Below are 115,301 nucleotides of genomic sequence, written 5' to 3'. Positions count from 1 at the left end.
TGAGCGGCGCGAGGACGGCCCGGCAGCAGCAGAGGTGCGCTGGCCCGCACTGCGGCACGCTCGCCCGGAAAAAAAGCTGCCACGTTTGACCGAGACAGCCTTTACAAATCTAATCTTAACTGACCAGTATTACCGCTGTGCGGGCCTTTTCGTTTTATCTTTACCGCAGCGCCGGAACACTACTCTTTCTTCTCGTCGTCCTCATCCCGATCCTCTTTCACCGGTGTACTGGCGGTGAGCAGGAATGGCGACTGCTGCCAGCGGGTGCGGCGGTGACGCAGCAGGGTGCGTGAGAGAATAATGCCGATAGCCAGCGCCAGCAGCATCATCAGACGCAGAATATTGGTGGTGTTATCGACCTGATGCGAGTCGGTGACCAGCACATGGGTATCCAGCGTCACGCGCAAAAAGCCCAGCGGACCCTCGTTTCCGGCCAGCGGCTGCACAATCTGATGGTTGAAATAGCTGCCCGCGCGCTGGCCGTCGAGCGCCAGCCGATCGCGGACATTGATGTTTTCACCACTGTGCGCCACCAGGCTGCCGTCGCCGTCATAGACCGATGCATCCAGAATACGGCTGTTAGCCGTCATCTGATTAAGAATGGCTTCTATCTGAGTCCGGTTATTTTCACTGTTGTCCATCAATGGCTTAAGGCTGAACGCCACCTGGCTGGTCAGCGTATGCGCCAGCTCCTCGACCTGTTCAGAGCGCGCCGCCTGATGGCCGAGGCTGAACCAGGATGCGCCCTGCATCAGCACGACCAGCAGCGCCATCGAGATGAGAACGATCACGGTACGATGTAAGCGAAATTTCAGTGCGGTTTTAGCCATTAATCATCCGGGTCATATCACAACAGAAAGCCTGGAGATTATGTTGCCAGAAGCGGCGCAGACAAGGTAGCCTCTTGCGTGGTTTTGTTGTCCCTACAGGAGCTCTGATGCCAAATCGTTTAACCTGGTGCGATCTTCCCGCCGATGTCTCCCTCTGGCCGGGTTTGCCCCTTTCTCTTAGCGGTGATGAAGTGATGCCGCTGGATTATCGCGCTGGCCGTACCGGCTGGCTGCTGTATGGCCGCGGGCTGGATAAGCAGCGGCTGACCGATTACCAGCACCAGCTGGGTGCCGCCATGGTGATCGTCAGCGCCTGGAACGTCGATGAGTATCAGGTGATTCGCCTGGCGGGATCGCTGACGCCGTTTGCCAGCAATCTGGCGCACGAGGCCGGACTGGATGTCGCGCCGCTGGGCAAAATCCCGCATCTCAAAACGCCAGGCCTGCTGGTGATGGATATGGACTCCACCGCGATTCAGATCGAGTGCATTGATGAGATTGCAAAACTGGCCGGCTGCGGCGAGCAGGTGGCAGAAGTCACGGAACGCGCGATGCGCGGCGAACTCGACTTCACCGCCAGCCTGCGTCAGCGCGTGGCCACGCTGCAGGGGGCGGACGCCAATATTCTGAAACAGGTGCGTGATGCCCTGCCGCTGATGCCAGGCTTAACCACCCTGACGCAGAAGCTGCAGGCGCTGGGCTGGCAGGTTGCCATCGCGTCTGGCGGCTTTACCTATTACGCCGAATACCTGCGCGACAAGCTGCATCTGTCGGCGGTGGTCGCTAATGAACTTGAAATTCGCGACGGCAAACTGACCGGCAACGTGCTGGGACCGATTGTCGACGCACAATACAAAGCCGATACCCTGAAGAAGCTGGCGCAGCGTTTTGACATCGCGCCGGAACAGACGGTGGCGATCGGCGATGGTGCCAATGACCTGCTGATGATAAAAGCCTCAGCGCTGGGCATTGCGTTCCATGCTAAACCTAAGGTGAATGAGCAGACTGCGGTCACCATTCGCCATGCCGATTTAATGGGGGTGTTCTGCATCCTCACCGGCAGCCTGATCCACGAAGAGCGTTAACTGAGGTATTGATTTGGCCAAAGCGGCAAAACGCGCATTTGTCTGTAACGAATGTGGCGCAGATTACCCACGCTGGCAGGGGCAGTGCAGCGCCTGTCACGCCTGGAACACCATCACTGAGGTGCGCATTGCCGCCTCGCCCGCGGCAGCGCGTAACGAGCGCCTGAGTGGCTATGCTGGCAGCGCCGGAACCAGCCGGGTGCAGAAGCTCTCTGAAATCAGTTTAGAGGCGTTACCGCGCTTTTCGACCAGCTTCAAAGAGTTTGACCGGGTGCTGGGTGGCGGCGTCGTGCCGGGCAGCGCCATTCTGATTGGTGGCAGCCCAGGTGCAGGCAAATCCACGCTGCTGCTGCAGGTGATGTGCCGGTTGTCAGAGGGAATGAAAACCCTGTATGTCACCGGTGAGGAGTCACTGCAGCAGGTGGCGATGCGCGCCCATCGTCTGGGACTACCCACCGAAAATGTGAATATGCTGTCGGAAACCAGCATTGAGCAGATCTGCCTGATCGCCGAACAGGAGCAGCCGCAACTGATGGTGATCGACTCGATCCAGGTGATGCACATGGCGGAGATCCAGTCATCACCGGGCAGCGTCGCCCAGGTGCGTGAAACCGCCGCTTACCTGACGCGCTTCGCCAAGACGCGGGGCGTAGCGATCATCATGGTCGGTCACGTCACCAAAGATGGTTCACTGGCCGGGCCGAAAGTACTGGAGCACTGTATCGACTGTTCGGTGCTGCTGGATGGCGATGCCGATTCCCGCTTCCGCACCCTGCGCAGTCATAAAAACCGCTTCGGCGCGGTCAATGAACTGGGTGTGTTTGCCATGACCGAGCAGGGCATGCGTGAAGTCAGCAACCCGTCAGCTATTTTCCTGTCGCGCGGGGAAGAGGTCACCTCGGGCAGTTCGGTGATGGTGCTGTGGGAAGGAACGCGACCGCTGCTGGTGGAGATTCAGGCGCTGGTCGATCACTCGATGATGGGCAATCCACGCCGCGTAGCAGTGGGTCTGGAGCAGAACCGTCTGGCGATTCTGCTGGCGGTGCTGCACCGGCACGGCGGATTGCAGATGGCCGATCAGGATGTGTTCGTTAACGTGGTCGGCGGCGTCAAAGTCACCGAAACCAGTGCTGACCTGGCGCTGATGCTGTCGATGGTGTCGAGCCTGCGCGATCGTCCGTTGCCGCAGGATCTGGTGATCTTCGGCGAAGTGGGACTGGCGGGCGAAATCCGACCGGTGCCCAGCGGTCAGGAGCGCATCTCTGAAGCGGCGAAGCATGGCTTCAAACGCGCCATTGTACCGGCAGGGAATGCACCGAAAAAACCGATTGCCGGAATGCAGGTTTTCAGCGCGAAGAAGCTGGCCGATGCGCTGGCGATTCTGGACGATCTGTAACGCGCCTGTGGCCTGCCAGCGAACAGCCGCTGGCGGCCGCTCTCACCTTAACCGCATTGATGCAGGAGGCACGACATGTCGTCGTTTGATTATCTGAAAACGGCCATTCGCCAGCAGGGCCACACGCTGCAACAGGTCGCTGATGCCAGCGGCATGACCAAAGGCTATCTGAGCCAGTTGCTCAATGCCAAAATCAAAAGCCCAAGCGCGCAAAAGCTTGAGGCGCTGCACCGTTTTCTGGGTCTGGAGTTTCCGCGCCGCGATAAAACGGTGGGCGTGGTGTTTGGTAAATTCTATCCGCTGCACACCGGCCATATCTATCTGATTCAGCGCGCCTGTAGCCAGGTCGATGAGCTGCATATCATTATGGGCTACGATGAGCCACGTGACCGCGAGCTGTTTGAGAACAGCGCGATGTCACAACAGCCCACGGTCAGCGATCGCCTGCGCTGGCTGTTACAGACCTTTAAGTATCAGAAAAATATCCGCATTCACGCCTTTGATGAGGAGGGGATTGAGCCCTATCCGCATGGCTGGGATGTCTGGAGTCAGGGCGTCAGCGCGTTTCTCAGCGAGCACGGTATTGCGCCGGACTGCATCTACACCAGCGAAGCGCCCGATGCGGAGATGTATCAGCAGCATCTTGGCATTCAGACCGTGCTGGTCGATCCCAGCCGATCCTTTATGAGCATCAGCGGCGCGCAGATCCGTCAGGATCCGTTCCGCTTCTGGGATTATATCCCGACCGAAGTGAAACCTTTCTTTGTGCGCACCGTGGCGATCCTCGGCGGGGAGTCGAGCGGTAAATCGACGCTGGTGAATAAACTTGCCAACATCTTCAACACCACCAGTGCATGGGAATATGGCCGCGACTATGTCTTCTCCCACCTGGGCGGTGATGAAATGGCGCTGCAATATTCTGATTACGACAAGATCGCGCTGGGCCAGGCGCAGTACATCGATTTCGCGGTTAAATACGCCAATAAAGTGGCCTTTATCGACACCGACTTTGTGACGACTCAGGCGTTTTGTCTGAAGTATGAAGGGCGTGAACATCCGTTTGTGCAGGCGCTGATCGATGAATATCGCTTTGATCTGGTGATTCTGCTGGAGAATAACGTGCCGTGGGTTGCCGATGGCTTGCGCAGCCTGGGCAGTTCCGTGGATCGCCGGGAATTTCAGTCGATGCTGGTGACGATGCTGCGGGAAAACAATATCGAATTCCTGCACGTGGAGGAAGAGGATTATGACACCCGCTTCCTGCGCTGCATTGAACTGGTGAAAGCGATGCTGGGCGAGAAAAACGCCCAGCCTTAACGCATGCTGTGACCCGGTCTGCCGCAGGGCAGCCGGGTCAGCGCATTAATACACCATCACCACTTTGCCGCGCATGTGGCCTTCCAGTACGCGCTGATGGGCAGCGGTTAAGGTCTCAACGCTCAGGCCGTGCAGCGTCTCGCTCAGTGTGGTTTGTAGCTTCCCTTCATCCAGCAACGCCGATACCGCATCCAGAATCTCACCCTGACGCGCCATATCCGGCGTGTTAAACATGCTGCGGGTATACATCAGCTCGAAGTGCAGTGCGGCACTTTTCAGCTTCAGCTGATCCATTGACAGCGGATGTTCGTTTTCCACAATGGTGCAGATATGGCCCTGCGGGGCGATAAGCTTTGCCATGGTCTCCCAGTGACCATCGGTATCATTCAGGCAGAAGATATAATCGACCTGCTTAATGCCCTGTTTTTCCAGCTCACCAATCATATCTTTGTAGTTGATCACCAGATCGGCGCCGCGATCGCGGCACCACTGCGCAGAATCTTCACGCGAGGCGGTGGCAATGATCTTCACCTTGCTGCGCAGCTTCGCCAGCGATCCCACACCGCCCGCGCCGCCGACGATCAACAGGGTCTGATCTTCCGTTGCCGTCTCCAGGTTCAGTCGCTCAAACAATCCTTCCCAGGCGGTCAGGGCCGTCAGCGGGATCGCAGCGGACTGCGCCCAGTCCAGGCTCTCTGGCTTGTGACCGGTGATGCGTGAGTCAACCAGCTGCTCGGTGCTGTTACTGCCGGGACGGGTCAGGTCGCCCGCATAAAAAACTTTATCGCCTGGCTTAAAATTGCTGACTGAGCTGCCCACTTCCAGCACGACGCCGCTGGCATCCCAGCCGAGGATGCGAGGCTGCTGCAGGCCGTTCTTCATCGCCCCTTTGTGCACCTTGGTATCAACCGGGTTGACCGACGCGGCTTTAACTTCGACCCGCAGGTCATACTCACCTGGCGCTGGGGTTTCAGGGAAAATTTCAGTGAAGTTTTCAGGACTTTCCGGATTAATTGCGATAGCGCGAATAGACATAAATTTTTCCTGTTTAGTCAGGCTGGAAGCCTGGATCTTGTGGTTGCCATTCTGGCCCTGGAGAGTGCTCACACTCCGCGGGGGCTGTGCCACGCTGTTCGCGGCTGACTGGCTGATGATTCGGAACAGGCTTTAAGTGTAGAACCTGATTTTAGCGGTGATAAGATGGACAATCTTTCATAGAGTGTTCGTCTGAGGTGAACAATGGCGTTTCGTCAGTGGCAGGACATGGCGCTGTTTGCGCTGGTGGCGGAGTGCGGCAGCTTTACCGGCGCGGCAGAACGCGCAGGGCTGCCAAAATCGAGCGTCAGTCAGCGCATCAGCCAGCTGGAGCAGCGGCTGGGGATTCGTCTGCTGAACCGTACCACCCGCCAGCTCAATCTGACCTTTGCCGGTGAGCGCTATCTGCTGCATTGTCAGGAGATGATGCAGGCCAGCGAACGCGCCGATCAGGCGATCGCCAGCCTGCGTGAAAATCCCAGCGGGCGTCTGCGCATCACCAGCCCGGCGGGGATTGGTGCCACGCTGCTGGCGCGCTGTAACGCGGCGTTTTTACGTCTCTATCCCGATGTGACGCTGGATGTCTCGATCTCCGATGAGATGCGCGATCTGGTGCAGGAGGGCTTTGATGTGGCGCTGCGCACCGGTCAGCCGCAGGAGTCCTCGCTGATTGGCCGCCGGATAGGCAACTGCCCGCGACGGCTGGTTGCATCACAGCGCTATCTTGATCAGCATCCGCCGCTGGTTCATCCACAGCAGTTGTCGGCCCACCGCTGTATTGCGCATCGCGCCTGGAATGAATGGGTGTTGCAGCGCGATGACGAGTTTTATCGCTGGCTGCTGCCGCCAGGCCATCTCACCGACAATTTACTCTATGCGCGCGAATCTGCGCTGGGCGATGCGGGCATTACGCTGCTGCCGTACTTTCTGACCGATGGGGCGATGGCGGATCCCCGGCTGGTGCCGGTACTGCCGGAATGGGAAATCGAGGGGAATGAGCTGTGGCTGGTCTATCCGGGCCGTAAACTGAATTCACCTGCGCTGGCGCGGTTTATTGAGTTCGCGCTGCAGTCACCGGTGTTCAGGGAGTTTTATCGCTAATGGATCCATAAAAAAAGGCGACATCGCAGCCTGATGCCAGTCAGTTAAGCGACAGGGGATAACGCAGTCTGGTGCCGGGCAGGGGCTGGCGGTCCTCGCGCCGCTGCGCGGTTCCTTCACTTCATTCCTCTGCCTGACGGACCGCCGGGGATGGCACATCCTGTGCCGCCCTGCCTTTCGCCCGCGTCCTGCGGGCTCTCCTGGCAGACTCATTCTGTTCAGCGCTGCGGATTGCCTGCCCCTGCCCGGCCCCGGCCTGCTCTGAAACTTCAGTGTGTATTGTTAAAAAGGGCACGAGAGTGGAGGCCTGAGCGCCGCTGCTGCTGAAAGGGCTATCCGCAGCGCTGAGGCGTGACTGTGGGCCAGAAGTCCACGCCGGGAAGCGTGGACAGTTCGGGGCCGGCCAGGGAGGGCCCCGAACGGTTCGCCGGCACGACGTCAAAGCCGAAGGAACCGCATGAGCGGCGTGAGGACGGCCCGGCAGCAGCAGAGGTGCGCTGGCCCGAACTGCGGCTCGCTCGCCCATAAAAAAGGCTGCCACGTTTGACCGTGGCAGCCTTTACAAATCTAATCTTAACTGACCAGCATTACGACATCGCTGCCGCCCTATTATTCGATTACTTCGTCATACGCTTGTACTTGATGCGCTTCGGCTCCAGCGCTTCGGCGCCGAGAGTACGCTTCTTGTACTCTTCATATTCGGTAAAGTTACCTTCGAAGAATTCGATGTTGCCCTCATCCTGATAATCCAGGATGTGCGTGGCGATACGGTCCAGGAACCAGCGGTCATGCGAGATCACCATGGCACAACCCGGGAACTCCAGCAGGGCGTTTTCCAGCGCGCGCAGGGTTTCAATGTCCAGGTCGTTGGTTGGTTCATCGAGCAGCAGCATGTTGCCGCCAACCTGCAGCAGCTTCGCGAGGTGCAGACGACCACGCTCACCACCCGACAGTTCGCCTACGCGTTTGCCCTGATCGACGCCTTTAAAGTTAAAGCGGCCGACATAGGCGCGGCTTGGCATCTCGGTGTTACCGATGCGCATGATGTCCTGACCGCCGGAAACCTCTTCCCACACGGTTTTGGCGTTATCCATGCTGTCGCGGAACTGATCCACGGACGCCAGCTTGACGGTTTCACCCAGTACAATCTCGCCCGAATCAGGTTGTTCCTGACCAGACATCATGCGGAACAGCGTCGATTTACCCGCGCCGTTCGGACCGATAATCCCGACAATCGCGCCTTTCGGTACCGAGAACGAAAGATCGTCAATCAGCACACGGTCGCCATAGGACTTACGCAGATTGCTGACTTCCAGCACTTTGTCACCCAGACGGGCACCTGGCGGAATAAACAGTTCGTTGGTTTCGTTACGTTTCTGATAGTCGGTGTTATTCAGCTCTTCAAAGCGTGCCAGACGGGCTTTGCCTTTAGACTGCTGGCCTTTTGGCCCTTTGCGCACCCACTCCAGCTCTTTCTCAATCGACTTGCGACGAGCGGCTTCAGAAGAGGCTTCCTGCGCCAGACGCGCATCTTTCTGCTCCAGCCAGGAGGAGTAGTTACCTTCCCACGGAATCCCTTCACCGCGGTCAAGTTCCAGAATCCAGCCTGCAACGTTATCCAGGAAGTAACGGTCATGCGTAATCGCGACGACGGTACCTTCGAAGTCGTGCAGGAAGCGCTCCAGCCAGGCGACAGATTCGGCGTCCAGGTGGTTGGTCGGTTCGTCCAGCAGCAGCATGTCTGGTTTTTCCAGCAGCAGGCGGCAGAGGGCGACGCGACGACGTTCACCACCGGAAAGGGTGGCGATTTTCGCGTCCCAGTCAGGAAGGCGCAGCGCATCGGCAGCACGTTCCAACTGGGTATTCAGGTTGTGACCATCGTGAGCCTGGATGATCTCTTCCAGACGGCCCTGTTCAGCGGCCAGTTTGTCGAAGTCTGCATCTTCTTCAGCATAGAGCGCATAGACTTCGTCAAGACGCTTCAGTGCGCCAACGACTTCTGACAGCGCTTCTTCTACCGACTCACGCACGGTGTGTTCAAGGTTAAGCTGCGGTTCCTGCGGCAGGTAGCCAATCTTGAGGCCTGGCTGCGGACGCGCTTCCCCTTCGATATCTTTATCGATGCCAGCCATGATGCGCAGCAGGGTAGATTTACCCGCGCCGTTCAGGCCGAGTACGCCAATTTTTGCGCCAGGGAAGAAGCTGAGCGAGATGTTTTTCAGGATATGTCGCTTCGGCGGAACCACTTTGCCGACGCGATGCATGCTATAGACGAATTGAGCCACGTTGGTTTGAGCCTCTGGGTCTGTTGGTCGTTGGAATGATGTCGAAGTTTAGCCTTTTTCACCATTTAATCCCAGCCGGGGGGCGGCGAATATTAGCGTGGCGGAGCCGATGCCGGGCGATGCCGGGCATAACTGACTGATTTCCAGGCTCAATCGCTGACAGAGACAGGAGAGGATGTCAGAAAGAGGCGTCAGGGCAGATGCAGCGGGATCGCCTGCTGGGACAGCCAGTTTTGCAACGCCTGATCGGGCGCGCTGTCACTCACCAGCAGGTCAAAGCGCTGCAACTCAGCGATGCGGGCAGGCAGCACCTTGCCATATTTACTGCTGTCAGCCACCAGCACCGACTTTCGGGCACGCAGCATGGCGTGATGCTTCATCATCAGCTCATTGGTGTTGTAGCAGGTCGCGCCCTGATCTTTGTCGATGCCTGCCGCGGAGATAAAGGCCAGCGTCGGGCAGAGATCGTCAAGGATGGTATGCACACCAATCGGCGTAAACAGGGCGTTGTCGGCATGAAATTCCCCGCCGCTGAGAATCACGTTACAGGCCGGTTTCTCTTTCAGCGTCAGAAAGGTATTCATGGCGCAGCAGATGGCAGTAAACGACAGGGTGTCGGGAATCGCATCCACGATGTAGGGCAGGGTAGTGCCGCAGTCAAAAAAGACCGTATCGTTCTCGTTGATCAGGCTGGCGGCCGCCTGGGCCAGCCGCTGCTTTCTGGCGGCATTCTGGCCATGCTGGTCGCTGACAAAATAGTGGCTGGCATGGCTTTTCGGATCGCTGACGATATAGCCGCCCAGCAGGACCACGCTGGAGCCCGGCTCGGTTAAATCGCGACGAACCGTCATCTCTGAGACGTTAAGCAGCTGGGCCGCATCTTTCAGATGCAGTTTGTCGGTGCGTTTCAGCGCCTGCGTCAGCTTGTGAATGCGTTCGTCGCGCCGGGTTTCCATGGTCATCTCTCTGTTCCCTATCCTGCAGTGCGGAGGAAGGACGCCGGAATCGACGTCAATACGCTACAAACCTCACAGATTTGAATGAGTTGCGTCTCATCCGCCAGGCTGGCAGTCAATCTTACCCGCAATCCGTGAGGGCCGCAAACCTCCGCCGTGCTGTCAGCGTGTGGTGATATCGGCACATCACCGCGGGCGGTTGTGGCTTTCATACACTGCGTTCAATGATGTTAAATTGTTATAATAATAACACTCAAAATCCCATTGCATGCCGTTATTCGCCCATCATCACCGTCTCAGGGTGTGGTTTTTGTCACATATTTAACCTTTAAGAATTGTTATTGTTACTTTAATAACATTTTAAGTTTAAAAAACATCCGGGAGAAAAGGTCATGACAATTGCGGTCATCGGCTCAAACATGGTCGATCTGATTACCTATACCAACAGCCTGCCGAAAGCGGGTGAAACCCTTGAAGCGCCCGACTTTGCCATTGGCTGCGGCGGTAAAGGGGCCAACCAGGCGGTCGCGGCGGCAAAAATGGGCGGCAACGTGATGATGGTCAGCAAGGTCGGTGACGACCTCTTTGCTCCGAACACCGTTGCAAACCTTCAACAGCAGGGCGTGGACACGCGCTTCGTCACCACGGCGGCGGGCACCTCCAGCGGCGTGGCACCGATTTTTGTCGATGACCAGTCGCAGAACCGCATTCTGATTATCAAGGGCGCAAACCAGCAGCTGAAACCGGCCGACATCGACGACGCGGCAGAGGCGCTGAAAGCCTGCCAGCTGATCATTCTGCAGCTGGAGATCCCACTGGAGACGGTCTATTACGCCATCGATTTTGCCCGCCAGCATCAGATCAACGTGATCCTTAATCCGGCGCCGGCCGTCGCCACGCTTGATATTGATTACGCCTGCAAATGCGACTTCTTTATGCCCAACGAAACCGAGCTGGAGATCCTCACCGGCCTGCCGGTCAGCAGCGATGAAGAGGTGATCCTCGCCGGACAGTCGCTGCTGAAGCGCGGCCTTAAAAATCTGATCATCACCCTGGGCAGCCGGGGATCGGTCTGGATGAGCGGCGACGAGATCCATCGCGTGGACGCCACACCGGTTCAGGCGGTCGACACCAGCGGCGCGGGCGATGCCTTCATCGGCTGCTTTGCATATTTGCTGGTGGAAACCGGCGATGTGGCCGCCGCCATGACCCAGGCGTCTGCCTATGCCGCCTGCAGCGTCACCGGGCGCGGCACCCAGCGTGCTTATCCCGACGCAGAGACTTTCCAGCGTTTTCTCAACCGTAACTGAGGTTCTGCCATGCAACAGAAAATTGTTCAGCAATCTGATGGCTATCTGAATAAAACGCCGCTGTTCCCGTTCATTCTGCTGTCGTGCCTCTTTCCGCTCTGGGGCTGTGCGGCGAGTCTTAACGATATCCTGATCACCCAGTTTAAAAGCGTATTTGCCCTGAGCGACTTTGCCAGTGCGCTGGTGCAGAGTGCCTTTTATGGCGGCTATTTTCTGATTGCGATCCCCGCGTCGCTGGTGATCCGCAAGACCAGTTACAAGATGGCGATCATGATCGGCCTGGCGCTCTACATTGCCGGCTGTATCGCCTTCTATCCCGCCTCGCACATGGCGACCTACACCATGTTCCTGGCGGCGATATTTGCCATCGCCATCGGCCTGAGTTTCCTGGAAACCGCCGCCAACACTTACAGTTCGATGATTGGCCATCGTGATCACGCCACGCTGCGCCTCAACGTCAGTCAGACCTTCTATCCGATCGGGGCGCTGATGGGGATCGTGCTGGGCAAATATCTGGTGTTTCAGGAGGGCGACAGCCTGGAGAGTCAGATGGCGACCATGACGGCAGAGCAGGCACACGCGTTTCGCCTTACGATGCTGGAACACACGCTGGAGCCCTACAAATATCTGGTGATGGTGCTGGTGGTGGTGATGCTGCTGTTTATGTTCACCCGCTATCCGCGCTGCAAACCCGAAAGTAACGAGAAATCGCGTCCCTCGCTGGGCGAAACTTTCCGCTATCTGGCTGGCAACCGACACTTTAAACGCGGAATTGTGACCCAGTTCCTCTATGTCGGCATGCAGGTGGCCGTCTGGTCGTTTACCATTCGTCTGGCGCTGACGCTGGGGGCGACTAATGAACGTCATGCCTCGAACTTTATGATCTACAGCTTCATCTGCTTCTTTATCGGCAAGTTCGTGGCGAACTTCCTGATGACCCGCTTCCGCGCCGGTAAGGTGCTGATTGCCTATTCGGTGCTGGGCGTGCTAACGCTGGCTTATGTGATGCTGGTGCCGAACTTTACCGCCGTCTACGCCGCCGTCTTTGTCAGCGTGCTGTTTGGTCCCTGCTGGGCGACGATCTACGCGGGAACGCTGGCGACGGTCGATAACAAATACACCGAAGTCGCGGGCGCGTTTATCGTGATGGCGATTGTCGGTGCGGCCTTTGTCCCGGCGCTGCAGGGCCTGGTTTCGGACTCACTGGGTTCTATGCAGCTGGCATTTGGCGTCTCGCTGCTCTGTTTCGCCTGGGTCGGATTCTACTTCTATGGCGAACTGCGCCATAAAAAACAGCCGGTTGCGACCGGTCGTCTGGCGGAGGAGTTACCATGAAAACCCGTTTACCCTTAGCGCGTGAACAGTTTCACACCACACCCGGGGTGCTGCTGGAGAGCGATGATTTCCGGGTTGAGCTGTTTTGCTATCCGGCGGGCATTGAGGCGGTGCGCATTCATAACCGGCGCGGCAGCGTGACCGTGCTACCGTTTCTCGGGCAGATGATCTGGGACGCAGAGTTCGACGGTCATCACCTGACCATGGGCCACAGTTTTAAGCAGCCGCTGCCCGCAAATTCGATCATCGACACCTATGGCTGTTTCGCGTTTCATTCAGGGCTGCTGGCCAACGGCTGTCCCGCACCAGAGGACGATCATCCGCTGCACGGTGAGATGGCCTGCGCCCGCATGGACAGCGCCTGGCTGGTGCTGGAGGATCAGACGCTGTCGCTGGAAGGGGAGTGTGAATATGTCAAAGGCTTCGGCCATCACTACCTGGCCGCACCCGCCGTCCGCATCCCGGCCGACCAGCCCCGGCTGACGATTGAAATGACAGTCACTAATCTGGCTGGCGCGCCGATGCCGCTGCAGTATATGTGCCACCTCAACAGTGCGTGGATCGATCAGGGCCGCTTCCGGCAGTCGATCCCCGAACAGGCATTCCAGCTGCGTCGCTCGATCCCGGCGCATCTGCGACCGACGCCCGCCTGGGGGGATTACACCGATCGGCTGGCGCGCGATCCGCAGGCGTTACAGCAGCTCGATCAGCCGCAGCTCTGCGATCCGGAGATCGTCTTTTTCGCGGACGATCTGCCGCAGTATGGCGATGAGGTGCAGTTTGAGCTGCATGCGCCGCAGGGCTATGCGCTGATGACGCGCTTTTCGACCGCGCAGTTCCCGCACGCCACTCGCTGGCTGCTGCATAACCACGATCAGCAGGTGGCGGCCTATATTCTGCCCGCCACCTGCCGGCCAGAGGGCTTTCTTGCCGCGCAGCAGGCTGGCACGCTGATCACCCTGGCGCACGGTGAACAGCGCCACTTTTCTGTCGAGACCGGCTTACTGTAAGCGCGATGCGCGGCCTTAAATCGCCACCAGGCCGCGCACACCCTCTGCTTCCATGGTGTCGCCGCGGCCACGCTGCACAATTTCTCCGCGCGACATCACCAGATAGCTGTCCGCCAGCTCCGCCGCGAAGTCATAAAACTGCTCTACCAGCAGGATCGCCATATCTCCCCGCTGCGCCAGCTGGCGGATCACCGCACCGATCTCTTTGATCACCGAAGGCTGGATCCCTTCGGTCGGCTCATCAAGGATCAACAGCTGGGGGCGACAGGCCAGCGCCCGGCCAATCGCCAGCTGCTGCTGCTGACCGCCAGAGAGGTCGCCGCCCCGGCGTGACTTCATCGCCAGCAGCACCGGAAAGAGCTGGTAGATCTCCTCCGGCACTTCACGCGCCTGCGCAGCCGGAAAGCGTGACAGCCCCATCAGCAGATTCTCTTCCACCGTCAGACGCGGAAAGATTTCCCGCCCCTGGGGCACATAGGCGATGCCAGCCTGCACCCGCTGGTGCGGCTTGCGGCCATTCATGCGCTGCTGCTGCCAGTGAATCTCGCCCGATTTCGCCGGGATCAGCCCCATCAGGCATTTGAGCAGCGTGGTCTTCCCCACGCCATTGCGGCCCAGCAGACAGGTGATTTCGCCAATCTTTACCTCAAAAGACAGGCCGCGCAGAATATGACTGCCGCCATAATATTGATTCAGTTCAGTAACCTGTAACATTTCAGCGCCCCAGATAAACGTCGATAACCTGCTCGTTGGCCTGCACGTCGCGCAGCGAACCCTCGGCCAGCACCTGACCCTGATGCAGCACCGTCACGTGGTCGGCAATGGTTTCGACAAAGCCCATGTCATGCTCCACCACCATCAGCGAATGCTTGCCCGCCAGGCTGCGGAACAGCTCGGCGGTGTAGTCCGTTTCGGCATCGGTCATGCCCGCGGCCGGTTCATCCAGCAGCAGCAGATGCGGCTCCTGCACCAGCAGCATGCCGATCTCCAGAAACTGCTTCTGGCCATGCGACAGCAGGCCCGCGCGACGCTGGCGTTCGCCGCCCAGCCGCAGCAGTTTCAGCACCTCATCAATGCGGTCACGCTGTTCGCCGCTGAGGCGGGCGCGCAGGCTGGCCCAGACCGATTTATCGGCTTTGAGCGCAATCTCCAGATTCTCGAACACGGTTAACGCCTCAAACACCGTGGGCTTCTGGAACTTGCGGCCGATTCCGGCGCGGGCGATCTCCACCGGTGAGAGACTTGTCAGATCGCTGTCCTGGTCGTAGATCACCCGGCCGGCGTCGGGCCGGGTTTTGCCGGTGATCACATCCATCAGCGTGGTTTTGCCCGCGCCGTTGGGGCCGATCACGCAGCGCAGTTCCCCGACGCCGATCTGCAGCGAAAGATCGGTCAGCGCCCGGAAGCCTTCAAACGACACGCTGATCTTCTCCAGTTGCAGCAACGGATCGCGCTGTACCCGATGGCGATCCGCCAGCTGAGTCTGGGTAAACAGGGCATCACTCATTTTTTCCTCCGGCGCAGCAGACCAATCACGCCGTGCGGCAGAAACAGCGTGACCAGGATAAACATCAGCCCCAGGAAAAAGAGCCAGTATTCGGGGAAGGCGACGGTGAAGAAGCTGCGTGCGCCGTTCACAATCGCCGCACCCAGCAGCGGGCCAATCAGCGTGCCGCGTCCACCCAGCGCCACCCAGATCGCCGCTTCAATCGAGTTGGCTGGTGACATCTCACCCGGATTGATAATGCCGACCTGCGGCACATAGAGCGCCCCGGCCAGGCCGCACAGCACGGCAGAGAGCGTCCAGACAAACAGCTTGAAACCGCGTGGGTCGTAACCACAGAACATCAGGCGATTCTCCGCATCCCGCACCGCAGTCAGCACCCGGCCAAATTTGCTGCGCGCCAGGGCGAAGCCGATCGCCAGGCTCAGCAGCAGCAGCAGCACCGTGGCGATAAACAGCCCGATACGGGTGGGGGTTGCTGTCACCGAAAAGCCGAGCAGGGTGGTAAAGCCGGTAAAGCCATTGTTGCCGCCAAAACCGGTTTCGTTACGGAAGAACAGCAGCATCCCGGCGTAGGTCAGCGCCTGGGTCATGATGGAGAAGTAGACGCCTTTGATCTTCGAGCGAAAGGCGAAGAAGCCAAAAATCAGCGCCAGCAGGCCCGGCACCAGCATGCTCAGGCAGAGTGCCCAGACGAAATAGTCGGTGCCGGTCCAGAACCAGGGCAGTTCACGCCAGGAGAGAAAGGACATAAAGGCGGGTAAACCCTCGCCTGCGGCCTGGCGCATCAGGTACATGCCCATGGCATATCCACCCAGGGCGAAAAAGAGGCCGTGGCCCAGCGACAGCAGTCCGGCGTAGCCCCACACCAGATCCAGTGCCACGGCGACCACCGCGTAGCAGAGGATTTTGCCGACCAGCGTCAGGGTATAGGTGGAGATCGCCAGCGGATGCGTGGCGGGCAGCAGCGCCAGAAACGGCATCACCAGGAGCGCCACGGTAACCGCCAGGCCGATACTGATGGTCAGGCGCGGCGCGCTGCGCGCCACGCGAAGCGTGATGGGTTGCGTCATCAGTCAGTCACCCTTCCTTTTACCGCAAACAGCCCCTGCGGACGTTTCTGAATAAATAGCACGATAATCACCAGAATCAGGATTTTGCCCAGCACGGCGCCAATCTGCGGCTCCAGCACTTTGTTGAGAATGCCCAGGCTGAACGCGGCAACCACGGTACCCGCCAGCTGGCCGACGCCACCCAGCACCACTACCAGGAACGAGTCGATAATGTAGCCCTGGCCCAGCTCCGGTCCGACGTTACCGAGCTGCGATAGCGCCACGCCGCCCAGCCCGGCAATCCCCGAGCCAAGGCCAAACGCCAGCATATCGACGCGACCAGTCGGCACGCCGCAGCAATCCGCCATGGCGCGGTTCTGGGTCACGGCGCGCACGTTCATGCCAAGGCGGGTCCGGTTCAGCAGCAGCCAGGTGAGCGCCAGCACAAACACCACAAACAGGATCACCGCGATGCGGTTCCACGGCAGCACCAGATTGGGCAGCAGCTGCAAGCCACCCGAAAGCCACGCCGGATTCGCCACCTCCAGGTTTTGCGCCCCGAACAGCACCCGCACCAGCTGGATCAGCATCAGGCTAATTCCCCAGGTGGCGAGCAGCGTCTCCAGCGGACGGCCATAGAGATGGCGGATCACCGTGCGTTCCAGCGCCATGCCGATGGCGGCAGTGACCAGAAAGGCGACCGGCAGCGCCAGCAGCGGATACCAGGCTAAGTAGTGCGGCGCAAACTGCTGAAACAGGCTCTGTACCCACCAGGTGGCGTACGCGCCGAGCATCAGCATTTCACCGTGCGCCATGTTGATCACCCCGAGCAGGCCATAGGTGATCGCCAGACCCAGCGCGGCCAGCAGCAGGATGGAACCCAGCGACAGGCCGCTAAAGGCCTGCCCCAGCAGATCGCCCCACATCAGCCGTTTCTGAATCTGTTGCAGACTTTCCGCCGCGGCCGCCCGCACTGTGGCGTCCGGCTCATTCGCGGGCTGGGTCAGGCGTTGCAGGCTGGCCTGCGTATTGGGATCGCTGGACTCACCCAGCAGTTTCACCGCCCGCAGGCGCACCATCGGCTCGCCATCCGCCAGTTGCAGGTTCGCCAGCGCCAGCGCTAATGCGGCATGGACCCGGCTATCCTGCTCGGCGGCAAAACGCTGCTCCAGCAGCGGCAGCTGGTCGGCAACGCCCTCACTTTGCAGCTGTTGCGCCGCGCGCAGACGCAGGGCTGTATCGTTGCTCACCAGCTGGTGTGCGGCCAGCGCGTTGTTAACCAGCACGCGCAGGCGATTGTTCATGAAAAGCTTTTTCAGGTTGCCCGTGGGCTGCGCCACCGCATCCAGCGGCTGCAGCGTGGATCCCTGCTGGCTGAACGGCTGTTTATTCTGGTCGATGACCACCGTTTCGGCATGCAGCGCTTCCAGCAGCGGCAGGCGAGGGCTGTCCGGTGCGGCGGCCCACTGTTGCAGCAGCGTGGCCTGCTGAGTGCGGCTGGCGGCGGCAAAGTCAGCCGCCGGTCCGGCGCTGGCCAACAGCGGCATCAGCAGCAGCAGGCTGAAAAAGCAGCGACATAGATTCATAAAAGGAGCCTCGTTTGGGGAGGTCAGCACGGCAGCCTGATGACCGCTGCCGTGCTGCCGCTTCACAGCGGGTGACGCTGCGTATCTATCAGCAACCCGCGATTACTGCGCGGTCTTCACCGGGTGATCGGGCTTCTTGTCGTTACCGGCAATATACGGGCTCCACGGCTGCGCGCGTACCGGCTGATCGGTCTGCCACACCACGCTGAACTGGCCGTTCTCTTCTACTTCGCCAATCATGACCGGTTTATGCAGATGATGGTTGGTCTGATCCATGGTCAGGGTAAAGCCATCCGGCGCTTTAAAGGTCTGACCGGCCATCGCCGCCCGCACTTTGTCCACATCCGTGGTACCCGCTTTTTCCACCGCCTGCGCCCACATATGGATGCCAACATAGGTCGCTTCCATCGGGTCGTTGGTGACGACCGTGGCGGCGTTCGGCAGGTTATGTGCTTTGGCGTAAGCGCGGTAGTCGGCGACAAACTTCGCGTTGGTCGGATTATCGATCGACTGGAAATAGTTCCAGGCGGCTAACTGACCCACCAGCGGTTTGGTATCGATGCCGCGCAGCTCCTCTTCGCCCACCGAGAAGGCGACCACCGGAATGTCAGTGGCTTTGATCCCCTGGTTCGCCAGCTCTTTGTAGAACGGCACGTTGGAGTCGCCGTTAATCGTGGAAACCACCGCCGTTTTGCCGCCTGCCGCAAACTTTTTGATGTTGGAGACAATGGTCTGGTAGTCGCTGTAACCAAACGGCGTGTAGACCTCTTCGATATCTTTATCCGCCACGCCTTTGCTGTGCAGGAAGGCGCGCAGGATCTTGTTGGTAGTACGCGGATAGACATAGTCGGTGCCAAGCAGGAAGAAGCGTTTCGCGCTGCCGCCATCTTCACTCATCAGGTACTCCACGGCCGGAATCGCCTGCTGGTTAGGCGCCGCGCCGGTATAGAAGACGTTGGGTGACATCTCTTCCCCTTCATACTGCACCGGATAGAACAGCAGGCCGTTCAGCTCTTCAAACACCGGCAGCACCGATTTGCGCGACACCGAGGTCCAGCAGCCAAACACCACCGCCGCCTTATCCTGAGTCAGCAACTGCCGCGCCTTCTCGGCAAACAGCGGCCAGTTAGAGGCGGGATCGACCACCACCGGCTCCAGCTTTTTCCCCAGCACGCCCCCTTTGGCGTTGATCTCATCAATGGTCATCAGCGCCACATCTTTGAGCGGCGTTTCCGAAATCGCCATGGTGCCGGAGAGCGAATGCATGATCCCCACTTTGATGGTGTCAGCCGCCTGCGCACTCCAGGCGAACCCCATGCTGACAACGGTGGCGGAGAGGGCGAAAGCCTTGATCAACGAACGTCTTTTCATCATCTGAAACCCCTGAGTAGTTGTTGTGTTATTCGGTGAGCTGGAGCCGGGCCTGCTGAAGGCGGTGCAGCGTGATCTTTCTGACCTCCGCCTTACTCACGGCGATGTGATCGGTCAGGATGCGTTGCGCCCCGGCGGTCTGCTGCTGAAAAATCGCCTGTAAAATCTGTGCATGTTCCTGCCAGGTGGCACAGATGCGATCGTCACGAGTGAAGTCGAGCCGGCGGATAATGCGGATCTTCTCGGTGAGTTCGGCGTGAATGCGTGCCATCTCCGGGTTACCCGCTGCCGCCACCAGCGTCATGTGAAACGCTTCGTCATGCTGCGACACCACCAGCCCTTCGGTAAGCGGCTCCGCCTCGCACCAGAACTGGTTCAGTTCGTTTAATAGCGCGGCACACTGCGGCGCGGGCAGGGCGCAGAGGCGTTTTACCGCCTCGCACTCCAGCACGGTGCGCAGGTCATACAGCGATTCGAACCAGGCGAAATCGAAGTTCTTAATCTGCCAGCCGCTGCGAAACCAGACTTCGACAAAGCCTTCGCGTTCCAGCCGGAACAGCGCCTGACGGACCGGGGTGCGGCTGACCGCCATCCGTCCGGCGATTTCGCTTTCGCTGAAGCGATCGCCGGGCATCAGGCGAAAGGCGAAAATATCGGCCTTCAGCGCCTGATAAACCCGTTCCGCCAGCGCTTCCGGGCGGGCTTTAGGATGTTGAGGTTGTGTTGTCATTGCCGCTCCCTATTCCAGCCACAGCAGGTTATCGCCAGGACTGACCGGACGGCCCGCCTGGCAGGCAATCCGCGTCACACGACCGGCCTGCGGCGCGACAATCGCCAGCTCCATCTTCATCGCCTCCACGATAATCAGCGTCTGCCCGGCGCTGACCTCGTCGCCCGGCTGCACCAGCACTTTCCAGATGTTGCCATTGAGATCCGCCTGCACCGCCAGTCCGTTCTCCTCCTCTTCGATGACGCTGGCGCGCGTTTCATCCTCCGGCGGCGCGTTCTGCTCCTCCTGCGCCCATAGCTGCACTTCCTGTTCAAAGGCGGCGGCCTGGCGCTGGCGGAACGCCGCAATCTCAGCGGCGTGATCGGTGAGGAACTTCTGATGGGCGGCAAAATCAAATTGCGTCTCTTCAATACGCAGGCTGGCGCGGCCTTCGCGGAAATCTTCGCGCAGCTGGGTTAGTTCGGTTTCACTCACCGGATAGAAGCGCACCTGATCGAAGAAACGCAGCAGCCACGGCGCCTCGGTAGCGAACTGCGGGTTTTTCAGGAAGGTGTTCCAGATGGGCAGCGTGCGGCCCACCAGCTGATAGCCGCCGGGCGAATCCATGCCGTAGATGCACATGTACATGCCGCCGATCCCGACGGTGCCTTCGGCGGTGAAGGTGCGCGCCGGACTGTATTTGGAACTCAGCAGGCGATGGCGGGGATCGATCGGAACGGCACAGGGTGCGCCAAGGTAGACGTCACCCAGCCCCAGCACCAGATAGCTGGCGTTGAACAGGGTGTCGCGCACCTCATCGCGGCTGCTTAAGCCATTAATCCGCTGGATAAAGTCCACGTTGTTGGGCAGCCAGGGGGCGCTGGCGCGCACCGTCTCCTGATAGCGACTGACGGCACCCAGCGTGGCGCTGTCTTCAAATGCCATCGGCATCCACACCACGCGGGAGGGCACTTTCAGCGTGCTGACGTCGCCCAGCGTCGCTTCCAGCGCCAGCAGCAGCGACATCAGCCCGGACTGGGGAATGATGCGGCTGTCGTAGCGCACCTGCAGTGAACGCACGCCTGGTGACAGCTCCTCAACGCCTGGCTCCGCCTGCGCCGTCAGCGCATTCATCAGCAGATGGACACGCAGACGCAGCGCCAGATCCAGCACGTTGTCGCCATACTCAATCAGCACATATTTGTCGCCCGCCTGGCGATAGACCACTTTCGGCGTGCTGGCGGTGGCCTCCAGAGCGGCCAGAATCGTGGCGGAACCGTGGGCGGTTTCGGCCAGTGACGGCACGGCAAACGTGGGCGGATGCTCAGGCCGCAATGTCTCAATCAGATGCATCTGCGCTTTTTCCCGCGCCAGCGCATCGTCTGCGGTGATGGGATGGAAGCGGATGGTGTCGCCAGGTTTAACCTGGCCCACTTTCCACAGCTCGGCTTTGGCAATCGTCACCGGACAGACAAAGCCGCCGAGGCTCGGGCCATCGTGCGTCAGGATCACCGGAAAGTCGCCGGTGAAATTGACCGCGCCAATGGCATATTCACAGTCATGCACGTTGGAGGGATGCAGGCCCGCTTCGCCGCCGTTGGCGCGGCTCCAGGTCGGTTTCGGGCCGACCAGCCGCACGCCGAGGCGGTTGGAGTTGTAGTGCACCTGCCAGTCGCTGGCAAAGAATGCATCGATGGCAGCCTGGGTGAAGAAGTCCGGTGCGCCGTGCGGGCCGTAGAGGACGCCGATGCGCCACTCGCTGCCGTAATGCGGAATCAGCGCCGCATCGAGTGGCTGCGGGTCGCTGACCGGGCCAGGCGTGGTGCAGGCTGCCCGCTCAGGCTGGGAGATCGCCAGCATATCGGCAACCCGCAGGGTACGTCCGGCGTGACCGCCAAACTGGCCCAGCGAAAAGGTGCTGCGGCTGCCGAGATACGCCGGCACGTCAAAGCCGTTACGCACCGCCAGATAGCTGCGGCAGCCCGTCCGGGCGCGTCCCAGTGCCAGAGTCTGTCCCGCTTTCACCGCCAGCGGCTGCCAGTAGCTGATCGGTTCGCCCTCCAGCGTGGCATCGCAGTCAGCACCGGTCAGCGCCACGATGGCATCACAGTGGAAACGCAGCGTCGGCCCCTGCAGGGTAAACTCCAGGCCCGCCGCCGCGTCATGATTACCGACGATGCGGTTAGCCAGCCGGAAAGCGAAGTCATCCATCGGGCCGGAGGGCGGCACGCCGATATCCCAGTAGCCGAGGCGGCCAGGATAGTCCTGAACCGAACTGAAGGTTCCGGGTTGCAGCACTTCCACCACGGAGGAGGCAGGCACCACGCTGTCGAGGTAGCGCGTCCAGACGTTGCCGCTGCGAAACGCGTCGCTGGCGGTAATCTGGCGCAGATAGTCGAGGTTAGTGGCGATGCCATGCAGCTGAGTGGCATCCAGCGCATGGTGAAGTTTTTCCAGCGCCGCCTCGCGGGTGTCGGCATGCACGATCAGTTTGGCGATCATCGGATCGTAGAAGCTGGAGACCTCGCTGCCGGTTTCGATGCCGCTGTCGACCCGCACACCGTCAGGGAAAGTGACGCCGGTTAGCAGGCCGGGGCTGGGCTGAAAGTTTTTCAGGGGATCTTCCGCATAGAGCCGCACTTCAATGGCTGCGCCCTGCGGCGCCTGCTGCAGACGCGACCAGTCAATCGCATCGCCCGCCGCCACCTGCAACATGCACTCCACCAGATCGATCCCGGTGACGCACTCAGTGACCGGATGCTCCACCTGCAGGCGGGTGTTCACTTCCAGAAAGTAAAAGGTCTGCTGGTCGACGTCGTAGATATACTCCACGGTACCCGCGCTGCGGTAGTTCACCCGCTCGCCGAGTCGTACCGCCGAGGCGAGCAGGGCGTCACGCGTGGTCTGTGACAGACCGGGCGCAGGCGTCTCTTCCACCACCTTTTGATTGCGGCGCTGCAGTGAGCAGTCGCGTTCACCCAGCGCGACCACAGTGCCGTTGCCGTCACCAAAAATCTGCACTTCTACGTGGCGGGCGCGATCGATGCAGCGCTCCAGAAACACGCCCGCATCACTGAAGAACTGCTCGCCGAGACGGCGTACGCTCTCCCAGGCGCTGGCGAGCGCACCGGCGTCAGCGCAGCGCGTCAGACCAATACCGCCGCCGCCCGCCGTGCTTTTCAGCATCACCGGATAGCCAATCTTATCGGCCGCCTGCAGCGCCGCCTCCAGCGACGCAAGCAACGGTGTGCCTGGCGTCATCGGTACACCGGCACTGGCTGCCAGTTCACGGGCACGGTGCTTAAGACCGAACTCACCAATCTGCTGCGCGGTAGGGCCGACAAAGGCGATGCCCGCCGCTTCGCAGGCTTCGGCAAACGGCTGGCTTTCTGAAAGAAAACCGTAGCCCGGCCAGATAGCCTGCGCGCCGCTCTGCTGAGCCGCCGCCAGAATTTTGTCAATGCGCAGATAGCTGTCGCTGGCTTTATCGCCGCCCAGCGCGATAGCGATATCCGCCTGCTTAACGTGCTGCGCATTGCGGTCAGCATCTGAATAGACCGCGACACTTTTGACGCCCAGACGCTTCAGCGTACGAATAGCGCGACAGGCGATTTCGCCGCGGTTGGCAATCAATACGGTGGTGAACATGATCAGCGACTCCCCTGTGTAGCCAGCCAGTTGCGCCAGCCGCCCGTCTCAGTAATCTCCAGCGCGCTGTTCAGCGCCGTGCCTTCGCAGATAAAGCCTTTCACCACCCGGCCATCCGCCAGCGTCAGGCTGCCGATGCCCAGTGGTGCGGGAATCTCCGCCACAAACTCACCAAAGCGCCCCAGCGGGATATCCCACAGCTCTACGGTGATAGCGGCGCCCTGATCGTCACGCATCAGGCCGGGTTTTTTGATCGCGCCCTCGAGCAGAGCGAAAAGACGGTAGTGTGGCGCGGTCTTCGTCTCTTCCACCCAGACGGCATGGCGATCGGTGAGCTGGAAATTAAGCGGCATGCCGGTGAGATGTGCGCCCACCACCGCCAGCCGGACATGGTCGGGTGAGGCGGGCAGCACTGTGTGACGGGCCGGGCAGGGCTGGCCGGTCGCGCCCAGCGGCAGAGCGAGCTGCTGCTGCCAGCGAATGCCAAATTCAGCCAGCGCCCGATCGTGCCAGGCGGGCGCAATCAGCGTGATGCCTGCCGGGAGATCGTCATTGCGAAACGGTGCGGGCAGCGCCAGCGCGGCGAGGTCGGCAAGATTCGTGAAGTTGGTATAGGTGCCGAACTGCGAGTTGTAGTGAATCGGCTCCTGCTTCATCTCTTCCAGGGTATGAATCGTGGGCGAGGTCGGCACCACCAGCGCGTCAAACTGTGCCAGCGCCTGCTGAATCTGGCGCGTCAGATCGGCCCGCAGATACTCCGCCTTATAGGCGTCGACTGCACTGTATTTCAGGCCGCTGGCGATGATCTCGTGTACCACCGGATCCATCTCCGCCGGGCGATCAAGCATCCCGCCCACCGCCGCCGTGCGTTCGGCGACCCAGGCGCCGTAGTAGAGCTGTTCAGCGAGCTTCCGGAACGGGGTGAAGTCGATGGGGTGCAGCGTCACGCCACCCGCCTGCAACGCCTCCAGCGCCTGGTCCCAGGCGGCTTCGGCGGCGGCATCATCAAAAAACTCCGGGTTCAAAGGTACAGCAAAATGGGGATGGACGGGCAGGCTGGCCGGGGCGGTGCGCGGATTAATACGCGAATAGGCGTCACCGGCATCATAGCCCCCCATAACGCTGGCGACGCTAAACGCATCTTCTGCCGTCAGCGCAAATACGGAAATCGTGTCGTTGAGGCGGCAGGCAGGCACTACGCCGCGTGCAGAGAACCAGCCCTTGGTCGGCTTCAGTCCGACAATGTTGTTAAAGCCCGCCGGAACGCGGCCCGATCCCGCAGTATCGGTGCCCAGTGAAAAGGCGACCAGCCCGCGCGCCAGCACCGACGCGGAGCCGGAACTGGAGCCGCCACTGACGTAATCGGCATCAAAGGTGTTACTGACCGCGCCAAACGGGGAGCGGGTGCCCACCAGGCCGGTAGCGAACTGATCGAGGTTGGTTTTGCCGATGACTATCGCGCCGGCGGCTTTAAGCCGGGCGACCGCTACCGCGTCTTCGCTGGCAGTATAGGTAAAGGCGGGGCAGGCGGCGCTGGTCGGCCAGCCCGCCACATCAATGTTGTCTTTGACGGCGAAGGGAACACCAAACAGCGGCAGCGAACCGGGATCGCGCTGATAGTGCGCCAGCAGGGGCTCAATCTGAACCGCTAACTGCTCCGGTGTCGCCAGATAAATCCAGGCGTTATCCTGGGGATCGAGTGCCGCCAGGTGTGCGCTCAGCAGCGAGGTAATCTGTTGCGGTGCCTGCTGATAACGCTGTTGCCAGGCGTGAAGCGTCAGGCCAAAGGTTGAAGTCATACGAAGAATTCCAGCTGGTATACAAGATGGAATTCAACAGAGCAAAGGCTGTGCCACTTTTTTAACGCAATGATTCAATTGTTTAATGCGTTCAGTGATAAGATTTTCTGATGATAATTTGCACAATCACGGCGCGCACGCTGAGCGATGACGGTGCGTTTATACTTCGTATGCGTAAATTTTGTGAAGAACATGGTAAGAGTCCGGTGGCCTGGTTAGCATGAAGACTGTCTGGCAACTCGCCGGCCCCAGCAACAGAGGAGATTTACGTGGTGAAGTGGCGTAACTGGATGATAGGGATCTGCCTGGTCGGCACGGCCAGCAGCGCATGGGCCGATTCGCTTGATCAACAACGGCAACGTTATCAACAAATTAAACAGGCCTGGGACAGCAATCAGATGGCCACCGTGGATCAGCTGTTGCCCACGCTACAGGATTATCCGCTCTATCCTTATCTGCAATATCGCCTGCTGGCACAGGATCTCGATCAGGAGACCACCCTGGCGGTGCAGAACTTTATTCGCCAGTACCCGACGTTGCCACCCGCACGATCGCTCAGCACCCGCTTTATCAATGTGCTGGCTTACCGACAGGACTGGCAGGGTGTGCTGAACTTCAGCCCGACCGAACCGAAGCCGGTACAGGCACGCTGTAACTGGTATTACGCCAAATGGGCCACCGGTCAGCAGCAGGCCGCGTTTGACGGCGCGAAGCAGATCTGGCTGCGCGGCACGGCGCTGCCCGCGGACTGCGATAAGCTCTTCTCGGTCTGGCAGGCGTCCGGTCAGATTTCGCCGATTACGATCCTGGAACGTATCCGGCTGGCGATGAAAGCGGGCAACGACAGCCTGGTGAGCTATCTGGCAAAAACACTGCCTGCCGATTATCAGACCATGTCTGACGCGATACAGACCCTGCAGCAGGACCCGTTAACGGTCAGCACCTTTGCCAGCGCCGTCGGGCCAACCGACTTTACCCGCCAGGCCACGATTTACGCCTTTACGCGTGTGGCGCGGCAGGATATGGAAAACGCCCGCAGCCTGATTCCGATTCTGGTCCGGGCGCAGAAAATGGGGCCGGAAGATGAGCAGGCGCTGAAGGAGATTGTGGTCTGGCGCATGATGGGCAGCGATCTCACCTCTGAGCAGTCGCGCTGGCGCGATGCGGTGGTGATGAACAGCGAGTCTACCGCGCTGGTGGAACGCCGGGTGCGACTGGCGCTCTCTCAGCATGACCGACGCGGCCTCAATACCTGGATCGCCCGTCTGCCGCTGGAAGCTAAAGAGAAAGATGAGTGGCAGTACTGGCAGGCTGATTTGCTGTTTGAGAAAGATCGCAAAGAGGAAGCGGAAGAGATCCTGCGCAAACTGATGCAGGCGCGTGGCTTCTATCCCATGGTGGCCGCGCAGCGGCTGGGTGTTGACTACCCGTTGCAGGTGGATGAAGCGCCGAAGCCTGACAGTGCCACGGTGCAGGGACCGGAGCTGGCCCGCGTTCGCGAGCTGATGTACTGGGGGCTGGATAACCTGGCACGCAGCGAGTGGAGCAATCTGATCGGCAGCCGCACGCACACGCAGCAGCAGATGCTGGCGCGCTACGCCAATGAGCAGGACTGGTGGGATCTCAGCGTGCAGGCGACCATCACTGCCAAAATGTGGGACAGCCTGAAAGAGCGTTTCCCGCTGGCGTGGCAGAGCGTCTATGAGCGCAACACCGCGGTGAAGCAGATCCCGCCGAGCTATGCGATGGCAATTTCGCGTCAGGAGAGCGCCTGGAATCCGAAAGCGCGTTCACCTGTCGGTGCCAGCGGTCTGATGCAGATTATGCCTGCCACGGCGGCGCATACTGTGAAGATGTACAACATCCCTGGCTACAGCAACACCAGCCAGTTGCTTGATCCGGAAACCAATATTCAGATCGGCACTCAGTATCTGGAATATGTCTATCAGCAGTTCAACCAGAACCGGATTTTCGCCTCGGCGGCCTACAATGCCGGGCCGGGCCGGGTCCGAAGCTGGCAGAAAACCAGTGCGGGCAATCTCGACGCTGTGGCGTTTATAGAGACCATCCCGTTCTCTGAAACGCGCGGCTACGTGAAGAATGTGCTGGCGTATGACGCCTACTATCGTCACTTCATGGGCAAGCCTGACAAGATCCTGTCAGATGCTGAGTGGAATCGCCGTTACTAGCTGTGCTAAGCTTCCGTACTCTTTAGTGAGTACGGAAGCCTCTTCATGACCCATTCTGATTCCCCCTCTACCGATGCGCATCCGGCAGAAGATAGCTGGCAACGTTTTGTCGTGCTGATGCAGCAGGCCTTTGCTGATGGTCATGCGCTGCCACTGATGCAACTGATGATGACGCCCGACGAGCGGGAAGCGTTCGGCACCCGTCTGCGGATTATCGAAGAGTTAATGAACGGCGAGATGAGCCAGCGCGAGCTGAAAAATGAGCTCGGCGTTGGCATCGCGACCATTACCCGTGGCTCGAACAGCCTGAAAGAGGCGCCGCCGGAGCTGAAACGCTGGCTGGAAGCGCGTCTGGGACGCGCCTGATCACTGCTGGTAAAGCGGATGGATGAACGGGCAGAGCGCCAGAATCAGTGCCTGGTGATAGACACTGGAGCGGCTGAGCAGGCCGTTTGTGAACGCCCCGATAGCGCCACCCTGGTGTTTGATATTTTCGATGCCGGTTAACCGCGCCATCTCGTCGCCCAGTTCCCGGCCTTCACGCAGACCCGCCAGCACCACCGGCGGCAGGGTGAAACTGGCCGAGCGCGATTCGCCGCGCTGCTTCTGATTTTCCACCACCATCCAGGCAAACGCGCTGTCATCTTCGATGCCCGCCTCAATCGCGACCCAGAACGCCGCTTCTGGCCGGACCTGCCGGGCATTCATCACGCGCTGACGTGCGCCAGTTCGCGTTTCGAGATGCGTTAACGGTTGTGCTGCTACGCCGCTATCGACCTCGACCCCTTCAATATGGCAGGATCCCTCGCCGAAAACGTCGTTGAATGCCTGAGCAATCGCATGAATTTTCGCTGGATTGGTGGTGGCTGCGACAACATGGTACATAATTGGTTGAACCCTCAGGTGATTAAGCGCCTGGCCTATCGGGCTGTTTGATTTGTCATTCTGAACCCGGGCAGTGCTCACAATCCTCACGTACTTCCTGTACGCGCCGGATGTTTCGCGCTCTCCGTGTGCAGACTGACTGCAACAATGATGCCTGATGGGGTAAGCTCTAAAGCGATTTTTGTCGCAGTATAACGGAAACTAACATGCTACAGGTCTATCTTGTTCGTCACGGTGAAACGGTATGGAATGCGGAGCGTCGCATTCAGGGTCAGTCCGACAGTCCGCTGACGGAAAAAGGTGAGCAGCAAGCCTGGCAGGTGGGTGAGCGCGTGAAACATCTGGGCATTACGCACATTATTGCCAGCGATCTGGGGCGTACGCGCCGCACCGCCGAGATTATTGCGGATGCCTGCGGTTGCTCAGTAACGCTTGATCCGCGGTTGCGTGAGCTGAATATGGGGGTGCTGGAGAAGCGTCCGCTGGATGGCTTAACCGCAGAAGAAGAGCAGTGGCGCGCCACGCTGGTCAACGGCACCGAAGGGGGCCGTATTCCTGAAGGGGAGTCAATGACTGAGATGGCGACGCGCATGCACGCGGCGCTGAATGCCTGTCTTGATCTTCCAGCCGGAAGCCGTCCGCTGATCGTCAGTCACGGCATGGCGCTGGGATCGCTGGTCAGCACGATTCTCGGTCTGCCCGCCTATGCGGAACGTCGTCTGCGTCTGCGCAACTGCTCACTCTCACGTGTTGATTATCAGCAGAGCGCCTGGCTGGCAGAAGGCTGGATTGTCGAGACGGCGGGGGATATTTCTCATCTGGATGCGCCTGCACTCGACGAGCTTCAACGCTGATTTACTTAAGGCTGCCGTCGCGATGACGGCAGCCTTAACGTCAGCTGGCTACGGTCTGGCGGCGAATGGGAATCAGATATTCGCAACGGATCTCGGTCGGTGGCTCAGCGCGTTTTTTACCGCCATCGGTATAAAAGCGTTCGATGTCCTGTCCCTGACGACGAGTCAGCCCCAGCGTTGGCATGCAGGTACCATAGAGCAACAGAATGAACTCCTGCAGATTAACGCGCGGGCCGGTATAGGTGAACTGCACGTAGTCGCCCGCTTCCAGAATCACGCTCTGGCCAGAATGCAGGTTGACCGCGCTGTCAGCAGGCACCGCCGTGGTGTAGAGGATCTCCTGCTCGTCATCTTTTTCCTGGCTGGCTCGCACCTGATGCAGGCCATACAGCACCGGCGGCACCGTGTCGGTTTCCAGCAGGAACTGCTTCCAGAAGTGCATACGCATCTCGTCGCGGTAGCTGGAAATCTGCTCCAGAATACAGGTGTAACTTTGGGTTTGTCCCACCAGCACCGTTTCCGGCAGGGTGACGTAAGCCGGTTCCGGCTGCGTCTCATCGTCCAGCCGAATAGGGGGACGGATACCGAACGAGTTCCATTCGGAAGAGCGGCGATACCACGCTGGTGTCTGAGCAAACTGTTTTTTAAATGCGCGAGTAAAAGTCTGTTGTGAATCAAAGCGATACTGCAGTGCGATGTCCAGAATCGGGCGGCTGGTCAGGCGCAGCGCCACGGCGGCTTTAGACAGACGACGCGCACGAATATAGGCACCTATTGCGTGTCCGGTTACGTCTTTAAACATCCTCTGTAAATGCCATTTAGAGTAACCGGCTTTCTGGGCAACATTGTCCAGTGAAAGGGGTTGATCCAGATGGCTCTCCAGCCAGACAAGCAAATCGCGAATGATACCGGCTTGGTCCATAAAACATCCTCATACTCTGGTGGTGCAGCTAAACGCATTCGAAGAATATTAGCACTCATTGCTCAAAAGACGTGGGCCGTTTTCCGGGGAAGATTGTGCTAAATCAGTACGGGCTTAAACCCGTTTTGGTTTGGTCATTAACTCGATTAACAGTACATTACATTCTCATCTATTCCATTTGCAATGGTAACTCCATGACAATATTCCGACTTATGATCGCTGCGCTGACCACGCTGACCTTTTCCAGCCCGCTGTTTGCCGAACAGATTGGCTCTGTTGATACGGTATTCAAGATATTCGGGCCTGACCACAAGATTGTCGTTGAGGCTTTCGATGACCCGGACGTTAAAAATGTAACCTGTTATATCAGCCGGGCGAAAACCGGGGGTATTAAAGGCGGACTGGGTCTGGCAGAAGATACCTCTGATGCCGCGATTTCCTGTCAGCAGGTGGGGCCGGTCGAACTGAGTGATAAAATCGCGCAGGGCAAAGCAGAGGGTGAAGTGGTATTCCGCCAGCGCACCTCATTGATCTTCAAGAAGCTGCAGGTTGTACGCTTCTTCGACAAAAAGCGCAACGCCCTGGTCTATCTGACCTATTCCGATAAAGTGGTTGATGGCTCACCGAAAAATGCGATCAGCGCCGTGCCGATTATGCCGTGGCACTGATTATGCCGTCACACTAAGGACAAAAAAAACGCCCGCAGGGGCGTTTTTAATTTGCCGCGTCTGAAAGGAGCTTAATCCTGCAGGTCGCCGCAGAAGCGATAACCTTCACCATGAATGGTGGCGATGATCTCTGGCGTGTCCGGCGTTGATTCGAAATGCTTACGAATACGACGGATGGTGACATCGACGGTGCGATCGTGTGGCTTGAGGTCGCGGCCGGTCATTTTTTTCAGCAGATCGGCACGGGTCTGAATTTTGCCCGGGTTTTCGCAGAAGTGCAGCATGGCGCGGAACTCACTGCGTGGCAGTTTGTAGTGCTCGCCGTTCGGGTTGATCAGTGAGCGGCTGTTGATATCCAGCTCCCAACCGTTGAACTTGTAGCTCTCCACCTGACGACGCTCTTCGCCTGGCATGGCCAGATTCATGGTGCGCGACAGCAGGTTGCGGGCACGAATAGTCAGCTCACGCGGATTAAACGGTTTGGTGATGTAGTCGTCAGCGCCAATTTCCAGACCAAGAATTTTATCGACTTCGTTGTCACGGCCGGTCAGAAACATCAGGGCGACATTGGCCTGCTCACGCAGTTCACGGGCCAGCAACAGGCCATTTTTACCGGGCAGGTTGATGTCCATAATGACCAGGTTAACGTCATTGTCGGTCAGCACCTGATGCATTTCAGCACCATCAGTCGCCTCATACACCACATAACCTTCCGCCTCAAAAATACTCTTGAGGGTATTACGCGTGACCAGTTCGTCTTCAACGATAAGAATGTGCGGGGTCTGCATGTTTAGCTACCTAAAATTTGCCAACAAATTGAAAACAGGGCGTACAGCGGTATGGCGTTCTCCATCATCGAGAGCGGCGGGCCGCGCTGAACCGTTGTGCGAAATCATATTTTGATAAGCCATCTATCAACGTCAACAACAGTATTAGCTCAGCCAGTCAGGATGAAAATTGCATGCCCCGGGCGTTAATGATAATGGCGCATATCCTAACTGTATTAACAGCAACCTAACAGCACCAACTACAACCGATAAGCATAAAAACAACGCTTCGTTGACTTATATCAAATGCAATTGTAGCACGTTAACACTTTTGTGAAAAACTTCTCGCAGATTGCCTGTTTAGCTCACAAAAAGCATCATTTTCGTTACATTTTTTACGCAGTAAGGCCAAAATAAAACCCGCCGGAAATCACATTCTATCTCTTTGAAGTTAAATGGATTAATAATGTTTTCTTTAATAAGGGTGGTTTCAGTGATAAAAAGATTCAGGCCATCACTTTTAAGTGGTTTTAACATCGTTAACACCCAATTTTCTTATTACCCTCTGGCGACTGAATCATTAACAGCCATGTTAATATGGCGTTATGTTAATGGACCAATGGAATAAATATGCTTTTTCCCCTGATTCTCGTCTCGCCCGCGCGGCCAGAAAATATCGGCGCTGCGGCGCGTGCCATGAAAACCATGGGGTTCAGCCAGCTGCGTATCGTTGCCAGTGATGCCTGGCAGGATCCCGCAGCGCGCCGGGTGGCGCACGGTGCTGGCGAGATCCTCGATAATATTCAGACCTTTGCAACCCTGGCCGACGCGTTAGCGGATATCGATTTTTCGGTCGCGACCACCGCACGCAGCCGGGCTAAGTTTCGTTATTACGCCACGCCGGAGCAGGTTGAAACGCAACTGCTGGAGAAACGCCAGTGGGTAAACAGTATGGCGCTGGTGTTTGGCCGCGAAGATAGCGGGCTGACCAACGAGGAGCTGGAGCAGGTAGACCTGCTGACCGGCATCCCGATGGCGAATGACTATCCTTCACTCAATCTCGGTCAGGCGGTAATGGTCTACTGCTATCAGCTGTCGAAGCTGAACCAGGTTGAGGCACCCAAAGCCTCCGTCGCGGATGGGCAGCAGTTGCAGGCGCTGCGTCAGCGTTTCCATCAGCTGCTGGCGCAACTGGAAGTCAGCGATGATGAGAAGCTGTCAGACTGGATCGATCAGCGGGTGGGTCTGCTGGAACAGCGCGACAGTGCGATGCTGCATCGCCTGCTGCACGATATTGAAAAAAAACTCACAGATAAATCCTCGGCAAAAAGCTGATTTTAAAGCAGCAGATCGCAGAGAATTTCTGCATCGCAAACGATCGAACAGCGTTTTACGGTTTCACCGGTGGCTGTGCGCAGTGGTGGAAATCTGTCCGCCGGACAAATCGGGTTGACTTAATGTGCGCTTTGCTTTACTTCTGGAAGCAAGACGGACAGACAAAAACAGACAGAAAATAAATCTAAATGCGTAAAATCAGCCTGAACACCACAATTATTACCACCACCATTACCACAGGTAACGGTGCGGGCTGACGCATACAGGAAAAACAGAAAATAAGCCCGCACCTAAACAGTGCGGGCTTTTTTTTCGGCTTAAATTCAGGAGAGTTTATATTATGCGAGTGCTGAAATTCGGCGGGACCTCGGTAGCGAATGCGGAGCGGTTTCTTCGCGTCGCTGACATTCTGGAAAGTAATGCGCAACAAGGACAGGTTGCAACCGTGCTCTCTGCGCCAGCAAAGATCACTAACCATCTGGTGGCGATGATCGAAAAAACCATCAGTGGTCAGGATGCTTTGCCGAATATCAGCGACGCCGAACGCATCTTCAGCGAGCTGTTGCGGGGACTGGCTGACGCGCAGCCGGGCTTTGAGTACGATCGACTGAAAACCCGCGTTGACCTGGAGTTTGCGCAGCTGAAGCAGGTCCTGCACGGTATCAGCCTGCTGGGTCAGTGCCCGGACAGCGTCAACGCGGCGATTATCTGCCGCGGTGAAAAACTCTCGATTGCGATCATGGAAGCGCTGCTGCTGGCGCGCGGCCATGAGGTTAGCGTGATCGATCCGGTGGAGAAATTACTGGCAGTCGGCCACTACCTTGAATCCACTGTCGATATCGCCGAATCAACCCGCCGCATTGAGGCGAGTCAGATTCCATCGCAGAACATGATCCTGATGGCGGGCTTTACGGCGGGCAACGAGCGTGGCGAGCTGGTGGTTCTGGGGCGTAACGGCTCAGACTATTCAGCGGCGGTGCTGGCTGCCTGTCTGCGCGCCGACTGCTGTGAAATCTGGACTGATGTGGATGGCGTCTATACCTGCGATCCACGTCAGGTGCCGGATGCGCGCCTGCTGAAGTCGATGTCCTATCAGGAGGCGATGGAGCTCTCCTATTTCGGCGCCAAAGTGCTGCATCCCCGCACCATCGCGCCCATTGCCCAGTTCCAGATCCCTTGCCTGATCAAAAACACGGCCAATCCGCAGGCACCCGGCACCCTGATTGGAGCAGAAGGCGAACAGGATGAGAACCCGGTAAAAGGCATCACTAACCTGAATAATATGGCGATGGTCAACGTCTCCGGTCCAGGCATGAAAGGGATGGTCGGGATGGCGGCCAGAGTCTTTGCGGCGATGTCGCGCACCGGCATCTCGGTAGTACTGATCACCCAATCCTCTTCCGAATACAGCATCAGTTTCTGCGTGCCGCAGAGCGAGCTGGCGCGGGCGCGTCAGGTGCTGGAGGAGGAGTTCTATCTGGAGCTGAAAGATGGCCTGCTGGATCCGCTGGATATCATTGAAAACCTGGCGGTGATTTCGGTGGTCGGCGATGGCATGCGCACGCTGCGCGGCATTTCAGCCAAATTCTTCTCGGCGCTGGCGCGCGCCAATATCAATATCGTGGCGATTGCTCAGGGCTCCTCCGAGCGTTCAATCTCGGTGGTGGTGAACAATGATGAAGTGATCACCGGGGTTCGCGTGGTGCATCAGATGCTGTTCGCCACCGATCAGGTAATCGAAGTGTTTGTGGTCGGCGTCGGCGGCGTCGGCGGCGCGCTGCTGGATCAGTTACATCGCCAGCAGGCGTGGCTGAAGAAAAAGCATATCGACCTGCGCGTCTGCGGCATCGCGAACTCTCGTGCGCTGTTAACTCACGTCCACGGCATTGATTTAAGCAACTGGCAGGCGGCATTAGGCGAAGCGAAAGAGCCGTTCAATCTCGGTCGCCTGACCCGTCTGGTGAAAGAGTATCACCTGCTCAATCCGGTGATTGTGGATTGTACCTCCAGCCAGGCGGTCGCCGATCAGTATGCTGATTTTCTCAGCGAAGGTTTCCATGTGGTGACGCCAAACAAAAAGGCCAACACCTCATCCTGGAATTACTATCAGCAGATGCGCGCCGCCGCTGCCAAATCGCGGCGTAAATTCCTTTATGATACCAACGTCGGTGCCGGACTGCCGGTGATCGAAAACCTGCAGAATCTGATGAATGCCGGTGATGAGCTGCTGCGCTTCTCCGGCATCCTCTCTGGCTCGCTGTCCTACATCTTCGGCCAGCTGGATGACGGAATGTCACTGTCGCAGGCGACAACGATGGCGCGTGAAATGGGCTTCACCGAGCCCGATCCGCGTGACGACCTTTCCGGCACCGATGTGGCGCGTAAGCTGCTGATCCTGGCCCGTGAAGCGGGTCATCAGCTGGAGCTGAGCGACATTGAGATTGAGCCGCTGTTGCCCGACAGCCTGACCGAAATCCAGGACATTGAGCAGTTTATGCAGCGTCTGCCCGAGCTGGATAACGCCTTTGCCGCCCGGGTTGCGCAGGCGCAGGATGAGGGCAAAGTATTGCGCTACGTTGGCGTGATTGAAGAAGGTGGCATCTGCAAAGTGAAGATCGACGCCGTCGACGGCAACGATCCACTCTATAAAGTGAAAAACGGCGAGAATGCGCTGGCGTTTTACAGCCGCTACTATCAACCGATTCCGCTGGTGCTGCGCGGATACGGTGCAGGAAATGATGTCACAGCGGCCGGTGTTTTTGCCGACCTGCTGCGGACGCTGTCATGGAAGTTGGGAGTTTAATCATGGTAAAAATTTACGCACCGGCCTCGATTGGTAACGTCAGCGTCGGCTTCGATGTGCTGGGCGCGGCGGTTTCGCCGGTAGATGGCTCCCTGCTGGGTGACTGCGTCTCCGTGGAAGCGGCAGAGCAGTTTTCACTGACCAACGCCGGACGTTTTGTCAGTAAGCTGCCCGCCGATCCCAAAGAGAATATTGTTTACCAGTGCTGGCAGCGTTTCTGCGAGGAAATCGGCAAAGCAATCCCGGTGGCGATGACGCTGGAGAAGAATATGCCCATCGGCTCCGGGCTGGGTTCCAGCGCCTGTTCGGTGGTGGCCGGTTTAATGGCGATGAACGAGTTTTGCGGCAAGCCACTCAGCGACAGCACGTTACTGACCCTGATGGGCGAGCTGGAAGGGCGGATCTCCGGCAGCGTGCACTATGATAATGTCGCCCCCTGCTTCCTCGGTGGCATTCAGCTGATGCTGCAGGAAAATGACATCATCAGCCAGGCGGTGCCGGGCTTTGATGACTGGCTGTGGGTGATGGCCTATCCGGGCATTAAAGTTTCGACCGCAGAAGCGCGCGCCATTTTACCGGCGCAGTACCGCAAAGAGGACTGTATCCGGCATGGCCGCTTGCTGGCCGGCTTCATTCACGCCTGCCATACGCGTCAGCCGGAGCTGGCAGCTAAACTTATGCAGGATGTGATTGCCGAACCTTACCGGACCCGGCTGCTGCCAGGCTTCACCGAGGCGCGGCAGGCCGCGAAAGATATTGGCGCACTGGCGTGCGGTATCTCAGGCTCTGGTCCGACACTTTTCGCCGTTTGCAATCAAATGGAAACGGCACAGCGGATGGCTGACTGGCTGAGCCAGCACTATCTGCAGAATGATGAAGGCTTCGTCCATATCTGCCGTCTCGATACGGCTGGCGCACGACAATTGGGATAACGCATGAAACTCTACAATCTTAAGGATCACAACGAGCAGGTCAGCTTCGCCCAGGCGGTGAAACAGGGTCTGGGTTCGCAGCAGGGTCTGTTCTTTCCGCTGGAACTGCCGGAGTTTGAACTGACCGACATCGACGCGATGCTGGAGATGGATTTTGTCAGCCGCAGCAGCAAAATCCTCTCGGCTTTCATTGGTGACGAGATTCCGGCCCAGCAGCTGCATGAGCGTGTTAAAGCCGCTTTTGCCTTTCCGGCCCCGGTGAAAGCCGTCAGCGAAGATGTTGCCTGTCTGGAGCTGTTCCACGGCCCGACGCTGGCGTTTAAAGATTTCGGCGGCCGTTTTATGGCGCAGATGCTGTCGTATTTTTCAGGCTCAGATGAGCAGATCACCATTCTGACCGCGACCTCCGGTGATACCGGTGCGGCCGTGGCGCACGCCTTTTACGGCATGAAGAACGTGCGCGTGGTGATCCTCTATCCGCAGGGCAAAATCAGTCCGCTGCAGGAGAAACTCTTCTGTACCCTGGGCGGCAACATCGAAACCATCGCTATCGACGGCGATTTCGATGCCTGCCAGTCGCTGGTGAAACAGGCGTTTGATGATGAAGAGCTGAAGCGGGCGATTGGCCTGAACTCGGCTAACTCCATCAACATCAGCCGCCTGCTGGCACAAATCTGCTACTACTTTGAAGCGGTCGCACAGCTGCCTCAGGAAAAACGTAATCAGCTGGTGGTGTCAGTGCCGAGCGGCAACTTTGGTGATTTGACCGCCGGTCTGCTGGCGAAATCGCTGGGCCTGCCGATCAAACGCTTTATTGCTGCCACCAACGCTAACGATACAGTGCCGCGCTTCCTCGGCAACGGCGAGTGGCAGCCCAATCAGACGGTCTCTACGCTGTCGAACGCGATGGATGTCAGCCAGCCTAACAACTGGCCGCGTGTGGAAGAGCTGTTCCGCCGTAAAACCTGGCGCTTAACCGATCTGGCCTGTGGTGCGGTCTCGGATGAGACCACGCGCGCCGCCATGCGTGAACTGGCTGAGATGGGCTACATTTCCGAGCCACATGCCGCCATCGCCTGGCGTCTGCTGCGCGATCAGCTGCAGGAAGGGGAGTATGGTGTGTTCCTGGGAACCGCGCATCCGGCGAAATTCCGCGAAAGCGTGGAAGCGATCCTTGAACAGACCCTGACGCTGCCGCCGGAGTTAGCGGAGCGCGCCGACCTGCCGCTGCTGTCGCATCAGATGAAGGGTGATTTCGCCTCGCTGCGGGCGTTCCTGCTGAACTAAACCGGTGAAAGGCTTCCCGATTGCGGGAAGCCTGTTTGTGGAAAGCAGAGTGCGCGCGGGGGGTTACTGCTCTGCGCGCTTAAAGACCAGCTCGCTCTCGCTGCTGCTGGCCGCGTCAAAACGATAGCCATCCAGATCAAACGCCTTAAGCTGCTCCGGCTTTGTCAGGCGCTGCTGAATCACATAGCGACTCATTAATCCACGCGCCTTTTTGGCATAGAAGCTAATCACTTTGTAACTGCCATTTTTCTCATCGAGGAACACCGGCTTAATCATCTGTGCCTGCAGCGTCTTCGGCTTAACCGCCCGGAAATATTCGTCCGAGGCGAGGTTGATCAGCACCTCATCACCCTGTTCCGCCAGCGCGGTATTCAGCGTTTCAGTGATGAGATCGCCCCAGAAGGTGTAGAGATCTTTGCCCGCCGGATTCGCCAGGCGAATGCCCATCTCCAGACGGTAAGGCTGCATTAAATCGAGTGGACGCAGCACGCCATACAGGCCCGATAACATGCGCAGATGCTGCTGAGCAAAATCGAAATCCTGATCGCTGAAGGTCTCTGCCTGTAAACCGGTGTAGACATCGCCTTTAAACGCCAGAATTGCCTGACGGGCATTCTGAGGGGAAAAATCGGGCTGCCAGCTGTTAAAACGCTCGGCATTCAGGTGCGCCAGTTTGTCGCTGATGCCCATTAACGAGGCGATGCTGGCGGGTGACAGCTCGCGCGCAATTTCAATCAGCTGTTGTGACTTTTCTAACAGCGCAGGCTGGGTGAAACGCGTTGTCGCCAGCGGGCTTTCATAATCCAGCGTCTTGGCGGGAGAGATCACCATCAACATAGTTGCTTCCTCGGTTAATGCCTGGTTTAACAGGGCATTGGCTGCTTATCAGGCTTCGCAGTGTATCAAAAAAGCCGCAAAGAATGACGAATCACACCTATTTGTTCCCGCTATCGTAAACGGCATTCCCTGACCTTGCGCCACCGTTGCCGCGTGATATTATCGCAACAGCCTTTTTTCACACTGACAGTTAACTAAGAGAAAAGAACATGACGGACAAACTTACCTCCCTGCGTCAGCTCACCACCGTAGTAGCCGACACCGGTGATATTGCAGCCATGAAGCTGTACCAGCCGCAAGACGCCACCACCAACCCTTCTCTGATTCTCAACGCCGCGCAAATTCCTGAATACCGTAAACTGATCGATGAAGCGATCGGCTGGGCGCGTGAGCAGAGCAGCAACAAAGAAGAGCAGCTGCAGCTGGTTTCTGACAAGCTGGCCGTGAACATTGGTCTGGAAATTCTCAAACTGATCCCAGGCCGCATCTCGACGGAAGTGGATGCGCGTCTCTCTTACGACACTGAAGGCAGCATCGCCAAAGCCCGCAGCCTGATCAAACTCTACAATGATGCCGGTATCAGCAACGACCGCATCCTGATCAAACTGGCCTCTACCTGGCAGGGCATCCGTGCTGCAGAGCAGCTGGAAAAAGAGGGTATCAACTGTAACCTGACGCTGCTGTTCTCCTTTGCTCAGGCGCGTGCCTGTGCCGAAGCGGGCGTGTTCCTGATCTCTCCGTTTGTTGGCCGTATCCTCGACTGGTACAAAGCCAATACTGACAAGAAAGAGTATGCCGCGCACGAAGATCCAGGCGTGGTTTCAGTTTCTGAAATCTACAACTACTACAAGCAGCACGGCTATGAAACCGTGGTGATGGGCGCCAGCTTCCGTAACGTCGGCGAAATCATCGAGCTGGCTGGCTGTGACCGTCTGACCATTTCTCCTGCGCTGCTGAAAGAGCTGGCGGAGAGCGAAGGCACCCTGGAGCGTAAACTGAGCTACAGCGGCGAAGTGAAAGCGCGTCCGGCCCGCATGACCGAGTCTGAGTTCCTGTGGCAGCACAACCAGGATCCCATGGCGGTTGCGAAGCTGGCAGAAGGTATCCGCAATTTTGCCGTTGATCAGGGCAAACTTGAGAAGATGCTGGCAGAACTGCTGTAATACGTTGACCGTGGCGGCGCAGGCTGCCACGGTTTTCTCTTTTCCGATCCTTTCACTTTATATTATCCTCTCGGCTATTCCCCTTTTACTCCAACCGCACCGCGGTAAATCACAGCGAAGCTCATCATGAATACATTACGCATTGGCCTGATCTCGGTCTCCGATCGCGCCGCGAACGGCATTTATCAGGATCAGGGTATTCCCGCGCTGGAGAGCTGGCTCGGCAGCGCAATCAGCAGCCCGTTTGAGATTGAGTCCCGACTGGTGCCCGACGAGCAGCCGATGATTGAGCAGGCGATTTGCGAACTGGTCGATGAACGTTTTTGCCATCTGGTGTTAACCACCGGCGGCACCGGTCCGGCCCGACGCGATGTCACGCCCGATGCCACCTTAGCCGTTGCCGATCGTGAAATGCCCGGTTTTGGTGAGCAGATGCGCCAGATCAGCCTGCAGTTCGTGCCGACCGCGATTCTGTCGCGTCAGGTGGGGGGCATCCGCAAACAGTCGCTGATCCTCAATCTGCCCGGTCAGCCGAAGTCGATCAAAGAGACGCTGGAAGGGTTGAAGGATGAGCAGGGCAACGTAAAAGTTCACGGCATCTTCGCGTCTGTACCTTATTGTTTACAGTTGCTGGAAGGGCCTTACGTCGAAACGCATTCCAGCGTAGTAGCAGCATTTCGGCCTAAAAGCGCGATACGTGAGATAAATAACTAAATATTCCCCATTTCAGGCATAAGCTATAGGCTTGCTGGTGTGGCAAAAGATTGACGGTATAGTAAGGGTATCTTTACAAACTTGTCTCTTTTGCCTCTGGAATATTATGAATCCGACTCACACTCAGCGTCTGACCGGTAAGGATTACAAGACCCTGGCGCTGGCTGCGCTGGGCGGCGCGCTGGAATTCTACGACTTCATCATCTTCGTTTTCTTCGCCACCGTGATTGGCGAACTCTTTTTCCCTTCGGATATCCCGGAATGGCTGCGTCAGCTGCAGACGTTTGCCATTTTTGCCGCAGGCTATCTGGCACGTCCGCTGGGCGGCATCGTGATGGCGCATTTTGGCGATAAGCTCGGACGCAAAAAAATGTTCAGCCTGAGCATTCTGCTGATGGCGCTGCCGACCCTGATGATGGGCGCTTTACCCACCTGGCAGACGATTGGTATAGCTGCGCCACTACTGATGCTGCTGATGCGGATGTTACAGGGCGCGGCGATTGGCGGTGAAGTGCCGGGCGCCTGGGTGTTTGTCGCGGAACACGTGCCCTATAAACGTATCGGCATCGCCTGTGGCACGCTGACGGCCGGGCTGACCATCGGCATTTTACTGGGTTCGCTGGTGGCCACGCTGATCAATACCTCAATGTCGCAGCAGGCGATCCATGATGGCGGCTGGCGCATCCCATTCTTCCTCGGCGGCGTGTTCGGGCTGGTTGCGATGTTCCTCCGGCGCTGGCTGCATGAGACGCCGGTGTTTATTGAGATGCAGCAGCGTAAAGCGCTGGCTGAAACTCTGCCGCTGAAGACCGTGCTGACAGAGCATAAAAAGTCGATTGTCGTCTCTATGCTGCTGACCTGGCTGCTCTCCGCCTGCATTGTGGTGGTGATCCTGATGTCGCCGGTCTGGCTGCAAAAACAGCAGGGCATCGCGCCCGCGCTGACCCTGCAGGCCAACAGCATCGCCACCGTGATGCTCTGCATTGGCTGCATTATTGCCGGGCTCGCTGCCGATCGCTTTGGTGCCAGTCGTACGCTGTGTGTCGGCAGCCTGCTGCTGGCGATCTGTAGCTGGCAGTTTTATCACCTGACCGCCCTCTATCCACAGCAGCTCTTCCTGCTTTATGGCGTGGCGGGTCTCAGCGTCGGTATTGTCGGCGTGGTGCCCTTTGTGATGGTGCGCGCCTTTCCGGCAGAAGTGCGTTTTACCGGCCTCTCATTTTCCTACAACCTCTCCTATGCGATCTTTGGCGGGCTGACACCCATCTTTGTGTCGCTGCTGATGAACGTCTCAGTGATGGCACCCTGCTGGTATGTGATGGCGCTGGCGCTGGTGGGGTTGTTGACGGGGATCTGGCTGCGGCGTGATGTCAGCCACGAGCCGGGACTGCAGCAGGGGGTTAACTCTTTGTAATGCGGAGACGCGGAGCCAGGCTCCGCGTCTTGATTATGCGTAAAGCAGGCTTAAAGCGCTTTCGCGCCAATCGGCAGAATAGTGCGGCCAAAGGTTTCGTTCAGCACTTCACCCATCGCCAGATAGCAGGCGCTGGCACCACAGAGTATGCCGACCCAGCCCGCGGACACCACCAGCGCCGGCAGGTGCATAAGATGGGCCACGGCCAGCAGCAGAAACAGCAGCGTGAGCGAGCCGAAAACAAACTGCAGCATCCGCGCACCTTTGAGCGTACCGACGAACATAAACAGCGTGAAAATGCCCCACAGTGCCAGCCAGGCCCCCAGGAAACGTTCGTCTGGCGCTTTCGCCAGACCTATTTCAGGTAACAGCAGGATCGCCACAAAGCTTAACCAGAACATGCCGTAAGAGGTAAAGGCGGTCAGCCCAAACGTGTTGTTCTTTTTAAACTCCAGCAGACCGGCCAGCACCTGCGCAATCCCGCCATAAAAAATGCCCATCGCTAAAATCGTCACGTCCATGGGAAACAAGCCCGTGTTATGCAGGTTCAGCAAAATGGTCGTCATGCCAAATCCCATTAATCCCAGCGAGGCAGGGTTAGCCAGCGTTGAATTTGCCATAGTTCCTCGGCAGTAAGATGATCGTTGATGTAATAAACGGATTCCGTCCTGCTCCCTGAGGGGAACAAGGCGACGCATCATATTCAGCGCTGTGGCAGCGTTCTTTGATCCCGACAGGGCCAAAGGTAAAAATTTTTTTTTGGTTTAGCCCTTGATGCGCATCGAAGCGGCCCCATTTACTTGTCATCGAGTGTTGTGAACGTTGGAAAAAAAGCATGTGCTGGCAGTTGAATGCAAACAACCCGCCCACATAAAAGGTTCACAACCCAAATTGGCAACGAATTTAAGTGGGAGATGTTTAGATGGGTAAGATTATTGGTATTGACCTGGGTACAACCAACTCTTGTGTTGCGATCATGGATGGCACTAAAGCACGCGTGCTGGAAAATGCCGAGGGCGATCGCACCACGCCTTCAATTATTGCGTATACACAGGATGGCGAAATTCTGGTCGGTCAACCGGCTAAACGTCAGGCAGTGACCAACCCGCAGAATACCCTGTTCGCAATTAAGCGTCTGATCGGTCGTCGCTTCCAGGACGAAGAAGTGCAGCGTGATATTAAAATCATGCCGTACAAAATCACCGGCGCTGACAACGGCGACGCATGGCTGGAAGTGAAAGGTCAGAGAATGGCACCACCGCAGATCTCTGCTGAAGTGCTGAAGAAAATGAAAAAGACCGCCGAAGATTACCTCGGTGAGCCAGTGACTGAAGCCGTGATCACCGTACCGGCTTACTTCAACGATGCGCAGCGTCAGGCGACCAAAGACGCCGGCCGTATCGCGGGTCTGGAAGTCAAACGTATCATTAACGAACCGACTGCTGCTGCACTGGCATACGGTCTGGATAAAGGTCAGGGCAACCGCACCATCGCGGTTTATGACCTGGGTGGCGGTACCTTCGATATCTCAATCATTGAGATCGACGAAGTTGACGGCGAAAAAACCTTTGAAGTTCTGGCGACCAACGGTGACACCCACCTGGGTGGTGAAGACTTCGATAGCCGCCTGATTAACTATCTGGTTGCTGAATTTAAGAAAGACCAGGGCATCGATCTGCACAACGATCCACTGGCGATGCAGCGTCTGAAAGAAGCGGCAGAGAAAGCGAAAATCGAACTTTCTTCTGCACAGCAGACCGACGTTAACCTGCCATACATTACGGCAGATGCGACCGGTCCTAAACACCTGAACATCAAAGTGACCCGCTCTAAACTGGAGTCACTGGTTGAAGATCTGGTTGCTCGCTCAATCGCGCCACTGAAAGTTGCGCTGCAGGATGCCGGTCTGTCTGTTTCAGACATCAACGACGTTATCCTGGTGGGTGGTCAGACTCGTATGCCACTGGTTCAGGCCAAAGTGACTGAGTTCTTCGGTAAAGAGCCACGTAAAGACGTGAACCCGGACGAAGCGGTCGCGGTCGGCGCTGCGGTTCAGGGTGGTGTGCTGGGTGGCGACGTGAAAGACGTGCTGCTGCTGGACGTTACCCCGCTGTCACTGGGTATCGAAACCATGGGTGGCGTGATGACTTCGCTGATCAGCAAGAACACCACCATCCCAACCAAGCACAGCCAGGTCTTCTCGACTGCTGAAGATAACCAGTCAGCCGTGACCATTCACGTGCTGCAGGGTGAGCGTAAGCGCGCCAATGACAACAAGTCACTGGGCCAGTTCAACCTCGATGGTATCCAGAACGCGCCACGCGGTCTGCCGCAGATCGAAGTGACCTTCGACATCGATGCGGATGGTATCCTGCACGTGTCGGCGAAAGATAAGAACAGCGGTAAAGAGCAGAAAATCACCATCAAAGCCTCTTCAGGTCTGAGTGATGAAGAGATCCAGAAAATGGTGCGTGATGCGGAAGCGAACGCTGAATCTGACCGTAAGTTCGAAGAGCTGGTACAGACGCGTAACCAGGGCGATCAGATTGCCCACAGCACGCGTAAGCAGCTGGATGAAGCAGGCGACAAACTGTCAGCTGATGACAAAGCGCCAATCGAAGCCGCTCTGGCCGCGCTGGAAACTGCGCTGAGAGGCGAAGACAAAGCGGAAATCGACGCCAAAATGCAGGCGCTGATGGAAGTGTCCGGCAAACTGATGGAAGCAGCCCAGCAGTCTCAGGCGGGTGCAGCGGATGCCGGTGACGCGTCAGCGAAGAAAGATGACGACGTTGTCGATGCTGAATTCGAAGAAGTGAAAGACAACAAGAAATAATTGCCCCTGACCGGGCGCGACGGTTGGCCTGACAGCCGTTGAAACCAGCACGGGCGTAGGAGATCTCTCCACGCCCGTGCGATCATGTTAAGGGCTAAATAAACATGGCGAAGAGTGATTACTACGAGATTTTAGGCGTCGCCAAATCCGCGGACGAGCGTGAAATCAAAAAGGCTTACAAACGCCTGGCAATGAAATTTCACCCGGATCGCAATCCCGGTGATAAAGAAGCCGAAGCTAAATTCAAAGAGGTCAAGGAAGCGTACGAAATCCTGACCGATGCGCAGAAGCGTGCGGCCTACGATCAGTATGGCCATGCAGCCTTTGAACAGGGCGGCATGGGTGGCGGTGGATTCGGCGGCGGCGGCTTTGGTGGCGGCGGCGCAGACTTCAGCGATATCTTTGGCGACGTGTTCGGTGACATCTTTGGTGGTGGACGCCGTCAGCGCGCATCCCGTGGCGCCGATTTACGCTACAACATGGAGCTGTCGCTGGAAGAAGCGGTACGCGGCGTGACCAAAGAGATCCGCATTCCAACGCTGGAAGAGTGTGATGTCTGCCACGGCAGCGGCGCGAAAGCGGGAACGCAGCCACAAACCTGTTCAACCTGTCACGGTGCAGGCCAGGTGCAGATGCGCCAGGGCTTCTTCACTGTTCAGCAGGCCTGTCCGACCTGTCATGGTCGCGGCTCGGTGATTAAAGATCCGTGCAACGCCTGTCATGGTCATGGCCGCGTTGAGAAGTCAAAAACGCTGTCAGTGAAAATCCCGGCAGGGGTCGACACCGGCGATCGTATTCGTCTGAGCGGTGAAGGCGAAGCGGGTGAGCAGGGCGCACCAGCAGGCGATCTCTACGTTCAGGTCTCGGTGAAGAAACATCCGATCTTCGAGCGTGAAGAGAACAATCTCTACTGTGAAGTGCCGATCAACTTTGCGATGGCAGCGCTGGGCGGTGAGATTGAAGTACCGACTCTGGATGGTCGTGTGAAGCTGAAAGTACCGTCAGAAACTCAGACCGGCAAGCTGTTCCGCATGCGCGGGCGTGGTGTGAAATCTGTGCGTGGCGGCGCGGTAGGCGATCTGCTGTGTCGTGTCGTGGTGGAAACACCGGTCAGCCTGAATGAGAAACAGAAAGCGCTGTTGCGTGAACTGGAAGAGAGTTTTGGCGGCCCGAGCGGCGAGCACAACAGTCCGCGCTCCAAGAGCTTTTTCGACGGCGTGAAAAAATTCTTTGATGACCTGACTCGTTAGTCTGCCTGATAAAAAGCGGAGCCCCGGCTCCGCTTTTTTGTTTTCAATCCCCTGCCTGTAATGGCTGCATTATCTGTCCGTCACCGCAGCACCCAAAAAAAGTCGACGTTTACCGCTGCCACTGCTCGGCAAAACCGAGTATATAGTGCGGGATAAGCTGCTTTTAACGAACTATATGAACCGTTACACTGTTTAACATTCTGTCTCTGCTCAGGAAGATGAACGTTGAACAAGCCGCGCAAATTAAAGAATCTGCTAAAAAGTTTTATTGAAAGTGATGCCAGCAATGGCGTGATGTTGATTATGGCGGCGGTCGCGGCGATGATCCTCGCCAATACGGCCGCTACCGCTCAGGGTTACCAGGCGTTGCTGAATGAACCCGTGCAAATACGCTTCGGGGCACTGGATATCAGCAAAAATTTGCTGTTGTGGATCAACGATGCGCTGATGGCGCTTTTCTTTCTGGTTATTGGCCTGGAAGTAAAGCGTGAGTTGATGGTCGGTGAACTTGCCAGCCGTGACAAGGCTATCTTCCCCGTCATCGCTGCAATAGGCGGCATGGCGTTGCCCGCGCTGATCTTCCTGTTTTTCAACCATGGCGATGAGATTGCACGCAACGGCTGGGCCATTCCTACCGCAACCGATATCGCTTTTGCGCTGGGCGTGCTGGCTCTGCTGGGCAGCCGTGTTCCCGTTGCGCTAAAAGTCTTTCTGATGGCACTGGCAATTATTGATGACCTTGGGGCCATTGTTATTATTGCTCTGTTTTATACCAGTGACCTCTCAGTGCTCTCCCTGTGTGTGGCTGCTGGCGCAATTGTCGTGCTGGCGCTCCTGAACCGCTTTAACGTCCGTAAAATCTCAATCTACATACTGGTGGGTATCGTGCTCTGGACCGCCGTGCTGAAGTCGGGTGTCCACGCAACCCTGGCAGGCGTCATTGTGGGCTTCTTCGTGCCTCTGGAAAAGAGAGAGGGGCACTCCCCAGCGGAACATCTGGCGCATGGTCTGATGCCGTGGGTGAACTGGTTGATTCTGCCGCTGTTTGCCTTTGCCAATGCCGGTATCTCACTGGCTGGCATTACACTGAGTGATGTCCTCTCGCCTGAACCGTCAGGCATTATCCTCGGTCTGTTAATCGGTAAGCCATTGGGCATTACTCTGTTCTGCTGGCTGGCGGTAAAATTGCGGCTGGCAGTATTACCCAACGGTACAACCATACGGGATATTATGGCGATTGGTGTGCTGTGTGGAATTGGCTTCACTATGTCAATTTTTATCAGTTCGCTGGCCTTTGATGCAGCGCATGAACAGCTGGTGACCTTTTCTAAACTGGGCATTCTGACCGGCTCTCTGCTTTCAGCCGTCATCGGCTATACCCTGCTGCGAATTAAAATGCGTTAATGGAGAGGAGGCGAAAGCCTCCTTTTTTCAATGAATCAGCTCAACTTCAATCATCTCTATTACTTCTGGCAGGTCTGTAAAAGCGGTTCAGTCGTTGGCGCAGCAGAGGCACTCTCCCTGACGCCCCAGACGATTACCGGGCAGATTAAGGCACTTGAGGAGCGCCTGCAGGGTAAGCTTTTTCGGCGTCAGGGACGGGGTCTGGTTCCAACCGAACTGGGACAGCTGGTTTTCCGCTACGCTGACCGCATGTTTATGCTGGGCCAGGAGATGCTGGATATTGTGAATTACCGCAAAGAGTCCCATCTGTTGCTGGATGTTGGCGTGGCAGATGCGCTCTCTAAGCAACTGGTCAGCAAGGTGCTGGAGACGGCGGTGGTCGCAGAGGAGAAAATCCATCTGCGCTGTTTTGAATCAACCCACGAAATGCTGCTGGAGCAACTCAGTCAGCATAAGCTGGATATGATTATCTCTGACTGCTCTATCGACTCTACACAGCAGGAGGGGCTCTTTTCCGCGAAGCTGGGTGAATGTCCGGTAAGCTTCTGGTCAACCCAGCCGCTGCCGGAGCAGCCTTTTCCCGCTTGTCTGGAGACGCGCCCACTGCTGCTCCCCGGACGCCGCTCCATGCTGGGCCGCAAAATTCTTAACTGGATCAGCAGCCAGGGACTGCAGGTTGATATCCTTGGCGAGTTTGATGATGCGGCTTTGATGAAAGCCTTTGGCGCGCAGCATCATGCGATCTTTGTCGCCCCCGCGCTGGATCAGCAGGAAGGCCGGCAGCGTGACGAGATTACAGAGGTCGGGCGGCTCGACTCGGTGTTAGAGGAGTACCATATTATCTTCGCGGAGCGGATGATTCAGCATCCGGCGGTGCAGCGAATCTGTCACGCAGACTTCAGCGGACTCTTTCCCCGCCAGGTTACAGACGAAAAAAAACCGGCGTAAGCGCCGGCTTTTTTAACAAAGCGATTAACAACAGGCGATTAAGCCAGTTTGTTGATCTGTGCAGTCAGGTTAGACTTATAACGTGCAGCTTTGTTCTTGTGGATCAGACCTTTAGCAGCCTGACGGTCCACGAGTGGTTGCATTTCATTGAATGCGTTCTGCGCAGCAGCTTTGTCGCCTGAAGCGATCGCCGCGTATACTTTCTTAACGAAGGTACGCATCATAGAGCGGCGGCTAGCGTTATGCTTACGGCGTTTCTCAGATGTTACGGCGCGTTTCTTAGCTGATTTGATATTAGCCAAGGTACAACTCCCAAATGTGTTCTATAGAGACAAATCAAAGGCCGAGGACTATGCCCTTCTAACCTGATTTTGTCAATGGATTTGTGCAAATAAGCGTCGCCCTGAGAGCGGCACTCGGTTACGTATTTGATGGCGCAGGATTCTACCAGCTTCCCCTCGCTGAATACAGTATTTCGCGACAAAATTCTTAACATGCGCTTCTGCAACAGGAAATGCAGCGCCTAAAGCATGAAAGGCGTGCTGACGGGTTAACCTGAGCCGCTTTCAAGGGTATAATCCGCCGATTTCCACCGGTTTGGGCCAGCCATGAAGTTTATCCGCGGTATTCATAATCTTAACGAGCAGCATCGCGGCTGCGTTCTGACCATTGGTAATTTCGATGGCGTACACCGTGGGCATCAGGCGCTGATGTCGCGACTGTGTGAAGAGGGGCGTAAGCGTAATCTGCCGGTGGTGGTCATGGTTTTCGAGCCGCAGCCGCTGGAGCTGTTTGCCGGTGACAAAGCGCCGGCTCGTCTGACGCGTCTGCGTGAAAAACTGCGGTACATGGCGGAAGCCGGCGTCGATAAAGTGTTGTGCGTGCGGTTCGACCGTCGCTTTGCGGCCTTGTCCGCACAGCGTTTTATCAGTGACCTGTTAGTCGAAAAGCTGGACGTAAAGTACCTTGCGGTAGGCGATGATTTCCGTTTCGGCGCTGGTCGCCAGGGGGATTTCCTGTTATTACAGAAAGCCGGTGCGGAGTATGGTTTTGAAGTCGTCAGCACCGAAACCTTCTGTGATGGCGGTAAGCGAATCAGCAGTACTGCCGTGCGTCAGGCGCTGGCCGTGGATGATTTAGCGCTGGCGCAGTCACTGCTAGGTCACCCTTTCACTATTTCCGGCCGCGTTGTGCACGGTGATGCACTGGGACGCACGCTGGGTTTCCCCACGGCGAACCTCCCTTTACGCCGCAGCGTCTCGCCGGTGAAAGGGGTTTATGCGGTGGAGGTACGGGGTCTGACGCCCGAGCCACTGCCAGGTGTCGCCAATATCGGCACCCGCCCGACCGTAAAAGGTTTACGCCAGCAGCTTGAAGTTCACCTGCTCGACATCAATATGGATCTCTATGGTCGTCACATTGATGTGGTGCTGAAACAGAAAATACGAAACGAGCAGCGCTTTGCCTCACTGGAGGCGTTGAAAGAACAAATTGCGAACGATGTGGTAACGGCCCGGCAGTTCTTTGGGCTGCTTTAACCTGAGCGAAAAACGGAATCGAGAATCTGATGAGTGACTATAAATCTACCCTGAATTTGCCGGAAACGGGATTCCCGATGCGTGGCGATCTGGCCAAACGCGAACCGGGAATGTTGCAACGCTGGTATGCCGACAATCTGTACGGCATCATCCGCGAAGCCAAAAAAGGGAAAAAAACCTTTATCCTGCATGATGGCCCTCCGTATGCGAACGGCAGCATTCATATTGGTCACTCCGTTAACAAGATTCTGAAAGACATTATCGTTAAGTCGAAAGGCATGGCGGGTTATGACTCGCCGTATGTGCCGGGCTGGGACTGTCACGGTCTGCCAATCGAACACAAAGTTGAGCAGATGATCGGCAAGCCAGGCGAGAAAGTCACCGCTGCTGAATTCCGCGAAGCGTGCCGCAAATACGCCGCGGAACAGGTTGAAGGCCAGAAGGCGGACTTTATCCGTCTGGGCGTGCTGGGTGACTGGGATCGTCCTTACCTGACCATGGATTTCGGTACCGAAGCCAACATCATTCGTGCGCTGAGTAAAATCATCGGCAACGGCCACCTGCACAAAGGCGCGAAGCCCGTGCACTGGTGTCTGGATTGCCGTTCTGCCCTGGCAGAAGCGGAAGTGGAGTATTACGACAAGACTTCGCCTTCAATCGACGTGATGTTCAACGCCATTGATGCCGACGCGGTGCGTCAGGCGTTTGGTGTGGCACAGGTTAATGGCCCGATTTCACTGGTGATCTGGACGACGACACCGTGGACATTACCGGCTAACCGCGCCATCTCGTTAAACGCGGAATTTGAGTATCAGCTGCTGCAGATCGACGGTCGCGCGCTGATCCTGGCAAAAGATCTGGTCGAGAGCGTGATGAAGCGCGCCGGTGTCAGCGAATGGCAGGTTCTGGGCGAATGCAAAGGCGCAGCGCTGGAGTTGCAGAAATTCCAGCATCCGTTCCTGACGCTTGAGTCGCTGGTCGTGCTGGGCGAGCACGTGACCCTGGAAGCGGGTACCGGTGCAGTCCACACGGCACCTGGCCACGGCCCGGATGACTATGTTATCGGTCAGAAATATGGCATCGAAACCGCTAATCCGGTCGGACCGGATGGCCGCTATCTGTCAGGCACCTATCCGACGCTGGATGGCATCAACGTCTTTAAAGCCAACGACATGATCGTTGAGTTGCTGAAAGAGAAGGGCGCGCTGCTACACGTTGAGAAACTGCTGCACAGCTACCCGCACTGCTGGCGCCACAAAACGCCAATCATCTTCCGCGCCACGCCGCAATGGTTCATCAGCATGGATCAAAAAGGATTGCGTGCGCAGTCGCTGAAGGAGATCAAAGGCGTGCAGTGGATCCCGGACTGGGGCCAGGCGCGTATCGAATCGATGGTGGCGAACCGTCCTGACTGGTGTATCTCTCGTCAGCGTACCTGGGGCGTACCGATGGCCCTGTTCGTTCATAAAGAGAGCGAAGAGCTGCACCCGGACACGCTGGCGCTGATGGAAAAAGTGGCGAAGCGCGTTGAGCAGGAAGGCATTCAGGCCTGGTGGGATCTCGACCCGCGCGAACTGATGGGCGACGATGCCGATCATTACGTTAAAGTGCCGGATACGCTGGATGTCTGGTTTGACTCCGGTTCAACCAGCTATTCAGTCGTTGATGCGCGTCCGGAATTTGGTGGCCATGCGCCTGACCTCTATCTGGAAGGGTCCGATCAGCATCGTGGCTGGTTTATGTCCTCGCTGATGATCTCCACGGCGATGAAGGGCAAAGCGCCTTATCGTCAGGTACTGACACACGGTTTCACCGTAGATGGCCAAGGCCGCAAGATGTCGAAATCGATCGGTAACACGGTTGCGCCGCAGGATGTGATGAACAAACTGGGCGCCGATATTCTGCGCCTGTGGGTGGCATCAACCGACTACTCGGGCGAAATGGCGGTCTCCGATGAGATCCTCAAGCGCTCTGCTGATGCCTATCGTCGTATCCGTAACACCGCGCGTTTCCTGCTGGCTAACCTCAGTGGTTTCAACCCGGCCACCGATCTGGTGAAACCGGAAGAGATGGTGGTGGTGGATCGCTGGGCCGTCGGTCGCGCACAAGCGGCACAGGCCGATATCGTCGCCTCCTATGAGAACTACGATTTCCACGAAGTGATCCAGCGTCTGATGCAGTTCTGCTCAATTGAGATGGGCAGCTTCTATCTCGACATCATCAAGGATCGTCAGTACACCGCGAAAGGTGATGGCCTGGCGCGTCGCAGCTGCCAGACCGCGCTGTGGCATATCGTCGAAGCGCTGGTGCGCTGGATGGCACCGATCATGTCCTTTACAGCGGATGAGATCTGGGGCTATCTGCCAGGCGAACGTACGCAGTATGTCTTCACCGAAGAGTGGTATCAGGGTCTGTTTGGCCTGGCAGAAGATGAAGCGCTGAATGACGCCTACTGGGCTGAGCTGCTAAAAGTGCGTGGCGAAGTGAACAAAGTGATCGAGCAGGCGCGTGCGGATAAACGTATCGGTGGCGCACTGGAAGCGACGGTCACGCTGTATGCCGATCCGGAACTGGCCGCTAAACTGCAGGCACTGGGCAATGAGCTACGCTTTGTGCTGCTGACCTCGGGTGCACAGGTGGCGGATTACGCACTGGCGAACGACGAAGCGCAGCAAAGTGAGCTGCTGAAAGGTCTGAAAATCGCGCTGCACAAGGCGGAAGGCGAGAAATGTCAGCGCTGCTGGCATTACACTACCGACGTCGGACAGAATCCTGAGCATGCTGAGGTCTGTGGTCGTTGTTACACTAACGTAGCCGGTGACGGCGAACAGCGTGAATTTGCCTGATGCGTAAACCTCTTTTATCAACCGGATTGCGCTGGCTGTGGCTGGTGCTGGTGGTGATTGTTGTCGACTTCGCCAGCAAGCAGTGGGTGATGAACAACATGATGCTGCATGAAACACAGCCGCTGATGCCCTACCTGAACCTGTTCTACGCGCACAACTACGGCGCGGCGTTCAGTTTCCTGGCGGACAAAGGCGGCTGGCAGCGCTGGTTCTTTGCCGGTATTGCGCTGGCTATCGTGATCTCACTGGTCGTGATGATGTATCGTAATCATGCCAGTCAGAAGATCGCTAACATCGCGTATGCCCTGATTATCGGCGGCGCGACAGGCAATCTGTTTGATCGCTCATACCATGGCTTTGTGGTCGATTTTATCGATTTCTATGTCGGTAACTGGCACTTCGCTACATTTAATATCGCTGACTGCGGCATCTGTATCGGTGCTGCATTAGTGGTGCTGGAGGGCTTTTTCAGCCCGAACGGCAAACAGGCTAAACAGAAAGGGTAAGTGATGACTGAGTCCGTACAGCGCGAAAGCGCGGTGTTGGTGCATTTTACGCTGAAGCTGGAAGATGGCTCGACGGCGGAATCGACCCGTGCAAACGGCAAGCCCGCGCTGTTCCGTCTCGGTGATGGCAGCCTCTCTGCGGCACTTGAGCAGGCACTGCTGGGGCTGAAAGCGGGTGAAACTAAACAATTTACCCTGGAACCGGACGACGCCTTTGGCGGCGTCAGCCCTGACCTGATCCAGTATTTCTCGCGTCGGGACTTTATCGATGCGGGTGAGCCGGAAGTGGGAGCCATCATGCTGTTCAGCGGCATGGGCGGCAGTGAAATGCCTGGCGTGATCCGTGAAATCTCCGGTGACTCTATCACCGTGGATTTCAACCATCCGCTGGCAGGTCGTCGTATTCAGTTTGATGTAGAGGTGCTGGAAATCGATCCCGCACTGGAGGCCAACGATGCAAATCCTGTTAGCTAATCCGCGCGGCTTCTGCGCTGGCGTTGATCGTGCCATCAGTATTGTTGAGCGCGCGCTGGAGATGTATGGCGCGCCAATCTATGTCCGTCACGAAGTGGTGCATAACCGTTACGTGGTAAACAGCCTGCGTGAGCGCGGTGCCATCTTCATTGAAGAGATCAGTGAAGTGCCGGATAACGCGATTCTGATCTTCTCCGCGCACGGTGTTTCTCAGGCGGTGCGTGCCGAAGCCAAAGCACGCAATCTGACCATGCTGTTTGACGCCACCTGTCCGCTGGTGACCAAAGTGCATATGGAAGTGGCACGCGCCAGCCGTAAAGGCGTTGAAGCGATACTGATTGGTCATGCGGGTCATCCGGAAGTCGAAGGCACCATGGGGCAGTACAATAACCCCAATGGCGGCATGTATCTGGTGGAGTCACCGGAAGATGTCTTCAGGCTGACCGTGAAAGACGAAAACAATCTGAGCTTCATGACGCAGACCACGCTGTCGGTGGACGACACCTCTGACATCATTGATGCTCTGCGCCAGCGCTTCCCGGCGATCATCGGGCCGCGTAAAGATGATATCTGCTACGCCACCACCAACCGTCAGGAAGCCGTTCGTACCCTGGCGAAAGATGCGGAAGTGGTGCTGGTGGTGGGGTCGAAGAACTCCTCCAACTCTAACCGTCTGGCTGAGCTGGCTCAGCGTGCCGGTAAGCTGGCGAAGCTGATCGACTCTGCGGATGATATTCAGGAAGAGTGGGTAAAAGGCGTGGCCTGCATCGGCGTCACCGCAGGTGCGTCAGCGCCCGATATTCTGGTGCAGCAGGTTATACAGCGGCTGCGTGAACTGGGCGGCGAAGCGGCAATTGAGCTGATTGGCCGTGAAGAGAATATTGTCTTCGAAGTGCCCAAAGAGCTGCGTGTCGAAGTGCGTAACGTGCAGTAACTCTGCGATATTACTGATAAAAAGGCCGACTCTGTTCGGCCTTTTTTGTTTTTTGAATCTGACAAAAAAAGCCGTTATTTGCTGCTGTGATTGCTTTTACTGATAATCACGGGCGGCTGGCATAAAATTCTTATTATCACGGATTAATAGTGGCGTGACTGTTAACTCATCGTTAACCTGATGACGCTTTGGATGCATAGTTTTGTTTTAGGAATGAATAAATATGAACACAATCCGCATTGCTATTGTGGGTGCGCCGGGCCGTATGGGCCGTAATCTGATTCAGGCGACGCAGCAGGCAGAAGGCGCAGAACTGGGTGCGGCACTGGCTCGCCCAGGCTCATCGCTGACCGGCAGCGACGCTGGTGAATTAGCGGGCATCGGGAAGAATGGCATCATCATCGCTGACGACTTACGCGCGGTGATTAGCGATTTTGATGTGCTGGTCGACTTCACCCGCCCGGAAGGCACGCTGGAGTATATGGCGATCTGCCGTGAGCAGGGCAAAGCGATGGTGATCGGCACCACCGGTTTTGATGAAGCAGGCAAAGCGGCCATTCGCGCCGCGGCGGAAGATATCCCCATTGTGTTCGCCGCTAACTTCAGCGTGGGGGTTAACCTGGTGCTGAAGCTGCTGGAGAAGGCTGCCAAAGTGATGGGGGAGTACGCGGATATTGAGATCGTTGAAGCGCACCACCGCCATAAAGTGGATGCGCCCTCCGGAACCGCGCTGGCGATGGGTGAGGCGATTGCCGATGCGATGCAGTGGAAACTGGATGAGCATGCGGTCTATACGCGTGAGGGCCACACCGGCGAACGCCAGCCGCAGAGCATCGGTTTTGCGACAGTACGCGCGGGTGACATCGTCGGTGAGCATACTGCTATGTTTGCAGATATCGGCGAGCGCGTAGAGATAACCCACAAGGCTTCAAGCCGTATGACCTTTGCCAATGGCGCGGTTAAGTCCGCTTTATGGTTGAAAGATAAGAAATCTGGCCTGTTTGACATGCGGGATGTGCTGGATTTGTCGATGTTGTGAGTGTTGTGAACCATCGTGATGTGGTTATTTCAATCGGTAATCGCTTGATTGAAAAGGGGCAATGTTTTCATTGCCCTTAATTTTATCTCAAATGTGCCTTCCCGATATAAAAGCTAACTCTGGCTCCTTTTTTCGCCTGTTTTCTTCATTTATTTGCTTTGCTGGATGCTATTTTTGACCATTTGGTCAAAAACAAAGGCCGCGCTGCATCTGTTTTGCTTTTACGCTGCCTGGCAAACGATTATTCCGCCGAGTTTTCCTCTCTTTTTGCCGCTTATGCCCGTTATTTTCCTCAGAAGGCAGATAAGGATGAAAAAATCCCGCCGCAGGGTAGACAAGGGCCAGGGCGATCATTAGAATGCGCGCAATTTGCCAAAAATCGACAATTCAGGCGGTTTTTGCATTGATTCAGGCGGCTATTTTGAATTAATATGCAAATATTGTGACTGTTTATTCCCTGGAGGATGTTTTGATTAAGTCAGCGCTATTGGTTCTGGAAGACGGAACCCAATTCCACGGTCGGGCCATCGGGGCAACAGGGTCGGCAGTGGGAGAAGTCGTTTTCAATACCTCAATGACCGGTTATCAAGAAATCCTCACTGATCCTTCCTATTCCCGCCAAATCGTTACTCTCACTTATCCCCATATCGGTAATGTCGGAACCAATGCCGCCGACGAAGAATCCAGCCAGATTCATGCGCAGGGCCTGGTTATCCGTGACCTGCCGCTGATTGCCAGCAACTTCCGTAGTGAAGAGGGCTTATCCGCCTGGCTGCAGCGCAACAACATCGTGGCGATTGCCGATATTGATACCCGCAAGCTGACGCGCTTGCTGCGTGAGAAAGGTGCGCAAAACGGCTGCATCATTGCGGGCGATAATCCGGATGCCGCGCTGGCGCTGCAAAAAGCTCAGGCGTTCCCGGGACTGAAAGGGATGGATTTGGCGAAAGAGGTCTGCACCACTGAGACCTACAGCTGGCAGCAGGGCAGCTGGACGCTGGAGGGAGGGCTGCCAGAGCAGGCCGACGCTGAATCACTGCCTTACCATGTGGTGGCTTACGATTACGGTGCCAAGCGCAACATTCTGCGGATGCTGGTCGATCGCGGCTGTCGTCTGACCGTCGTTCCGGCACAGACGCCTGCCGAAGAAGTACTGAAGCTTAATCCGGATGGCATCTTCCTCTCTAACGGTCCTGGCGACCCGGAGCCGTGCGACTACGCCATCAGCGCAATTCAGGCCTTCCTGAAAACAGAGATCCCGGTATTCGGAATCTGTCTGGGTCATCAGCTGCTGGCGCTGGCCAGCGGGGCTAAGACCGTAAAGATGAAGCTGGGTCACCACGGCGGCAACCATCCGGTGAAAGATCTCGATAACAATCGCGTGATGATCACCGCGCAGAACCATGGTTTTGCGGTCGATGAGAACAATCTTCCCGCTAACCTGCGTGTTACTCACATTTCGTTGTTCGATAAAACCGTGCAGGGCATTCACCGCACCGACAAGCCCGCATTCAGCTTCCAGGGACACCCGGAAGCCAGCCCGGGCCCAGGCGATGCTGCGCCGCTGTTTGACCACTTTATTGAATTGATTAACGCATTCCGTCTGCAAGCGAAGTAATCAGGAGCTCATTCATGCCAAAACGTACAGACCTAAAATCCATCCTGATTCTTGGTGCCGGTCCGATTGTGATCGGCCAGGCCTGCGAATTTGACTATTCCGGTGCGCAGGCGTGTAAAGCGCTGCGTGAAGAGGGTTACCGCGTCATTCTGGTGAACTCCAACCCGGCGACGATCATGACCGACCCGGAAATGGCTGATGCGACTTATATTGAGCCGATTCACTGGGAAGTGGTGCGCAAAATCATCGAAAAAGAGCGCCCGGACGCGGTACTGCCGACCATGGGCGGTCAGACAGCGCTGAACTGTGCGCTGGAGCTGGAACGTCATGGCGTGCTGGAAGAGTTTGGCGTCACCATGATCGGCGCAACGGCTGACGCAATCGACAAAGCGGAAGATCGTCGTCGTTTCGACGTGGCGATGAAAAGCATCGGTCTGGATACCGCGCGCTCCGGCATTGCGCACACCATGGAAGAAGCGCTGGCCGTGGCTGAAGATGTCGGTTTCCCCTGCATTATCCGTCCCTCATTTACTATGGGCGGAACCGGTGGCGGCATCGCCTACAACCGCGAAGAGTTTGAAGAGATTTGCGAACGCGGTCTCGACCTCTCACCGACCAATGAGCTGCTGATTGATGAGTCGCTGATTGGCTGGAAAGAGTATGAGATGGAAGTGGTGCGTGATAAAAACGACAACTGCATCATCGTCTGCTCCATTGAAAACTTCGATGCGATGGGGATCCACACCGGTGACTCCATCACGGTGGCACCTGCCCAGACGCTGACCGACAAAGAGTATCAGATCATGCGTAACGCCTCGCTGGCGGTGCTGCGTGAGATCGGTGTCGAAACCGGTGGCTCCAACGTGCAGTTCTCGGTTAACCCGAAAGATGGCCGCCTGATTGTCATTGAGATGAACCCGCGCGTGTCACGCTCCTCGGCGCTGGCCTCCAAAGCGACCGGTTTCCCGATTGCTAAAGTGGCGGCCAAACTGGCGGTCGGTTATACCCTCGACGAGCTGATGAATGATATCACCGGCGGTTTAACGCCAGCCTCGTTCGAGCCTTCCATCGACTACGTTGTCACCAAGATCCCGCGTTTCAACTTCGAAAAATTTGCCGGTGCTAACGATCGCCTGACCACGCAGATGAAGTCGGTCGGTGAAGTAATGGCGATTGGCCGTACTTTCCAGGAGTCCATGCAGAAAGCGCTGCGCGGCCTGGAAGTGGGCGCTAACGGCTTCGACCCGAAAGTGCACCTCGACGATCCGGAAGCATTAACCCGCATCCGCCGTGAGCTGAAAGATGCTGGTTCAGACCGCATCTGGTACATCGCGGACGCTTTCCGCGCTGGCATGTCAGTGGATGGCATCTTCAATCTGACCAATGTGGACCGTTGGTTCCTGGTGCAGATTGAAGAGCTGGTGCGGCTGGAAGAGCAGGTTGCCCGTGAAGGGGTTAATAGCCTGGATGAGACGTTCCTGCGCGCCCTGAAGCGTAAAGGCTTTGCGGATGCACGGCTGGCGACGCTGGCGGGCGTGGCAGAGAGCGAAATCCGCAAGCTGCGTCAGCAGTTTAACCTGCACCCGGTTTACAAGCGCGTAGATACCTGCGCCGCAGAGTTCGCGACAGACACTGCCTATATGTACTCCACCTATGAGGAGGAGTGCGAAGCCAATCCAAGTCCGGATCGCGAAAAAATCATGATTCTGGGCGGTGGGCCAAACCGTATCGGTCAGGGTATCGAGTTCGACTACTGCTGCGTTCACGCCGCCCTGGCGCTGCGTGAAGATGGTTACCAGACCATTATGGTCAACTGTAACCCGGAAACCGTCTCGACCGATTACGACACCTCTGATCGCCTCTACTTCGAGCCGGTCACGCTGGAAGATGTGCTGGAGATCGTGCGCATTGAGCAGCCAAAAGGCGTGATTGTGCAGTATGGCGGTCAGACGCCGCTGAAACTGGCGCGTGCGCTGGAAGCCGCAGGCGTACCGGTTATCGGCACCAGCCCGGATTCCATCGACCGTGCTGAAGACCGTGAACGTTTCCAGCAGGCGGTTGATCGCCTGAACCTGAAGCAACCCGCCAACGCCACGGTGGCCACACTGGAGCAGGCGGTTGAGAAAGCCGCGGGCCTGGGCTATCCGCTGGTGGTGCGTCCTTCTTATGTGCTGGGTGGCCGTGCCATGGAGATCGTCTACGACGAGATCGACCTCAAGCGCTACTTCCAGACGGCGGTCTCGGTTTCCAACGATGCGCCGGTACTGCTGGATCGCTTCCTGGATGATGCGGTCGAAGTGGATGTTGATGCGATTTGCGACGGTGAGCGGGTGCTGATTGGCGGCATCATGGAACACATTGAGCAGGCTGGCGTCCACTCCGGTGACTCCGCCTGTTCACTGCCGGCCTACACCCTGAGTCAGGAGATTCAGAATGTGATGCGCCAGCAGGTTGAGAAGCTGGCATTTGAGCTGAACGTTCGTGGCCTGATGAACGTCCAGTTCGCGGTGAAAGATAACGAAGTCTACCTGATCGAAGTTAACCCTCGCGCGGCGCGTACCGTGCCGTTCGTCTCTAAAGCGACCGGTGTCCCGCTGGCGAAAGTCGCCGCACGCGTGATGGCAGGCAAAACACTGGCAGAGCAGGGCGTCACTAAAGAGGTGATTCCGCCTTACTACTCTGTCAAAGAAGTGGTGCTGCCGTTTAACAAGTTCCAGGGCGTTGACCCGATTCTGGGGCCAGAAATGCGCTCTACCGGTGAAGTCATGGGCGTGGGCCGTACCTTCGCTGAGGCGTTTTCCAAAGCGATGCTGGGCGCACAGAGCAACATGAAGAAGTCGGGCCGTGCGCTGCTGTCGGTGCGTGAAGGCGACAAGAAACGTATTGTCGACCTGGCCGCTAAGCTGCAGAAGTTTGGTTTCGAACTGGATGCGACTCACGGCACAGCGGTCGTGCTGGGCGAAGCGGGCATCAATCCGCGGCTGGTGAACAAGGTGCACGAAGGGCGTCCGCACATTCAGGACCGTCTGAAGAACGGCGAGTATAGCTACATCGTCAATACCACGGCGGGTCGTCAGGCGATTGAAGATTCGAAACTGATTCGCCGCAGTGCCCTGCAGTATAAAGTGCACTACGACACCACGCTGAACGGTGGCTTCGCCACCGCGATGGCGCTGAATGCTGACCCGACGGAACAGGTTATCTCCGTTCAGGAGATGCATGCCCAGATAAAGGCGATGTAATGTGAAAAACGGCTCCTCTGGGAGCCGTTTTTTTTGACCCTTTTATTGGCGATAATCCGAAAGTCAGGTCCAGGAAGAGGCTGTAGTTTGCGTTAAAGTGACTGATTTGGCTTAATTTTTTAGCTATAGGTGCGAATAAGGCCGGTTCGCACAAATTTATAATATAAACACTTCCTGTGCGGATTTTTCGTCAGTACTATGCCTGCCGCTCATCACTGGAGCGTATCAGGACATAAATAAAAAATGAAAATGCGTACTTTTTCTCTGAGTGCAGTGGCTGCACTGATGGCAATTCTTCCTTTCGCCAGCCAGGCGGAAATTACCCTGTTAAAACAGGATCCGCAGGCAGGCGATCCGCTTAGCCGTCTTAACTTTACTTTTGGCGGCAGCATTCGTGCTCAGTTCAATCATCAGACCGGCGTGGATGACAAATCCTACAAGCGCGACGGTTTTGATGGCGGCACCCGTTTCCGTTTCGGCGCTGACTACTACCTGTTTGATGACGTCAGCTGGATCAGCTACTACGAGCTGGGCGTTAACGTCCCGGCGGTCTTCAGCTGGGATCGTCACTATGCGGATGGTGCCAATAACACCACGCGTCGTCAGCTCTACACCGGTCTGAAAAGCAAAACCTGGGGCCAGCTTACCTTTGGTCAGCAGAACAGCGTCTATTACGATACCGTGGGCGCCAAGACCGATATCTGGGATTACGACATGGTCGGCCAGGCACCGGGTAACGGGATCAACGGCGACTACGACGGATCTTACCGCTCACGCAAACAGCTGAAGTATAAAAACAGCTTCGGAGATGCGGATCTCTACGCCTCTTATCTGTTCGAAGATAACGAGTATCTGCCAGGCAATGGCCTGCGCTATAAGCGCAAAGGCGGCGGCTCGCTGGGTGTGGACTACCACATCACGGACGATCTGAGCTGGGGCACGGCGTGGAACTACACCCGCGCGGCGATGCGTAACCCGAACAACGGTGACAGCCGCGATTACGATCAGAACATTTACGGCACCGCGCTGAGCTGGACCCCAGGCAACTGGACGTTGTCAGCCGGCGGTGGCTGGTATGAGAACTTCATGACCACCAAACGCAAAGATGTGCATGACTACTTTGCCGGCGACGCATGGGGCATTGAATATTTCGCCGGTTACAAGATTCCGGTGGGGCAGTATGGTCTGAAAGCAGTACAGCCATATGTCATGGGCGATCGCATTGAGTATGCGACAGGCCGTGATTATCAGCGCATCGATAACGGTCTGGGTGTGGTGCTGTTCCTCGACTACGGTTTCCGTGTCGATTACGAACATGTGTTTACCTCCAGCACCGATAACCTGGGTGATATGAATCTGGTGCGTCTGCGCTACGACTTCTGATAACCCTGACGGCTCCTGCGGGAGCCGTTTTCTTTTGCGCACGACTTTTGTGCCAGCCTGAGGCCGATCGCTGGCGAGCTGCGGCAAACTGACGCGATTAGGCGGTGAAAAACGCTGCACAGGCCGTGAAAAACGACGTCATGAAAAGCTTTACGCAATTAGACCTTTCCCACTATCGACGAAAGTTTCACCTTTACGTATCATGGCGCCAATTTTTTTCAGTGAGTGGTTAACATGATTAGTCTTATCGCGGCATTAGCAGCAGATCGCATTATTGGAATGGAGAACGCCATGCCGTGGGACCTGCCTGCAGATCTGGCGTGGTTCAAGCGCAATACGCTGAAGAAACCGGTGATTATGGGCCGGCTGACCTTTGAATCCATTGGTCGTCCGTTACCTGGCCGACTGAATATCGTGGTCAGCAGCCAGCCGGGCACCAACGAAGGCGTTACCTGGGTCACTTCGCTGGATGAGGCGTTACAGGCAGCCGGTGACGCTGAAGAGATCATGGTGATTGGCGGCGGCCGCGTCTATGAGCAGATGCTGAAGCGTGCCGATCGTCTTTATCTGACGCACATTGATGCGGAAGTCGAAGGTGATACGCAGTTCCCGGATTACGAGCCGGATGAGTGGCAGTCAACGTTCAGCGAATTCCACGACGCTGACGAGCAAAATTCCCACAGCTACTGCTTTGAGATCCTTGACCGTCGTCGCTAATCCCACCCCTGCCGGGCTGTAACCTGGCTGTCATCTTTATTCATTAGCATTGCTTCTTTTCTGGGATCGACACAAAGGAAGCAATCACTAATGAAAATCGAACTCTCCGCATTAAGCACTGACCGCCTGCCTGATCCACTGCGTCGTAAATTTCTTGCCGGTTCCGGTGCTATCGGACTGACCGGCTTTCTCAGCGGCGGCCTGACGCTCCCGGGCAGCGCACTGGCGCAGGAGAAGCCTGCGGGCAGTCCACTGCTGGGCTTTCAGGCGATTGCCGCGTCTACGGCCGATGAGATTGTGGTGGCCCCTGGCTATCGCGCTGACGTGTTGATCTCCTGGGGTGATCCGCTGGTGAATGGCGCAGCCGCGTTTGATCCGCAGGGCAACAACAGCGCAGAAGATCAGGAAAAGCAGTTCGGTGACAACAACGACGGTATGAGCTTCTTCGCAATTAATGACCATCGCGGCGTGATGGCAATTAACAATGAATATGTGAATGAGCCAACGTTGTTCGCCCACGGCGGCAGTAAAGCGACCAGCCTGGAAGATGTCAAAAAGTCGCAGGCGGCGCACGGTATCTCCATCGTTGAAGTCAAACGGGGTGAGGACAATCGCTGGCAGGTGGTGCGTCCTTCTGACTATAACCGCCGCATTACCGCCAATACTCCGATGCGCTTCTCCGGTCCGGCAGCGGGGGATAAAGCGCTGCAGACTGCCGCCGATCCGCAGGGAATGCATGTCCTGGGCACCTTTGGTAACTGCGCTAACGGCAAAACGCCGTGGGGCACCTATCTCACCTGTGAAGAGAACTACGACACCTACTTTGGCACCCATCAGGCGGACTTTACACCGACCCCACAGCAGAAGCGCTATACCCTGAATGCCGCTGAGCCGGAGCGAAACTGGGCCGACTTTGATCCTCGCTTCGATATCGCTAAGAATCCCAACGAATTCAACCGCCACGGCTGGATTGTCGAAATCGATCCTTTCGATCCTCACTCCGTGCCGGTAAAGCGGACCGCGCTGGGCCGTTTCAAGCATGAGAATGCCGCCGTGACGGTCGCGAAAACCGGCCAGCTGGTGGTTTATATGGGCGACGATGAGCGCGGCGAATATATCTATAAATTTGTCTCAGATGACAAGGTCACTCCGGATGACGCTAAAGCCAATCACGGACTGCTTGATAAGGGCACGCTCTATGTGGCGCAGTTCAACGGCGATGCACAGGGCACACCGCTCAAAGGCACCGGGCGCTGGCTGGCGCTGAAGTGGGGCGAAAATGGGCTCACCGCTGAAAAGGGATTCAATAGCCAGGCCGATGTTTTGATCAATGCGCGTGCCGCAGCAGATGTGGTCAATGCAACGCGAATGGACCGGCCGGAGTGGATTGCGGTTAACCCGCATGACGGCCGTGCCTACTGCACCCTGACCAATAACAACAAGCGCGGAAATGAAGGCATGCCGGTCAATGCAGCGAATCCGCGGCCAAAAAATATCTACGGTCAGATTATTCGCTGGGATGAGAAGGGCGATGCTACCGCGCAGACGTTTGAGTGGGATATCTATGCGCTGTGTGGCAACCCGATAGCGCATCCTGAGGGGATCTATCGCGGCACACCTAACATCACCGCGGAGAACACCTTTAACAGTCCGGATGGGCTGGGGTTTGATGCGCAGGGGAGGTTATGGATCCTGACCGATGGCAAATACAGCAACAAAGAGGATTATCAGGGGCAGGGGAATAATCAGATGCTGGTGGGTGATCCGGATAGTGGCGAGATCCGCCGGTTTATGGTCGGGCCAAAATCGTGCGAGCTGACCGGTATTACCTTCACGCCCGATTACAAAACGCTGTTCGTGAATGTGCAGCATCCCGGTGAAGAGGGGGACTCGCACTTCCCAGACAACAGTCCGCGTCCGCGGTCGTCGGTGATTATGATCACCCGCGAAGATGGCGGCATTATCGGCGCATAAAACAGGATGCTGGCCGATTGGCCAGCATCGCCGTTATAGCGCGGGCGGTGCCAGACTGTCGCTGGAGGCCAGGGCTTTTTCGCGATTAGAGGGCTGCACCACATAGCGCTGCGTTTCCCAGTGCAGCAGGGTCAGCGTTCCGCCCCAGCAGCAGCCGGTATCCAGCCCGATGATGCCCTCTGGCGTGCCTTTGCCTTCCAGCGAGGCCCAGTGACCAAAGACAATGGTGTAGTCACGTGCGACCGGCCCTTCAATGTTAAACCAGGGTTTCAGCGGGGGAAGCGCCGATTCAGGAGCATCTTTGCAGATCATGTCCAGCTGACCGTTGGGGAAGCAGTAGCGCATGCGGGTGAGGGCGTTGGTGCTGAAGCGCAGACGCGCCAGGCCGGTCAGTTCCTCACTCCAGTTGTTGGGCATGTCGCCATACATGGCATCCAGGAACAGCGGATAACTGTCGCTGGCGAGAACCGCTTCGACTTCACGCGCGCACTTTTTCGCGGTCTCAATATCCCACTGCGGCGTGATACCGGCGTGTCCCATCACCAGCTTTTTCTCTTCATCAACCTGTAACAGCGGCTGACGACGCAGCCAGTTGATCAGCTCATCCGCATCATCCGCTTCCAGCAGCGGGGTCAGGCGATCTTTGGGCTTGTTACGGCTGATGCCGGCGTAGACCGCCAGCAGATGCAAATCGTGATTACCCAGCACCAGACGCACCGCATCGCCCAGCGATTTAACGTAGCGCAAGACTTCCAGTGAACCAGGACCGCGTGCCACTAAGTCGCCGGTGAGCCACAGGGTATCCTGCTCAGGATTGAAGTCGACCTGTTGCAGCAATGCACGTAATTCATCGTAGCAACCGTGAACGTCGCCAATCAGGTATGTGCTCATAACGTTTTATCCATCAGGAAGGTGCCCGACTTAACGGGCAAAAAGCGTGTGAATCAATGAATGTGGGTCTGAATGGCGAGGCGGAACACCGGGATCTCTACGTGAAAAGTGTCGCCCTGTTCGTCGACCATCACATAGTGCCCCTGCATGGTGCCCATCGGTGTTTCGATCACGGCACCGCTGGTGTACTGAAATTCATTGCCTGGCGCGATAAGCGGCTGTTCACCGACCACGCCTTCACCCTGAACTTCCGTTTCGCGGCCGTTACCGTTGGTAATCAACCAGTAGCGTCCCAGCAGTTGCACTGAGGAACGGCCCAGATTGCGTATCGTAATGGTATAGGCGAAGACGTAGCGATCATCATCCGGTGAGGATTGTGAGGCGACGTACTGGCTTTGCACATGGACGGAGACGCGGGCCGTTTCACTCATGACTTACTCCTGCGATTTTCCCTGATGATTCGCCAGCCAGTTTGCCAGCTGACAATATTGCGCCACCGAAACGTTCTCGGCACGCAGGGTTGGATCTATGGATAACTCTTCCAGCGCTCCGGCGGCCACCATGTGGCTCAGGCTGTTGCGCAGCGTTTTACGACGCTGGCCAAACGCTTCAGTGGTAATACGGCTCAGGATACGCACATCGCTGACCGGATACGGTGGCTCGGCATAGGGCACCAGACGCACCACGGCAGAGTCCACTTTCGGTGGTGGCGTGAAAGAGTGCGGAGGCACTTCCAGCACCGGAATTATCTGGCAGTAGTACTGCGCCATCACCGTCAGACGACCGTAGGTTTTGTTACCCGGACCGGCAACCAGACGATTAACCACCTCTTTCTGCAGCATGAAGTGCATATCTTTGATCGAACCAGTATAGCTGAAAAGGTGGAACATCAGCGGGGTCGAAATATTATACGGCAGGTTACCAAATACCCGCAGCGGCTGGCCTCTCTCCTGCGCCAGTGCGGCGAAGTCGAAGGTCATGGCATCCTGCTGGAAGATCGTCAGTTTCGGGCCAAGGAACGGATGCGTTTCCAGACGCGCAGCGAGATCGCGGTCCAGCTCTATCACCGTTAATTTATCGAGGCGTTCGCCAACCGGCTCGGTTAAGGCACCCAGGCCTGGGCCGATCTCCACCAGCGCTTCGTCGCGCTGAGGATGGATGGCGGAGACAATGCTGTCGATAATGTACTGATCGTTCAGGAAGTTCTGCCCGAAACGTTTACGGGCGTAGTGCCCCTGATGGACGCGATTATTCATTACTGCTCTTGATCATAGTGATGGCGAGGTTAAGCGCCGTGATGAAGCTGCCCGGTTCAGCCAGACCCAGCCCGGCAAGTTCAAGCGCGGTGCCGTGGTCAACTGAAGTCCGGATAAAGGGCAGGCCCAGGGTGATATTTACCGCCCGGCCAAACCCCTGAAATTTGAGTACCGGCAGGCCCTGGTCGTGATACATCGCCAGCACCGCATCGGCATATTGCAGATATTTGGGCTGGAAAAGGGTATCCGCAGGCAGCGGGCCGGTCAGATTAATGCCCTGCTGACGCAGTTCATTGAGTGCTGGCGTGATGGTCTCGATCTCTTCCCGACCCATGTGACCGCTTTCGCCGGCATGAGGGTTAAGACCACAGACGTAAATATGCGGCTCGGCAATCGCAAACTTCTGCTGCAAATCACGATGCAGAATCGTAATCACTTCATGCAGACATTCACGGGTTACCGCAGCGGGCACATCTTTCAGCGGCAGATGAGTGGTGGCCAGTGCGACTCGGAGTTCTTCTGTCGCCAGCATCATGACCACCCGATGGCCGCCTGCGCGATCGGCGAAAAATTCGGTATGACCGGTAAAGGCGATGCCGGCATCGTTAATCACGCCTTTATGCACCGGGCCGGTAATCAGGGCAGCGAATTCACCGTCGAGACAACCGTCACAGGCGCGCGTCAGCGTGGCCAGCACATAGTCGCTGTTGGCGACGCAAAGCTCCCCGGGTGTGACCGTCGCTGCCGTTTCAATTGGCAGGATAGTCAGTGTACCCGCCTGCTGTGGCTCGGCTGCCACACCAGGCTGGTAGGGCCGCAGCGTCAGCGGCAGACCGAGTTGCGCCGCACGCTGCTGCAACAGGGCAGGCGAGGCGCAGACCACCAGTTCAACCGGCCACGACTGCTGGGCCAGCTGAACGGTAAGATCGGGACCAATCCCGGCAGGTTCGCCGGGCGTGATCACCACACGGGCATTACTGCGCATTGCCATCCAGAATCTTCACGTAGGCACTGGCACGTTGTTCCTGCATCCAGGTCTGCGCTTCTTCCGCGAACTTACGGTTAAACAGCATACGGTAAGCACGCTCTTTCTGGGCCGCATCGGTTTTATCGACCTGACGGGTATCCAGCAACTGAATCAGATGCCAGCCGAAAGAGGAGTGAACCGGCTGGCTGGTCTGGCCTTTCTGCAGGCGCAGCAGCGCGTCACGGAACGCCGGGTCAAAGACTTCCGGAGAGGTCCAGCCGAGATCGCCGCCCTGGTTCGCCGAACCCGGATCGTCAGAGTACTGTTTAGCCGCCGCCGCAAAGGTGGTTTTGCCACTGCGGATATCGTTAGCAATCTGCTCCAGCTGCGCACGTGCCTGCTCGTCTGTCAGGATCGGCGATGGCTTCAGCAGAATGTGACGCGAATGGACTTCGGTGACCGAGACATTTTTGCTCTCGCCACGCAGGTCATTCACTTTCAGGATGTGGAAGCCCACACCGGAGCGCACCGGCCCGACGATATCGCCTTTTTTGGCGCTTGAGAGTGCCTGAGCAAACAGGGTCGGTAGCTCTTCGATTTTACCCCAGCCCATGTTGCCGCCTTTCAGCGCCTGGGAGTCGGCAGAGTAGGTCACGGCCATCTTGCCGAAGTCAGCGCCATTTTTTAGTTCGCCAACCAGCTGTTTCGCCAGCGTTTCCTGCTCATCAACCTGCTGTTGCGTCGGGTTTTCCGGCAGCGGCAGCAGAATATGACTGACGTTCAGCTCGGTGCCCTGGCTGTTCTGAGAGCCGATCTGGGAAGCAAGCGTATCCACTTCCTGCGGCAGAATCGTGACGCGACGACGCACTTCATTGTTGCGCACTTCGGCGATAGTCATCTCTTTGCGGATCTGAGAACGATACACGCTGTAGTTCATGCCGTCATAAGCCAGACGGCTACGCAGCTGATCAAGGCTCATCTTGTTCTGCGCAGCGATGTTCTGAATAGCCTGGTCCAGCTGCTCGTCGCTGATCTGAATGCCCGCTTTATCACCCATCTGCAGAATGATGTTGTCCATGATCTGCCGTTCCAGAATCTGATGGCGCAACGTTTTGTCATCCGGCAACTGCTGACCAGCCTGCTGGGCCTGAGATTTAACGGTGCTCATCATGCCGTCCACGTCACTCTCAAGAACCACGCCGTTATTGACCACGGCTGCAACTTTATCAACGACTTGTGGTGCTGCGAACGCGGTGTTGGCACTGATTGCCACACCAAGAATCAGCATTCTCCAGTTCTTCATACTTTATCCATTGTTGGTTCCGCACTGCGGGATTGCCTGTCAAACATCACAACATCAGAAAGCAGGCTGGTAAGGGATAATGCCCTGACGCAGCATATCGTTGGTGCCTAAGCCATAGTTCGGACTCAGACCACGCAGCTCAATGTTGAATGAGATTTGGTTGTCGTACTTACTGTCGTTGTTTTCCCAACCGTTAATTTTGCGTTCGTAACCGACCCGGATAGCGTAACAGCATGAGCTGTATTGCAGGCCAACCAGTTGTGAAGCCGGACGCGTGTTACGGGTATCGTAGTAGTAAGCGCCTACCACAGACCATGCGTCGGCAATCGGCCAGCTGGCCGTGGTACCCACCTGTGAAATCCCATTTTTGTAGATAGGATTCGTGACCAGGCTGCTATCGTTCAGCGCGGTCGCAACATACTCCGGGCTGCTGTAACGGTAGCTCAGCTGCACCATGCGGTCGGCATCACGACGGTATTCCAGTACGGTATTGCCCTGGGAGACGTTGTCGAGTTTGGTGTCATATTGCAGCCCACCCCGGACGCCCCAGCGATCGCTGATTTTCCAGTATGTATCGCCAGCCCAGATCAGGCTGCCGGTATCATCTTCTTTACTGGTTTGATTCACACCAGTACGAGAAGGGGTAAACGAGTAGATTTGACCTACAGAAACGTTAAAACGTTCAACCAGATCGTTATCATAAATACGCGAGGTGACGCCGGTAGCGACTTCATTGGCGGAAGCGATGCGATCCAGGCCGCTATAAGTACGATCGCGGAACAGACCGGTGTAGTCGGTTTGCAGCAGCGTTGAGTCGTACGGATAGATATTGCTCTGATTACGATACGGAATATAAAGGTACTGCACGCGCGGTTCCAGCGTCTGGGTATAACCCACCGCCGAATTCATATCGCGGTCAAACACCAGACGGCCATCAACTTTAAACTGCGGCAGGGTGCGGTTGACAGACTCATCCAGATCGCCACTTTTGCCGTTATTGTTCGCAAAATTATTATTGTAATAATCAACGTTAGTTTGCTGATAGTGGGTCGCCAGGAACTTCGCTTCGGTATCCAGGCTGGCCCAGCCGTTTGACAGCGGCAGATTCAGCGTTGGCTCAACATGTAAACGGGTCGCTTCGGGATAGCGGCTGCTGACGTTGGTGAACTTCACCGCCTGGGCATAAACCCGGCCATCAAACGGGCCGATATCGTTCTGATAGAGATTGACGTCCAGCTGCGGCATGGCGCGGTAGACGTTATTGCTGGTGGTATCGCCGAACACCTGGAAATCTTTGGTGGAGAGCGTAGCGTCCCAGTTGGTGTCCGCATAGCCAATGCTGAATTTCTGCGTGGCGTAGTTGTCAGTCGAGCTATAGTACTTCGAGTCGAGATCGTTGAAGTAATACTGATCGCTGACCTTGGTGTAGTCCGCGCTGAAACGCCAGTTCTTTTCATAAACACCGGCATGACGCCAGTAGAACAGCCAGCGATCGGAGCTGTCATTTTCGGCGATGCCGCGCAACGCTTTGTCGTTATCGTACTGTTTATCGGAGCCGAGGTAATCGAATTCAACCAGACCGGCACCCAGCGTCGTCAGATAACGGAATTCGTTCTGGAACTGCATGCCGCGCTTACTCATGTAGTGCGGCGTGATGGTCGCATCGGCCTGCGGCGCGATGTTCCAGTAATAGGGCAGCATGAACTCAAAGCCGTTGTTGCTGCCATATTTTGCATTCGGGATCAGGAAACCGGAGCGGCGACGATCGCCAATCGGTAACTGCAGATAGGGGCTATAGAATACCGGAACGGATCCGATCTTAAAGCGGGCATTCCAGATCTCCGCCACTTCCTCTTCGCGATCCTGGATCACCTCTGAACCCACCACGCTCCAGCTGTTGGAGCCGGGCAGACAGGAGGTAAAGGTACCGTTTTCGAGAATGGTGTAGCGGTTATCGCCGCGCAGCTTCATCTGATCTGCGACGCCGCGTCCCTGACGATCTACCATCTGGTACTGACCATTCCAGACGTTGGTATCTTTGCTGTTGAGGTTTGACCAGGCTTTCGGACCTTTCAGGATGACCTGATTGTCATCGTAGTGCACATTACCCAGGGCATCGACGGTACGGACTGGCGCGGTCTGTCCTTCCTGCTGGCGCTGATGAAGCTGGACTTCATCCGCCTGCATACGGCTGTTGCCCTGCTCAATATTCACATTACCGGTGAATACCGCATCATTGGGATAGTTCCCTTTGGCGGCGTCGGAGTGAATGGTGACAGGCATCTGATTCGTATCGCCATTCACCAGCGGGCGGTTATAACTCGGCACGCCTAACATACACTGCGACATCAAATCGTCGGCAAAGGCTTGCTGGCTAATGGCTGCGCCGATCAGTGTGGCCAGCAGGGTAGGTATATGTTTTTTCATACGCGGTATCGAGAATTCCATGAAAACTGGCATCATGCCGACAATCGGGTCAGAGACTAACTTACTGCCCGGCGTTGCGCCAGTGTTAATCCTGGTCAGTCAGCGTTGCCGTTAGGCGCTGAGATAAATGACAGGTATGATAATGCAATTTTCAGCCGCAAGCATGGCGAATTGAGGAGTTTATGCGCTACTGGGGAAAAGTTGTGGGTCTGGCGGTGGGATTACTTTCCGGCGCAGGCTTTTGGGGTATTGTGATCGGTTTGATCATTGGCCATATGATTGACAAAGTACGCGGCGCGCAAGGCAAGGCCTACTTCTCAAATAATCAGACCCGACAGACGCTGTTTTTCAGCACCACCTTTCAGGTGATGGGCCATCTGACCAAGTCAAAAGGGCGCGTCACGGAAGCGGACATTCAGATTGCGTCGCTGTTAATGGAGCGGATGCAGCTGCACGGTGACTCTCGTACAGCTGCCCAGCGCGCATTCCGCGAAGGCAAGCAGGCGGATTACCCGTTACGCAGCAAACTGCGTGAACTGCGCAGCGCCTGTTTTGGCCGGTTTGATCTGATTCGGATGTTCCTGGAGATCCAGATTCAGGCCGCCTTTGCCGACGGTTCACTGCATCCCAATGAGCGACAGGTGCTCTATGTGATTGCCGAAGAGCTGGGCATTTCACGCGGTCAGTTCGATCAGTTCCTGCGCATGATGGAAGGTGGCCAGCAGTTTGGCGGTGGTCAGCGCCATTCAGGCGGTTTTCAGCAGGCGCAACGCGGGCCAACGCTGGAAGATGCCTGTAGCGTGCTGGGTGTGAAGAGCAGCGATGACGCCACCACCATCAAACGTGCCTACCGCAAACTCATGAGCGAACATCATCCTGACAAGCTGGTAGCGAAAGGGTTACCGCCAGAGATGATGGAGATGGCGAAGCAGAAAGCGCAGGAAATTCAGGCGGCGTACGATCTGATTCGTAAAGAAAAAGGCTTTAAGTAAACACCAGGTTCCGTGGCCTCTTCTGCAACAGGGGAGGCCACGGTGACAGGCGAGCAGTAAACCTTAAAAATCGGCGGGCTGACGAAACGTCATGGCATTACCAAATGCCGGATGGGTAATGGTCAGTGACTCCGCATGCAGCAGCAAACGCGGTGCCATCGCTTTAGCCTCCGGATGCGCATAGAAGTTATCCCCCAGAATCGGATGGCCCAGCGCCAGCATATGCACCCGCAGCTGGTGTGAGCGGCCGGTAATCGGTTTCAGCGAAACACGCGCACTGTTATCCGCACGATATTCCAGCACCTGATATTCCGTCTGCGCGGCTTTGCCGGTCTCGAAGCAGACCATCTGCTTCGGACGATTTGGCCAGTCGCAAATCAGCGGCAGGTCAACCAATCCCTCTTCCTTCGCCGGATGACCCCAGATGCAGGCCACGTAAGTCTTGGAAGGCTCCCGCTCACGGAACTGTCGTTTCAGCTCGCGTTCCGCCGCTTTGGTCAGCGCCACGACCATCACGCCGCTGGTCGCCATATCCAGTCGGTGGACAGATTCGGCCTGCGGGAAATCACGCTGAACCCGCGTCATCACGCTATCTTTATGTTCGTCCAGCCGACCGGGTACCGAGAGCAGACCGCTGGGTTTGTTCACCACCATGATGTGCGCATCCTGATAAAGGATGTGCAGCCAGGGTTCACGCGGTGGATTGTAAGGTTCCATGGGGCTTTCCAAAAATAAGGGGCCATGCGGCCCCTGAGCTTACTGGTGTGTCACCACAATCAGGCGCAGCGCGTCGAGACGCCAGTTGGCCTGATCGAGACTTTCCAGCACCTGTTCACGGTTGCTTTCCAGCGCCTCGACTTCATCGTCACGGATGTTCGGGTTCACCGCCTTCAGCGCGTTCAGACGAGAGAGTTCTGCGCCCAGCTTCTCGTTCGCTTCGGCACGCGCAGCATCAATCACCGCACGCGCTTCGCTGACCACGCTCTCTTCGCCCTGGGTCAGAATCGCATGCACATCCTGCTGCACCGCATTCACCAGTTTACTGGCGGTATGACGGTTAACCGCATTCAGCTGACGGTTAAAGCTTTCGAACTCCACTTTGCCCGCCAGGTTAGTGCCTTTGGTATCCATCAGCAGACGGATTGGCGTCGGCGGCAGGAAGCGGGTCAGTTGCAGATGCTTCGGTGCCTGCGCTTCAACCACATAGATCAGCTCGACCAGCAGCGTTCCCACCGGCAGCGCCTTGTTCTTCAGCAGTGACAGTGCGTTGCTGCCGGTATCGCCCGACAAAATCAGATCCAGACCGTTACGAATCAGCGGGTGTTCCCAGGTAATGAACTGGGTATCTTCGCGTGACAGCGCCTGATTGCGATTAAAGGTGATGGTGCAGCCATCTTCCGGCAGGCCAGGGAAATCGGGCACCAGCATGTGGTCGGAAGGGGTCAGCACAATCAGGTTATCGCTGCGATCTTCCTGATTGATACCGACGATATCGAACAGGTTGAGTGCGAAGTTCACCAGACCGGTGTCGTTATCCTGCTCGCTGATGGCATTAGCCAGCCGCTGAGCCGATTCACCGCCGTTGGAGTTCAGCTCCAGCAGGCGATCGCGACCCTGTTCCAGCTGCAGTTTCAGCGCGTCATGCTGTTTACGGCAGTCGGTGATAAACGCATCAAAACCTTCGCTGTTTTCCGGCGCGGCCAGATAGCCGATCAGCTGTGAATGGACGCTGTCATAGATTGTCCGGCCGGTCGGGCAGGTGTGTTCAAACGCGTCCAGCCCTTCGTGATACCAGCGCAGCAATACCGCCTGTGCGGTCTGCTCCAGCCAAGGCACCAGAATCTGAATGTCGTGCGCCTGGCCGATACGATCCAGACGACCGATGCGCTGCTCCAGCAGGTCCGGGTTAAACGGCAGGTCGAACATCACCAGACGGCTGGCAAACTGGAAGTTACGGCCTTCAGAACCGATCTCGGAGCACAACAGCACCTGCGCGCCATTCTCTTCTGAAGCGAACCAGGCGGCAGCACGGTCACGTTCAATGATCGACAGACCCTCGTGGAACACCGCTGCACGGATACCTTCACGCTCGCGCAGTACCTGCTCCAGCTGCAGCGCGGTGGCTGCTTTGGCGCAGATCACCAGCACTTTCTCTTTACGGTTGGTGGTGAGATAGCCCATCAGCCATTCCACGCGCGGATCGAAGTTCCACCAGGTGCCGCTGTCGCCTTCAAATTCCTGATAAATCTGCTCCGGATAGAGCAGGTCACGCGCCCGCTCTTCTGCACTTTTGCGCGCGCCCATAATGCCGGAGACTTTAATCGCCGTCTGATACTGCGCAGGCAGCGGCAGGCGGATCTGGTGCAGTTCGCGTTTCGGGAAGCCTTTTACCCCATTACGGGTGTTACGGAACAGCACGCGGCTGGTGCCGTGGCGATCCATCAGCATAGAGATCAGCTCCTGACGCGCCTCCAGCTTGCCGTCACGGTCGCTGTTGGCGACCTGCAGCAGCGGTTCAATGTCCTGCTCGCCGACCAGATCGTTGATTCGGTTCATCTCCTCCTGGGAGATCGCTTTATCCGCCAGCAGCGCCGTGACCGCATCGGCAATCGGACGGAAATGCTGCTGCTCTTCAACAAAGGCGGCAAAGTCATGGAAACGATTAGGGTCGAGCAGGCGCAGACGGGCGAAGTGACTCTCCATGCCCAGCTGCTCCGGCGTTGCGGTCAGCAGCAGAACCCCGGCGGTTTTCTCAGCCAGCTGTTCGATAACCTGATATTCACGGCTGGGCTCGCCTTCTGACCAGGCCAGATGGTGCGCTTCGTCGACCACCAGCAGATCCCATTCGGCATCGGCCAGCATCTCAAGACGCTGCTTGTTACGGCGCACGAAGTCCAGTGAGCAGATAATCAGCTGCTCTGTTTCAAATGGGTTATCGCTGTCGTGCTGCGCTTCGGTATAGCGGTCGTCATCAAACAGCGCAAAGCGCAGGTTGAAGCGGCGCAGCATCTCGACCAGCCACTGGTGCTGTAAAGTTTCAGGCACCACAATCAGGACGCGATCGGCACGGCCAGCCAGCAACTGCTGCTGGATGATCATCCCGGCTTCAATAGTTTTACCCAGGCCAACTTCATCGGCCAGCAGGACGCGCGGCGCATGGCGGCGGCCGACATCGTGGGCGATATGCAGCTGGTGAGGGATCAGGTTGGTGCGCATGCCGCGTAAGCCACTGATTGGCAGACGATATTGCTCACTCTGGTATTTACGGGCGCGGAAGCGCAGGGCAAAACGATCCATCCGGTCGAGCTGGCCGGCAAACAGGCGATCCTGCGGCTTACTGAACACCAGCTTGCTGTCGAGCATGACTTCGCGCAGCATCACTTCGCTCTCTTCGGTATCCAGACGGGTACCGATATAGGTCATCAGGTCATTTTCGTTGCGTACTTCATCGACGCGCATCTGCCAGCCTTCGTGGCTGGTGATGGTATCACCCGGATTAAAGATGACGCGGGTAACCGGCGAATCGTTGCGGGCGTAGAGGCGGTTTTCCCCCGTGGCCGGGAACAGCAGGGTGATCATGCGGGTATCGATCGCCACCACGGTGCCCAGTCCCAGTTCACTTTCCGTATCACTAATCCAGCGCTGACCTAATGTAAAAACCATATATTTTTTGCTCGAATTTTAACGTTTTTAGAGGTGTTCCCAAAGCTCAGGCAATAGCATTACCGCCAGACAACAAGGCTGGAGCGTACTTAAGAGCGGTGAGTTTCAGGAAGGGCGCTATGGTACTGGATGGCAGGACGTTCGTCACCTGTCAAAAAAGCCCCAGCTGCCCGGTAATAAGTGTAGCAAAGTCCCCTTCGACAAAGGGCAGAATCCCCTCTGCGACCGGCTGAAGTTGCTTCGTCACGTAGTGGTCATAGTCCAGCGGCGTGCTGCGCGCCTCCAGTGGCTCGGGGCCTGCGGTGGCGATGACATAACGGATCCGGCCACCATTCTGGTACTGCAAGGGTCGGTTTAATTTACGATTGTGCTCATCGGCCAGCCTGGCGGCGCGCACGTGCGGGGGCACGTTTCGTTCATATTCTTTCAGCGGACGCCGCAGCCGCTTTTTGTAGATCAGCTGATCGTCGAGTTCACCCGCCAGCAGCTGCGCCACAGTGGTACGGATATAATCCTGCCACGGCTGACGGTGGAAGATACGGTGGTAGAGCTGCTGCTGGAACGCTTTTGCCAGCGGCGTCCAGTCTGTTCGTACCGACTCCAGTCCCTTAAAGACCATGCGCTCACCGGCGGCGTCACGAATCAGTCCGGCGTAGCGTTTCTTGCTGCCCTGTTCCGCACCGCGAATAGTGGGCATCAGAAAACGGCAGAAGTGGTTTTCATACTCCAGTTCCAGCGTGCTGGTCAGCCCCTGCGTCTGCTGCAGATGGTCGCGCCACCAGGCGTTCACTTTCTGCACCAGCTGCTGACCAATCGCGGCGGCATCTTCTTCACTGTGCGCCGACTTCAGCCAGACAAAGGTGGAGTCGGTGTCGCCATAGATGACGTCGTAGCCTTCCGCCTCAATCAGCGTGCGGGTCTGCTGCATGATGGCGTGACCGCGCAGCGTAATAGAGGAGGCGAGCCGCGGATCAAAAAAACGGCAGGCGCTGGTGCCCAGCACGCCATAAAAGGCGTTCATGATGATTTTCAGCGCCTGTGACAGTGGCTGATTATTCTGCTTTTTCGCCGCTTCGCGACCCAGCCAGATCTGTTCAACAATCGCAGGCAGGCAGTGGGTATGCCGCGAAAAACGCGCTTCACGGAAACCCTCAATCGAATCGGCATCATCAGGGTGGGCCAGCCCTTCCACCAGACCCACCGGGTCGATCAGGAAGGTGCGGATAATCGACGGGTAGAGGCTTTTGTAATCCAGCACCAGCACTGAGTCATACAGGCCGGGGCGCGAATCCATCACATAACCGCCAGGACTGGCTTCCGGGGCTACATCACCCATGTTCGGGGCGACAAACCCGGCGCGATGCATCCGCGGAATATAGAGATGACCAAAGGCCGCTACCGAACCGCCGTGGCGATCCACCGCCAGTCCATTGACCGCCGCGCGCTCCAGCAGAAACGGCATGATCGCCGTTTTGTGAAAAATGCGCGTCACCAGTTCGCAGTCTTTCAGGTTGTAGCGCGCCAGCGCCGGTTTATCGTTGGCAAAGCGCCAGTTGATCTCCTCCATACGCTGCCAGGGATTATCAATCGCTTTTCCTTCTCCCAGCAGTTGCTGCGACACCGACTCCAGGCTGAATGAGGGAAAATCCCAGAACGCCGATTTCAGCGCGTCGATGCCATCGATAATCAACCGGCCACTGGCCTGAGCGAAAAATACGCCGGGTTTGAAGCCATGTTCACGCCACTCCAGCGCGGCCTGCTGGCGTCCCAGGCGCAGCGGAATGCCGTAACGATCGGCATGCTTTTGCAGCACCCGCAGGTCAAACTGCACGACGTTCCAGCCAATTAAGACATCCGGATCATGATCTGCAAACCACTGGTTCAGTGCTTCCAGTAACTGCGGCCGGCTGTCGAGATAGATCAGCTCGAAATCCAGCGTGCTGGCATCACCGTTGGCCGGGCCGAGCATAAAGACCTGGCGCTGACCGCAGCCCTCCAGCCCGATGCAGTAAAGCTCGCCATGCTGCGTGGTTTCAATGTCCAGCGAGACCCATTTCAGCGGCGGGCGATAGTCGGGATGGGGTTTGAGCCGCGCATTGACCACGCTGTCACCGCGCTGCTCGCCGTCAAACCAGACCGGCGCGGTAATAAAACGCTCCATCAGGTAGCGCTCCGGCGGACGGATATCGGCTTCATAGACCGGAATACCCTCTTCGCGCAGGCGTTTTTCAATGCGCTGTAGCTGGCGGTTCTGCTGGCAGTAGAGGCCAAAAACGGGGCGACGCCGAAAATCTTTCAGCGCCAGCGACTGAATCCGAAACTGACGTTCATCTTTCAGTAATTCGCTGACCTGCGCCTGAAATTCCTCAGGTATAAACGCGACGGACTCCTGCACCGGCAGCACCACGCGCTGCGCGCCCGCATCGGTCGCGAGCCAGAGGATAATTTCGGTGCCATGCGGGCTGTCGCGCCAGTGGCGGGTGAGCAGAAAACCTGCGCGGGGCATATTCAGATGTTCTCCGGACTCAGCATTTCAGGATGAGAAAACCGCTTCAGTATAACATGGATATTTATACAGTTCCCGCCACCCGGTTTTGTCAACATTGTCCTACAATTCTTGCCTTGACGCTGTGTGGCTGGCTCTGGACAATCCAGCCTTCTGCTTTTACTTAGGATGATTATGGAAGCCTGGATTCAACAACTGATTACGCAGTCCCTGGAGTGGGCGCTGTTTGCCGTTGCGCTGGTGACGTTTCTGGAGTCGCTGGCGCTGGTCGGGCTGTTGCTGCCAGGTACGGTGATGATGGCCAGTCTGGGCGCGCTGGTCGGCAGTGGCGAGCTTGGCCTTTACCCGGCCTGGGCGGCGGGCTTTGCGGGCTGCCTGATTGGTGACTGGGTTTCCTACGGCATCGGCTGGAAATTTCAGGGGCCGCTGCATCGCTGGAAGTATCTGCAAAAGTATAAAGGCCTGCTGGATAAAACCGAGCACGCCCTGCATCAGCACAGCATGTTTACGATTCTGGTCGGACGCTTTGTTGGCCCCACGCGTCCGCTGATCCCGCTGGCGGCCGGTATGCTGGAGCTGCCGGTACGTAAATTCCTGCCGCCGAACATTATCGGCTGCATTCTCTGGCCGCCGCTCTATCTGCTGCCCGGTATTCTGGCGGGTGTGGCGATCGATGTGCCAAAAGCCGCGCAGGGCGGCAGCTTTAAATGGCTGTTACTCGGCGCAGCACTGCTGATCTGGCTGGGTGTCTGGTTATGCTGGCGCTGGTGGCGCAGCGGCAAGAGTCGCGACTGGGCATCGGCCTGGCTGCCGCCTGAGCGCCTGCGCTGGGCAGGGCCGCTGGGGCTGGTGATTGCCGTCGCGGCTTTCGTCGGTATTCAGTTCCATCCGATGATGCCCATTTTCCGTCATCTGCTGTGGCAGGTTTTCTTCGCCTGAACCGCTTAACGACGCGGGATGCCGAGCACGTCGGCCTCCCGCGTGTCGCCCGACAGTAACTGTCGGGTCTCGCCATCCCAGTAAACCCGGCCATCCACAATCACCACGCTGCGCGGCGCAATCTGCTGGGCATCTTCCAGACTGTGCGACACCATCAGCAGCGTGATGCTGCGCGCTTCACACACCGAACGCACCAGTTGCAGCATCTCGCCGCGCAGCGCGGGATCCAGCGCAGAAAAAGGCTCATCCAGCAGCAGCACCGGACGGTCACGTAGCAGACAGCGTGCCAGCGCCACGCGCTGTCGCTGTCCACCCGACAGCTCGCCCGGCAGGCGCGTCAGCAGATCGCCTAATCCCACCTGATCGGCCAGCGCAGCAAGCTGCTGGCGCTGCCCGGCGCTCAGCTTCAGTCCGGGGTGCAATCCCAGCGCCATGTTCTGCTGCACGCTGAGGTGCGGAAACAGGTTGTTCTCCTGAAACAGCATCGACACGGGCCGTCTGGCCGGCACGCTGTGGGTGTGTTCCTGTCCGTCAATCATCAGAGTGCCCTGTTTCACCGGCAGGAAACCGGCAATCAGGCTCAGCAGAGTGCTTTTACCGGCCCCGCTGGGGCCGAGGATCGCGATGCGCTCGCCGCGGATGGCGTTGAGACTAAAGCGCATCGGCAGATGCTGATAAAGGTACGTGAGGTTATTCAGTGTCAGCATGGCGGCCTGGTAATTTTTCCATCAGGGTGAACAGCAACAAACAGAGCAGTAGCAGCAGCAGCGCGGTCACTGCACCGTCAGCACCGCGATAGGCACCGATCTGTTGATAGAGGTAGAACGGCAGGGTGCGGAAATCGGCAGTGCCAAACAGCGCCACCACGCCAAAATCACCGATCGACAGCACGCAGGCAAAGGCCAGCGCCTGGGCCAGCGGACGTTTCAGCGCCCGCAGTTCAATCAGCCGCAGCCGGTTCCAGCCGTGGATATTCAGCGACTCACAGAGTCTGCCGTAACGCTCCGCGACGTCACGCATCGGGTTCTCCAGCACTTTCAGCGCATAGGGAATGGCGATCAGCGCATTGGTGAAGATCACCAGACCGTCCGCCGACGCCGGCAGGCCAATGGTGGCGTTAAACAACAGGAAAAAGCCGGTGGCGAGCACGATGCCTGGCATCGCCAGAATCAGCATGCCGCTGGTGTCGATAAGGGTTGCCGCCGCCGGGCGCTGACGCAGGCGCAGCTCGCGACTGCTCCACAGCAGCATCATGGTCAGCACCACACAGAGCAGACCGGCGCCGGTGGCGATGCGCAGTGAGGTAAACGTCGCCTGCCAGAGTGCAGGCTGCACCAGCGCGCCGCGCAGTCCGCCGTGCAGACCATCGATGATGACCGCCGCCAGCGGGGGCAGCAGCAGGATCAGCGCCAGCAGGATCAGCAGCGCATCAACCAGTTGCGCCGCGCGCGAATCCTGCGGATCGCGCCAGCCGTTCAGCTGGCTGGCTCCGGCGGGAATCGCCTTGCTGAAGCGCTGGCTGAGCAGCACCAGCGTCACGCAGCAGCCAAGCTGGATCAGCGCCAGCAGTGCCGCGCGTCCCGGATCGTAGTCATAACTCAGCGCCTGGAAAATCGCCAGCTCGATAGTTGTCGCCTGCGGGCCGCCGCCCAGCGAGAGCACGGTAGCAAAGCTGGCGAAACAGAGCATGAAGATCAGCGCGCCGGTCGGCAGCAGCTGACGTCGCAGCCATGGCCACTCCAGCAGACGAAAATGGTGCCAGCCGCGCAGGCCGAGCTGTGCCGCCAGCTGACGCTGTTCCGCCGGAATGCTCTCCAGCGCCTGCAGCATCAGGCGGGTCGCCAGCGGCAGGTTAAAGAAGACGTGCGCCAGCAAAATGCCCGACAGGCCGTAGGGAGAGAAGTGGTAATCAATCCCTGCCAGCTGGCACAGCTGCGCCAGCCAGCCGACACGACCATAGACGGTGAGCAGACCAAATACCGCCACCAGCACCGGCAGCACCAGGGTCATGGCGCACAGACGCAGCAGCAGCTGTCGGCCAGGGAAACGGCGTCGATAGAGGGCGCGCGCCAGCGGCACCGCTGGCACCAGCGACAACAGCGCGGAGAGCAGCGCCTGACCAAAAGAGAAGGCGATAACGTGATGCAGGTAATCATCCTGCAGCACACCGCGCCAGTCATTCTCTGGCGCGGCGCTCCAGAGTGCACCGAAGGCCAGCAGCGCCACGCTGGTTAACAGCAGCGTGGCGAGGGAACCGGGAATCAGCCAGCGCGGCATCAGCGGCTGACAGCGCGTTGCCACTGGCTAATCCAGCCCGAACGCTGGCTGGCAACCTCTTCCGGCGAGAACTGCAGAGCAGTTGAAGGCACGCTGAGCGCTGCGAAACCGGCAGGCAGCGGCGTGTCGATCACCGGGTACATCCAGTTACCGGTCGGGATAGTGCGCTGGAAGTCGGAGGACACCATAAACTTCATGAACTGCTGTGCCAGCGCCGGCTGTTTGCTGCTGGCTAACTGCGCGGCAACTTCAACCTGCAGATAGTGGCCCTCTGCAAACGGCGCGGCGGCATAGTTCTCTTTTTTCTCTTCGATGATGTGGTAAGCCGGTGAAGTGGTGTAGCTCAGCACCAGATCGCCTTCGCCCTTGAGGAACAGGCCATAGGCTTCACTCCAGCCTTTGGTCACCGTCACGGTTTTCTGCGCCAGCTTTTGCCACGCCTGCGGTGCCTGATCGCCATAGACTTTCTGCATCCACAACAGCAGGCCTAAGCCGGGAGTGCTGGTACGGGGATCTTCGTAGATCACCCGCCACTTCTCCGGGCTGTCGACCAGCTCTTTCAGGCTTTTTGGCGGATTCTTCAGCCGGGTTTTGTCATAGACAAACGCGAAGTAGCCATAATCAAACGGCACGAATGTGGTGTTGTGCCAGCCGCCGGGCAGTTTTAATGTCGAGGTATCGACCTGACTTTCGGCAAACAGACCGGTTTTCTGCGCCGCCTGTACCAGATTGTTATCCAGCCCCAGAACCAGATCGGCTTTGCTGTTTTTCCCTTCCATGCGCACGCGGTTCAGCAGCGACACGCCATCTTCCAGCGTGACGAATTTCAGCTCGCAGTTGCACTGCGCCTCGAAGGCTTTTTTAACCGCCGGGCCAGGGCCCCAGTCAGCGGAGAAGGAGTCGTAGGTGTAGACCGTGAGAACCGGCTTAGCCGCCAGAACGGGGGCGGAGAGTAACAGCAGCACTGGCAGAACTTTGTTTAACACTTTGCGCTCCTTCAGGAGAATAGGGGATGAGTCGCAAAGGATCTGAGCACACAGGCCTCCCAAATCCCTACGTCGGTATTAACCGAATCAGGTTCGACGGGTATCTCTCAGCTGCTTGCTGGTGGCAGGCGGCACCCCGTTGAGAACGTCACATTCTAGTCATTTCAGCGCCGGGGCGAAAGCCTCACAGCGCGGGTGGCGCGAACCAGGCGGATTTAAAATCAAACCAGCCCAGCGTATTCATCCGAACGCCGCGCATGCTGCGCTGACCTTCAAGCAGCAGCCAGTGGTGAAACAGCGGATGCAGACCGGCTTCTTCGACCAGCTGTTTGCTCCATTCGGCCAGCGGCAGCGTTTTCTCGCGCCAGCGGGCCGCATCGCTGTGCCAGTCGATCGGCAGACAGTGATGCAGCAACGGGATCTCATAAAGCTGCGCGAACAGAGAGTAATTCAGCGGCAGAGTAAAGTTCACGCTGCCCAGCCAGATGTCACTTTCCGCTTCGCCCTGATACCAGCTTTCGTAGCTGATTTCGCGGGTCTCCAGCGTGACGCCATATTCTGCCAGCAGCGGACGCAGCGCGTTAGCGATGCCTTCATGCTCCACGTGCTGGCTGTACCAGGTCAGCGTCAGGTGGGTTAAGCCGGGCGGTTTTTCCACTGGCGTCAGGTCGCGCCGGTGATGCCAGCGCGGCAGCAGGCCATACGCCGGAAACCAGTAGCGCTGGTAGCCAACACCGGCGTGATTGAGCAGGGCGATAGGATTAAACAGGTAACTGACCCAGCGCCGGACCGCCTCGTTGCGTCCCTGTTCTGAACGCTGGTCGAACAGCAGATAGTAGCAGCCCTCTTCAAGACGGCTCTCCTCCTGAATTTCATCGGCTCCGTCGCCCTGCAGACGGACACCGGCATAGACCAGCTCATCGCTGATGTCGGGCAGTACCCAGATAGAGACATCATCAATCAGGGCGCGAAAACCAAAGTAGTCATCAAACGCTTCGATCTTTAGCTGGCTCTCCTGATTGCGGATCACCCGGTAAGGACCGGTGCCTACCGGCTGGCGGGCAAAATCGTGCAGCGTCGGCCATTCGCGCGGCAGGATCATCGCACTGACGCTGCCTAACAGCCAGGGCAACCCTTCGTCGGGCTGGCTTAAGCGGATATCCAGCGTCCAGGGCGCGGGCGAGTCGATCTGCTCGATATGGGAAAAAAGCGGGTGGGGGCGCTGACGCTCCAGCGTGGCCAGCACATCCTCCATCTCCAGTTCTCTGCCGTGATGAAAGCGAATCGCCGGACGCAGAAAGAAGCGCCAGTGAAGCGGGGAAGTCTGCTGCCAGTGGTGCGCAATATCGGGCTCGATTTCCCCGTTTTCCTCATTTATCCGCGTCAGGCCGTTGAAAATCTGTCGCGCAATGTGGGTTTCAGAGCGCCGCAGTGGCGAGCCGGGCAGCAGGTTGAGCAGCGGACGATAGTAAAGGACACGCAGGATATGCTTGCCCTGGCGGAAACTGCGCCCCAGGTGCGCGCCGATCATCTGCCGCACCTGATTTTTATCCCCTACCAGCTGGACCAGCTGATCGATGCGATCCTGCTCCAGCAAATCCTCGGCACGCTGCTGCTGCAGGGCCAGTCCGGTATAGCAGAAGGTAAGCTGCGAGCGCTTGCCGCGTCCGGCTTCCGCCTGCCAGATCAGCCAGCCCGCGGCCTGCATCCGGTTGAGCAGATTGCGCATATGGCGGCGCGAGCAGTGCAGCAGGTCAGCCAGTTCGCTAAGGGTAATCTCCTGCGTTTGCCCCTGACAGCTCTGCCACAGGCGAATGAACTGCTGCTTCAGACGTGATGAGGACATAAAAGAGGAACTCCCGGTGAAAAGCGCTCTGTTTTTCTTGCCCTATTTTAAGAGCAAACTTTGCGTTATGGGAAGAGCGGGAGGCATTCAGCACTGAATGGCGTTCGACCCTGGCTTCGCTGTTCAGCGGAGTGCTTTTCTGAGTAGGGTGCATTTACACCGCCAGCAGATGATCTCTGCTGGCTTTTTTCATGTTGCGCGGTATCGTCTACCCTTCATTTTCCCCTCTGTTTGTTCTGTAAGGGATTTCGGTATGAAATCGCTGTTAACGCGGCAGCGCCGCATCAATCCGGTCTACCTCGCATTTATGGTCGCCTCGTTCATGCTGGGCATCGCGGGCGCGCTGCAGGCGCCGACGCTCAGCCTGTTTTTGACGCGCGAGGTGCAGGCGCGGCCGTTCTGGGTCGGACTGTTTTTCACCATCAATGCAGTGGCCGGTATCGTGGTGAGCATGCTGGTGGCAAAGCGCTCTGACAGCGTCGGCGATCGTCGTCATATCATTCTCTTCTGCTGTCTGATGGCGCTGGTCAATGCGCTGCTGTTTGCCTTTACCCGCCACTATCTGACCTTGCTGACGCTGGGCGTGCTGCTGTCGGCGCTGGCCAGCGTCTCGATGCCTCAGCTGTTTGCGCTGGCGCGGGAATATGCCGATCAGTCGGCGCGTGAAGCGGTGATGTTCAGTTCGGTGATGCGCGCGCAGCTGTCGCTGGCGTGGGTGATTGGGCCGCCGCTCTCCTTCGCGCTGGCGCTGAACTATGGCTTTGTCACTCTGTTTATGGTGGCTGCCGCGCTGTTTCTGAGCTGTATCCTGCTGGTCTGGTTCACCGTGCCGTCGGTGCCACGCTCGCAGCCCCTGATGCAAAGCGGCGGGCTGCCGTTAAGTGGCTGGCGCGATCGCGATGTGCGTTTGCTGTTCCTCGCCTCAGTCGCGATGTGGACCTGCAACACTATGTATATCATCGATATGCCGCTCTATATCAGCACCACGCTGGGGCTGCCTGAGAAGCTGGCCGGTCTGCTGATGGGAACGGCTGCGGGGCTGGAGATCCCGGTGATGCTGCTGGCCGGACATTACGCGCGCCGCATCGGCAAACGCCGGTTAATGCTGATCGCGGTGGCGGCTGGCGTACTGTTTTATCTGGGGCTGGTGCTGTTCAATTCCCGCACGTCGCTGATGGTGTTGCAGCTGTTTAACGCGGTATTTGTCGGGATTATTGCTGGCATAGGGATGCTATGGTTTCAGGATCTGATGCCGGGACGGCCCGGCGCGGCGACTACCATGTTCACCAACTCGATCTCGACCGGCATGATTCTGGCTGGGGTTATTCAGGGAACGCTCAGTGAGCGGCTGGGACATGAGGCTGTTTACTGGCTGGCATTCGGACTGGCAATCGTGGCGCTGGTGATGTCGGCGCGGGTGCGCGACGTATAAAGAAGAAGGGCGACCCGATGTCGCCCTCAGCGTGCTGACAAACCCAAACCCGAGTGAATCGGACCGCAACTGACAAGCTTTACACGCAGGGAACACGGGCAGAGGAGGAAAGCGTCCCGCGCCAGGGACGGCGCGGGCCGAGCGGCCAGGGATGGTTTAAGCGACTTTCCGATCTGACCGTGTTCCCTCCGCAGGCTCGGTCTTACAGCTGGGCCAGAGCAGACCTTGTCAGTAACATCAGGGCGACCCGATGTCGCCCTGCTTTAACTCAATCAGCGCAGGAAGGCGGGCTGATTCTGCTCATACTGCGAAATCGACGCTTCGTGCTGCAGCGTCAGGCCGATGCTGTCGAGGCCGTTAATCATGCAGTGGCGGCGGAAGCTGTCGAGCTCGAACGAATAGACTTTATCGCCTGCGGTGACCGTCTGCGCTTCCAGGTCTACCGTAAAGCTGATGCCCGGCTGGTCCGCAACCAGTCTGAACAGCTCATCCACTTCCTCTTCGCTTAACTTGACCGGCAGCAGCTGGTTGTTGAAGCTGTTGCCATAAAAGATATCCGCGAAGCTCGGCGCAATCACCACGTGAAAACCAAAATCGGTCAGTGCCCAGGGCGCATGCTCACGTGAAGAGCCGCAGCCAAAGTTTTCACGCGCCAGCAGGATGCTGGTGCCTTTGAACTCAGGCTTGTTCAGCACAAAGCCGGGCGTTGGCACGGTGCCCGCGTCATCTTCAAAGCGCCAGTCGTGGAAAAGATGCTGTCCGAAACCGGTGCGCGTAACCTTCTGCAAAAACTGCTTGGGAATGATCGCGTCCGTATCGACGTTCGCGGCATCCAGCGGCGCAACAATGCCGGTGTGCTGAGTAAATTTGTTCGCCATGACTTAAGCTCCTGTCGTCAGTTCACGGATGTCGGCAAAGTGGCCGGTTACGGCAGCCGCCGCGGCCATCGCCGGGCTGACCAGATGAGTACGTCCACCACGGCCCTGACGGCCTTCAAAGTTACGGTTGCTGGTTGACGCGCAACGCTCACCCGGATTCAGGCGGTCATTGTTCATCGCCAGACACATTGAGCAGCCTGGCAGACGCCATTCAAAGCCCGCTTCCAGGAAGATTTTGTCCAGACCTTCCGCTTCGGCCTGCGCTTTCACCGGGCCGGAACCTGGCACCACCATGGCGACCACGCCAGGTGCGACTTTGCGGCCCTTGGCGATGGCGGCGGCAGCACGCAGATCTTCGATGCGTGAGTTGGTGCAGGAGCCGATAAACACTTTATCAATCGCCACATCGGTCAGTTTGATGCCTGGCTGCAGGTTCATGTAGGCCAGGGCTTTTTCGGCTGAGGCGCGCTCAACCGGATCGGCGAATGAGGCCGGATTCGGGATCACCTGATCAACGGCAATAACCTGACCCGGATTGGTGCCCCAGGTGACCTGCGGTGCAATCTCTTCAGCATGCAGCGTTACCACCGCATCATATTTCGCGCCTTCGTCAGACTTCAGGGTGCGCCAGTAATCAACGGCCTGCTCCCATTTCTCACCCTGCGGCGAGAACTGACGACCTTTCAGATAGTTGAAGGTGGTTTCGTCCGGTGCCACCAGGCCTGCTTTCGCACCCATCTCAATTGCCATGTTGCACAGGGTCATACGACCTTCCATGCTCAGCGCCTGAATGGCCGGGCCGCAGAATTCGACCACATAGCCAGTGCCGCCTGCGCTGCCGGTTTTGCCGATGATCGCCAGCACGATATCTTTTGCTGTAATGCCGGTTGACGCCTGGCCCAGCACCTCAATCTTCATGGTTTTTGCCCGACCCTGTTTCAGGGTCTGCGTCGCAAACACATGTTCAACTTCGGAGGTGCCGATACCAAAGGCCAGCGAGCCAAACGCACCGTGAGTGGCGGTGTGCGAGTCGCCGCACACAATCGTCATGCCCGGCAGCGTCATGCCCTGCTCAGGGCCGATAACGTGGACGATGCCCTGGAACGGATGATTCAGGTCATACAGCTGTACGCCAAACTCAGCGCAGTTCTTCATCAGCTCCTGCATCTGAATACGCGCCATCTCGCCCGACGCATTGATGTCTTTAGTCTGCGTAGAAACGTTGTGATCCATGGTGGCAAAGGTTTTGCCCGGCTGACGGACTTTACGTCCGTGGGCGCGCAGACCATCAAAGGCCTGGGGCGAAGTCACTTCATGGATCAGATGGCGATCAATGTAGAGTAACGGCGTTTCTTCTGGCGTTTCGTGGACGACATGTGCATCAAATAACTTCTGGTATAAGGTTTTCATTTTTTTATTTTTCCTCGGCGATAAAGCGAGCAATGATGCTGCCCATCTCATCTGTGCTGACCGCTGGGCCATCACCGGCTAAATCTTTGGTGCGGTAGCCCTGTTCCAGCGCACGGCTGATGGCGCGTTCAATACTGTCGGCAGCCTCATCGGCATTCAGGCTGTAACGCAGCAGCAGCGACAGCGACAGGATCTGGGCGACCGGGTTGGCAATATTCTGACCGGCGATATCCGGCGCCGAACCACCCGCCGGTTCGAACAGGCCAAAGCCCGCTTCATTCAGGCTGGCAGAGGGCAGCATCCCCATCGAGCCGGTGATCATGGCGCACTCATCAGAGAGAATGTCACCGAACAGGTTGGAGCAGAGCAGCACGTCAAACTGCGACGGGTCTTTGATCAACTGCATGGTGGCGTTGTCGATATAGATGTGGCTCAGCTGCACGTCCGGGTACTCTTTGGCCACTTCGTTGACGATTTCACGCCACATCACCGAGGTCTGCAGCACGTTGGCTTTATCAACCGAGGTGACTTTGTTACGGCGTTTGCGCGCCGATTCAAACGCGATGCGGGCAATACGCTCAATTTCGAAACGGTGATAGACCTCGGTATCAAATGCACGCTCTTCCGGGCCACTGCCTTCACGTCCTTTCGGCTGACCAAAATAGATACCGCCGGTCAGTTCACGTACGCACAGAATGTCAAAGCCTTTGGCAGCAATGTCGGCGCGCAGCGGGCAAAACGCCTCCAGTCCGCTGTAGAGCGCAGCCGGACGCAGGTTACTGAACAGCTTAAAGTGTTTGCGCAGCGGCAGCAGGGCACCGCGTTCCGGCTGTGATGCGGGTGGTAAGTGCTCCCACTTCGGGCCGCCAACGGAACCAAACAGAATCGCGTCGGCCTGTTCACAGCCTGCAACCGTAGCCGGTGGCAGGGGCTCGCCATGCTGATCGATAGCAATACCGCCGACCGCATACTCCTGGGTGGTGATCTGCATATCAAAGCGCTGACGAATGGCATCCAGCACTTTCATAGCCTGCGCCATCACTTCCGGGCCGATACCGTCACCGGGTAAAACTGCGATATGAGATGAGCTGGACATGGTTATACGGTTTCCTTCTGATCTTTAAATTTGCGCTGCAATTCTTGTTCAACCTGACGGGCACGCCAGATATTGTTCAGAGCGTTGACCATCGCTTTGGCGGAGGACTCCACAATATCGGTCGCCAGACCAATGCCGTGGAACTTGCGGCCGTTGTAGCTCACAACGATATCGACCTGACCCAGCGCATTCTCGCCGTGGCCTTTCGCGGTCAGCTTGTAGTTAACCAGCTCAGCGTCGAACTGGGTGATACGGTTAATCGCCTGGTAGACCGCGTCAACCGGGCCATTACCGGTGGCTGCATCCGATTTAGCAACATCGCCGCAGCCCAGATTGACAGAGGCGGTGGCGGTGATGCTGGAACCGGTCTGGACGTTAAATTCGTGCAGCTGGAAATGCTCCGGCTCTTCATTCTGTTTGTTGATGAAGGCCAGCGCTTCCAGGTCGTAATCGAAGACCTGACCTTTTTTGTCGGCCAGTTTCAGGAAGGCGTCATACAGCGTATCCAGATTGTAATCCTGCTCGGCATAGCCCATCTCTTCCATGCGATGTTTTACCGCCGCGCGGCCAGAACGCGAGGTCAGGTTCAGCTGGATTTTGTGTAAGCCGATTGATTCCGGCGTCAGGATTTCATAGTTCTCGCGGTTCTTCAGCACGCCATCCTGATGAATACCCGAGGAGTGAGCGAAGGCGTTGGAGCCGACTACGGCCTTGTTCGCCGGGATCGGCATATTGCAGATCTGGCTGACCATCTGGCTGGTGCGGTAGATTTCCTGATGATTGATCTGGGTATGCACGTTCATGATCTGCTGGCGGGTTTTAATCGCCATGATCACCTCTTCCAGTGCACAGTTACCGGCACGTTCACCCAGGCCATTCATCGTGCCTTCAACCTGACGCGCACCCGCCTGTACGGCAGCCAGGGCGTTGCCCGTTGCCATACCCAGGTCATCGTGGGTATGTACAGAGATAATCGCTTTATCGATGTTGGGAACGCGGTTCATCAGTTCACTGATGATGTGAGCATATTCGCCTGGCAGGGTGTAGCCAACGGTATCCGGGATGTTAATGGTGGTGGCACCGGCGTTAATCGTGGCTTCCACCATCCGGCACAGGTCATCAATCGGGGTACGGCCGCCATCTTCGCAGGAGAATTCAACGTCGCTGGTGTAGTTACGCGCACGCTTCACCATATGCACCGCACGCTCAATCACTTCCGGCAGCGTGCTGCGCAGTTTGGTGGCGATGTGCATTGGCGAGGTGGCGATAAAGGTATGAATACGGAAGGCTTCAGCAACGCGCAGTGATTCATATGCCGCGTCGATATCTTTTTCTACACAGCGCGCCAGACCGCAAACCCGGCTGTTTTTAATGGTGCGTGCAATGGTCTGCACTGACTCAAAGTCGCCCGGTGAGGAGACCGGGAAACCGACTTCCATTACATCCACGCCCATGCGCTCCAGCGCTAAAGCAATCTGCAATTTTTCTTTCACACTCAGGCTGGCCTGTAATGCCTGCTCACCGTCGCGCAGAGTGGTATCGAAAATAATGACTTGCTGGCTCATCGTATTCATCCTTATGCTTTTTCTGGCCTGGCAACGAGCATAAAAAAACCCGCGACAGGCGCGGGTTTTTAACTTTCAGCAGGTTTGAATCAGTGTTTGATTCCGCCCACAAGTCTACCGCGCAAGCTGAGTGCGTTTAGTAGTAGACCGAGAAGGCGAACAGAACGAAACATGGATTCAAACCTTATAAAATGTTGTGCTGTACATATTGGTACTGGAATCACTCAGGGATGTCAACCTTCAATGCAGGGGTATTCTTAGTGGTGCCAGAGGAAGATATTCTGTTATTTAACGGTCAGGCAGCGTAATGAACAGCGCCTCCGTTGCTGCGGAGGCAATCAGCATCGGAATGCGTAGCTTTACCGTGATTTTTGGTGTTTATTGACTTGAAATGTAATGATTTTGTTTTCTATTGCGGTATGCGCTGATACAGGATTTATCACTTGCTGGTTAGCATAATCGAATGCGCTTCAACGATTTACTGGTTAATTACGCCAGAAAAGAAAAGTGTCAGGCGATTGTGGGCCAGGGCAGCCGGGTAATAAGTTTTCGTTATTTCTTAGATCACGCTGAAAATAATTTCTTAATCAGCATTTTCCTCTGCGGTTCTGCCGCGTAATTAGTTTAATCCGCGCAGCCAATTCTTATCGGGCAGAGCCTTCACGTCCCTGCCTTTTAATTTACGCGGGTTTGCGGTTTGCCTGCCCGGTTAACTGCGGTTATGGTAATCGACCTACTCTCAGAAAAATAAACTCAGCAGATTTCTCTGTAACCGGACAGCGGCAGATGTTTCCGCTGTCGTGAATAAACATAAGATTTTGATTGGCAAAGCAGGCACCAGGGCTTTGTGGTACGCACAAACGGGCGTACTAACAGAGCCGGGTCCGCAAGCCTGGAGGCAGAAGATGGAGATGTTGTCAGGAGCCGAAATGGTCGTCCGTTCGTTAATCGATCAGGGCGTTAAGCAGGTATTCGGTTATCCGGGTGGCGCAGTGTTAGATATCTATGATGCGCTGCAAACCGTCGGGGGTATCGATCACATTCTGGTGCGTCATGAGCAGGGGGCGGTGCATATGGCTGATGGCCTGGCGCGCGCCACCGGCGAAGTCGGCGTGGTGCTGGTCACCTCCGGACCCGGCGCAACCAATGCGATTACCGGTATCGCCACCGCCTATATGGACTCAATTCCACTGGTGATCCTGTCGGGTCAGGTTCCCTCGTCGCTGATTGGCTATGACGCCTTTCAGGAGTGCGACATGGTCGGCATCTCTCGTCCGGTAGTGAAGCACAGCTTCCTGGTGAAAAGTACCGAAGAGATCCCAACCGTGTTGAAAAAGGCGTTCTGGCTGGCTTCCACCGGACGTCCGGGGCCAGTGGTGATCGACCTGCCAAAAGATATTCTGAATCCGGCCAATAAATTGCCTTATCACTGGCCGGATACGGTGAGCATGCGCTCCTACAATCCGACTATTCAGGGCCATAAAGGTCAGATTAAGCGTGCGCTGACCACGTTGCTGGCCGCGAAGAAGCCGGTCATCTACGCCGGTGGTGGTGCCATTACCGCAGGCTGTGAAGCGGAACTGTTAACGCTGGCCGAAAGCCTGAATATTCCGGTGACGACCTCGCTGATGGGCCTGGGCGCGTTCCCGGGGACCCACCGCCAGTGTGTTGGTATGCTCGGTATGCACGGCACGTACGAAGCCAACATGACGATGCACAATACCGACCTGATTTTTGGTATTGGTGTTCGCTTTGATGACCGCACCACCAACAACCTGGCGAAATATTGTCCGAATGCCACGGTGATGCATATCGATATCGACCCGACCTCTATCTCTAAGACTGTGGCGGCGGATATCCCGATTGTCGGTGATGCGAAGCAGGTGCTGCAGCAGATGCTGGAGTTGCTGGCGCAAAGCGAAAGCCAGCGCGCTGAGAGCCTGCACGACTGGTGGCAGGAGATTGAGGGCTGGCGCAGTCGTCACTGCCTGGAATTTGATCGCACCAGCGACAAAATCAAGCCGCAGGCAGTGATCGAAACCATCAGCCGTCTGACCAAAGGCGATGCGTATGTGACGTCGGATGTGGGCCAGCACCAGATGTTTGCTGCGCTCTATTACCCCTTCGACAAACCGCGTCGCTGGATCAACTCCGGTGGTCTGGGCACCATGGGCTTTGGCCTGCCTGCTGCGCTGGGCGTGAAGATGGCGCTGCCGGATGAAACAGTCATCTGCGTTACCGGCGATGGCAGTATCCAGATGAACATTCAGGAGCTTTCCACCGCGCTGCAGTACGATCTGCCGGTGCTGGTGCTGAACCTGAATAACCGGGTGCTGGGCATGGTGAAACAGTGGCAGGATATGATCTACTCGGGTCGTCACTCACAGTCTTACATGGAGTCGCTGCCTGACTTCGTGCGTCTGGCGGAAGCCTATGGCCACGTCGGGATCGCGATTGAGCATCCGGCTGAGCTGGAAGAGAAACTGACGCTGGCGCTGGAAACGCTGGCGAAAGGACGTCTGGTATTTGTGGATGTCACCGTTGACGGTAGCGAGCATGTTTACCCGATGCAGATTCGCGGTGGCAGCATGGATGAGATGTGGTTGAGCAAAACGGAGAGGACATAATTATGCGTCGTATTTTATCAGTTCTGCTGGAGAACGAATCCGGCGCATTATCCCGTGTCGTCGGCCTGTTCTCGCAGCGCGGCTATAACATTGAGAGCCTGACCGTGGCACCAACGGATGATCCTACGCTGTCGCGGATGACCATTCAGACGGTGGGCGATCAGAAGGTGCTGGAGCAGATTGAAAAACAGCTGCACAAGCTGGTGGATGTGCTCCGCGTCACCGAGCTGGGGCAGGGCGCCTATGTTGAGCGCGAAATCATGCTGGTGAAGATTCAGGCCAGTGGCTACGGACGCGAAGAGGTGAAGCGTAATGCCGAGATCTTCCGCGGTCAGATCATCGACGTGACGCCGACGCTGTACACGGTTCAGCTAGCCGGCACCAGTGACAAACTGGACGCCTTCCTGAGTACCGTTCGCGATGTCGCTGAAATTGTTGAAGTGGCGCGGTCTGGTATCGTCGGCGTTTCACGCGGCGACCGCATCATGCGTTAATTACGCAGCGTCATCATCAATCCTCACCTAACCCGGCGAAATGCCGGGTTTTTTTATTTTTTATGCGCCAGGCGAGCTACATTCAGAAAAGCGGTTGCTCCGCGCACTTTTCTGCTGTTAGATGATAGCCATAAGTTATCCATAGCTTAACTGCGGCTATTTCTGCCGTAAAAGCGGATTTGATGGTGGGGTTATCGTGAAACTGGATGAAATTGCGCGTTTGGCAGGCGTGTCGCGCACCACGGCCAGTTATGTGATCAATGGCAAAGCGCGGCAGTATCGTGTCAGCGACAAAACCGTTGAGAAAGTCATGGCGGTGGTACGTGAGCATAATTATCACCCCAATGCGGTGGCTGCCGGGCTGCGCGCCGGGCGTACGCGCTCAATTGGGTTAGTGATCCCCGATCTGGAAAATACCAGTTATACCCGAATTGCGAACTATCTTGAGCGGCAGGCTCGTCAGCGCGGCTATCAGCTGTTGATCGCCTGTTCTGAAGATCAGCCCGACAACGAAATGCGCTGCATTGAGCATCTGTTACAGCGCCAGGTCGATGCGATCATCGTCTCCACCTCGTTACCGCCTGAGCATCCTTTTTATCAGCGCTGGATCAACGATCCCCTGCCAATTATTGCGTTAGATCGCGCGCTGGACCGTGAGCATTTCACGAGCGTAGTAGGGGCCGATCAGGACGATGCCCATACGCTGGCCGCTGAACTGCGTCAGCTTGAGGTCAAAAATGTGCTGTTCCTTGGTGCGTTACCTGAGCTGTCAGTGAGTTTCCTGCGCGAGATGGGGTTTCGCGATGCATGGAAAGACGATCCCCGACCAATAGACTATATCTACTGCAATAGCTTCGAACGCACCGCCGCCGCGGCACTGTTTGAGCAATATCTTGAAGATCACCCGATGCCGGAGGCGCTTTTTACCACCTCATTTGGTCTGCTGCAGGGTGTGATGGATGTAACGCTGAAACGAGACGGGCGGCTTCCGACTGAACTGGCCATTGCCACCTTTGGCGACCACGAATTACTGGACTTTCTTGAGTGCCCGGTGCTGGCGGTAGGGCAGCGTCATCGAGACGTGGCAGAGCGCGTGCTGGAATTAGTTTTAGCCTCGCTGGATGAACCCAGAAAACCAAAACCCGGTTTAACCCGCATTCGCCGTAATTTATACCGTCGCGGACAATTAAGCCGAAAAGTTAAATGAGTCACGGGCAGTATTACGCTGCCCGCCCATTTTATTTAACGATTTAACTGATTAAATAAACAGGTCGACGTAAAAAAGCGTAAATTCTGCTCATCAAATCTAACAAAGCAGAAAGGGTTATTTTTATTATCTGCTTACAACTTCAACAAACTTACTTTCCCGCCTGGCCTGAAGCCGCTGGGCTTCCTTTCGGAAATCCCCTAAAATGCCGCCGCTGTCTCAGAAACCACGATTAATATTTAGCCCTTTACATTGTTTCATTTTTAGTCGTTTTTTCCCGGGGCGTTTTTTTTATTCAGGTATTCATCGGCTTAATTTTTACTTTCCCCTTTTATTCGTTTATATCGTCGCCAGAGATTAATTCTTCACTCTGTAAAGAGTGATATTCACCTGCCGCTCCGGCTTGACAAGGATTTCATGGGATCCTTAAACTCGTTTCGTGGTAAAAAGTGGGATAAAGTGGCGTAAATGGGTGATGAGGAGAAGAGACTGGCATGTTCCGCGGAGCAACGTTAGTCAATCTCGACAGCAAAGGGCGGCTCGCCGTCCCGACGCGATATCGCGATTTGCTGATTGGGGAGTCTCAGGGGCAGATGGTCTGTACCATCGACCTCCACCAGCCATGCCTGTTGCTTTATACCCTGCCCGAATGGGAAATCATTGAAAAAAAGCTGGCACGCCTTTCCAGTATGAATCCACTTGAGCGCCGCGTGCAGCGTTTGCTGCTGGGGCATGCCAGTGAATGTCAGATGGATAATGCAGGCCGCCTGCTGCTGGCGAATACGCTTCGGCAGCATGCAAAATTAACCAAAGAAGTGATGCTGGTTGGACAGTTCAATAAATTTGAGCTGTGGGATGAACAGACCTGGTATCAACAAGTCAGGGACGATATTGACGCAGAACAGTCGGCTCAGGAGCCTTTATCTGAGCGGTTGCAGGACTTGTCGCTATAGCTATGCAGGAAAATTTCAAACATACCACCGTGCTGTTGGATGAGGCGGTTAACGGCCTCAATATCAGGGAAGACGGTATTTACATCGACGGCACTTTTGGTCGTGGTGGCCATTCACGCCTGATTCTTTCGCAGCTGGGAGAGAAGGGAAAGCTGATCGCCATCGATCGTGATCCGCAAGCTATCGCCGCTGCCGCAGAGATCACCGACCCGCGTTTTTCAATTATTCATGGCCCTTTTTCCGCGCTGGCAGAGTATGTCTCTGAACGGGATCTGGTCGGAAAGATTGACGGCATTTTGCTGGACCTGGGGGTTTCATCACCGCAGCTGGATGACGCCGAACGTGGCTTCTCCTTTATGCGTGACGGACCGCTGGATATGCGAATGGACCCGTCGCGCGGGCACTCCGCCGCGGAATGGTTGCTGCACGCAGAAGAGGCGGATATCGCGTTTGTCCTGAAGACCTACGGCGAAGAGCGATTCGCCAAACGCATCGCCCGGGCCATTGTCGAGCGTAATCGCGAACAGCCGATGACCCGGACCCGTGAACTGGCTGAGGTGATCTCCATCGCCATGCCGGTAAAAGATAAGTTTAAGCATCCGGCCACGCGCAGCTTCCAGGCGATTCGTATCTGGATTAACAGCGAACTGGAAGAGATCGATAAAGCACTGAAAGGCGCTGTTGACGTGCTGGCCCCGCAGGGTCGCCTCTCTGTTATCAGCTTCCATTCACTGGAAGATCGGCTGGTGAAGCGCTTTATGCGCGATCAGAGTCGCGGGCCGCAGGTGCCGCCTGGGATTCCCATGACTGAACATCAGCTGCGTGCCCTGGGTGGGCGTGAACTGAAGTTGCTCGGCAAAATGTCGCCGGGTGACGCTGAAGTCTCTGAGAACCCACGCGCGCGCAGCTCGGTATTACGTATCGCGGAGAAAACCGACGCATGATCGGTAATGAGCGTCACAGTCTGCCTGCCGTTATCGGCGGGGATCTGCTGCGAAAGGGCAAGATTCCGGTGCTGTTGCTGATCGCTGTGGTGGTTTCTGCCGTGCTGGTGGTGACCACCACCCATAAAACACGACTGTTAACCGCGCAGCGCGAACAGCTGGTGCTGGAGCGTGACGCACTCGATATCGAGTGGCGCAACCTGATCCTGGAAGAGAATGCGCTGGGCGATCACAGCCGCGTTGAACGCATCGCCACCGAGAAGCTGCAGTTGCAGCACGTTGATCCTTCACAAGAAAATATCGTGGTGCAGAAATAAGGACCTCAGATAGCGAATGAGCGGCACAGGCAGAACGCTGAAATTGAAGAAACCGGAAGATAAAGCCAGCTTTGTAAGCTGGCGTTTTGCGTTGCTGTGCGGCTGTATTTTACTGGCGCTGGGTGGATTGCTGTCACGGGTGGCCTGGCTGCAGGTGATCAATCCTGGCAAGCTGGTAAAAGAGGGTGATCTGCGCTCGCTGCGTGTTCAGGCGGTGCCCACCTCACGCGGCATGATCAGCGATCGCGCCGGACGTCCGCTGGCAGTCAGCGTGCCGGTCAACGCTATCTGGGCCGATCCCAAAGAGTTGCACGCCGGTGGCGGCGTGACGCTGGACAGCCGCTGGAAGGCGCTTTCCGATGCGCTCTCTATTCCTCTTGATCAACTGGCCGCCCGCGTGAATGCCAATCCCAAAGGCCGCTTTGTCTATCTGGCGCGCCAGGTCAATCCGGCCATCGGCGACTACGTCAAAAAACTCAAACTTCCCGGTATTCATCTGCGCGAAGAGTCACGCCGTTACTATCCTGCCGGACAGGTCACCTCCCATCTCATTGGCTTTACCAACATCGACGGGCAGGGCATTGAAGGCATCGAGAAAAGCTTTGATAAGTGGCTGACCGGTGCACCCGGAGAGCGGACGGTGCGTAAAGATCGGTACGGTCGGGTCATCGAGGATATCTCTTCGGTGGACAGCCGGGCCGCTCATAACCTGACGCTGAGCATTGATGAGCGGTTACAGGCGCTGGTTTACCGTGAACTGAATAACGCCGTCGCCTTTAACAAAGCGGAATCGGGTACGGCGGTGCTGGTGGATGTCAATACCGGTGAAGTGCTGGCGATGGCCAACAGCCCGGCTTACAACCCGAACAATCTCGGCAACACGCCAAAAGATCTGATGCGTAACCGCGCCATCACCGACATTTTCGAACCGGGTTCTACCGTGAAGCCGATGGTAGTGATGACGGCGCTGCAGCGTGGTGTGGTGAGAGAAAACAGCGTCCTGAATACCGTGCCGTACCGCGTCAATGGTCATGAGATCAAAGATGTGGCGCGCTACAACGAATTGACCCTGACAGGGGTTTTACAGAAGTCGAGTAACGTCGGTGTTTCACGTCTGGCGTTAGCGATGCCTTCCTCAGCGCTGGTAGAAACTTACGCGCGCTTTGGACTGGGCAAACCGACCAATTTGGGGCTGGTCGGGGAAAGCAGTGGCTTATACCCTAAAAAACAACGGTGGTCTGACATAGAGAGGGCCACCTTCTCTTTCGGCTACGGGCTAATGGTAACGCCGTTACAGTTAGCGCGAGTCTACGCAACGATTGGCAGCTATGGCATTAATCGCCCGCTGTCGATCACCAAAGTGGATCCGCCCGTCGCGGGACAACGCGTTTTCGATGAGTCACTGGTGAAAACCGTGATGCACATGATGGAAAGCGTGGCGCTGCCCGGTGGCGGGGGCGTCAAAGCGGCAATTAAGGGTTATCGCATTGCGATAAAAACCGGTACGGCGAAAAAAGTCGGGCCGGACGGACGCTACGTCAATAAATACATTGCCTACACCGCAGGCGTCGCGCCTGCCAGTCATCCCCGATTCGCGCTGGTGGTGGTGATCAACGATCCCCAGGCCGGCAAGTATTACGGCGGAGCGGTCTCTGCACCGGTATTTGGAGCCATCATGGGTGGCGTACTGCGTACCATGAACATCGAGCCGGACGCGTTACCGACCAATGACAAGAATGAGCTGGTGACTAACAGAAGTGAGGAATCAAGTGACAGATCGTAACCTGCGCGATTTACTCGGCCCCTGGGTGCCAGGCGCGCCGGCGCGCCCACTGCGTGACATGACACTGGATAGCCGCATTGCGGCTTCTGGCGATCTGTTTGTCGCTGTTGCAGGCCATCAGGTTGATGGACGCCGTTTCATTCCGCAGGCAATTGCGCAGGGCGTTGCCGCTGTGGTGGCAGAAGCTGAGGGTGAAGCGGCCGACGGCGAAATCCGTGAAATGCACGGCGTACCGGTTATCTATCTGGCGCAGCTGCATCAGCGCCTTTCGGCCCTGGCAGGCCGTTTTTATCAGCAGCCGGGCGAAAAACAGAAGCTGATTGGCGTCACCGGCACCAACGGTAAAACCACCACCACCCAGTTGCTGGCGCAGTGGGCGACGCGACTGGGTGAGACCAGCGCGGTGATGGGTACCGTCGGCAATGGGCTGGTAGGTCACTTAGCGGCGGCAGAAAATACCACGGGTTCAGCGGTTGATGTTCAGCATCTGCTGCACGATCTGGCTGAAAAAGGGGCGACCCTGACCGCAATGGAAGTCTCATCACACGGACTGGTTCAGCATCGCGTCGCTGCGCTGCCATTTGCCGCGGCGGTCTTCACCAATCTCAGTCGCGATCACCTCGATTACCACGGTGATATGCAGAGCTATGAGTCAGCGAAATGGCTGCTCTTTTCTGAGCATCAGGTCGGGCAGGCGATTCTTAACGCGGATGACGAAGTCGGTCGTCGCTGGCTGGCGCGCTTACCTGATGCCGTTGCGGTCACCATGGAGGATAACCTCCAGCCGGGCTGCCACGGGCGCTGGCTTAAAGCCGATGCGGTGGATTACCACGATAACGGCGCACATATTCGTTTCAGCTCCAGCTGGGGCAACGGCGAAATCGACAGTCCGCTGATGGGTGCCTTCAACGTCAGCAATCTGATGCTGGCGCTGGCGACGCTGCTGTCACTGGATTATCCGCTGGCGACGCTGATCAGCGTTGCACCGCAGTTGCAGCCGGTCAACGGGCGTATGGAAGTGTTCAGCGCCGCAGGAAAACCGACGGTTGTCGTGGATTATGCCCACACCCCGGATGCGCTGGAAAAAGCGCTGGAAGCGGCACGCCTGCACTGCAAAGGAAAACTCTGGTGCCTGTTTGGCTGCGGCGGTGACCGTGACAAAGGCAAACGCCCGTTAATGGGCGCGATTGCTGAGCAATATGCGGATGTGGTGGTGATTACGGACGACAATCCGCGCAGCGAAGATCCGCAGGCGATTGTAAAAGATATTCTGACCGGCTTGCTGGACCCAGGCCGCGCCCGCGTGGTCTCTGGTCGAGCGCAGGCGGTCACTAACGCCGTTATGCAGGCGCAGCCCGACGATATCGTACTGGTGGCGGGCAAAGGCCATGAAGATTACCAGATCATTGGCAACCGCCGTCTCGACTACTCCGATCGTGCCACCGTTGCGGCACTGCTGGGAGGCGTTGCATGATTCCGGTTTCATTAAAAACCCTGGCGGAAATCACCGGCGGCACGCTGCACGGCAGCGATTTAACGCTGAGTGACGTAACCACCGATACCCGCAAAGTGACGGCGGGCAGCCTGTTTGTTGCGCTGGTGGGCGAACGTTTCGATGCACACGACTTCGCCGGCGATGCCATTGCGAATGGCGCGCAGGCGCTGCTGGTAAGTAAGCATTTACCTGTCGCTGTGCCACAGGTGGTGGTTGAGGATACCCGTCTCGCCTTTGGCAGGCTGGGCGCATGGGTGCGTCAGCAGTCGACCGCCCGTGTTGTAGCGCTGACCGGCTCCTCCGGCAAAACCTCGGTTAAAGAGATGACGGCGGCGATTCTGCGTCAGTGCGGCGAAACGCTCTACACCGCAGGTAATCTCAACAACGATTATGGCGTACCGATGACGCTGCTGCGGCTGACCGCAGAACATCAGTATGCGGTCATTGAGCTCGGCGCCAATCATCAGGGCGAAATTGCCTACACCACCGATCTGGTTCAACCCGAAAGCGCGCTGGTGAATAACCTGGCAGCGGCGCATCTGGAAGGCTTTGGTTCGCTGGCCGGTGTCGCTAAAGCAAAAGGCGAGATCTTCCAGGGCTTACCGGCTCACGGCATTGCGATTCTGAACGAGGAGAGCAATGACTGGCCCAACTGGCAGAGCACGCTGCAGGATAAAACCGTGTGGCGTTTCTCACCGCAGGCGGCAGAGTGTGAATTCTCCGCCCGTGATATCCGCATTGCGCAGGACGGCACCCATTTTGTGATGGAAACGCCGCGTGGCGAAGCTGAGATCGTCTTGCCATTGCCGGGTCGGCATAACATCGCCAACGCCCTGGCGGCGACGGCACTGGCCCTGTCAGTAGATGCACCGCTTAGCGCCGTTCAGCAGGGGTTGAAAAACCTGCAGTCGGTGCCAGGTCGCTTGTTTCCGGTTCGCCTCTCTGCGCATCAGCTGCTGCTGGATGACAGCTACAACGCTAACGTCGGTTCGATGACTGCGGCCGTTCAGGTCCTGTCAGAAATGCCGGGTTACCGGGTGCTGGTCACGGGTGATATGGCGGAACTGGGTGAAGAGACCGAAAGTTGTCACCGCGACGTCGGCCAGGCGGCACGTGAAGCCGGCATTGATCGCGTGCTGAGCACCGGAAAATTCAGCCATTTCATCAGTGAAAGCAGTGAAGTTGGCGAACATTTCAGCGATAAGACGGCGCTGACTGAACGTTTGCGTCAATTGTTGTCCGAACACTCAGAAATTACCGTCCTGATAAAAGGTTCACGTAGTGCCGCCATGGAGCAGGTAGTACAGAACTTAAAGGAGAAAGGAACATGTTAGTTTGGCTGGCCGAGCATCTGGTCGCTTTTTATTCGGGATTTAACGTCTTTTCCTATCTGACGTTTCGCGCCATCGTCAGCCTGCTGACCGCGTTATTCATCTCTCTCTGGATGGGGCCGCGCCTGATCGCCTGGCTGCAGAAATTACAGATTGGCCAGGTCGTCCGTAACGATGGCCCGGAATCGCATTTCAGTAAGCGCGGCACGCCGACCATGGGCGGCATCATGATTCTCACCTCCATCACCATTTCGGTGCTGATGTGGGCATATCCGTCGAACCCCTATGTCTGGTGCGTGCTGTTCGTGTTAATCGGCTTTGGCATCATCGGCTTTGTCGATGACTACCGCAAAGTAGTACGAAAAGACACCAAAGGCCTGATCGCCCGCTGGAAATATTTCTGGATGTCGGTGATTTCGCTGGGCGTCGCGTTCGGGCTCTATGCGGCGGGCAAAGATACCCCCGCGACCCAACTGGTCGTGCCCTTTTTCAAAGACATCATGCCGCAGTTAGGTCTGTTTTATGTGCTGCTGGCCTACTTTGTGATTGTCGGAACGGGTAACGCGGTCAATCTGACCGATGGTCTGGATGGGCTGGCAATTATGCCAACCGTCTTTGTCGCCGCGGGCTTTGCGCTGGTTGCCTGGGCCACCGGTAACGTGAAGTTTGCTGAATATCTGCACATTCCCTATCTGCGTCACGCCGGTGAACTGGTGATTGTCTGTACCGCCATCGTCGGGGCAGGGCTGGGCTTCCTGTGGTTCAACACCTATCCGGCTCAGGTCTTTATGGGTGATGTAGGCTCGCTGGCGCTGGGCGGCGCGCTGGGCACCATTGCGGTGTTACTGCGTCAGGAATTTTTACTGGTGATCATGGGCGGCGTATTTGTGGTTGAAACGCTGTCGGTGATCCTGCAGGTGGGATCGTTTAAGTTGCGCGGCCAGCGTATTTTCCGCATGGCGCCGATCCATCACCACTATGAACTTAAGGGCTGGCCGGAACCGCGCGTCATTGTGCGCTTCTGGATTATTTCGCTAATGCTGGTGCTGATTGGCCTGGCCACGCTGAAGGTGCGTTAATCATGGCTGACTATCGGGGTAGAAAAGTGGTCATCATCGGGCTGGGCCTCACCGGGCTCTCCTGTGTTGATTTCTTTTTAGCGCAGGGCGTAACGCCTCGCATGATGGACACCCGTGTCTCGCCGCCGGGGCTGGATAAATTGCCCGGGCAGGTTGAACGCCATCTGGGCGGTATCAACGGTGACTGGCTGCTGGCGGCCGATCTGATTGTTGCCAGCCCTGGCGTCGCGCTGGCGCATCCGATTCTCAGCGAAGCCGTTGAAGCCGGCATCGAAATTGTCGGTGACATTGAGCTCTTTTGCCGCGAGGCGCAGGCGCCGATCGTGGCGATCACCGGCTCCAACGGTAAAAGCACGGTCACGACGCTGGTGGGTGAAATGGCGAAAGCCGCAGGCTGGCAGGTGGGCGTCGGTGGCAATATTGGTCTGCCCGCGCTGAGTCTGCTGCAGTCACCGGCGCAACTCTATGTGCTGGAACTCTCCAGTTTCCAGCTGGAGACCACGCACAGTCTGAAAGCCGCGGCGGCAACCATACTTAACGTCAGCGAAGATCATATGGATCGCTATCCGCTGGGTATGCAGCAGTATCGTGCCGCGAAGCTGCGGGTCTATGAGAATGCACAGGTCTGCATCGTTAACGCCGATGATGCCCTGACGATGCCGGTACGCGGCGCGGACACCCGCTGCGTCAGCTTTGGTGTCGATTTCGGGGACTATCACCTTAACAAGCAGCAGGGCAGTATCTGGCTGCGGGTGAAAGGCGAGAAAGTCCTGAACACGGCCGAAATGAAGATGGTGGGACAGCACAACTACACCAATGCGCTGGCTGCGCTGGCGCTGGCCGATGCGGTGGGTCTGCCACGTGCCTCCAGCCTGGCTGCCTTAACGCACTTTAACGGTCTGGCGCATCGCTTCCAGCTGGTCCATGAGCATCAGGGCGTGCGCTGGATCAATGACTCCAAAGCCACCAACGTCGGCAGCACCGAAGCCGCGCTGAATGGCCTGCAGGTGAACGGAACGCTGTGGCTGCTGATGGGCGGTGATGGTAAGTCGGCCGATTTTACGCCGCTGATCCCCTGGCTGCAGGGCGACAATGTGCGCCTGTACTGCTTTGGTCGCGATGGCGATGCGCTGGCGGCGCTGCGTCCGGAGATCGCCGTGCGCACTGAAACCATGCGCCAGGCGATGGAGCAGATTGCGCCGCAGGTTAAAGCTGGCGATATGGTTCTGCTGTCGCCTGCCTGCGCCAGCCTTGATCAGTTCCGTAACTTTGAGCAGCGCGGTGAGCAGTTCGCGCAACTGGCGAAGGAGCTGAGCTGATGCGTATTCCTGGCGCCGGACTGGCGGGATATTTCTCAGGACGCCTGAAAGACTGGGTCATGGGCGCACGCGAAAGTGATGACTCTTCGCTGGTGCTTTATGACCGCACACTGCTATGGCTGACGCTGGGCCTGGCGGTGATTGGTTTTGTGATGGTGACGTCAGCGTCAATGCCGGTGGGTCAGCGTCTGAATGACGATCTCTTTTATTTTGCCAAGCGCGATGCCTTCTACATCGTGCTGGCTGTATGTATGGCGCTGGTCACGCTGCGGGTGCCGATGGATTTCTGGCAGCGCTACAGCAACGTGATGCTGATGGTCACGGTCGCGATGCTGCTGATTGTTCTGGTGGTCGGTAGCTCGGTCAACGGTGCATCGCGCTGGATCGCGCTGGGTCCGCTGCGTATTCAGCCTGCAGAGCTGTCGAAGCTCTCTCTGTTCTGCTATCTCGCCAGTTATCTGGTGCGCAAAGTGGAAGAGGTGCGTAACAACTTCTGGGGCTTCTGTAAGCCGATGGGCGTGATGGTGGTGCTGGCCGTGTTACTGCTGGCGCAGCCGGATCTCGGTACGGTGGTTGTGCTGTTTGTGACGACCCTGGCGATGCTGTTCCTGGCGGGGGCCAAACTGTGGCAGTTCCTGGCAATCATCGGTTCCGGCATCTTTGCGGTGATCCTGCTGATCATTGCAGAACCCTACCGTATGCGCCGTGTCACCTCGTTCTGGAATCCGTGGGAAGATCCGTTTGGAAGCGGCTATCAGTTGACACAGTCACTGATGGCATTTGGTCGCGGTGAATTCTGGGGCCAGGGGCTCGGTAACTCCGTGCAAAAGCTGGAATATCTGCCTGAAGCGCATACCGACTTTATTTTCGCCATCATCGGGGAAGAACTCGGCTACGTCGGTGTGGTAATGGCACTTTTAATGGTATTCTTCGTCGCTTTTCGTGCGATGTCGATTGGCCGTCGTGCTCTGGAACTGGATCAGCGTTTTTCCGGCTTTTTAGCCTGTTCAATCGGAGTCTGGTTTAGCTTTCAGGCGCTGGTTAACGTCGGTGCAGCAGCCGGTATGTTACCGACCAAAGGTCTGACCTTACCGCTGATCAGTTACGGTGGGTCAAGTCTGATCATTATGTCGACTGCCATCGTCTTTTTATTACGCATAGATTATGAAACGCGCCTGGCGAAAGCGCAGGCGTTTACCCGAGGTGGTCGATGAGCTGTAAGCGATTGATGGTGATGGCAGGCGGAACCGGCGGACATGTCTTTCCCGGTCTGGCTGTCGCCCATCATCTGATGGAACAGGGCTGGCAGGTCCGCTGGTTAGGCACGGCCGACCGTATGGAAGCCGATCTGGTGCCAAAGCACGGCATCGACATCGATTTCATCCGTATCAGCGGATTACGCGGGAAAGGCTTGAAAGCATTGCTGCTGGCACCGCTGCGCATCTTTAATGCATGGCGTCAGGCCCGTCGCATCATGAAGGCCTGGCAGCCGGATGTGGTGCTGGGCATGGGTGGATACGTGTCCGGTCCTGGCGGCTTAGCGGCCTGGAGCTGCGGTATTCCGGTGGTGCTGCATGAGCAGAACGGCATTGCCGGGCTGACCAACAAATGGCTGGCGAAAATCGCCACTAAAGTACTGCAGGCGTTTCCGGGCGCCTTTCCCGCCGCCGATGTAGTGGGAAATCCGGTTCGCACTGATGTACTGGCACTGCCTTTACCCGCGCAACGTCTGGCGGATCGTCATGGCCCGATACGGGTGCTGGTGATCGGTGGCAGTCAGGGTGCGCGGATACTGAACCAGACGCTGCCGCAGGTTGCCGCGCTGGTGGGTGATGAGATCACCCTGTGGCATCAGACCGGTAAAGGGTCGTTGCCCGAAACAGAGAAAGCTTATCAGCAGCTCGGGCAGACGCAGCACAAGGTGACCGAGTTTATTGATGACATGGCTGCCGCCTACGCCTGGGCTGATGTAGTGGTGTGCCGCTCCGGCGCGTTAACCGTGAGCGAAGTCGCTGCCGCTGGTTTACCGGCGATTTTCGTGCCATTTCAGCACAAAGATCGCCAGCAGTACTGGAACGCGCTGCCGCTGGAGAAAGCGGGCGCTGCCAGAATTTTTGAGCAGCCGCAATTTATTGCGGAGGCTGTAGCGGATCAGCTACGCCACTGGGATCGCGCAACACTGCTGACGATGGCTGAGCAGGCCCGTCAGGTGGCGATCCCCGATGCGACTGAACGGGTCGCTCAGGAAGTGGCTCGCGCCGCAAAGTAATCATTCCGGTCAGCGCGTCTGACCTGTACCCGGACTGGGTACAAACTGAAATAGCAGGTAACTGAGAGCGATGAATACACAACAATTGGCAAAACTGCGTTCTATCGTGCCCGAGATGCGTCGCGTCCGGCACATCCACTTTGTCGGCATCGGCGGTGCTGGCATGGGCGGTATTGCCGAAGTGTTAGCAAATGAAGGCTACCATATCAGCGGTTCTGATCTGGCCCCAAACCCGGTGACGCAGAACCTGATTGCGCTGGGTGCCACCATTTATTTTAACCATCGCCCCGAAAACGTGACCGATGCCAGCGTCGTAGTGGTTTCCAGCGCCGTTTCGCAGGATAACCCTGAACTGGTGGCGGCACGTGAACAGCGTATCCCGGTGATCCGTCGCGCGGAGATGCTGGCGGAACTGATGCGTTTCCGTCACGGCATCGCCGTCGCGGGTACCCATGGCAAAACCACCACCACGGCGATGGTGTCGAGTATTTATGCGGAAGCGGGTCTCGATCCGACCTTTGTTAACGGCGGACTGGTCAAAGCAGCAGGCACCCATGCCCGTCTGGGCCACAGTCGGTATCTGATTGCAGAAGCGGATGAGAGCGATGCGTCGTTCCTGCATCTGCAGCCGATGGTGGCGATTGTGACCAACATCGAAGCTGACCATATGGACACCTATCAGGGCGATTTTGAGAACCTGAAGCAGACGTTTATTAACTTCCTGCACAACCTGCCGTTTTACGGTCGTGCGGTGATGTGTGTGGATGATGCGGTTATTCGTGACCTGATCCCACGCGTGGGACGCCATATCACCACGTACGGTTTCAGTGATGATGCTGACCTGCGCATTGAAAATTATGAACAGAGTGGCGCGCAGGGGCATTTCACCTTGATCCGGCAGGATAAAGCACCGCTGCAGATTACGCTGAACGCGCCGGGTCGCCACAACGCCCTGAATGCGGCAGCCGCCGTCGCCGTCGCCAGTGAAGAGGGCATTGAAGACAATGCTATCCTGGCGGCGCTGGAAAGTTTCCAGGGCACGGGCCGTCGCTTTGATCTGCTGGGTGAATTCCCGACAGAGCCGGTCAATGGACAGCCGGGCACCGCGATGCTGGTTGATGATTACGGTCATCATCCCACCGAAGTGGACGCGACAATTAAAGCCGCGCGCGCAGGCTGGCCGGATAAAAAACTGGTGATGGTGTTTCAGCCGCACCGTTACAGCCGTACCCGCGATCTGTTTGATGATTTCGCCAACGTACTGTCGCATGTGGATGTGTTGCTGATGCTGGATGTTTACCCGGCCGGTGAAACCGCCATTCCGGGTGCTGACAGCCGTTCACTGTGCCGTGCGATTCGTCATCGCGGCAAGGTGGATCCGATTCTGGTGCCAGAACATGACGCGCTGCCAGAGATGCTGGCACCGCTGCTGTCGGGCAATGACCTGATTCTGGTGCAGGGAGCCGGTAACGTCGGCAAGGTAGCCCGCAAGCTGGCTGATACTAAGCTCCAGCCGGAACGCAAAGCGGAGGATCGTCATGGCGGATAAAGTTGCAGTATTAATGGGCGGCACCTCGGCAGAGCGCGAGGTTTCGCTGAACTCGGGTCAGGCCGTCCTCGCCGGATTACGGGAAATGGGCATTGATGCGCATGGCATCGATACCCGTGATGTCTCTGTACTGACGCTGAAAGATCAGGGCTTTACCAAAGCCTTTATCGCGCTGCATGGCCGGGGCGGAGAAGATGGCACACTGCAGGCGGTGCTGGAGTTCCTGCAACTGCCGTATACCGGGAGCGGTGTGATGGCATCGGCCGTGACCATGGATAAGCTGCGTACCAAGCTGCTGTGGCAGGGACGCGGTTTACCGTCAGGAAAGTTTGTCTGGCTGACGCGCCAGCAGTTTGATGCCGGTCTGGACGCTGAAAATAACGCGGCAATAGCGGCGCTTGGCCTGCCACTATTTGTGAAGCCAGCCTGTGAAGGCTCCAGTGTGGGCATCAGTCGGGTTAACGATCTGAGCGCGCTGCCGGCGGCACTGGAGATGGCGTTTAAGTATGACAATGACGTGCTGGTCGAGGCGTTTCTTAGCGGCGCGGAGTATACCGTCGCGATTGTGGGCGATCGTATTCTGCCCTCGATTGAAATAAAGAGCGCCAGCGAGTTCTATGACTATGAAGCTAAATACATTTCTGACGATACTCAGTACGTCTGTCCGGCCGATTTAAGCGCTGAACGTGAAGCGGAATTACAGCAGCTGGTACTGGCGGCCTGGCGTGCGCTGGGATGTCGCGGCTGGGGACGGGTTGATGTGATGACCGATGGGGAAGGGCGCTTTCAGTTACTGGAAGCCAATACCTCACCGGGCATGACCAGCCACAGTCTGGTGCCAATGGCAGCGAAACAGGCGGGCATGAGCTTCCCGCAGCTGGTTGCCCATATTCTGGAGCTGGCCGACTGATATGTCACAGGCGGCGATGAGAGTTCGAAACCGTGAACCGCAGGAGCGTATTCGCACCGGGCGCAGTAACGGTGCCCGACTGTTCGGCATTGTTTTTCTGCTGATCGTCATCGGGATTATGGTAGCCGGCGGGCTGGTGGTACTGAAGTGGATGAACGATGCGTCCCGGCTGCCATTGTCAAAACTGGTGGTGACAGGACAGACGCACTACACCACACACGATGATATTCGTCAGGCGATTTTGTCGCTGGGTCCGCCTGGTACGTTTATGTCTCAGGATGTGGACATCCTGCAGCAGCAGATTGAGCGGCTGCCGTGGATTAAGCAGGTCAGCGTGCGTAAGCAGTGGCCGGACGAACTGAAGATCCACCTTGTGGAGTACACACCGGTGGCGCGCTGGAACGATTTGCATATGGTGGATGCTGAGGGTGTCTCCTTCAGCGTACCCGCCAGTCATGTCGGCAAAGAGACAATGCCGATGTTGTACGGGCCGGAAGGGAGTGAGAAAGAGGTCCTGGCGGGCTATCACAGCATGGATGATGTGCTGAAAGCCCGAAAGTTTACTCTGAAGGTGGCGTCGATGACGGCGCGGCGTTCATGGCAACTGGTCACCAGCGACGATGTTCGCATCGAACTGGGCCGCAGCGACACCATGAAACGACTGAATCGCTTTATTGAGCTCTACCCGGTGCTGCAACAGCAAGGTCAGAACGAGAGCAAACGTATCAGCTACGTGGATTTACGATACGACTCTGGCGCTTCTGTTGGCTGGACACCGATCGTGATGGAGCCACAGGACAGTAATCAGCAACAGAACCAGGCACAGGCTAAACAACAATGATCAAGGCAACGGACAGAAAACTGGTAGTTGGACTCGAAATCGGCACTGCAAAGGTTGCCGCCTTGGTTGGGGAAGTTCTGCCCGATGGTATGGTCAACATTATTGGGGTGGGCAGCTGCCCGTCTCGCGGTATGGATAAAGGTGGCGTAAACGACCTTGAGTCGGTGGTGAAATGCGTTCAGCGCGCCATCGATCAGGCTGAGCTGATGGCAGATTGCCAGATCTCCTCCGTCTACCTTGCTTTATCGGGCAAACATATTAGTTGTCAGAACGAAATCGGGATGGTTCCGATTTCCGAAGAGGAAGTGACTCAGGATGATGTAGAGAACGTCGTACACACCGCCAAATCGGTGAGAGTACGTGACGAGCATCGCATCCTGCACGTCATTCCTCAGGAGTACGCCATTGACTATCAGGAAGGGATTAAAAATCCGGTCGGGCTTTCCGGCGTGCGTATGCAGGCGAAAGTGCATCTGATCACCTGCCACAACGACATGGCGAAGAACATCGTTAAAGCCGTTGAGCGTTGCGGGCTGAAAGTGGATCAGCTGATTTTTGCCGGTCTCGCCTCCAGTTTTGCCGTTCTGACTGAAGACGAACGTGAGCTGGGCGTATGTGTTGTCGATATTGGTGGCGGTACAATGGACATAGCCGTATATACCGGCGGCGCTTTACGGCACACTAAGGTTATTCCGTATGCAGGCAATGTCGTCACCAGCGATATCGCCTATGCGTTTGGCACACCGCCAACGGATGCTGAGGCGATCAAAGTGCGCCATGGTTGCGCGCTGGGTTCGATTGTTGGCAAAGATGAGAACGTTGAGGTGCCGAGTGTGGGCGGACGTCCACCACGTAGTCTGCAACGTCAGACGCTGGCTGAAGTGATTGAGCCGCGTTACACCGAACTTTTGAATCTGGTCAATGACGAGATTCTGCAGTTACAGGAACAACTGCGTCAGCAGGGCGTGAAGCATCACCTAGCCGCAGGCATTGTCCTGACCGGTGGTGCAGCGCAAATCGAAGGACTGGCGGCCTGTGCGCAACGCGTATTCCATACGCAGGTGCGTATCGGACAGCCGCTGAATATTACCGGCCTGACTGACTATGCGCAGGAATCGTACTACTCCACTGCCGTGGGACTGTTGCATTACGGCAAAGAGTCGCACATGAACGGTGATGCAGAGACCGAAAAACGGGTTTCAGTAGGTAACTGGTTCAAGCGTATTAACAGTTGGTTAAAAAAAGAGTTTTAATTTTTGTGAAAGGGGATCATGCTGTTTTCTTTAGTGATCTCCAGGCGACAGGCACATAACGGAGAGAAATCATGTTTGAACCTATGGAATTAACCAACGACGCGGTGATTAAAGTCATCGGCGTCGGTGGCGGCGGCGGTAACGCCGTAGAGCACATGGTACGCGAGCGTATCGAAGGTGTGGAATTCTTTGCTGTGAATACCGACGCGCAAGCGCTGCGTAAAACAGCTGTCGGCCAGACCATTCAGATCGGTAATAACATTACCAAAGGTCTGGGTGCGGGTGCGAACCCGGAAGTGGGCCGTAACTCTGCAGAAGAAGATCGCGAAGCACTGCGTTCTGCGCTGGAAGGGGCAGACATGGTGTTCATCGCAGCAGGTATGGGTGGCGGTACCGGTACCGGTGCAGCTCCTGTCGTGGCTGAAGTGGCGAAGGAGCTGGGTATCCTGACGGTGGCGGTTGTCACCAAGCCATTCAACTTCGAAGGCAAAAAGCGCATGGCGTTTGCCGAGCAGGGCATCGCTGAACTCTCTAAGCATGTCGATTCACTGATCACCATTCCAAACGACAAGCTGCTGAAAGTGCTTGGCCGTGGTATCTCACTGCTGGATGCGTTTGGTGCTGCCAACGATGTGCTGAAAGGCGCCGTTCAGGGTATCGCTGAGCTGATCACCCGTCCAGGCCTGATGAACGTCGACTTTGCTGACGTGCGTACCGTTATGTCCGAAATGGGCTATGCGATGATGGGTTCAGGCGTTGCATGCGGTGAAGATCGTGCGGAAGAAGCGGCTGAAATGGCGATCTCCAGCCCACTGCTGGAAGATATCGACCTTTCTGGTGCGCGTGGCGTGCTGGTCAACATTACGGCGGGCTTCGACCTGCGTCTGGATGAGTTCGAGACCGTGGGTAACACTATCCGCGCCTTCGCCTCTGACAACGCGACCGTGGTAATCGGTACCTCGCTGGATCCGGAAATGAATGACGAACTGCGCGTCACTGTGGTGGCAACCGGTATCGGCATGGACAAGCGTCCTGAAATCACCCTGGTGACCAACAAGCCAGCCAGTCAGCCAGTGATGGATCATCGCTATCAGCAGCACGGTATGTCACCGCTGCCGCAGGAGCAGAAACCTGCTGCCAAAGTCGTTAACGACCAGGCTGCGCAGTCGAACAAAGAGCCCGATTATCTTGATATTCCGGCCTTTTTACGTAAGCAGGCCGATTAGGATTAACCCTATAATTAGGTTTCTCCGCTCTTTGTGCTAAAGTCTCTGTCCGCTGGTAAAGTATACTGGCGGTCGGACAGGTGATATTGCGAGATAATACGATGATCAAACAAAGGACATTAAAACGTATTGTTCAGGCGACAGGTGTCGGTTTACATACCGGCAAAAAAGTCACCCTGACATTACGCCCTGCGTCGGCTAATACCGGGGTCATCTATCGTCGCACCGACTTGAATCCACCGGTAGATTTTCCGGCTGATGCAAAATACGTGCGCGACACCATGCTGAGTACCTGCCTGGTGAATGATGAAGGCGTGCGTATTTCAACGGTTGAACACCTCAATGCCGCCCTGGCGGGTCTGGGTATCGACAACATTATTGTTGAAGTTGATGCACCAGAAATCCCGATCATGGATGGCAGCGCAGCACCGTTTATCTATCTGCTGATGGATGCGGGCATCGAGCAGCTCAACAGCGCGAAGAAATTTGTGCGTGTTAAGCAGACCGTGCGTGTGGAAGAGGGTGACAAATGGGCCGAGATCAAACCGTTTAACGGCTTCTCGCTCGATTTCACCATCGACTTCAAACACCCGGCCATCGATTCCAGCTCACAGCGTTATGCGATGAACTTCTCTGCTGACGCCTTTGTTCGTCAAATCAGCCGGGCGCGTACATTTGGCTTTATGCGTGAAATCGAATATCTGCAGTCTAAAGGCCTGTGCCTGGGCGGTAGCTTAGATTGTGCGATAGGTCTGGATGATTTCCGCGTACTGAATGAAGAAGGCCTGCGTTTTGAGGACGAGTTTGTCCGTCACAAAATGCTGGACGCGATTGGCGACTTGTTTATGTGTGGTCACAACATCATTGGCGCATTCACTGCGTTCAAATCGGGCCACGCGCTGAACAACAAGCTGCTGCAAGCGGTTCTGGCTAAGCAGGAAGCTTGGGAATGGGCAACCTTCGAAGACGAAGCTGAACTGCCGCTGGCATTCAAAGCACCGAATCTGGTTCTGGCTTAATTACCCCGGAACGTGAAACGGCTGGTTATGCTGACACCCTCTCCGGTCAGCGGCACCAGCCGTTTTTTATTGCCTCTTATCACACGTCTGATGACTGCGACCTGGCTCGCAACACGTTGTCTGTTCTGCTGAAATGCTGAACAATCACGCGCGTTTTCTCTCGCCATCACTTTAATCCCAGGTGTGGATGCCCCACATTAATGATACTATCTGTGGCGCTTTTACAGGCCGAAATCCGTTGCGGCTCGCGGCGGGTACCAGAAAACAAGAGCGCAACAGAGCATGCGCGATGGAAAGGTTGTGATCGGGATTCTTCTGCGCTGGCGACAATTAGGTAGACGCTATTTCTGGCCTCATCTCCTGTTAGGGATGGTAGCGGCCAGCTTTGGCCTGCCAGCCTGTGCGCAAAGCTCCGAACTCAACGCGTCGTCTGAATCTCCGGCCAGCAGCCTCTTTCTGGGCAATGCCACACGCTTTGATCACCTGATCCGGCTGCAGGAAGCATCCCGACGCCCGAGCTTCAGCGTGGATTACTGGCATCAGCACGCCATCCGCACCGTTATTCGTCATCTCTCTTTCACGCTGGCGCCCCAGGCGCAGGCGGAGCAACAGACATTACCGCTGGCGGCACAAAAGCTGGCGCTGATCGACTCACTGCATAGTTTACTGACATCACATTCTGCGCTGCACACTGCACCGCAGCAGATCACTACGCCGCCTCTTTTCATGGCCGTTACCCGCTCATGGGTAGAATGGCATGCCAGCGTGCATGGCATACGCGCCGGACCCGCCCGATTGTTCTGCTAATATTTTTGGTTTTACTCACTCTGTTTAGATTTCGCAGTCCGGAATACTCCGGCTGAATTGAGAATATATTTATTATGTTTAGCAAAATATTGACCAAGGTTTTTGGTAGCAGTAACGATCGTACCCTGCGTCGTATGCGTAAAGTGGTGGACGTCATCAATAAGATGGAGCCCGATTTTGAGAAGCTCTCTGATGATGAACTGAAAGCGAAAACTGATCTGTTCCGCGAACGCCTGAAAAAAGGTGAATCGCTGGAAAGCCTGATCCCGGAAGCGTTCGCAACCGTGCGTGAAGCGAGTAAACGCGTGTTCGGGATGCGTCACTTCGACGTGCAGCTGATCGGTGGCATGGTGCTGAACGATCGCTGCATCGCTGAGATGCGAACCGGTGAAGGTAAAACGCTGACCGCAACGCTGCCAGCCTACCTGAATGCGCTGTCCGGCAAAGGCGTTCACGTGGTTACCGTCAACGATTATCTGGCACAGCGTGATGCGGAGAACAACCGTCCGCTGTTTGAGTTCCTGGGTTTAACCATTGGTATCAACATGTCGGGCCTGCCGGCGGTGGCAAAGCGTGAAGCTTACGCAGCAGACATCACCTACGGTACCAATAACGAATATGGCTTCGACTACCTGCGCG

The 115,301-nt window shown here is 56.9% G+C and carries 94 protein-coding genes, 1 riboswitch and 1 other annotated feature (1 of these 96 cut by a window edge); of the genes, 58 read left to right on the top strand and 36 right to left on the bottom strand.

Features of this window, described 5'->3' with window-relative positions; translation table 11 throughout:
* Positions 1-179: 179 nt before the first annotated feature.
* Positions 180-830 carry a YtjB family periplasmic protein gene (locus AC0T7J_RS18780; RefSeq protein ID WP_010253606.1) on the bottom strand — a complete coding sequence of 217 codons (651 nt, stop codon included), beginning with the start codon at positions 828-830 and terminating at the stop codon, positions 180-182.
* A 107-nt stretch (positions 831-937) separates the two neighbouring features.
* Between AC0T7J_RS18780 and serB the strand changes: the two genes are divergently transcribed.
* The 3 genes from serB to nadR all read left to right on the top strand — a co-directional run bounded on the left by serB (position 938) and on the right by nadR (position 4,628).
* The gene (serB, locus tag AC0T7J_RS18775; RefSeq protein ID WP_473795754.1) at positions 938-1,915 is read left to right on the top strand and encodes a phosphoserine phosphatase; all 978 of its coding nucleotides are present in this window, start codon (positions 938-940) and stop codon (positions 1,913-1,915) included.
* A 13-nt stretch (positions 1,916-1,928) separates the two neighbouring features.
* Positions 1,929-3,311 (top strand): DNA repair protein RadA, encoded by a 1,383-nt coding sequence (gene radA, locus AC0T7J_RS18770; RefSeq protein ID WP_003854897.1) that lies wholly within the window; start codon positions 1,929-1,931, stop codon positions 3,309-3,311.
* 75 nt (positions 3,312-3,386) lie between these two features.
* A complete protein-coding gene (nadR, locus tag AC0T7J_RS18765) occupies positions 3,387-4,628 on the top strand; it encodes a multifunctional transcriptional regulator/nicotinamide-nucleotide adenylyltransferase/ribosylnicotinamide kinase NadR (RefSeq protein WP_473795752.1) in 1,242 nt (413 codons plus the stop codon).
* Between the two features lie 45 nt (positions 4,629-4,673).
* Here the strand turns inward: nadR and AC0T7J_RS18760 are convergent, their stop codons facing one another.
* Positions 4,674-5,663, bottom strand: a complete 990-nt coding sequence (locus AC0T7J_RS18760) for a zinc-binding alcohol dehydrogenase family protein (protein ID WP_473795750.1) — start codon at positions 5,661-5,663, stop codon at positions 4,674-4,676.
* A gap of 204 nt (positions 5,664-5,867) precedes the next feature.
* Here AC0T7J_RS18760 and AC0T7J_RS18755 point away from each other — a divergent pair, with 204 nt between their 5' ends.
* Positions 5,868-6,764 (top strand): LysR family transcriptional regulator, encoded by an 897-nt coding sequence (locus AC0T7J_RS18755; RefSeq protein ID WP_473795748.1) that lies wholly within the window; start codon positions 5,868-5,870, stop codon positions 6,762-6,764.
* Between the two features lie 617 nt (positions 6,765-7,381).
* On the opposite strand, the gene ettA is transcribed toward AC0T7J_RS18755, so the two are convergent.
* Both ettA and deoR read right to left on the bottom strand, forming a co-directional pair.
* Positions 7,382-9,049, bottom strand: coding sequence for an energy-dependent translational throttle protein EttA (ettA, locus tag AC0T7J_RS18750; protein WP_031593292.1), 1,668 nt, complete (start codon positions 9,047-9,049; stop codon positions 7,382-7,384).
* 191 nt (positions 9,050-9,240) lie between these two features.
* A complete protein-coding gene (deoR, locus tag AC0T7J_RS18745; RefSeq protein WP_473795767.1) occupies positions 9,241-10,005 on the bottom strand; it encodes a DNA-binding transcriptional repressor DeoR in 765 nt (254 codons plus the stop codon).
* Between the two features lie 392 nt (positions 10,006-10,397).
* On the opposite strand from deoR, the gene rbsK reads away from it, so the two are divergent.
* Genes rbsK through AC0T7J_RS18730 form a run of 3 tightly spaced genes read left to right on the top strand, consistent with a single transcriptional unit; the run spans position 10,398 to position 13,660 of the window.
* The gene (rbsK, locus tag AC0T7J_RS18740; protein ID WP_473795746.1) at positions 10,398-11,315 is read left to right on the top strand and encodes a ribokinase; all 918 of its coding nucleotides are present in this window, start codon (positions 10,398-10,400) and stop codon (positions 11,313-11,315) included.
* A 9-nt stretch (positions 11,316-11,324) separates the two neighbouring features.
* A complete protein-coding gene (fucP, locus tag AC0T7J_RS18735; RefSeq protein ID WP_473795744.1) occupies positions 11,325-12,650 on the top strand; it encodes an L-fucose:H+ symporter permease in 1,326 nt (441 codons plus the stop codon).
* Complete coding sequence (locus tag AC0T7J_RS18730) at positions 12,647-13,660, top strand: aldose 1-epimerase family protein (protein ID WP_473795742.1); 1,014 nt, start codon at positions 12,647-12,649, stop codon at positions 13,658-13,660. Before fucP ends, AC0T7J_RS18730 begins: the two co-directional genes overlap by 4 nt.
* Positions 13,661-13,675: 15 nt before the next feature.
* On the opposite strand, the gene urtE is transcribed toward AC0T7J_RS18730, so the two are convergent.
* The 8 genes from urtE to atzF form a co-directional block, all read right to left on the bottom strand.
* The gene (gene urtE, locus AC0T7J_RS18725; RefSeq protein WP_033769607.1) at positions 13,676-14,374 is read right to left on the bottom strand and encodes an urea ABC transporter ATP-binding subunit UrtE; all 699 of its coding nucleotides are present in this window, start codon (positions 14,372-14,374) and stop codon (positions 13,676-13,678) included.
* 1 nt (position 14,375) lies between these two features.
* Positions 14,376-15,167, bottom strand: coding sequence for an urea ABC transporter ATP-binding protein UrtD (gene urtD, locus AC0T7J_RS18720; RefSeq protein WP_473795740.1), 792 nt, complete (start codon positions 15,165-15,167; stop codon positions 14,376-14,378).
* Entirely contained in the window at positions 15,164-16,237 is a 1,074-nt protein-coding gene (gene urtC, locus AC0T7J_RS18715; protein ID WP_473795738.1) for an urea ABC transporter permease subunit UrtC, read from the bottom strand. The genes urtD and urtC overlap by 4 nt, the downstream gene beginning before the upstream one ends.
* Complete coding sequence (gene urtB / locus AC0T7J_RS18710; RefSeq protein ID WP_473795736.1) at positions 16,237-17,802, bottom strand: urea ABC transporter permease subunit UrtB; 1,566 nt, start codon at positions 17,800-17,802, stop codon at positions 16,237-16,239. The genes urtC and urtB overlap by 1 nt, the downstream gene beginning before the upstream one ends.
* Positions 17,803-17,904: 102 nt before the next feature.
* Entirely contained in the window at positions 17,905-19,173 is a 1,269-nt protein-coding gene (urtA, locus tag AC0T7J_RS18705) for an urea ABC transporter substrate-binding protein (protein WP_473795765.1), read from the bottom strand.
* Positions 19,174-19,201: 28 nt separating this feature from the next.
* Positions 19,202-19,903, bottom strand: a complete 702-nt coding sequence (locus AC0T7J_RS18700; RefSeq protein ID WP_473795734.1) for a GntR family transcriptional regulator — start codon at positions 19,901-19,903, stop codon at positions 19,202-19,204.
* Positions 19,904-19,912: 9 nt separating this feature from the next.
* Complete coding sequence (gene uca / locus AC0T7J_RS18695) at positions 19,913-23,530, bottom strand: urea carboxylase (RefSeq protein WP_473795732.1); 3,618 nt, start codon at positions 23,528-23,530, stop codon at positions 19,913-19,915.
* Positions 23,531-23,532: 2 nt separating this feature from the next.
* Positions 23,533-25,329 (bottom strand): allophanate hydrolase, encoded by a 1,797-nt coding sequence (atzF, locus tag AC0T7J_RS18690; RefSeq protein ID WP_473795730.1) that lies wholly within the window; start codon positions 25,327-25,329, stop codon positions 23,533-23,535.
* 269 nt (positions 25,330-25,598) lie between these two features.
* Here atzF and sltY point away from each other — a divergent pair, with 269 nt between their 5' ends.
* Together sltY and trpR are read left to right on the top strand one after the other, a co-directional pair.
* Entirely contained in the window at positions 25,599-27,518 is a 1,920-nt protein-coding gene (sltY, locus tag AC0T7J_RS18685) for a murein transglycosylase (protein ID WP_473795728.1), read from the top strand.
* A 45-nt stretch (positions 27,519-27,563) separates the two neighbouring features.
* Complete coding sequence (trpR, locus tag AC0T7J_RS18680) at positions 27,564-27,884, top strand: trp operon repressor (protein WP_086905154.1); 321 nt, start codon at positions 27,564-27,566, stop codon at positions 27,882-27,884.
* Here trpR and yjjX read toward each other — a convergent pair whose 3' ends face one another.
* Positions 27,885-28,403, bottom strand: a complete 519-nt coding sequence (gene yjjX / locus AC0T7J_RS18675; protein ID WP_010671697.1) for an inosine/xanthosine triphosphatase — start codon at positions 28,401-28,403, stop codon at positions 27,885-27,887.
* Positions 28,404-28,609: 206 nt separating this feature from the next.
* On the opposite strand from yjjX, the gene gpmB reads away from it, so the two are divergent.
* The gene (gene gpmB, locus AC0T7J_RS18670; protein WP_473795725.1) at positions 28,610-29,257 is read left to right on the top strand and encodes a 2,3-diphosphoglycerate-dependent phosphoglycerate mutase GpmB; all 648 of its coding nucleotides are present in this window, start codon (positions 28,610-28,612) and stop codon (positions 29,255-29,257) included.
* 40 nt (positions 29,258-29,297) lie between these two features.
* On the opposite strand, the gene robA is transcribed toward gpmB, so the two are convergent.
* Positions 29,298-30,179 (bottom strand): MDR efflux pump AcrAB transcriptional activator RobA, encoded by an 882-nt coding sequence (gene robA, locus AC0T7J_RS18665; RefSeq protein WP_031594485.1) that lies wholly within the window; start codon positions 30,177-30,179, stop codon positions 29,298-29,300.
* 194 nt (positions 30,180-30,373) lie between these two features.
* Between robA and creA the strand changes: the two genes are divergently transcribed.
* Positions 30,374-30,847 (top strand): protein CreA, encoded by a 474-nt coding sequence (creA, locus tag AC0T7J_RS18660; protein WP_010253671.1) that lies wholly within the window; start codon positions 30,374-30,376, stop codon positions 30,845-30,847.
* Positions 30,848-30,918: 71 nt separating this feature from the next.
* On the opposite strand, the gene arcA is transcribed toward creA, so the two are convergent.
* Positions 30,919-31,635 (bottom strand): two-component system response regulator ArcA, encoded by a 717-nt coding sequence (gene arcA, locus AC0T7J_RS18655; protein WP_010253677.1) that lies wholly within the window; start codon positions 31,633-31,635, stop codon positions 30,919-30,921.
* Between the two features lie 609 nt (positions 31,636-32,244).
* Here arcA and AC0T7J_RS18650 point away from each other — a divergent pair.
* The 5 genes from AC0T7J_RS18650 to thrC all read left to right on the top strand — a co-directional run bounded on the left by AC0T7J_RS18650 (position 32,245) and on the right by thrC (position 37,971).
* Complete coding sequence (locus AC0T7J_RS18650; RefSeq protein WP_473795723.1) at positions 32,245-32,949, top strand: tRNA/rRNA methyltransferase; 705 nt, start codon at positions 32,245-32,247, stop codon at positions 32,947-32,949.
* A 188-nt stretch (positions 32,950-33,137) separates the two neighbouring features.
* Positions 33,138-33,206, top strand: a complete 69-nt coding sequence (gene thrL, locus AC0T7J_RS18645) for a thr operon leader peptide (RefSeq protein ID WP_071591720.1) — start codon at positions 33,138-33,140, stop codon at positions 33,204-33,206.
* Positions 33,145-33,263, top strand: a sequence feature (Thr leader region). It overlaps the preceding gene by 62 nt.
* Positions 33,264-33,289: 26 nt before the next feature.
* Entirely contained in the window at positions 33,290-35,752 is a 2,463-nt protein-coding gene (thrA, locus tag AC0T7J_RS18640; protein WP_473795722.1) for a bifunctional aspartate kinase/homoserine dehydrogenase I, read from the top strand.
* Between the two features lie 2 nt (positions 35,753-35,754).
* Positions 35,755-36,684: a homoserine kinase gene (gene thrB / locus AC0T7J_RS18635; protein ID WP_473795721.1), complete on the top strand. Its 930-nt coding sequence runs from the start codon at positions 35,755-35,757 to the stop codon at positions 36,682-36,684.
* 3 nt (positions 36,685-36,687) lie between these two features.
* Entirely contained in the window at positions 36,688-37,971 is a 1,284-nt protein-coding gene (gene thrC, locus AC0T7J_RS18630) for a threonine synthase (RefSeq protein ID WP_473795719.1), read from the top strand.
* Positions 37,972-38,034: 63 nt separating this feature from the next.
* On the opposite strand, the gene yaaA is transcribed toward thrC, so the two are convergent.
* Positions 38,035-38,808, bottom strand: coding sequence for a peroxide stress protein YaaA (gene yaaA, locus AC0T7J_RS18625; RefSeq protein ID WP_473795717.1), 774 nt, complete (start codon positions 38,806-38,808; stop codon positions 38,035-38,037).
* A gap of 209 nt (positions 38,809-39,017) precedes the next feature.
* Here yaaA and tal point away from each other — a divergent pair, with 209 nt between their 5' ends.
* From tal to AC0T7J_RS18610, 3 genes are all read left to right on the top strand, one after another.
* Complete coding sequence (tal, locus tag AC0T7J_RS18620; protein WP_013356716.1) at positions 39,018-39,971, top strand: transaldolase; 954 nt, start codon at positions 39,018-39,020, stop codon at positions 39,969-39,971.
* 126 nt (positions 39,972-40,097) lie between these two features.
* Positions 40,098-40,685 carry a molybdopterin adenylyltransferase gene (mog, locus tag AC0T7J_RS18615; protein ID WP_473795715.1) on the top strand — a complete coding sequence of 196 codons (588 nt, stop codon included), beginning with the start codon at positions 40,098-40,100 and terminating at the stop codon, positions 40,683-40,685.
* A 106-nt stretch (positions 40,686-40,791) separates the two neighbouring features.
* Complete coding sequence (locus AC0T7J_RS18610) at positions 40,792-42,099, top strand: MFS transporter (RefSeq protein ID WP_473795713.1); 1,308 nt, start codon at positions 40,792-40,794, stop codon at positions 42,097-42,099.
* A 50-nt stretch (positions 42,100-42,149) separates the two neighbouring features.
* Here the strand turns inward: AC0T7J_RS18610 and satP are convergent, their stop codons facing one another.
* The gene (gene satP, locus AC0T7J_RS18605; protein WP_473795712.1) at positions 42,150-42,719 is read right to left on the bottom strand and encodes an acetate uptake transporter; all 570 of its coding nucleotides are present in this window, start codon (positions 42,717-42,719) and stop codon (positions 42,150-42,152) included.
* Positions 42,720-43,021: 302 nt separating this feature from the next.
* Between satP and dnaK the strand changes: the two genes are divergently transcribed.
* The 4 genes from dnaK (at position 43,022) to nhaR (ending at position 48,534) form a co-directional block, all read left to right on the top strand.
* Complete coding sequence (gene dnaK, locus AC0T7J_RS18600; RefSeq protein WP_031593939.1) at positions 43,022-44,932, top strand: molecular chaperone DnaK; 1,911 nt, start codon at positions 43,022-43,024, stop codon at positions 44,930-44,932.
* 104 nt (positions 44,933-45,036) lie between these two features.
* Positions 45,037-46,182 carry a molecular chaperone DnaJ gene (gene dnaJ, locus AC0T7J_RS18595; RefSeq protein ID WP_135910149.1) on the top strand — a complete coding sequence of 382 codons (1,146 nt, stop codon included), beginning with the start codon at positions 45,037-45,039 and terminating at the stop codon, positions 46,180-46,182.
* A gap of 225 nt (positions 46,183-46,407) precedes the next feature.
* Positions 46,408-47,586, top strand: coding sequence for a Na+/H+ antiporter NhaA (gene nhaA / locus AC0T7J_RS18590; protein ID WP_473795711.1), 1,179 nt, complete (start codon positions 46,408-46,410; stop codon positions 47,584-47,586).
* A 30-nt stretch (positions 47,587-47,616) separates the two neighbouring features.
* Positions 47,617-48,534 carry a transcriptional activator NhaR gene (nhaR, locus tag AC0T7J_RS18585; protein WP_473795710.1) on the top strand — a complete coding sequence of 306 codons (918 nt, stop codon included), beginning with the start codon at positions 47,617-47,619 and terminating at the stop codon, positions 48,532-48,534.
* A 38-nt stretch (positions 48,535-48,572) separates the two neighbouring features.
* On the opposite strand, the gene rpsT is transcribed toward nhaR, so the two are convergent.
* Positions 48,573-48,836 (bottom strand): 30S ribosomal protein S20, encoded by a 264-nt coding sequence (gene rpsT, locus AC0T7J_RS18580; RefSeq protein WP_008925553.1) that lies wholly within the window; start codon positions 48,834-48,836, stop codon positions 48,573-48,575.
* 306 nt (positions 48,837-49,142) lie between these two features.
* Between rpsT and ribF the strand changes: the two genes are divergently transcribed.
* The 11 genes from ribF (at position 49,143) to AC0T7J_RS18525 (ending at position 64,805) form a co-directional block, all read left to right on the top strand.
* Positions 49,143-50,072 (top strand): bifunctional riboflavin kinase/FAD synthetase, encoded by a 930-nt coding sequence (ribF, locus tag AC0T7J_RS18575; RefSeq protein WP_010253714.1) that lies wholly within the window; start codon positions 49,143-49,145, stop codon positions 50,070-50,072.
* A gap of 29 nt (positions 50,073-50,101) precedes the next feature.
* On the top strand, positions 50,102-52,918 hold the full coding sequence (ileS, locus tag AC0T7J_RS18570) for an isoleucine--tRNA ligase (protein ID WP_473795709.1): 2,817 nt from the start codon (positions 50,102-50,104) through the stop codon (positions 52,916-52,918).
* Positions 52,918-53,424, top strand: a complete 507-nt coding sequence (gene lspA / locus AC0T7J_RS18565; protein WP_473795708.1) for a signal peptidase II — start codon at positions 52,918-52,920, stop codon at positions 53,422-53,424. The genes ileS and lspA overlap by 1 nt, the downstream gene beginning before the upstream one ends.
* 3 nt (positions 53,425-53,427) lie before the next feature.
* Entirely contained in the window at positions 53,428-53,898 is a 471-nt protein-coding gene (gene fkpB / locus AC0T7J_RS18560) for an FKBP-type peptidyl-prolyl cis-trans isomerase (protein WP_010253720.1), read from the top strand.
* Positions 53,879-54,832 (top strand): 4-hydroxy-3-methylbut-2-enyl diphosphate reductase, encoded by a 954-nt coding sequence (gene ispH / locus AC0T7J_RS18555; protein WP_010253724.1) that lies wholly within the window; start codon positions 53,879-53,881, stop codon positions 54,830-54,832. The genes fkpB and ispH overlap by 20 nt, the downstream gene beginning before the upstream one ends.
* A 223-nt stretch (positions 54,833-55,055) precedes the next feature.
* Positions 55,056-55,871 carry a 4-hydroxy-tetrahydrodipicolinate reductase gene (gene dapB / locus AC0T7J_RS18550; protein ID WP_473795707.1) on the top strand — a complete coding sequence of 272 codons (816 nt, stop codon included), beginning with the start codon at positions 55,056-55,058 and terminating at the stop codon, positions 55,869-55,871.
* A 469-nt stretch (positions 55,872-56,340) separates the two neighbouring features.
* Positions 56,341-57,489, top strand: coding sequence for a glutamine-hydrolyzing carbamoyl-phosphate synthase small subunit (gene carA / locus AC0T7J_RS18545; RefSeq protein WP_473795706.1), 1,149 nt, complete (start codon positions 56,341-56,343; stop codon positions 57,487-57,489).
* Between the two features lie 14 nt (positions 57,490-57,503).
* A complete protein-coding gene (gene carB / locus AC0T7J_RS18540; RefSeq protein WP_473795705.1) occupies positions 57,504-60,731 on the top strand; it encodes a carbamoyl-phosphate synthase large subunit in 3,228 nt (1,075 codons plus the stop codon).
* Between the two features lie 243 nt (positions 60,732-60,974).
* Positions 60,975-62,114, top strand: coding sequence for a porin (locus AC0T7J_RS18535; protein WP_010253747.1), 1,140 nt, complete (start codon positions 60,975-60,977; stop codon positions 62,112-62,114).
* 234 nt (positions 62,115-62,348) lie between these two features.
* Positions 62,349-62,831, top strand: coding sequence for a type 3 dihydrofolate reductase (gene folA / locus AC0T7J_RS18530; RefSeq protein ID WP_473795704.1), 483 nt, complete (start codon positions 62,349-62,351; stop codon positions 62,829-62,831).
* 90 nt (positions 62,832-62,921) lie between these two features.
* A complete protein-coding gene (locus AC0T7J_RS18525; protein ID WP_208002434.1) occupies positions 62,922-64,805 on the top strand; it encodes a PhoX family protein in 1,884 nt (627 codons plus the stop codon).
* Between the two features lie 33 nt (positions 64,806-64,838).
* Here AC0T7J_RS18525 and apaH read toward each other — a convergent pair whose 3' ends face one another.
* The 6 genes from apaH to lptD are packed head-to-tail and all read right to left on the bottom strand — an operon-like array spanning position 64,839 to position 71,649.
* The gene (gene apaH, locus AC0T7J_RS18520; RefSeq protein WP_473795703.1) at positions 64,839-65,696 is read right to left on the bottom strand and encodes a bis(5'-nucleosyl)-tetraphosphatase (symmetrical) ApaH; all 858 of its coding nucleotides are present in this window, start codon (positions 65,694-65,696) and stop codon (positions 64,839-64,841) included.
* Positions 65,697-65,749: 53 nt separating this feature from the next.
* Positions 65,750-66,127: a Co2+/Mg2+ efflux protein ApaG gene (gene apaG / locus AC0T7J_RS18515; RefSeq protein ID WP_003854807.1), complete on the bottom strand. Its 378-nt coding sequence runs from the start codon at positions 66,125-66,127 to the stop codon at positions 65,750-65,752.
* Between the two features lie 3 nt (positions 66,128-66,130).
* Positions 66,131-66,952: a 16S rRNA (adenine(1518)-N(6)/adenine(1519)-N(6))-dimethyltransferase RsmA gene (rsmA, locus tag AC0T7J_RS18510; protein ID WP_003854805.1), complete on the bottom strand. Its 822-nt coding sequence runs from the start codon at positions 66,950-66,952 to the stop codon at positions 66,131-66,133.
* Positions 66,945-67,937: a 4-hydroxythreonine-4-phosphate dehydrogenase PdxA gene (gene pdxA / locus AC0T7J_RS18505; RefSeq protein ID WP_473795702.1), complete on the bottom strand. Its 993-nt coding sequence runs from the start codon at positions 67,935-67,937 to the stop codon at positions 66,945-66,947. The genes rsmA and pdxA overlap by 8 nt, the downstream gene beginning before the upstream one ends.
* Positions 67,927-69,222, bottom strand: coding sequence for a peptidylprolyl isomerase SurA (gene surA, locus AC0T7J_RS18500; RefSeq protein WP_473795701.1), 1,296 nt, complete (start codon positions 69,220-69,222; stop codon positions 67,927-67,929). The genes pdxA and surA overlap by 11 nt, the downstream gene beginning before the upstream one ends.
* A gap of 54 nt (positions 69,223-69,276) precedes the next feature.
* Entirely contained in the window at positions 69,277-71,649 is a 2,373-nt protein-coding gene (gene lptD, locus AC0T7J_RS18495; protein WP_473795700.1) for an LPS assembly protein LptD, read from the bottom strand.
* 182 nt (positions 71,650-71,831) lie between these two features.
* Here lptD and djlA point away from each other — a divergent pair, with 182 nt between their 5' ends.
* Positions 71,832-72,641, top strand: a complete 810-nt coding sequence (djlA, locus tag AC0T7J_RS18490) for a co-chaperone DjlA (RefSeq protein ID WP_425015106.1) — start codon at positions 71,832-71,834, stop codon at positions 72,639-72,641.
* Between the two features lie 63 nt (positions 72,642-72,704).
* Here djlA and rluA read toward each other — a convergent pair whose 3' ends face one another.
* The 3 genes from rluA to polB form a co-directional block, all read right to left on the bottom strand.
* A complete protein-coding gene (gene rluA, locus AC0T7J_RS18485; RefSeq protein WP_010253813.1) occupies positions 72,705-73,358 on the bottom strand; it encodes a bifunctional tRNA pseudouridine(32) synthase/23S rRNA pseudouridine(746) synthase RluA in 654 nt (217 codons plus the stop codon).
* Between the two features lie 39 nt (positions 73,359-73,397).
* Positions 73,398-76,304 carry an RNA polymerase-associated protein RapA gene (gene rapA, locus AC0T7J_RS18480; protein ID WP_473795699.1) on the bottom strand — a complete coding sequence of 969 codons (2,907 nt, stop codon included), beginning with the start codon at positions 76,302-76,304 and terminating at the stop codon, positions 73,398-73,400.
* 151 nt (positions 76,305-76,455) lie between these two features.
* Positions 76,456-78,816, bottom strand: coding sequence for a DNA polymerase II (gene polB / locus AC0T7J_RS18475; protein ID WP_473795763.1), 2,361 nt, complete (start codon positions 78,814-78,816; stop codon positions 76,456-76,458).
* 168 nt (positions 78,817-78,984) lie between these two features.
* Between polB and AC0T7J_RS18470 the strand changes: the two genes are divergently transcribed.
* On the top strand, positions 78,985-79,749 hold the full coding sequence (locus AC0T7J_RS18470) for a DedA family protein (protein WP_010253821.1): 765 nt from the start codon (positions 78,985-78,987) through the stop codon (positions 79,747-79,749).
* A 5-nt stretch (positions 79,750-79,754) separates the two neighbouring features.
* Here the strand turns inward: AC0T7J_RS18470 and thiQ are convergent, their stop codons facing one another.
* The 4 genes from thiQ to sgrR all read right to left on the bottom strand — a co-directional run bounded on the left by thiQ (position 79,755) and on the right by sgrR (position 84,858).
* Complete coding sequence (gene thiQ, locus AC0T7J_RS18465) at positions 79,755-80,456, bottom strand: thiamine ABC transporter ATP-binding protein ThiQ (protein WP_473795698.1); 702 nt, start codon at positions 80,454-80,456, stop codon at positions 79,755-79,757.
* Positions 80,440-82,050, bottom strand: coding sequence for a thiamine/thiamine pyrophosphate ABC transporter permease ThiP (gene thiP / locus AC0T7J_RS18460; RefSeq protein WP_473795697.1), 1,611 nt, complete (start codon positions 82,048-82,050; stop codon positions 80,440-80,442). The genes thiQ and thiP overlap by 17 nt, the downstream gene beginning before the upstream one ends.
* Positions 82,026-83,012 carry a thiamine ABC transporter substrate binding subunit gene (gene thiB / locus AC0T7J_RS18455; protein WP_473795696.1) on the bottom strand — a complete coding sequence of 329 codons (987 nt, stop codon included), beginning with the start codon at positions 83,010-83,012 and terminating at the stop codon, positions 82,026-82,028. Before thiB ends, thiP begins: the two co-directional genes overlap by 25 nt.
* 46 nt (positions 83,013-83,058) lie before the next feature.
* Positions 83,059-83,161, bottom strand: a riboswitch (TPP riboswitch).
* A gap of 35 nt (positions 83,162-83,196) precedes the next feature.
* Positions 83,197-84,858, bottom strand: a complete 1,662-nt coding sequence (gene sgrR / locus AC0T7J_RS18450) for an HTH-type transcriptional regulator SgrR (protein WP_473795695.1) — start codon at positions 84,856-84,858, stop codon at positions 83,197-83,199.
* Positions 84,859-85,111: 253 nt separating this feature from the next.
* Between sgrR and AC0T7J_RS18445 the strand changes: the two genes are divergently transcribed.
* Complete coding sequence (locus AC0T7J_RS18445; RefSeq protein ID WP_473795694.1) at positions 85,112-86,290, top strand: MFS transporter; 1,179 nt, start codon at positions 85,112-85,114, stop codon at positions 86,288-86,290.
* A gap of 272 nt (positions 86,291-86,562) precedes the next feature.
* Here AC0T7J_RS18445 and leuD read toward each other — a convergent pair whose 3' ends face one another.
* From leuD to leuL, 5 genes are all read right to left on the bottom strand, one after another.
* Positions 86,563-87,168, bottom strand: a complete 606-nt coding sequence (leuD, locus tag AC0T7J_RS18440; RefSeq protein WP_010253835.1) for a 3-isopropylmalate dehydratase small subunit — start codon at positions 87,166-87,168, stop codon at positions 86,563-86,565.
* A 3-nt stretch (positions 87,169-87,171) separates the two neighbouring features.
* On the bottom strand, positions 87,172-88,578 hold the full coding sequence (gene leuC, locus AC0T7J_RS18435; RefSeq protein WP_010671818.1) for a 3-isopropylmalate dehydratase large subunit: 1,407 nt from the start codon (positions 88,576-88,578) through the stop codon (positions 87,172-87,174).
* 4 nt (positions 88,579-88,582) lie between these two features.
* Entirely contained in the window at positions 88,583-89,674 is a 1,092-nt protein-coding gene (leuB, locus tag AC0T7J_RS18430) for a 3-isopropylmalate dehydrogenase (protein ID WP_022625403.1), read from the bottom strand.
* A gap of 2 nt (positions 89,675-89,676) precedes the next feature.
* A complete protein-coding gene (leuA, locus tag AC0T7J_RS18425; RefSeq protein ID WP_473795693.1) occupies positions 89,677-91,239 on the bottom strand; it encodes a 2-isopropylmalate synthase in 1,563 nt (520 codons plus the stop codon).
* Between the two features lie 89 nt (positions 91,240-91,328).
* Positions 91,329-91,412: a leu operon leader peptide gene (gene leuL / locus AC0T7J_RS18420; RefSeq protein WP_099257765.1), complete on the bottom strand. Its 84-nt coding sequence runs from the start codon at positions 91,410-91,412 to the stop codon at positions 91,329-91,331.
* Between the two features lie 732 nt (positions 91,413-92,144).
* On the opposite strand from leuL, the gene ilvI reads away from it, so the two are divergent.
* From ilvI to secA, 21 genes are all read left to right on the top strand, one after another.
* Positions 92,145-93,866: an acetolactate synthase 3 large subunit gene (ilvI, locus tag AC0T7J_RS18415; RefSeq protein ID WP_473795692.1), complete on the top strand. Its 1,722-nt coding sequence runs from the start codon at positions 92,145-92,147 to the stop codon at positions 93,864-93,866.
* Between the two features lie 2 nt (positions 93,867-93,868).
* The gene (gene ilvN, locus AC0T7J_RS18410; RefSeq protein ID WP_003854770.1) at positions 93,869-94,360 is read left to right on the top strand and encodes an acetolactate synthase small subunit; all 492 of its coding nucleotides are present in this window, start codon (positions 93,869-93,871) and stop codon (positions 94,358-94,360) included.
* Between the two features lie 196 nt (positions 94,361-94,556).
* Entirely contained in the window at positions 94,557-95,567 is a 1,011-nt protein-coding gene (gene cra, locus AC0T7J_RS18405; RefSeq protein ID WP_473795691.1) for a catabolite repressor/activator, read from the top strand.
* A 494-nt stretch (positions 95,568-96,061) separates the two neighbouring features.
* Positions 96,062-96,520 carry a division/cell wall cluster transcriptional repressor MraZ gene (gene mraZ, locus AC0T7J_RS18400; RefSeq protein ID WP_009092149.1) on the top strand — a complete coding sequence of 153 codons (459 nt, stop codon included), beginning with the start codon at positions 96,062-96,064 and terminating at the stop codon, positions 96,518-96,520.
* A 2-nt stretch (positions 96,521-96,522) separates the two neighbouring features.
* Positions 96,523-97,464, top strand: coding sequence for a 16S rRNA (cytosine(1402)-N(4))-methyltransferase RsmH (gene rsmH / locus AC0T7J_RS18395; protein WP_473795690.1), 942 nt, complete (start codon positions 96,523-96,525; stop codon positions 97,462-97,464).
* On the top strand, positions 97,461-97,781 hold the full coding sequence (gene ftsL / locus AC0T7J_RS18390; protein ID WP_003854764.1) for a cell division protein FtsL: 321 nt from the start codon (positions 97,461-97,463) through the stop codon (positions 97,779-97,781). Before rsmH ends, ftsL begins: the two co-directional genes overlap by 4 nt.
* Before the next feature lie 16 nt (positions 97,782-97,797).
* Positions 97,798-99,564: a peptidoglycan glycosyltransferase FtsI gene (locus AC0T7J_RS18385; RefSeq protein ID WP_010671821.1), complete on the top strand. Its 1,767-nt coding sequence runs from the start codon at positions 97,798-97,800 to the stop codon at positions 99,562-99,564.
* The gene (murE, locus tag AC0T7J_RS18380) at positions 99,551-101,038 is read left to right on the top strand and encodes a UDP-N-acetylmuramoyl-L-alanyl-D-glutamate--2,6-diaminopimelate ligase (protein WP_473795689.1); all 1,488 of its coding nucleotides are present in this window, start codon (positions 99,551-99,553) and stop codon (positions 101,036-101,038) included. Before AC0T7J_RS18385 ends, murE begins: the two co-directional genes overlap by 14 nt.
* Positions 101,035-102,393, top strand: a complete 1,359-nt coding sequence (gene murF / locus AC0T7J_RS18375) for a UDP-N-acetylmuramoyl-tripeptide--D-alanyl-D-alanine ligase (RefSeq protein ID WP_473795688.1) — start codon at positions 101,035-101,037, stop codon at positions 102,391-102,393. The genes murE and murF overlap by 4 nt, the downstream gene beginning before the upstream one ends.
* Entirely contained in the window at positions 102,387-103,469 is a 1,083-nt protein-coding gene (gene mraY / locus AC0T7J_RS18370; RefSeq protein WP_003854755.1) for a phospho-N-acetylmuramoyl-pentapeptide-transferase, read from the top strand. Before murF ends, mraY begins: the two co-directional genes overlap by 7 nt.
* Before the next feature lie 2 nt (positions 103,470-103,471).
* On the top strand, positions 103,472-104,788 hold the full coding sequence (gene murD / locus AC0T7J_RS18365; RefSeq protein ID WP_473795687.1) for a UDP-N-acetylmuramoyl-L-alanine--D-glutamate ligase: 1,317 nt from the start codon (positions 103,472-103,474) through the stop codon (positions 104,786-104,788).
* Complete coding sequence (gene ftsW / locus AC0T7J_RS18360) at positions 104,788-106,002, top strand: cell division protein FtsW (RefSeq protein ID WP_010253879.1); 1,215 nt, start codon at positions 104,788-104,790, stop codon at positions 106,000-106,002. The genes murD and ftsW overlap by 1 nt, the downstream gene beginning before the upstream one ends.
* Positions 105,999-107,057, top strand: a complete 1,059-nt coding sequence (gene murG, locus AC0T7J_RS18355) for an undecaprenyldiphospho-muramoylpentapeptide beta-N-acetylglucosaminyltransferase (protein ID WP_473795686.1) — start codon at positions 105,999-106,001, stop codon at positions 107,055-107,057. The genes ftsW and murG overlap by 4 nt, the downstream gene beginning before the upstream one ends.
* A 70-nt stretch (positions 107,058-107,127) precedes the next feature.
* Complete coding sequence (gene murC, locus AC0T7J_RS18350) at positions 107,128-108,606, top strand: UDP-N-acetylmuramate--L-alanine ligase (protein ID WP_473795685.1); 1,479 nt, start codon at positions 107,128-107,130, stop codon at positions 108,604-108,606.
* On the top strand, positions 108,596-109,516 hold the full coding sequence (locus AC0T7J_RS18345; protein WP_473795684.1) for a D-alanine--D-alanine ligase: 921 nt from the start codon (positions 108,596-108,598) through the stop codon (positions 109,514-109,516). The genes murC and AC0T7J_RS18345 overlap by 11 nt, the downstream gene beginning before the upstream one ends.
* A gap of 1 nt (position 109,517) precedes the next feature.
* Positions 109,518-110,357: a cell division protein FtsQ gene (gene ftsQ / locus AC0T7J_RS18340; RefSeq protein WP_039386502.1), complete on the top strand. Its 840-nt coding sequence runs from the start codon at positions 109,518-109,520 to the stop codon at positions 110,355-110,357.
* Positions 110,354-111,610: a cell division protein FtsA gene (gene ftsA / locus AC0T7J_RS18335; protein WP_010253890.1), complete on the top strand. Its 1,257-nt coding sequence runs from the start codon at positions 110,354-110,356 to the stop codon at positions 111,608-111,610. The genes ftsQ and ftsA overlap by 4 nt, the downstream gene beginning before the upstream one ends.
* A 71-nt stretch (positions 111,611-111,681) precedes the next feature.
* Positions 111,682-112,836, top strand: coding sequence for a cell division protein FtsZ (gene ftsZ / locus AC0T7J_RS18330; protein WP_010253892.1), 1,155 nt, complete (start codon positions 111,682-111,684; stop codon positions 112,834-112,836).
* A gap of 101 nt (positions 112,837-112,937) precedes the next feature.
* Positions 112,938-113,855, top strand: coding sequence for a UDP-3-O-acyl-N-acetylglucosamine deacetylase (gene lpxC / locus AC0T7J_RS18325; RefSeq protein WP_010253894.1), 918 nt, complete (start codon positions 112,938-112,940; stop codon positions 113,853-113,855).
* Positions 113,856-114,155: 300 nt separating this feature from the next.
* Positions 114,156-114,662: a secA translation cis-regulator SecM gene (gene secM, locus AC0T7J_RS18320; protein WP_329608306.1), complete on the top strand. Its 507-nt coding sequence runs from the start codon at positions 114,156-114,158 to the stop codon at positions 114,660-114,662.
* Between the two features lie 74 nt (positions 114,663-114,736).
* Positions 114,737-115,301, top strand: the 5' end (the start) of a protein-coding gene (gene secA / locus AC0T7J_RS18315; protein WP_473795683.1) for a preprotein translocase subunit SecA. 2,144 nt of this gene lie beyond the right edge of the window; 565 of the gene's 2,709 nt are visible here — the first part of the coding sequence; it begins with the start codon at positions 114,737-114,739; its stop codon lies off the right edge, out of view.

It is taken from the genome of Pantoea sp. E956-1, assembly GCF_982223955.1.
Note: the sequence above shows the minus strand (reverse complement) of the source record. Positions and strands in the feature narration are given on the sequence as shown.

Coding starts and splice junctions, on each gene's coding strand:
- AC0T7J_RS18780 (WP_010253606.1), bottom strand. CDS start 830: ATGGCTAAAACCGCACTGAAATTTCGCTTACATCGTACCGTGATCGTT.
- serB (WP_473795754.1), top strand. CDS start 938: ATGCCAAATCGTTTAACCTGGTGCGATCTTCCCGCCGATGTCTCCCTC.
- nadR (WP_473795752.1), top strand. CDS start 3,387: ATGTCGTCGTTTGATTATCTGAAAACGGCCATTCGCCAGCAGGGCCAC.
- AC0T7J_RS18760 (WP_473795750.1), bottom strand. CDS start 5,663: ATGTCTATTCGCGCTATCGCAATTAATCCGGAAAGTCCTGAAAACTTC.
- AC0T7J_RS18755 (WP_473795748.1), top strand. CDS start 5,868: ATGGCGTTTCGTCAGTGGCAGGACATGGCGCTGTTTGCGCTGGTGGCG.
- deoR (WP_473795767.1), bottom strand. CDS start 10,005: ATGGAAACCCGGCGCGACGAACGCATTCACAAGCTGACGCAGGCGCTG.
- rbsK (WP_473795746.1), top strand. CDS start 10,398: ATGACAATTGCGGTCATCGGCTCAAACATGGTCGATCTGATTACCTAT.
- fucP (WP_473795744.1), top strand. CDS start 11,325: ATGCAACAGAAAATTGTTCAGCAATCTGATGGCTATCTGAATAAAACG.
- AC0T7J_RS18730 (WP_473795742.1), top strand. CDS start 12,647: ATGAAAACCCGTTTACCCTTAGCGCGTGAACAGTTTCACACCACACCC.
- urtE (WP_033769607.1), bottom strand. CDS start 14,374: ATGTTACAGGTTACTGAACTGAATCAATATTATGGCGGCAGTCATATT.
- urtD (WP_473795740.1), bottom strand. CDS start 15,167: ATGAGTGATGCCCTGTTTACCCAGACTCAGCTGGCGGATCGCCATCGG.
- urtC (WP_473795738.1), bottom strand. CDS start 16,237: ATGACGCAACCCATCACGCTTCGCGTGGCGCGCAGCGCGCCGCGCCTG.
- urtB (WP_473795736.1), bottom strand. CDS start 17,802: ATGAATCTATGTCGCTGCTTTTTCAGCCTGCTGCTGCTGATGCCGCTG.
- urtA (WP_473795765.1), bottom strand. CDS start 19,173: ATGAAAAGACGTTCGTTGATCAAGGCTTTCGCCCTCTCCGCCACCGTT.
- AC0T7J_RS18700 (WP_473795734.1), bottom strand. CDS start 19,903: ATGACAACACAACCTCAACATCCTAAAGCCCGCCCGGAAGCGCTGGCG.
- uca (WP_473795732.1), bottom strand. CDS start 23,530: ATGTTCACCACCGTATTGATTGCCAACCGCGGCGAAATCGCCTGTCGC.
- atzF (WP_473795730.1), bottom strand. CDS start 25,329: ATGACTTCAACCTTTGGCCTGACGCTTCACGCCTGGCAACAGCGTTAT.
- trpR (WP_086905154.1), top strand. CDS start 27,564: ATGACCCATTCTGATTCCCCCTCTACCGATGCGCATCCGGCAGAAGAT.
- yjjX (WP_010671697.1), bottom strand. CDS start 28,403: ATGTACCATGTTGTCGCAGCCACCACCAATCCAGCGAAAATTCATGCG.
- gpmB (WP_473795725.1), top strand. CDS start 28,610: ATGCTACAGGTCTATCTTGTTCGTCACGGTGAAACGGTATGGAATGCG.
- robA (WP_031594485.1), bottom strand. CDS start 30,179: ATGGACCAAGCCGGTATCATTCGCGATTTGCTTGTCTGGCTGGAGAGC.
- creA (WP_010253671.1), top strand. CDS start 30,374: ATGACAATATTCCGACTTATGATCGCTGCGCTGACCACGCTGACCTTT.
- arcA (WP_010253677.1), bottom strand. CDS start 31,635: ATGCAGACCCCGCACATTCTTATCGTTGAAGACGAACTGGTCACGCGT.
- AC0T7J_RS18650 (WP_473795723.1), top strand. CDS start 32,245: ATGCTTTTTCCCCTGATTCTCGTCTCGCCCGCGCGGCCAGAAAATATC.
- thrA (WP_473795722.1), top strand. CDS start 33,290: ATGCGAGTGCTGAAATTCGGCGGGACCTCGGTAGCGAATGCGGAGCGG.
- thrB (WP_473795721.1), top strand. CDS start 35,755: ATGGTAAAAATTTACGCACCGGCCTCGATTGGTAACGTCAGCGTCGGC.
- thrC (WP_473795719.1), top strand. CDS start 36,688: ATGAAACTCTACAATCTTAAGGATCACAACGAGCAGGTCAGCTTCGCC.
- yaaA (WP_473795717.1), bottom strand. CDS start 38,808: ATGTTGATGGTGATCTCTCCCGCCAAGACGCTGGATTATGAAAGCCCG.
- tal (WP_013356716.1), top strand. CDS start 39,018: ATGACGGACAAACTTACCTCCCTGCGTCAGCTCACCACCGTAGTAGCC.
- mog (WP_473795715.1), top strand. CDS start 40,098: ATGAATACATTACGCATTGGCCTGATCTCGGTCTCCGATCGCGCCGCG.
- AC0T7J_RS18610 (WP_473795713.1), top strand. CDS start 40,792: ATGAATCCGACTCACACTCAGCGTCTGACCGGTAAGGATTACAAGACC.
- satP (WP_473795712.1), bottom strand. CDS start 42,719: ATGGCAAATTCAACGCTGGCTAACCCTGCCTCGCTGGGATTAATGGGA.
- dnaK (WP_031593939.1), top strand. CDS start 43,022: ATGGGTAAGATTATTGGTATTGACCTGGGTACAACCAACTCTTGTGTT.
- dnaJ (WP_135910149.1), top strand. CDS start 45,037: ATGGCGAAGAGTGATTACTACGAGATTTTAGGCGTCGCCAAATCCGCG.
- nhaR (WP_473795710.1), top strand. CDS start 47,617: ATGAATCAGCTCAACTTCAATCATCTCTATTACTTCTGGCAGGTCTGT.
- ribF (WP_010253714.1), top strand. CDS start 49,143: ATGAAGTTTATCCGCGGTATTCATAATCTTAACGAGCAGCATCGCGGC.
- ileS (WP_473795709.1), top strand. CDS start 50,102: ATGAGTGACTATAAATCTACCCTGAATTTGCCGGAAACGGGATTCCCG.
- lspA (WP_473795708.1), top strand. CDS start 52,918: ATGCGTAAACCTCTTTTATCAACCGGATTGCGCTGGCTGTGGCTGGTG.
- fkpB (WP_010253720.1), top strand. CDS start 53,428: ATGACTGAGTCCGTACAGCGCGAAAGCGCGGTGTTGGTGCATTTTACG.
- ispH (WP_010253724.1), top strand. CDS start 53,879: ATGCAAATCCTGTTAGCTAATCCGCGCGGCTTCTGCGCTGGCGTTGAT.
- dapB (WP_473795707.1), top strand. CDS start 55,056: ATGAACACAATCCGCATTGCTATTGTGGGTGCGCCGGGCCGTATGGGC.
- carB (WP_473795705.1), top strand. CDS start 57,504: ATGCCAAAACGTACAGACCTAAAATCCATCCTGATTCTTGGTGCCGGT.
- AC0T7J_RS18535 (WP_010253747.1), top strand. CDS start 60,975: ATGAAAATGCGTACTTTTTCTCTGAGTGCAGTGGCTGCACTGATGGCA.
- folA (WP_473795704.1), top strand. CDS start 62,349: ATGATTAGTCTTATCGCGGCATTAGCAGCAGATCGCATTATTGGAATG.
- AC0T7J_RS18525 (WP_208002434.1), top strand. CDS start 62,922: ATGAAAATCGAACTCTCCGCATTAAGCACTGACCGCCTGCCTGATCCA.
- apaH (WP_473795703.1), bottom strand. CDS start 65,696: ATGAGCACATACCTGATTGGCGACGTTCACGGTTGCTACGATGAATTA.
- apaG (WP_003854807.1), bottom strand. CDS start 66,127: ATGAGTGAAACGGCCCGCGTCTCCGTCCATGTGCAAAGCCAGTACGTC.
- rsmA (WP_003854805.1), bottom strand. CDS start 66,952: ATGAATAATCGCGTCCATCAGGGGCACTACGCCCGTAAACGTTTCGGG.
- pdxA (WP_473795702.1), bottom strand. CDS start 67,937: ATGCGCAGTAATGCCCGTGTGGTGATCACGCCCGGCGAACCTGCCGGG.
- surA (WP_473795701.1), bottom strand. CDS start 69,222: ATGAAGAACTGGAGAATGCTGATTCTTGGTGTGGCAATCAGTGCCAAC.
- lptD (WP_473795700.1), bottom strand. CDS start 71,649: ATGAAAAAACATATACCTACCCTGCTGGCCACACTGATCGGCGCAGCC.
- djlA (WP_425015106.1), top strand. CDS start 71,832: ATGCGCTACTGGGGAAAAGTTGTGGGTCTGGCGGTGGGATTACTTTCC.
- rluA (WP_010253813.1), bottom strand. CDS start 73,358: ATGGAACCTTACAATCCACCGCGTGAACCCTGGCTGCACATCCTTTAT.
- rapA (WP_473795699.1), bottom strand. CDS start 76,304: ATGGTTTTTACATTAGGTCAGCGCTGGATTAGTGATACGGAAAGTGAA.
- AC0T7J_RS18470 (WP_010253821.1), top strand. CDS start 78,985: ATGGAAGCCTGGATTCAACAACTGATTACGCAGTCCCTGGAGTGGGCG.
- thiQ (WP_473795698.1), bottom strand. CDS start 80,456: ATGCTGACACTGAATAACCTCACGTACCTTTATCAGCATCTGCCGATG.
- sgrR (WP_473795695.1), bottom strand. CDS start 84,858: ATGTCCTCATCACGTCTGAAGCAGCAGTTCATTCGCCTGTGGCAGAGC.
- AC0T7J_RS18445 (WP_473795694.1), top strand. CDS start 85,112: ATGAAATCGCTGTTAACGCGGCAGCGCCGCATCAATCCGGTCTACCTC.
- leuD (WP_010253835.1), bottom strand. CDS start 87,168: ATGGCGAACAAATTTACTCAGCACACCGGCATTGTTGCGCCGCTGGAT.
- leuC (WP_010671818.1), bottom strand. CDS start 88,578: ATGAAAACCTTATACCAGAAGTTATTTGATGCACATGTCGTCCACGAA.
- leuB (WP_022625403.1), bottom strand. CDS start 89,674: ATGTCCAGCTCATCTCATATCGCAGTTTTACCCGGTGACGGTATCGGC.
- leuA (WP_473795693.1), bottom strand. CDS start 91,239: ATGAGCCAGCAAGTCATTATTTTCGATACCACTCTGCGCGACGGTGAG.
- leuL (WP_099257765.1), bottom strand. CDS start 91,412: ATGTTTCGTTCTGTTCGCCTTCTCGGTCTACTACTAAACGCACTCAGC.
- ilvI (WP_473795692.1), top strand. CDS start 92,145: ATGGAGATGTTGTCAGGAGCCGAAATGGTCGTCCGTTCGTTAATCGAT.
- ilvN (WP_003854770.1), top strand. CDS start 93,869: ATGCGTCGTATTTTATCAGTTCTGCTGGAGAACGAATCCGGCGCATTA.
- mraZ (WP_009092149.1), top strand. CDS start 96,062: ATGTTCCGCGGAGCAACGTTAGTCAATCTCGACAGCAAAGGGCGGCTC.
- rsmH (WP_473795690.1), top strand. CDS start 96,523: ATGCAGGAAAATTTCAAACATACCACCGTGCTGTTGGATGAGGCGGTT.
- ftsL (WP_003854764.1), top strand. CDS start 97,461: ATGATCGGTAATGAGCGTCACAGTCTGCCTGCCGTTATCGGCGGGGAT.
- AC0T7J_RS18385 (WP_010671821.1), top strand. CDS start 97,798: ATGAGCGGCACAGGCAGAACGCTGAAATTGAAGAAACCGGAAGATAAA.
- murF (WP_473795688.1), top strand. CDS start 101,035: ATGATTCCGGTTTCATTAAAAACCCTGGCGGAAATCACCGGCGGCACG.
- mraY (WP_003854755.1), top strand. CDS start 102,387: ATGTTAGTTTGGCTGGCCGAGCATCTGGTCGCTTTTTATTCGGGATTT.
- murD (WP_473795687.1), top strand. CDS start 103,472: ATGGCTGACTATCGGGGTAGAAAAGTGGTCATCATCGGGCTGGGCCTC.
- ftsW (WP_010253879.1), top strand. CDS start 104,788: ATGCGTATTCCTGGCGCCGGACTGGCGGGATATTTCTCAGGACGCCTG.
- murG (WP_473795686.1), top strand. CDS start 105,999: ATGAGCTGTAAGCGATTGATGGTGATGGCAGGCGGAACCGGCGGACAT.
- murC (WP_473795685.1), top strand. CDS start 107,128: ATGAATACACAACAATTGGCAAAACTGCGTTCTATCGTGCCCGAGATG.
- AC0T7J_RS18345 (WP_473795684.1), top strand. CDS start 108,596: ATGGCGGATAAAGTTGCAGTATTAATGGGCGGCACCTCGGCAGAGCGC.
- ftsQ (WP_039386502.1), top strand. CDS start 109,518: ATGTCACAGGCGGCGATGAGAGTTCGAAACCGTGAACCGCAGGAGCGT.
- ftsA (WP_010253890.1), top strand. CDS start 110,354: ATGATCAAGGCAACGGACAGAAAACTGGTAGTTGGACTCGAAATCGGC.
- ftsZ (WP_010253892.1), top strand. CDS start 111,682: ATGTTTGAACCTATGGAATTAACCAACGACGCGGTGATTAAAGTCATC.
- lpxC (WP_010253894.1), top strand. CDS start 112,938: ATGATCAAACAAAGGACATTAAAACGTATTGTTCAGGCGACAGGTGTC.